The organism is Pseudomonadota bacterium (assembly GCA_039196715.1).
GTDB lineage: Bacteria > Pseudomonadota > Gammaproteobacteria > CALCKW01 > CALCKW01 > CALCKW01.
Window position 1 is genome coordinate 1 of record JBCCUP010000009.1, and the last position, 85070, is coordinate 85070.

Below are 85070 nucleotides of genomic sequence, written 5' to 3' on the forward strand. Positions count from 1 at the left end.
GCTGGGTCGGGCTGTAGCTCGATCACACAGCACTGCTCGGCAACCGATGTCGCGGAATAGGGCACAAAGCCTACCCAGCTCAGGCCGGGGAACGTAGTATCGAGCATGGCGGCGGTCTTTTGGTCGGCTGTTTGGTCGCACTTACAACCTTATGCCAATTGACCGCCTGCCTCTTCCTTCACGCTAATGCGCGATGAACCTTTTTTTTGTGGTCGGGATCAGCGTGACGGCACCGACAATGTGATTTCCTCGCCACCGGCGCCGTCGGGCTTCATGCGCGCCCGCACCCGCACACGGGTCAGGCCGGCGGGAATCGTCAGGCGGTTCAACGAGCGGGTGAACGGCTGCTCGTTTTCATGGGGGTGATGCAGGATGCGCGTGCCCAACACGGTGCCGTCGGGGGCAAGCACTTCGAACCGATCGGCGTAGTAGTCCCAGCCGGTGTCGTTCGAACGGATGGTGGCGTCCACCCGAAAGTGATCGCCCTGTTTGGTGATGGTGGCGTTGATCACGTCGGCTTCGCCGGCAATGCCGGGCAGCATGGCGAGCAGCAGCGCCCCGGTCAGGACGGCGCGAACGGGGTGAAGCATGGGGGTTCCCTCCGAATCAGGTAATCGGTTCAGCCGGCGAACAGACTGCCCGGGCCGGCGTTTTGCGTGTCGAGGCCGGCGAGCTGCATGAGGTGCCAGCCGAGCACCAGGTTGCTCGACAGCACGGGTACGCCGAGCTGGGCCTCCGCCAACGCGATGATGCGAAAGCTGCGCAGGTTCGTGCAAGACGTAAAAACCGCATCGACGCCGTCGTGGTCGAAGTCGCACAGTGCGTCGAGCACGCTCTGCTCGCGAATACGGGCCACCACGGCCTCGTCCTTCTGCTCGAAAGAGGCAAACTGAACGATGTCGATCCCGTGGGCGATGATGTGCTCGCGCATCGCGGCGCTGACCGATTCGACGTAGGGCGTCAGCAGGCCGAGTCGCCGGATCTGGCGCGCGCGACAGACGGTGATCAACGCGGTCATCGGATCGGTACAGGCGGCGGTCGGGTGGTGTGACCGGATCATCTCTGCCACGGTGTCGGGCCCGATCAGCGTGGCACCCGAGGTGCAACCGTAGGCAATGGCGCGCAACGCGGCGTGGCGTGGCAACAGCGATGCCGCCGTCGGCAAATGGGCCGACATGGTCGCCAGCGTATCGGGAGTGACGTCGTCGGCGCTCGGGATCCGGCTGTGGTAGATGGCCACCCCGTCCCCGAGCGCGAGGGTTCGCAGCTCCGGCTCGAGGGACTCGTCGGACTGGAGCACGATGACGCCGAGGGCAGCACACGCAGCGGCACCGCCGTCGAGTGAGAATTCAGGCTTCACAAGTGCTCCCCGCACCGGCTCGACCGGTCGCGAAAGTCGTAATTGGGCGAATCGAGGACAGACCGCCGGTTGAATGCACGATAGGCTTGTCTTCCCCTCGTCGACCCGAGTTCGAGCCCAGTATGCCAGCACCCGCGCCCGCGCCGGATCACAAGGCCGCCATTGCGCGTCTGAGCCCGAGCGAGCGCGAGCGCCTGTTGACCAAATCCGATCGCGCCGGCGCGGTTCAATTGGCCACGCACCTCGGCGCGATGGCGGTCATTGCGCCGGGTATCGCGCTGGACACCGCACTCGGCGTCGCCTGCACTTTCGTGTACGGCGTGTTGCTGGTCTTTCTGTTCACCGCTCAGCACGAGTGCGTGCACTTTACCGCCTTTGCGTCGCGGCGTGCCAACCAGTGGGTAGCCAATGTCGTTGGAGCACTGTTGTTCAACCCGGCGCACTGGTTTCGTTATTTTCACCTCGCGCATCACCGGTACACGCAGGACCCGGAACGTGACCCGGAGCTGGCCTCGGCGAAGCCGGACACGGCATGGCGTTACCTGTGGCACGTGCTCGGCTGGCGGGTGCTGGCGTCGGGCGTGGCCACGGTGCTGCGCAATGCCCGCGACGGTGAACATGCGGACTGGCTACCAGCCAACCGACGCGGCACCGTCATCCGTGAGGCCCGCCTGCTGCTGTTGTGTTACGCAACCGTGCTCGGCGCCGCCGCGGCGACCGACGTTGGCTGGTTGTTGAGCTACTGGTTGGTGCCGCTGTTGCTCGGGCAGCCGGTGCTGAGGTTGTACCTGCTCGCCGAACACGGGCGCTGCCCGTTCGTCGCCAATATGTTCGAGAACACGCGCACGACATTCACCAATGCACTCGTTCGGCGACTGGCCTGGAACATGCCCTACCACGCCGAGCACCATGCGTTCCCGAGTGTGCCCTTTCACCGCTTGCCGGCCTGGCACCGGCACGTCTGTGACGAGCTAAAGTGCACGTCACCCGGCTATGCGCAGTTCCACCGTGCTTACGTGGAGGACTTCCAATGACACGACCCCACAATCGACTGCCCTTCGAATGGCCGACCTGGCTGGTGTTGTCGGCATGCTATGCCGCCTGGCTTGGCTGCGTGATTGGCTACGCCAGTTGGGGGGCGTGGGTGATCGTGCCGGCGGTGGTGTGTGTCGCGCTCCATTCGTCGTTGCAACACGAGGCCCTGCACGGTCATCCGACACGCAGCGCCGGCCTGAACGAGGCGCTGGTGTATCCGGCAATCGGTCTGTTCATACCCTATCGGCGTTACAAGGAAACGCATCTTCGGCACCACAACGACACCCACCTGACCGACCCCTACGATGATCCCGAGAGCTTTTACCTGGCTGCGGGCGATTTTGCCGACCAGCCGGCCTGGAAACGCGCACTGCTGCACTGGAACCAAAGTGTGCTGGGCCGCTGGGTGGTAGGGCCGCCGTTGGCATTGTGTGGTTTCTGGGCCGACGAGCTGAGGCGGCTCCGTGCGGGCGAGTCCCGCGTTCGTGTTGCGTGGTACCACCACCTCGCGGGTGTCGCAATTGTGCTGACCGTGCTCTGGAGTAACGGTGTGCCGTTGCTCGGCTATGTGTTTTTGGTCGCCTGGCCCGGGATGTCGCTGATCATGACCCGCTCGTTCATCGAACACCGCGCGGCACCGGGTGTGGCCGAGCGCACCGCTGTGGTCGAGGCCGGGCCGGTCATGAGTCTGATCTACCTCAACAACAACCTGCACGCGGTTCACCACCGCGATCCGACCTTGGCCTGGTATGCCTTGCCGGCGCGCTGGCGAGACGATCGCGCCGCGGTCCTGGACGGCAACGGTCACTACCTCGTGTCGGATGGGTACTGGGGCGTGCTGAAGCGGTGGTTTCTGTCACACCGCGAGCCGGTGGTGCACCCCTACCTGCGCAAGGACTGAGGCGATGGCCAATCCGGTGTTGGCACTCTGGACCCGCGCGGGCGGGTGGCCGTTCGGGCGCTGGCTGTTCTCGCGGCTCGTGGCGTGGCGGGCGCCGTACTTTCGCACGGTCACACCCCGAATCCAGGTGCTTGAGCCTGGTCGGTGTGTGGTGTCGATGCGCAAACGGTGGGCGGTGCAGAACCACATCAGGACTGTCCACGTCATTGCCATTTGCAACCTGTTGGAAATTGCCATGGGCGCGTGCGCCGAGGCGTCGGTGCCGGCCCACCTGCGCTGGATACCCAAGGGCATGTCGGTCGACTACGTGGCCAAGGCAACCACCGACATCACGGCCACGGCGGAGATTGACCCCGAAGCCTGGCAGCCAGGTGACCTGGTGGTACAGGTGCGCGCCGAAGACACCGCGGGCACCGTGGTTGTGCGCGGTGAGATCCGCCTCTGGATTTCGGAAAAACCCCGCTGAGTGCAGGGCACCGGTGGCGCGTGGCGCGCCACCGTTGGACAGCTCCCGTGGCATGTTTCTTGTGTTCGAGAGGCGAGAGATTTCGCTGGAGTCAGCCCGTGTCCAACCGCGTCCACTTGTCGGTGTTCCTTGTCGCCACTGCGGCGCTTAGCGGGGTGCATCAACCCGTTCTTGCAGACACACTGCAGTCGGCGCACAACGCCCTGTGCATGCGCCTGCAACAGTGTGCGGTGCAATCGCGCTCTGAGGGAAACACCAACGGCGATGTGCTGAAGCTGTTCACCGAGGCGACCGAAGGTCTGTGCCGTGCACCCGATGCCGAATTCGGTGGCAAGACACCCAGCGCAGAGGGCCGGGCGCTGGCGCAGAAGTGCTACCGCTCCGCCGTGTTGCAAGGCTGTGATGCCCTGATTGGCATGGACATGGACACCCCAGCCTGTGCGGCGTTTCACCAACACCTTCAGTCCCTGAACTGAGCGCCGTCGGCGCCACCACGCGTCAGTCGCGGTAGTCAGGGTCGGTCGCGTCGAGTTGCGCCTTGAGGTGCGCGAAGTGCGCATCGCCCATGCCTCGGTAGGCTTCCCAGCCCGCAGCCGTTCGCTCGGCCACCTCGGCCGGCATCACATTCAACGGTTGTCCCGTGCTGAGCGCGAGAATGTAGGTCTGCGCTGCGCGCTCGAGGTAGTAGAGCGTCTCGAAGGCGTCCGCCACGGTTTCGCCACACACCGACACACCGTGGTTGCCCATCAACATCACGCGGTTGTTGCCGAAGGCCTCGGCGATCCGTTTCCCTTCGCCCGCGTCGTCTGCGATCCCGCCGAAGCCCAGATCGATGGCGCAGCGATTGTAGAACCGCGCCGTGTTCTGGTCGATCGGCAACAACGCCGGGTCTGCCAGGGTGCACAGGGCGGTGGCGTAGGGCGGGTGACAGTGCAGCAGCACACGCGCGCCTGGCGCGTGCGCGTGGACCGCACCGTGAATGCACCAGGCTGACGGGTCGGGCGCGTTTTCCGACTGCATCACCGCCTCGTCGTCGACGTGCAGCGCGAGCAGATCAGACGCCCGGACGGTCGAGAAGTGCTGCCAGCGCGGGTTGAGCAGGAAGTGGCGCCCGTCGTCACTGAGCGCAGCACTGAAATGGTTGCCAACCGATTCGTGCCAGCCGAATTGCACGGCGAGCCGAAACGCGGCTGCGAGATCCTCCCGCAGCGCCTGCTCGTCATCGGATGGGGTGGGTCGCACACGCTCGACTGTCATGGGTTACTCCTCCTCCGCGATAGGTTTCAAGTGTGCGCAACGCGTGGGTTGCACGCTGGCGAATGCGCGACGGTTGACGTGCAAAAGCGACGGTGGGTGACACCTGCGCTGCTATGCTTCGAGACCGTTCTTTCGAGTGTGGTCGCCGCGGTGCTGATGCTCAAGCCAGGGGACGGTGTGGCACTGGTCGCACCGGCGGGACAGGTCCGGACGGTGGATCGTCCGCTGCTGGACGCTGCGGTCGCGTTGCTCGAAGGCTGGGGCCTGCGCGTCCGACTGGGTGTTGAAACGGATCACCACTTCTACCTTGCCGGCGAAGACCGCAAGCGTGCGGCGCACCTGGTGTCTGCGCTGTCAGACCCCGACGTCCGCGCCGTGTTCTGCACACGCGGTGGATACGGCAGTGCGCGGCTTTGGCCTGCGTTGCGCAACGCCGGGATCGCCTCGCCGCGCCTGCTGGTCGGCTTCTCTGACATTACAAGCCTGCATCTTATCGCGCAGCGACGTTGGCCCGGGATTGAATGTGTGCACGGCCCCAACCTCGCGACTGCGCAATTGCACGGTGATCACGCAATCGTGAACCGTGACGCCTTGCACCGTGCGCTGTTTGACTGGCAACCGGAGACGGTCACGTTGCAGACGGTCGTGTCCGGGCGAGCACGGGGGCCGCTGGTCGGCGGTTGTCTCAGCCTGGTCGCAGCGGCGATGGGCACACCCTACCAGCTCGACACCGACAACAGCGTTGTCTTGCTCGAGGACACGGGTGAGGCGCCGTACCGCATCGACAGGATGCTCGTGCACCTGTGCAATGGTGGCGTTTTCGACAACGCAGCCGGTGTGGTGCTCGGCACCATGCCTGGCTGCGTGGACCCCTACAATGATCTGCTCGAAATTGTCAGTGAGCTGATGACTCCGCTGGGGTTGCCCGTGTTGGCCGGGCTTGCAACTGGCCACGGTGATCGCAACCGCGCGGTGCGCCTGAACCGTTTCGTCGAGCTCGATGGTGAGCGCGCGACACTGCGTTTTAGTTGATCTGTCAAGCAGATCACGCGCACCAACCGAATGTTAAATGCCAAGCATGGTTACGTTGCGATACCGGGCGTGGCAGGCCTTGCGCAGGGCGACAGCCGCATAATACGACGTTGTGTGGCAAACACCGTCGACACGCGAACGAAATTGGCACCAATGCCTTGACTTTCGTGAAAATAGTGGGTGCCGATGCTACCCATCTTCAGCCGAGCCGTTTACACTGACCCGCACATCTTGGCAATAAGATGTTTGGCGTACAGGTAGTGGTGCTTGAAAAAACCCGTTTGCCTAGCCGCTGTCGGGAGTTTGTGTGCTTGATTGTCGATGGCCATTTTTCGTTTCAGCACACAGTTGAGGGTTCTCGATGAATATCTATGTGGGTAACCTGCCCTACAGCACGACCGAAGACGAGCTGCGCAGTGCCTTTGCAGCCTACGGTGAGGTGTCACGTGCCACTGTCATCAGCGACAAGTTCTCTGGTCAGTCCAAAGGCTTCGGGTTCGTGGAAATGCCAAATGCAAGCGAGGCCAACGCCGCGATCGAAGGCTTGAATGAGAGCTCGCTCTCCGGGCGCAACATCCGCGTCAACGAGGCGCGCCCGCGCGAAGAGCGTCCGCCGCGCCGCGACGGTGGCGGCGGCCGTCCGCGCTACTGAGCGGGTACGCTTCACCGCGACTCACACACCCAAGCCTGGCCAGTCGCCGGGCTTTTTTGTTCCTGCGGCTCAGTCGCCTTTGAACTTAGGCTGCGAACGGGCGCGCACCGCCGAGAGCCCGCGTTGCAGGTCCTGCGACCGGGCGCAGCGCGTGTCCCACGCTTGCGCGACGGTGTCGTCCCAAGTGCCTTGGGCTGCCTGGTCGATCAAGGCCTTGCTCGCCCGGGTCGCGAGGGGGGCGAGTGTCGCGAGGTGTTCGGCAAAGGCCTGGGCCGTCTCGGCGAGACCCGCCGCATCGGCCACTCGATCGAGGTAGCCCAGCGACAACAGGGTGTCCGACGTCAGTGTCTCGCCTGCGAGCAGAATGCGTTTGGCCCCCACCGGGCCCAGACGTTCGGTGTACCGGCGGATGCCGCGCGGCGGGTAGCACAGCCCGATGCGAGTGGCCGGCACGCGAACGCGCAGCGTGTCGACCGCGAGTCGGAAGTCGCAGGCCAGCGGCAACTCGGCCCCGCCGCCGTGGCAATCGCCGCTGATTGCGGCCACGGTCGGCAGAGGGCAGGCGGCAACCCGGTCGAGCATGTCGTGGAAGCGGGCGGGCGTCAGACTGCCGTTGTCGAGCTCGTCCAGCGCGGCGCCGGCACAGAACACGGGTGACGGCGTTGCCTCGAGCACGACCACGCGCACGTCCGGGTGCGCTGCGGCGGACTTGAACGCCTGTTCCAAGGCGTCGATCGCCTGGTTCCCCAGCGCGTTTCGGCGCGCCGGGCAGTTCAGCCGGACCCGTGCAATGTGTCCGCGGGTGTGGGCGAGGACGGGTGGCTCGTCGGGCGATGTCATGGGCTCAGCCCAGTGCCACGGTCAGCCAGGTCGCGACGACCACCAACACGGTCAACAGCACCGCCGCCGACCCCTGGTCTTTGGCACGACCCGAGAGCGTGTGGTGTTCCTCGCCAACCCGATCCACCACCGACTCAACCGCCGAGTTGAGCAGCTCGACTACCATGAGCAGACCGATGGACGCCACGAGCAAGAGGCGTTCGAGTGCGGTGTCGCCCAGCCAGAGTGCACACGGCGTGGCCAGCGCAAGCAACAGGCACTCCTGGCGGAACGCCGCTTCGTGCCTGAACGTGGCTACCAGGCCCTGCCAGGAAAACCGGGCCGCGTTGACGAGGCGTGTGAGGCCGGTTGCGGTGTACTGGGACATGCGACGCGATCGGGCGAGTGCGAGGCTAACAGTATAGGCGGACCGGAATCAGGCCTGGTGCGAGGGGTGCAACACCGGTCGCATGAGGCGCCTGAACAGAAAGGCCAGCGCGGGGGCCACCACGAGCGCGGCCAGCGCGCCGACGGTGGCGTGGATGGCGACGAACTCCGGGTTGATCAACCAGGGCGGTTGCACCATCAGGTAGAGCCGCATGCCGGCCACGTTGCTCGCCAGCGAAATGATGATCGACCACACCGTCATCGAAATCGGACAACTGAAACTGCGTGCGGCGGTGAATCCCGCGATGGTGTTGACCAACAGGTGTATGGCCACGGTTGTCTCCCGGCGAATCGCCTCGTGTGGGTCGCACCCGCAGGGTACGGACACGGCCGGTGCGCGGGTGTGAACGGCGTCACGTTTGCGCACACCGGGGCTGTGACCTCCGGGCAATCCGCAGTATCGCAGGTCCTGACCTGCCGCCGGGTAGCGGCGCGTTTTCTTACAGGAATTTCATCTGGGCGAGCCAGCGGGGTGGCGCGGAGGGTGCACTTGTAGGTGTGCGGACACTCTGACAAGGACAGCTAATGTTAATTTTGAGTCGCCGTCTGGGAGAAAAAGTGGTTATTGGCCCAGACATCACGGTGGAAGTGGTTTCAATCAAAGGCAGCCAGGTGAAGCTCGGTTTTGCCGGTCCGAAGGATGTGCCGGTTTACCGGCAGGAAGTCTTCGATCGCAAGCAACGCGAGGCCGCTGCGGCGGCAGCCGCGAATGCGTGTGTCGGGGACGTCGCCCCCGCGACTGCCGTGCAGACGGGGGCCGACCGGGCAGCCTGAGCGCCCGACAGGTCTCAGTCAACGGGCGGGGCCGTTGAGTCCCGCTCGATCCACTCGAAGGGCACACACTGGCGCATCGGTTCCTTGAACCCGACGTCGCTCGGCAGTGAGACCATGGCGTCGGCGGCCCGACGGCCGATGGTGCGGGCTGGCAAGCGGACCGTGCTGAGCTGCGGTTCGATCGCGGCCGATCCACGAAAGTCTCCGATCCCCACGACCGACAGCGTTTGCGGCACCGCGATGCCGCGCGCCTGACAGGCGTAGATCACACCCTGTGCAATCACATCGTTGCCCGCCACGATGGCCGTCGGCGCGTCCGTGGCCAACAGTGAGGCCGCACGCGACTTCGCCTGGTTGACATCGTAGGGACACGCCACCAAGCGGGGTGTGATGCCGGCCGCCTCGGTCGCCTCAAACGCGCCGCAGCGGCGGTCACGCGCACGGTCGTTGCCGTCGTCGGCCGGGAACAGAAAGGCAATGTGTCGGTGGCCTAGGTCGATTACGTGTTGCGCGGCATGGCGGCCGGCCGCGCGGTTGTCCGTGCCGACGCAGGGCAGGGCGGCGTCCTCCCGGAAATTCCAGATCGACAACACCGGCACCGCTTGGGTGCGCAGCATCCGCAGCGTCACGTCGCTGTGGTCGAAACCCACCAGCGCAACACCGTCGATACGCCGCTCGAGCAGCGAACGCACGATCGCCACTTCCTGTTCGAGGTCGTAGTCGTGCGTGGCGATGAGCAAGGTGCGGTCGTGGGCGCGCAGTCGGTGTGCGAACGCGTCGACCAGTTCGGAGAAGATGGCGTTGTCGATGGTGGGGACCACCAGTCCGACGCTGCCCGAGTCGCGGTTGTGCAGTGTGCCGGCCGCGCGGTTGCGGATGTAGCCGAGCGCCTCGGCGGCTTGTGCCACCTGCACGCGTGTGTCCGCTTTCACCTGATCCGGCGCGTTGAAGCAGCGCGACACCGTCGCAGGCGACACACCGGCCCGGCGTGCCACCTCGACGATACCCGGTGCGCCCTTTCGACTGCGTGGCCGTCTCATGCTGGGCTCCCTTTCATCAGAGCGTCAGGCTAGCGAAATATGAAAACGTTTACATTTTTATTTTCACAATTACACTCCTGTGCATCCGAGCAGCGAGGGCCGGGCGGCACGCATGGAGTTCCTGAACCATTTCGGTGGGGTCTTTGAACCGCTGTCACTGGCGCTGCTGATCGGCGGTACCGTCGGCGGGCTGATACTCGGCGCGACGCCGGGGCTGTCGCCGACCATGGCGGTCGCGCTGCTGATCCCGTTCACCTTTCACCTCGCGCCCACCCAGGGTCTGATTCTGCTCGGTGCTGCCTACACGTCCACCGTGGCGGGGGGCGCGGTCAGCGCGATTCTGCTCAAGATTCCCGGTGCACCGGCCAACATCGCAACGGCACTGGACGGGCATGCGATGGCCTCGCGCGGGGAGGGCGCGCGTGCGTTGCAGCTCTCCTTCCTGGCCTCGGGTGTCGGCGGCGTTATCGGCGTACTCCTGTTGATCTTCCTGACCCCGGTGTTGGCGCAGTGGGCGCTCGCGTTCGGCCCGTCACACTTGTTCTGGCTGGCGATCCTCGGTGTCACCGTGATCGGCTCGCTGGATTCCAACAGCTTCGTCAAGGGCTTGCTGTCCGGGTGCATCGGGCTCTGGCTCTCGATGATCGGGTACGACGATATCCAGGGCGCGCAGCGCTTCATTTTTCATGATGCGCTGTCTGGCGGCGTCAACATCATTGCCGCGTTGATCGGTCTGTTTGCGATACCGCAGGTGCTCGAGATGTTTGCCAAGGGTCGCCGGCACCAGGCGGTGCAAACGGTCGAGGTGCCCAGCCACTCGCTGTTGGCATCACTGCGCGAGTTGTTCGCGCGCGCGCGCGCGCTCTCGATCGGCACGGTCGTCGGTTCGATCGTCGGCCTGATTCCCGGCGTCGGCGGGCAGATTGCCGGGCTTGTCGCCTACGACCAGAGCAAAAAATTCTCGCCCGAAAAAGACCGTTTCGGCCAGGGGCACCCCGAGGGTGTAATCGCCGCGGAGTCGGCCAACAATGCGATGGTCGGGCCCTCGCTGGTGCCGCTTCTGACGCTCTCCATCCCCGGCAGCCCGACCGCCGCCGTGTTGCTCGGTGGCCTCCTGATCCACGGCATCTTCCCGGGCTCCGACCTGTTCGACAACTACCCCGAAGTGGCCTGGACCTTCATCAACTCGATGTTGATCGGCCAGCTCCTGATGGTGGCGTTCGGCATCTACACCGCGGTGTGGGCGGCGCGGATTGCCCGCGCGCCGGTGCCCATCCTCGCCGCTGCAGTGTTGGTGTTGTCCGTGTTCGGCGCCTACTCGGTGCAGCAGTCGATGGGTGACGTGCTGGTGATGTTTTCACTTGGTGTGATGATGTTCGCATTGGTCCGCTTCGGTTTTTCCGCAGCACCGCTGGTGTTGGGGCTGATACTCGGGCCGATTGCCGAGGCCAACTTCATTCAGGGATCCATGATCGCGAATGCGACCAACGGCCCGGCGGCCTACTTCCTCGGTGGCGCGCTCAACCTGGTGTTGATCGCCCTTGTGATTGCCTCGGTGCTCTACAGTTTCGTGTCGAACCGCAAGGGTGACACAGCAACCACGCCGACCGGCGCCTCGCGCGCCCAGCACGGCGTGTCCAGCCTGGTCGTGCTGGCCGTCGCTGCCAGCGTGTGCTGGTTGAGCTTCACGGTTGAACCGGCGGATGCGTTCCTCTTTCCCCGCCTGATTTCCGGGTTCTTCCTGGGCTTCGCGCTCTGGAATGCCTTTCGCGCGCTCAGCGGACGGGCGCGTGTCGGCGACGGTGTGTCCGCGGCGATGCTGCTGACCATCCTGCCCGGCCTGGTGGTTGCGGCCATGCTGGTCTATGTCGCTGCCAAGGCGCTCGGTTTCTACACCGCCGGCGCCCTGGCGTTCTTCACGGTGTACACGATCTACGACCCGAGCCCGCTGACCGCGGTGTCCGCCTGGCTCCGCCGGCTGCTGGTGACGGCGGTGTTCATGGGGGTGATGTACGCCCTGTTCATGCTGTTGCTTCAGGTGCAGACACCGCGAGGCGCGTTTATCTGACGCTGACTGCGGGGCGTGTGGGGCCAGAACACCCCACAGCCCCCGGAGACAGTTCAACGCCGGCGCGGGCGCGCAGCGACCGCGAAGGCACTTTTGGAACCAAGAGAGGGAGAACGAGAAGATGAAAAAACTGATCCAGGCCGTCGCACTGACGGCGGCCGCCGTACTGGCGGGTGGCGCGCACGCAGCCGAGTTTCCCGAGCGGCCCATTGGCGTGGCGGTGTCGTACGGCGCAGGCGGGGCAACCGATTTCCAGGCGCGCATCGTGACCATGGTTGCGGGCAACGAGGACATGCTCGGGCAGCCCATGTACATCATCAACAAGCCCGGAGCTGGCGGTCGCGTGGGGTAGAACTGGTTTGCGAGCGAGGCTGACGCGGATGGCTACACGCTCTCGGCCTACAACGTGCCGCATTTCATTGCGCAATCGATCAAGGGGGGTGTGAAGTACTCGGTCGACAGTTTTGAGCCGATCGCCAACTGGGGTGCCGATCCGGCCGTTGTCGTGGTCGGTGCGGACAGCCCGTACAACACCATCGGAGAGTTGGTCGACTTCGCCGCGGCGAACCCCGGCAAGGCCACACTTTCCGGCGCGGGTCTGTTTGTCGGGCACCACATCGCGGCACTGCAGCTCGAGAAATCAACCGGTGCCAAGTTCGCCTACATCCCGACCAAGGGCGGCGGTGCGGCAGCCATGAAAGCGGTCATCGCCGGCGACGTCATCGGTGGCATCAACAACCTCTCGGATGCGTTTCGTGCCCGTGAGGCGGGCAACGTGAAAATCCTCGCGGTCGCAGATCTGGAACGCAACGATTTCATGCCCGATGTGCCGACCCTGATGGAGTCCGGGTACGACGTCGACAACTCCTCGGTCAACTTCCGTGGCCTGATGGTGCCCAAAGGCACCCCGCAAGCGGTGATCCACACGCTCGCGGCGCAGGTGCCGGCGATGTTCGGGCACAAGCGCGTGCAGAGTCGTATGCAAGCGGGCGGCTCACCGATGCGTGTGATGAGCCGTGAGGAAGTACAGGCCATGTGGGCAGAGCGCCAGAGCGCACTGGAGGTGTTGCTCGAGGGCCTGTGATCCGTCGGATCCAGCCTGGACACGGGCTGCACCGCGCGTGCAGCCCGTGTCTGTCGACAGCAATGGGGTAGGAAACATCAGGTGAGCGAACAGCAGGATATCGAGGCGGTTGACGCCATCGTCGCGCGCGCGCGCGCGGCCCAGGCACGCTATGCCGCGACGGCAAACCAGGACCAACTCCGATTGACCGTGCAGGCGGTGGCCTGGGCGCTGATGGAACCCGCGCGCAACCAGGCGCTGTCCGAACACGCCGTGGCGTCGACCGGGCTTGGCAATGTCGCGGACAAGGTGCGCAAGAACCACCGCAAGACCCTGGGGCTGATGCGCGATGTGCTCGCGGCAGCCACAACCGGCGTGGTGCGTGAGGACCCGGCGTCGGGCATCACCGAGATCGCGCGGCCGGTCGGCGTTGTTGGGGCTGTCGTGCCCTCGACCAACCCGGTGGCGACGCCGACCAACAACGTGATCAATGCCCTGGCCTGTGGGAACGCGATCGTGCTGTCGCCCTCGCCGCGGGGGGCAGCGGTGTGTGAGCAGCTCATCGCCTACATACACGCCGAATTTGCCAAGATCGGCGCCGACCCGGATCTCGTGCAGATGGTGCCGGCGCCGTCATCCAAAGTGAAAACCCAGCACCTGATGGAGTCTGTCGATCTCCTGATTGTGACCGGCAGCCAGGACAACGTCCGCCGCGCCTACGCCTCCGGCACGCCGGCGATCGGCGTCGGTGCGGGAAATGTGTCCGTGATTGTCGACGGCAGCGGGGACCTCGATGCTGCCGCGGAGAAAATCGCGGCGTCCAAGAGTTTCGACAACGCCACGAGTTGTTCATCCGAGAATGCCCTGATCGTGCTCGATGCCGTCTACGACGACATGCTCGCCGCCTTGCACCGTGCGGGTGGCCGTCTGCTGCAGGGTGCTGACGCTGCGGCCTTGCACGGTGCGCTGTTTCAGGCCCAGGGGCTCAACAAGCACCTGATCGCGCGCGATATCGACGTGCTTATCGCGGGCGTCGGCGTGTCTGTGCCCGACGCTGACACCGCGCGCTTCCTGCTGATCGAAGGCGACGGGGTCGGGGCGTCGCACCCCGAGTCGGGCGAGAAGCTCTCGCTGGTGACCACGCTCTACCGGGTGCCGGATTTCGATGCGGCGAAACGGCTCGCGACGGCGTTGTTCACGCACGTGGGCGCAGGGCACTCGATCGGTCTGCACTCGGCGGACGAGCCGCGAGCACTCGAACTGGCGCGCGAGCTGCCGACGTGCCGCGTGATCGTCAACCAGGCGCACTGTTTTGCCACGGGCGGTTCCTTTGACAACGGCATGCCATTTTCGCTGTCGATGGGCTGCGGCAGTTGGGGCGGCAATTCGATCGACGACAACTTGCACTACAAGCACTTCATGAACATCAGCAAGGTGGTACGCGTCATCCCGCCACGCGAGCCCAGCCTCGACGCGGTGTTCGAGCACTACTGGGCCCACGCCGGGCGATGAACGGCGACAGCGGCTGGACCGCAGCTTGGCTCGATGAGCTCGACGGCCTCTCGATTCACGCGCTGATCGAGCTGCGTGCGCGCCAGACAGGCGACGCCGTCTGGCTGATCGACCCCGAGGCGGGTACCACCTTGACGTACGCCGAGCTGCTGGCCGCGTGCCGGCGGGTGGCGGGGTTTCTCGACGCCGAAGGTGTGGCGATCGGTGCGAGCGTGGGCTTCGCGGCAGGCAACAGTGCCGACACAGCCGCGGTCGTGCTCGGGATCGCATTCGCCGGCCGGCGGGCAACGGCGATCAACCTGGTCGCCGGTGCCGACACCATCGACTACGTCGCGCACCACGCCGGGTGCGCACTGATCCTGCACGACGAGGCCGGACGCGAGGCGCTGCCGGACACGGTGGTGCAACGCACCCGACTGGCCAGCTGCAGTGATGCGCTCGCGGGCCCGCCGAGTACCGGCAGCGTTTCCGTCCCGCTGTCCAGCGACGGACTGTTGATGTACACCTCTGGCACCACCGGGCGACCCAAGGGTGTGCGGCTGAGCCATGGCAACTTGCTGGCAGGCGGCTGCAACACGGCCGTGGCGCACCAGATCACGGCCGATGACCGTGCGCTTTGCGTGTTGCCCCTCTATCACATCAACGGACTGTGCGTGACGGTGTTTGCGCCACTGGTGTCCGGTGGCAGTGTGGTGATGCCGCCGCGCTTCTCCGTGAGCGCGTTCTGGAATTGGGTCGCGGCGCACCGCTGCACCTGGTTCTCGGTCGTGCCCACTCAGATTTCCTGGTTGGTGCACGCCGAGCAGGGCCGTGTGATTGACGGCACCGATGCCTTGCGTTTCGGTCGCTCGGCTTCAGCGCCACTGTCGCCTGACGTGCACCGCGCCTTCGAATCGCGGTTTGGTGTACCCATCATCGAGACCATGGGCTTGACCGAAACCGCGGCTCAGATCCTCTCTAACCCCATGCCACCAGGAAAATGCAAGCACGGTTCTCCGGGAGTGGCTGTGGGCAACGCGGTCGAGATCGTCGACACGCGCACCGGTGGGCGCTGTGACGTGGGCACGGAGGGGGAGATTCGCGTACGCGGTGCCAACGTGATGCAGGGCTACCTCGACAACCCGGAGGCCACGGCCGCCGCGCTCGGCAGCGACGGCTGGTTGTGCACCGGTGACCTTGGGCGGATGGATGCCGATGGCTACGTGTTCGTCACAGGACGGTTGAAGGAGCTCATCATCAAGGGCGGCGAGAACATCGCGCCACGCGAGATCGACGAAGCCCTGCTCACCCACCCTGACGTGATCGAAGCGGCGGCCTTTGCGCGGCCCTGCACGGATTTTGGCCAGCGTGTGGAAGCGGGTGTGGTGCTGCGTCCGTCTGCCGATTCGACGCCCGAGGCCTTGCGCGAGCACTGTGTCTCGCGGGTCGGTCTGTTCAAATCGCCCGACCGTGTGCACGTCCTTGACACCCTGCCCAAGGGGCCCTCCGGCAAGGTCCAGCGGCTCAAGTTGGCGGACGCACTCCACAGGCAGTGAGTCGCTTCAGGTCGGCGCGCTGTGCGCGCCCGCGTGTCAGGCGCAACACGGTACACTGACGCTTTCGACGAGTACCTTGAGCACCATGCCCCTTTTCGATCCCATTCTCGCGACTGCACGTCAGCAGCCCGGCCGCATCATCCTGCCCGAAGGTGAAGACCCCCGGGTGATCTCCGCCGCAGCCGCAGCGCGTGATGACGGCACGGCCCTGCCGATCCTGTTGGGCGATGTCGCGGTGATCCGCGACACTGCGCATGCTGCCGGTGTGTCACTGGACGGGGTCGATCTGCTGGATCTCGCGAGCGTCGCCGCGCGCGAGGACCTGGTGGACGCCGTGGTCGACCGCCGCAAGCACAAGGGCATGACGGCAGAGGCGGCCCGTTCGCACTTGTCCGACCCGGTGATCGCTGCGCTCGCGCTGTTGGCGGTCGAGGAAGCCGACGGCTTTGTCGGCGGTGCCGTGGCGTCCACGGCGCACGTGCTGCGGTGGGCCTTCGGCCTGATCGGGCGGGCAGACGGGGTCAAGCAGGTGTCGAGTTTCTTCCTGATGCTGCTCGAGCAACCGCACCACACCCCGCACGAGGCCGTCTTGTTCGCCGATTGCGCGCTGGTGATCGAGCCCGACGCGTCCGAGCTCGCGGGCATTGCCGAGGCCACCGGGCGGAGCGTGACGGCCTTGCTGGGCGACGAGCCGCGCATCGCGATGTTGTCGTTTTCGTCTGCCGGCAGCGCCGACCACACGCGGGTCGACACCGTACGCGAGGCGACAGCACTGGTGCGGGCTGCACAACCGGGGTGGAGCGTGGCCGGTGAGGTGCAGTTCGACGCCGCCTTTGTCCCCGATATTCTCGCGCGCAAGGCGCCCGACCTCGCACTTGGCGGCCGCGCCAACGTGTTCGTGTTTCCCAACCTCGACGCGGGCAACATCGGCTACAAGCTCGCCGAACGGCTCGGGGGCTGTGCCGCACTCGGTCCGGTGATTCAGGGCCTGGCGAAACCGGTCAATGACCTCTCTCGGGGGTGCTCAGCGGGCGACATCGAGGCGGTCATGGCGATCACCAGCGTCCAGGCGGCCGCGGGCTAGCGGCCCGACTGGTCTCATCGGCCGGAAAAAACTGCGAACCGGGCCACGGAAACTCGAAAACTGTGACGCCCGTCACAGAGTCACTGTGACCTTATCGATACATTTCGCTCAACGCTTACGAGGAATGTGTCGTGACTCACACAAACAACGCGGTACTTCACACGGGTTTTGCGCTCTTTACGCTGCTTACGGTGTCGGTGCTCGAGATTGAACCGGTTGCCGATGCTGGCGTGCCTGACCTGCTGCCGCAGGTGTGGAGCCTCGATGCGGTGTCTCCCACGCTCGACATCGAGAAGGCCAAGTTCGTGCGGCACACCCGCAACGTCGCCGGCCGGGCCCGGCTCTGGCACGCGCACGCCATCACCGCCTTGTTGAACGAGGCGGTCTGGCGCAACGACCCTGACTTGGTGGATCGCGTGCAACGGCATCAGGCCACCCCGCACAGTGCGATGGCACAGGACCAGCTGACCGGGGCGGTGGTCGACATCCTGCGTGCAAACGGCTACGGCCTGTTGTATCCGACCGAGGACGCCGAGGCCTTGGTGTTGGCCCTCGAATCCGGCTCGCTGGCGGGCTTTTTCGATGCGCGAATCCCCCCGCCAACCCTGTAAATCCTTGTTTTAGGGTGTTTTCTGGCAGATGAGGCCGTCACGCGGTCGCTTGAAGAGACGCTCGATCGGGTGTGGTCAGCCCGCCCTGGAATCCGCTGTTGCTCGCCGCGACGGTACCGCATCTCACTGACGTCCCCCCCCCCCAGATGCCCTGATTCCGGCGACAGCCGGCGCGCGGCCTTGCCGTGTCGGCGCGGTTGCCGTCGCACCGGAGGCGCACGTGAGATGTATCAGAGGTGAAACAGATGCGTCGTTTTTGGCCACCTAAGCGTGGTCAGGCGCACGAAATCCCGTCGGCCACCCCTCGAATTGTGTGAACCGGTTCGCAAAACGCTGGGGCATTGCCGAGTCAATCACGTATCACCGTCAGTTTTGTGAATCGGTCCGCAAAGTGGCTGTGACGGTATCGATACATTCTTCTCACCAGCAACGAGGAATGTGTCGTGAAACACAACAACAACAACCGCATCACGTTTTCCGCGATTGCCCTTGCAATCACCACCGGCCTCACACTGGCCGCCCCGTCTCGGGCTGCCACGGCGATCGAGAGCCCGGTGCTCACCAGCCCGAGCGCGGCCTGGGTCGACACCGTCGTCGGCGACCTCAACAAGTCCGCGATTCAGGCGCATGTCGACCTGATCAGCGGCGGCGACCGCTTGTGGGGCATGAGCGTGCTGACGCAGCTCGTCTTCGAAGCGCGCCTGCGCGGCGACCAGACGCTCGAATCCGACCTCGACAACCTGGTCAGCCAGACCGGTCTCGACAACGTGGACCGCGCGGTCACCGGTGTGGTCGTCGATTTCATGCAACGCCACGGTTTCGAGTCCGGTGACCCGCTGCGCGTCGGTGAGAACCTGGTCGCGGCGTTGCACGCGGCAACCCTCGATCAGTACTTCGCGGCCGAGCTCGAGGGTCTGGGCTACGAGAAGAACCTGCGGCGTGCACTGGCACGCTACAACGCCGTGGCAGACAACGGTGGTTGGGCCCAGGTGGACGTCGCGCTGACCGGCGATGACACCCTGAGTGCGGCGGACATCGCCAACGACGACGCGCTCTACGGCGCCATCCAGGCCCGGTTGGCCGCCTCTGGCGATTGGCGCGGCAGCTCGATCCCGAGCGCGCGTCTCGCCAGTGCCAACCTCGAATTTGCACTCTCGCGCTTTCAGACGCGCCACCAGCTGCCGGCGACCGGCCAACTCGACGGTGCCACGGTCGCGGCGATGAACGTGAGCGTGTACCAGCGCATCGCCACACTGCAGCTGAACCTCGACCGCGCGGTTGCCAACCCGGCGTCGACCCACCGCGACGGCGTCACGGTCAACATCCCGTCTTTCAAAGCCAGCTACCTGCGCGACGGCGAGGAAGTGTGGTCGAGCGACGTGATCGTGGGCCGCGACGGGCGGGAAACGCCGCTGGTGGAAAGCGCCATCGACACCGTGGTGCTGAACCCGAGCTGGTGGGTGCCGCGCCGCATCGCCCGCAACTACATCCTGCCGAAGGTCAAGGCCAAGCCCGGCTACATCCGTTCGCGCGGCTTCCAGGTGCTCGACGGCGCGGGCCGCCCGGTGTCGCTGAGCGCGGGCAACTGGAACAACGTGGTCGCCACAGCGAAGAGCAACCTGCGTTTCCGCCAGCTGCCGGGACCGCAGAACGCACTGGGCGAAGTGAAGTTCCTCTTCCCCAACCGCCACAGTGTCTACCTGCACGACACCAACGCCCGTCACCTCTTCGAGCGCGTGACCCGGGCCTTCTCCTCAGGCTGCGTGCGGCTTGCGAAGCCGATGGAGCTGGCCCGCGTCATCCTCGAGCAGCAGGGACTCGACGCGGAAGCGGTGAACGCGATCGACGCGAGCGACAAGACCCACCGGGTGAACCTCGAGCAGTCTGTGCCGGTTCGGACCGTGTACTTCACCGCCGACGTCACGCGCGACGGTTCAGTGCACTTCTACAACGACATCTACGACCGCGACGGCACCGTCATCGCCAAGGCGCAGGACACGCTCGGCTGATCGCGCGCTTCCCACCCTCGCTGCTGGAAACCCGCCGACAGGCGGGTTTTTTTTGTCCACGCCACGCCCGGGGGATGCCCGTGTGGCGGGCGGTACACTGCACGGCCAGTCAATCGGAGGATGTGCACAATGCGGCCCCGCATCGCGACCGTCACATTGGTGGTCAAGGACTACGACGCCGCCATCGCGTGGTTCGTCGGCAAGCTCGGCTTCAACCTGCTCGAAGACGCGGTCATCGGTGCAGACAAGCGCTGGGTCCGGGTGGCGCCCGAGGGCGGTGGCGCGGCGCTGCTGCTCGCGCGGGCCGTGGGTGACGCGCAGCGCACGGCGGTCGGTGCCCAGGCCGGCGGTCGGGTCGCGTTTTTCCTCGAGACCGACGACATCCGCCGCGACCACAGCCGCTTCCAGGCCAACGGCGTCCGCTTTCGTGAGTCCCCGCGTGAAGAGCCCTACGGCACCGTGGCGGTGTTCGAGGACCTCTGTGGCAACCCTTGGGACCTGATCGAACCGCGGTGAGGCCGCGACGTGAGTGGCGAGGCTGTTCAGGCCGTGTGTTGTATTCCAGTCAGGGCGATTCTGCGTGTGCGCGTCGAGCTGCTTTGACACAGACGAGGAGCCCACAGCCAAACGCGGCGGCGACCAACAACGTTGCCAGCAGCAAGGGCTTCACGGTATCGACCGAGGCGGCATCGTCGTTTCCGACAAGGGCTGTCAGACCGAACATCAGGACGGCGAACGCGAGCCGCTGAGAGAGGCTCATGATCGACAAAAAAACAGCGCGCTCAGCGTTGGGCACGCGCGGCGCGAGGGCGGCGTTCAGGGGCGCGTGAAGCAATGACATCGGAAAATTTCGTGTCGCTACCAACGCCAGACCAACCAGTCCTGAACTGAACAGCAGTGCGGTCACGAGGCCGGCTTGCATCGCCGCAGCAACTGCGAACAGACCGAAAAGACCGAGGTGCTGCCGCCACGGCGAACTGAGGCGAGCCGCGACTGCACCGCCAAACATGGACAGGCAAATCACGGCACCGGACAACACACTCTCAGGCAAAGCGGCTACGTTCAGGGTGTCTGCAGCACCTCGCGAATACGCCTGGTACAGCTCGTACACGATGCCCTGAAGCGCATACAAGACGATCGTAGCGACAAACAACCATGCCAACAGCGGGTTGCGCAGCCTCGCTGTGGTCTGTGCGAGTGACCGCGCGAAACCGCGGTGTTCTTCGACCCGACGGTCGGTGTCGGCCATGCGCGTCAGCACGATGAGACTGGCGATTGCGCCAACCCCCGTCAGTGCGTAGGCAAGGCGCAGGTCCACAGCGCCGAGCACGCCGCCGCACAGGCAGGCAAGTGCCATCGAGGACATGCCTGTCCATTCTGCCTGCGCTTCCCGGCGTTGGTACTCGCACGTCCTGCCCAGAGCATCGAGCGCCTCATAATGCAACGCCGTATCACTGCCTGATTGCAGTGCCACGCCTCCGGCCAGTGCGACGTTGGCGAAAACGTACACGCTCCAGGGGCCACCCACCATGAACAACACCGCCGAAAGCGCGGTAGACGCCGCGGCACACATCAAGGTCGTGCGCCGACCCAATCGATCCGACAGGTACCCGGAGGGGACTTCGAGCGTGACCACAGCGACGTAGTAGATGCCCGAGAGCAGCATCGCCTGCTCGAGTGACCAGTGTGAGGTGAGGTAGAGAAAAAAGACGGGAATCCAGGGCATGAAGCCACTTGTCGCCCTCAACGCAGGGTACAGACGTACCGTGTCCACCAACGTGGGTCTCTGCGGGTGTTCCACTGGCGAGGGATCCGACTACTTGGGTCTCTTTGGTTTGCGACGCGCCAGCCTTGCCTGACGTTTGGCCTCGCGCTCGGCGTTGCGTTCGGCGGTCTCCTCGCGTTCGCGCGCCAACATCTCGGGCGTTTCGAGGGTGAGCTGTCCGAGGGCGCCGCTGCGCAGGTCGGCCAGCACCACGCTGGCGGCCCGCTCGAGGTGCACGCCGCCGCCCCGCACCAGGCAGCCCCGTTTGGCGCCGACGGCTTCGAGCGTCTCCACGGGCGGCGTCGCAGCGGGGTTCAGGCCGTACCGTTCGGCCAATCGCCCGGGGTAGAGGGCGTGCAGGGCCTCGATGGCGAAGAGCGCCACCTCGGTGTGGTCGATCGCGGTGTTCTTGATCGCCCCGGTCGCCGCCAGGCGGTAGCCGCTGGCGTGGTTGTCAATGTTGCCCCAGAGCAGACCGGGCGTGTCGAGCAGGCTGAGGCCCGCATTCAGCGTCACGCGTTGCTGCCGTTGTGTCACGGCGGGTTCGTCGCCGGTGCGGGCGATCCGGCGGCCGGCGAGGTGGTTGATCAGCGTGGATTTACCCACGTTGGGAATGCCCACCATCGCGATCGTGACCGGTACATCGCGACGCCGCTCGCCGAGCAGGGCGCGCACCCGCTCAGGCAGGGTATCGGCGTTGCGCCGTGTGTCGAGGCCGAGCAGCAGTACCGATTCGCCTCGGTCTTCGCACGCCTGTTGCCACACCGCCGTCATGGCCGGGTCGGCGAGGTCGGTCTTGGTGAACACCACCAAAACGGGTTTCTCACCGCGCAGATCGGCCAGGCTCGGGTTGCTGCTGCTCGCCGGGATTCGGGCGTCGCGCAGTTCGATCAGCACATCGATCCTCGGCAGCACCTCGGCGAGCTGCTTGCGCGCCTTGTGCATGTGGCCCGGGTACCACTGAATGGCCATCTGTCAGTCCACTTTGTCCGATTCGAGGAGGGTGCCCTCGACGACCACCGGGGCGGCCTTCTCGGCAACCGACGCTTCGCGCTGCAATCGCTCGTGGCGTCGCCGCAACAGGTAGCCCGCCACGCCACCCCCGGCCGTGCCGAGTGCGATCCAACCGAGGGTGAACAACTGCGCCAGCATCATCAGCCCGCCGAGAGCCACCGCGGCGGCGGCGAGGCTGCCGGCGCGGAAATTGGCGCGAGCGGTCTGTGCGGCTGCCTCGCGACTGATGCGGCGCTGCGTCTCGGCGACCAGGTTGTGTTTTTCCTTCTCCGCTGCGTTGCGGATCTTCTCGCGTTCGAGCGAGAACTCGTCCTTGAGCTTGCCGACGTGGTCGCGGTGCCGGAGATCCGACGCGAGTGACAACCAGGACGCGTGCACCAGCGCAATGATCACCAAACCGATCGCCACCAGCCACCAGACGTTCTCCGCGGGCGACAGAAACGCGCCGATGGTTGCGGCGAGCGCGAGGCTTTGGACGAGCACCGAGCTGATGAAGAAGCGAATCACGTGCGCACGCAGATGCGGGGGACACCGGTATTATGGCGTATTGGCTCGGCCCGGAGGGGGCTCAAGGACCTCCTGGGCGTGCGCCTGACCCGGTTGGAGGCGTGGCATGAAGGTGGAGTTCTGGTTCGATTTCGGCAGCACCTATTCCTACCCGGCGGCACTGCGTGTCGAGTCGCTCGCGGCGGCGGCGGGTGTGCCCGTGCTGTGGCGCCCGTTTGTGCTCGGTGCCGTGTTCAAGCGACAGGGTCTGGCGACGTCGCCGTACAAGCAACACGCGGAAATGGAGCGCTACATGTGGCGGGACGTTGCGCGTGTCTGCAGCGACCTTGGCGTGCCGTTCAATCGGCCCCGCCGGTTCCCGCAGAACGGCTTGCTCGGCGCGCGTGTCGTGGCGCGGTGCGCCGAGGCGCCGTGGGTGTCGGCGTTTGTGCGTGAGCTCTTCGCCGCCAACTTCGAGCACGATCTCGATATCGCCTTGCCGGACACCGTGGCGCACTGCCTGCGCTGTGTGGGCGCAGATGCTGCTGACGTGATCGACAGTGCCACCACCGAGCAGGCGAAGTTGGCCTTGCGCGTGCAGACGGATGCGGCGATGGCGCTCGGTGTCTTCGGGGCACCAACGTTGCGCGTCGGAGACGAACTCTTCTGGGGCAACGACCGTCTCGAACAGGCGCTGCGTTGGGCGGTCGACGTGCGGACCGGAGGCAACGGGCCAGGCCGAGATGGTGAGGACCCTCAACCGCGAGGCTGACGCGGCCGCGTGCTGGTGTGGATTGAAGGCGGCAACAGCGATCGCGTAGGATGGCGTCGGCGCCTTCCAACCCACCGCCGGAGTGTCCCGTGATCCCCTCGGATGTGCTTGATGCGATGCGCACGTGGCGTCGCCACCTGCATCAACACCCGGAATTCGGCTTCGAGGAAGTCGGCACTGCGCAGTTCGTGGTCGACCGGCTGCGTGAGTTCGGCTTCACCGACATCGAAACCGGTGTGGGCGGCACCGGGGTGGTGGCGTCCTTGCGCCGCGGGCAGAGCGACAGGGTGATTGCCTTGCGCGCTGACATGGATTGCCTGCGCATCAGCGAAACCACCAACCTGCCGTACGCCTCGACCCACCCTGGCTTGATGCACGCCTGCGGACACGACGGTCACACAGCCACCCTGCTCGGGGCGGCGGCCACGCTGGCGTCCTCCGAGCTTTTCGATGGCACCGTGCGGTTTGTCTTTCAGCCCGCCGAGGAGTGGGGGCAGGGTATGAAGGCGATGATCCGTGACGGCCTTGGAACGCGCCTGCATTTCGATGAGGTGTACGGCTTGCATAACAAGCCTGGCCTGCCTGTGGGCCACTTCGAAATCCGGCCTGGTGCCTACATGGGTGCCGAGGACGGGTTTCGGATTCACGTGAGCGGCGAGGGCGGACACGCCTCGCGTCCTCACGATTGCCAGGACGCGATCGTCTGTGCCTGCGCTATCGTCGGCGAGCTGCAAACCGTGGTCTCCCGCACCCTCGACCCCGCCCAATTGGCGGTGGTATCCGTCACGGCGATCCACGGGGAGAACGTCAAGAACGCGATCTCCGGTGACGCGGTGATCGAGGGCGATTGCCGGCATTTCGATGACGCCGTGAGTCGACAGATCGAGGCGTCGATGCGCCGTATTGCAAGCGGTGTCGCGGCGGCGCACGGTTGCCGTGTCGAGGTGTCCTACGAGCGCGTGTTCGTGCCCTTGGTGAATGATCCCGTTGCAACCGAACACGGGCTCGACGCTGCTCGTGCGGTGTTTGGGGCCGACCGTGTCAGTGACGAAGCACCCCGGATGGGGGCGTCGGAGGATTTTGCCCAAGCGCTTGCTCTGGCGCCCGGCGCCTTCGGCAACATTGGCAACGGCGACAGCGCACCGCTGCACAACCCGGGGTACAACTTCAACGACGACGCTCTCGAACCCGGCGCCCGTTGGTTCGTCGACCTCGTGCACAGGCGGCTTCCGGTGGCGTCGGGCGCAACGCCGTGACGACACAGAAGCCCCACCCGCGCGGCTGAAGGCCATGGTTCATCTTGACGGCGTACACCACGCGGCGATCATCTGCTCGAACTACGCGCGCACCAAGGCGTTTTATGTCGAGACACTCGGGTTGTCAGTGGTCGCCGAGCACTATCGGGCGGATCGGCAATCTCACAAACTCGACCTGGCGCTGCCGGACGGCAGCCAGCTCGAGGTGTTCTCGTTCCCGGACCCACCACCGCGAGCGAGCGGGCCCGAGGCCTGCGGCTTGCGCCACCTCGCCTTCGTGGTCGATTCGGTGGCGAGCGTGGCCGACAGTCTCACGGCGCGCGGCGTCGAGGTCGAACCGATTCGGATCGACGAATTCACCGGCAAGGCTTTCACGTTCTTCACCGACCCCGACGGCTTGCCACTCGAACTCTACGAGCGCTGACACCCGGGTGGCGTGATCCGCAACAGCCCGCCCGGGACTGCCTGTGCGCGCTCGGCCCACGCGATGACGCTGGCGTCGACGCGTGCCGTATCGAGCGGGCGAACGGGCGCGTTGATGACCAGCGGTGTGTTGCAGTCCAGCGCGAGGCGGTCGATGAAGTCTGACCAGGATTCCTTTTGTGCCGCATAAGGCAGGGTGTAGGGCCTGCGGTTGTGCAGGTGCGGAAACAGGTAGTTCAGGTGCACCGGGCCGAACACGACGATGCTGCCGTCGGGCAAATCATCAAAACGGGCTCTCACCGCGGCAACCGTGTCGGCGTACTGTGGTGTGTGCCAGTGACGCAGCACGCCGCGCGGTGTGGTCAAGACGAACGAGAGCACCAACACGGCCGACACGGTCCACACGACAACAGCCCGGGGTCGGCCCTCTGCCCGGTCACGGAACGTCACGCACAGGGCCGTGAACACCAAAACCGTGGCCGGCGTAAAAAACCGGAACCCGATGTTGTCGAAGTGCGTGATAGAACGGAGTACCAGGATGGCGGTCGCGTACACGCCCGCGGTCGCGATCAGCACACCAGCCAGGCCGGCCGATCGGCTGTCGAGTGTACGGGTATGCCGCCGTCGGTACGCAACCGCCACCAGTGTCACGACGATCACCGTCATGGCGGCGCCGAGTACCGCGTTTCGGGGTGAGGAATAGAGGGCGAAGGGGACGGCCTCGACGAGGACCGCCAGGCTGAACATCGCAGCGAGCGCGGCGGGACTTTCCGGTGCGGCAATGCGTTCTATGCCGGTAAGGTGTCCGGTTTCGCGCACGTTGTTGAGCAGATACGCCACCGAGAACACGGCGCTGGCTGCGGTCGCCGTTAGAAGACGAAACGCGTCCCGGCGACGCGATTTCTGGACCAGAAGCAGCAGGGCCGCCAGGCCCATGATCCCGAGCGAGACCGCGCCGACATACCGCAGCAGAAAAAGCGATACTGCGAGGAGCGCAAGCACGAGACACCGTGCCGGCTTGGTGTCCGTCAACGCGTCGTGGAGCGTCAAGGTGAAGTGGAGGAACAGCAACGCAAACAGCAGGTCGCTGCTCGAGTAGCTCGCGAGTGTGATCAGGCTCGCGAACAGGAAGACAGAGGCCACGTGGTGCGCGTCGTCAAACCGCCGTCGCAACGCGAGCAGGCTCAGGCCGATGGCGACGAGGTTGAGCGCCTTGGAGGCCCAGAAGACCCCGAGGCCCGACACGGCGCTGGCCAGGTAGACTGCGGTCGGGTAGCCCACGGGCCAGGTGGCGAACAGCACATCGGCGTGTCCAGCTTGCCCGGTGGCGTCGTAGACCGGTGCACGGTAGCCACGCCCGTCGAGCAGCTGTTGCGCCAGGCGCAGGTAGTTCGCGTGGTCACGCGACACCTGCCCGTCTGGGTCGAATGTCGACAGCAGCAGGACCGACGTCACCACGGCGAGAAAGGTCAGCAGCATCCAGAGGTCCCGTCGGACAGCGGCGTTGTGTATGACAGGCGATGCGGGGGTCATCGGACAGCGGCCGTATCAGAGCGACAAGCGCTTGAACACCGGTTCGGGAATAGCGCGAATCACCAGCATGATCAGCCGCCACACGGGCAGGGTGTAGAGCGTGTTGCGTTGCTTCGTGACCCCCGTGTAGACCGCTTCGGCCACCTGCGAAGCGTGGGCAGTGAGCGCTGCGGGCAGGTCGAGGTGCGCGGTCATACGGGTGGCGACGAAGCCAGGCAACACCGTCATCACGTGCACACCGTGCGCGTGCAAGCGGTTCCGCAGGCCCGACAGATAGGCGGTGAAACCCGCCTTGGCCGAGCCGTAGATGTAATTCGAGGCGCGCCCGCGCAACCCCGCAACCGAACTCACACCGACCAGCGTGCCGGTGCCCCGCTCGGCGAAACGGGACCCGAGCGCTTCCATCAGACGTGCTGGCCCTTCGAAGTTGCTGCGCAGGACGGCTGTGGCAAGGTGTGGATCACGCTCGCTTGAGGCCTGCTCGGGCATGAAGCCGATCACGCAGACGGCGACATCCGGCAGTGTGGTCAGCCCCTCGAGCAGCTGCACTGGCGCCTCCGGGTTCGTGGCATCACAGTCGAGTAGGGTGGCCTCGGTGTTGTGGCGAATGGCGAGGTCGGCCGCCGCGGCCTCGAGGCGGGCGGATTTCCGCGCGGCGAGGGTGATCGAATACCCGCGGCTGGCAAAGGCGTGTGCAATGGCCTGGCCCATGTCCGAGGCGCCCCCCAGGATCAAGACGTTTGGTGTGCTCACAACGACAGTCTCTCCGATTGCAAGGATTGGAAATGCGCACCGCCACCGCTCGCCCGGCGTCGTGCCTTGAACGCGGCAACCCGCGGGTCCATTGCCTCGAGCTCCGGCGCAGTCAGCAGCGCGTCCTTGGCGAGGTATACACGGCCCTCGTGTTGCTGCGTGAGGCGATGCAACCGCGCCACCAAGGCGATCGTTTTCGGTGTGGCCGGAAAGTCGAGCGCGAGTGTGTACCCGGCCATCGGAAAGGCGATGCCCTCGGCTCGCCCGTGGCCCATGCGTTTCAACACCGCCAGGAAGGACGCCGCGCGGGACGCGGCGATGGTGTGCAGCAGTTCGGCCATCCCGCGCTCGGCCATGTGCAAGGGCAGAACGGCCTGAAACTGCACGAATCCCTGTTTGCCGTACAGGCGGTTCCATCCGCGCACCGCGTCTAGGGGGTAGAAGTACGCATCCCACCCGGCCAGCCGTGGCGCGGTGTCGCGTTTGCCGCGGTGGAAGTACAGGTGATTGAACGCTGCGATGGAGAGTGGGTTGAGCAGAGAGACCGGCGGTGTCACGGGAACGTGCAAGCGCCAACGCGGTGACAGGGCGTAGCGGTCCCGCTGTTGCGCCGGTGACAGCGCCGACAGCGGCGCATGCTCCCCAAAGTACACCAGCGAGCGGCCAAGGGCGTTGCCGGAGCGCACGCAATCGATCCACGCCACGGAATAGGGTGCAGAGGCGTTGGACTCGAAGGCATCGAATGCGGCCCGGAAGTGTGGTGCGACCACGGTGCGTGTGCGTATCCAACCTGTCTCGACGGCTCGCAGCGCGACGCTGGCCCGCAGGATGATACCCGTGAGGCCCATGCCACCGACCGTGTCGTGGAAGAGCGTGCTGTTCTCGTGGTGCGAGCAACGCACCGTTTCGCCGGTGGGCAGCAGGAGGTCCAACCAGTGCACACAGTCGACCATGCTGCCGTCGACGTGGTGGTTCTTGCCGTGCACGTCGGCGGCCAGCATGCCGCCGAGCGTCACGTGTTTGGTCCCCGGCGTGACCCTCGGGAACCACCCGCGCGGTAGACAGGTCGCGATAATATCTGCAAGACTGACCCCAGCCTCTGCGACCAGCTCGCCGGTGTGGACATCGAAGGCGATGAATTTGTTCAACCCCGCCGTCAGCAGCGTCTGCTCGGCCGACACGGCGCTGTCACCGTAGGACCGTCCCAGACCGCGTGCGATCAAGGGTCCGGAGGCGAGCCGGGACGCCGCCTCCGCGGCGGAGGCGCACCGCTGCAGCGTGGTCTTTGCGCCGCCAAACCGCCCCCAACCTTGCAGCTTTGCATCGGCTGGCCGGCTCATGTCAACGGCCCGGAGAACACCCAGCGTTTGTCGAGCTGGTACTTGACCACGTAGCCGATCGACAAACCGATGATGGCGCCGAGCTCGCGCATGGCGTGGTCGTGTGTGCCAAACCAGAAAACCGATTCCGTAGCCCAGAAGATCAGGGTGGTGAAGACACCGGTCAGCGAGTACAACGAAAAGCGGCCCGCATGGTGTTGCGGTGTGCGCTCGACCACCTGGAACACCCACCGCGCGTCGAGCGCGTACTTGATCAGGAGGCCCGTGGCCGTGCCGACGACCAGCGCAGTCGTGAACCACGCGGGCGTGGTGTCCACCGCGAGCACCGCGTTTTGGGCCAACAGGTTGCAGGCAGAGGCGAGTGCGGCAAACACGGTGTAGCGCACCAGTATCTGGGTCTTGCTCAGCGGCTTACTGGGTTGCATAGACAAACAACACCGCGATGAGGGCGAGGCACAGGTAGCTGGTTCGGTCGCGTGCAGAGAACACGATCGGGTCGTCGTGCATCATCCCGCGGTGGGTCGCCATGATCATGCGCAGCAACCAGTAGAGCAGCACCACACAGGCACCGAGCAGGATGCTCGGTTGCTCGTAGCGCACGACCACCTCTGGCGATTTCAGGTACAGCGCCATCACCAGAATCGACAGCAAGCCGGAGGTGACGGCGAACTGCGCGATGACCTGCAAGTCCTTGGTGATGTACCCACGGCCGACGGTGTGTTGTGTGCCACGCTCCTCCGAGTCGAGCAGCTCAGCCTGCCGCTTGATGGCCGCGAGAGACAGAAAAAAGAAGAGCGAAAAAATCAGTAGCCATTCCGACAAGGGCGTCATGGTTGCGATGCCGCCAGCCAACAACCGTGTGGTGTAGAGCAGCGCCAGCACGATGATGTCCACCATCACCATCTTCTTGAGCGACAGCGAGTAGTAGGTCGTCAACGCCAGGTAGAACACGATGATGACCACGAAGGGCCAGTTGATCGTCAGCGCAAGCAGCAAGCCGATGCCGAGGGCCCCGGCGGACAGGATCGACCCCCGCAGGATGGGCAGCTCGCCGGAGGCGAGCGGGCGGAACCGCTTGCGTGGGTGTGCGCGGTCGTTGCCGAGGTCGAACAAGTCGTTGATGATGTAGATGCCCGAGGCGATTAGCGAGAACGAGACAAAGGCGAGCACAGCCTCAATCGCGGCAGCGCTCTCGAATTTGTGTGCCGCCAGAACAGGCACGAAGATCAGCGCGTTCTTCAACCACTGGTGAGGGCGCAACGCCAACAGGGTGCTCTTGAGATCGACGCCGTCCCCTTCGCTGAGGTGGGTCTTCTCGATGCCGAGCGAATCGACCTGAGCACGCAGCTTGCGCGGTGCGTTGACGGTAATGGCGTGTTCAGAGGCTTGCCACACTTGCAAATCAGGTTTGCTGTCCCCGGCGTAGGCGAAACCGTGTGGAAAGCGGTCGAGGAGAAAGCGCGCCTTGTGTTCCCCTTTGAGGTTGACCGCATCCGTCGTGCCCTGCACGTGGTCGAAGAGGCCGAGGTGGGTGGCGATGCGCCTGGCCAGCGTGTCGTGGGTGGCGGTCACCAGCGCGACCTCACCGCCACGCGACCGCCAGTCCCGGATCAGTTGGAGTACACAGGGGTTGTACGGCAGGGTCGCCACGTCTACCGACGAGCGTTCACCCAGGTAGCGTTTCAAGGCGCTCTTGCCTGAGAGCAACGCCCGCAGGGCCGCAAGCAGATTCAGGCAGCCGGTTGCCGCGGCGTTCCAAAAGGTCTCGTACAGCATGTCGGACTTGAGCAGCGTGCCGTCGAGATCGACGACCAGTGTGCGGGGTCCGGACCCGACGCCGAAAGGGGTTGAATTGCGCATATCGCATCCGCTCCAGAAACCGTTTCAGAACAGTCGCTGTGATGCGCATCCTTGCGATTAGTGGTACAAAAACACCAAAACCTAACGAAACAGGCCCTAAAAACACTGCTGGTTGTTTTCTTTTTGAAACAGGCAAATTTCGTAAATAACTGTATTATATAAAAATATCGGCTAGTCGAAACAGGTATACACGTCCAGTACACGAAAAACCGTTTCTTCACCAAAAATAACAGTTGGACTATTGTAATAATTCGTTTGAACGACGACTTACAGATACTGCGCAATTAATGTCGTGAGACGCGCAATCAAGGCCGATGCCTGATGTCCCTCGGTCGGATCCCGAATCGCGAGCGGAACGCGTCGGCAAAATGCGATGGCGTCTTGAAACCGCACCGCTCGGCAATCTCGGAAACCGGCAGGGCGGTGGTGTGCAGCATCGACAGGCTGTGCTCGAGTTTGGTGCTCAGGAGGATCTTCGCGAAGCCGGTCCCGCGTTGTGCGAGGGTGCGCCGCATGGTTGAGGCGCTCACGTTCAGGTGCGCTGCGACGGCGTCGGCACGCCAGTCGGCTCGCAGATCGGTTTCGATGATCTGCCGCACTCGCACGATCGGGTCGTTCTCGCTCGGCAACGCGATGTGGTATCCGGCTTCGCGCAACCAGATCAGCGGTTCGACGACGCGGCGTGCGTGCAGCGCCGGTGGCAGGTCCGCTCGGGACAGGGTGTCCTGAATCAGCGGCAAAAGCGTGTGCGGGCGAAGCGGCGTGTTGCGCACGATCTGGATGTCCTGGGCGGTCCGGTTCGACCCGGCGTCCCCGAATGTCGTTGCGACAAGGTCGTCGGCATAACTCAAGCCCACGGCTCGGTATTGCGCATCGCTGTCCGGTCGGTTCTCCATCGACACCAGCAGGCGCGGCGGAAACACCAACAGGTCACCGGCGGAGGCGAGCAGCTCGGCACGCGCTGACTGCACCCGCTTCGTGCCCTGCAGCACGAAGAACAGCGAGGTCTGGCGCACGTAGAGCGCCGAAAAGGTCGCTGAGGTGGCCTGGGAGATCTCGAAGAGTCTGACGCTGTCGTCGTTGGGGTCACTCATCGCGCACACGTCTGGGCTTGCGGTCCGGCCGCTGCAGGGAGTCTAGTGCACCGGAGGGATCGACCGCGTCGCGTCCGCCGAGCGGGTCGCCACCCGATCGTGGCCGAGCCTTGGCCCTCCCCGGTTGCCTGTGCGGGTGCTATGGTGCAGGGTCGGGACGCGCAACCGGACGCCGTGCGATCATAGCCCCGAGGAGGCAAGTGTGCACATCGGCTTGATTGGCGGGATCGGACCTGCCGCGATCGACTGTCACGACCGAGGCGTGATCGCAGCTGCGCTGGGCAACTTCGACGCCCAAGCACACCCACGGGAGAACCCATGAAACGCCTGTTGAGGTCGCTCTTTTCCCCTCTGTTGACGTTGCTTGAGCGCGGCGATGGGCCGTACACCTACCGCGAGTCGTACCGCAAGATCCTGGTCGCGGTCGGCAGCCTGTTCTTCCTGCTCGCGGCGGCGCTGGTCGCAGTCGGTGTGACAACCGGCCAGGCCGGTGTTGCCATACCCGGCGTGGTGTTCTGTGCCGTCGGTACCACGGCCTACGTGGTCGCATTCCTCGGCTCGGACCGCGCAGTCGCAACCTTGTGGGGAGGGCGCTGACGCCCGCCGGGCCGCTGGGCAGTTCCTTGGGTCGTCACAGGCGCGTTCACGGCGCACAGCGACATCACCGCCGCTCGACGCGAACACCGAAACGCCGACTGCGAGTCCTATGGTGCACCCTCTGGCTGCGTGTCAATCGCTGCCTGTCCGACGTCGCCCATCAACTGGACTATGTGATGCGCAAGGGTGCGGCGGGCCAGCGCTGCCACGGCCTCAGGCAGCTGACCGAGTACGCCCCCGCGCGCCACCACGGTGAGTGTCCGAGACAAGCCTGTCACCGGTAGCGGTACGACGCGCAGGCGCATGTGCTCGACCAGGCCGTCAATCAGCAGGGTGGGTGTCAGAAGGCTGAAGCCCATCCCGTTTGAAACGCACGCTGTCACCATGCTTGATCGGTCCGCTTGTACCACGCGTTTTGGGACGAAAGTCAGCCGCCTGAGATGCTGTGTCGTTTGTTTTCCGACTTGCGTGCTGTCGGAAAACCGGATCAGGGGCAGCTTGGCCTGAATCGCCTCCAAACTGTCGGTTCGTCCACGGTAGTCAGAGGGCAGGACCAACAGAAAGGCCTCTTGCAGCACCGCATGCCGCTCTAGGCCGTCGAGGTCGTAGATCGGATTGGAGGTGATCGCCAGATCTGCCTGTTTTGTCCGAAGCAAGCGCTCGTGGTCACCGCTCTGGCCGGCATGCAGACTGACGTCCTGCACGCCGAATTCGGATCTTGCGAGTGCAACCAGGCCAGGGGTGAGTGTGGTCGCGATGGATGCTTGCAGACCGACTCGTAGCACATTGATCGGACGCGGCCCAAGCCTGCGCATTTCCGATTCCATGGTGGCCAAGGCGTCAATGACGCTCGTCGCCTGGGCGTGCAGGCGCGCGCCGGCCTGGGTGAGCCGCACCGGTCGTGTCGCGCGGTCAAGCAGCTCGACGCCGTAGGCCTTCTCCAGGCGGGCGATGTGTTGGGAGGCGGCGGGTTGGGTGAGCCCGAGCAACGAGGCGCCGGCGCGCATCTGTCCGGTTTCTGCAACGGCCACCAGGACTTCGAGGGAACGCAATAACCCCGGACTGAATTGACGTGACCTTGGCATAACCGCCTGCAGCGACAGAGTATAAATAATTCTGATACTACGTGATTGTTATTGCAGCTGCCGGACTTCGCTGCCAGTCTGGTGTAAGGAGGGCAGCGTGGTCGAAAAACCGGCAAAGCGACGGCGAAGGAAGGTGAGTGACAGGCCTGTGCTCGGGACGAGGGCACCCTATCTGATGCGCGGCCTGACGCCACAGAACGCGCTCAGTGAGGAAGGCCTGGCCACCATCGAGCACAACGCCGACACCATCCTGGCCGAAATCGGAATGGACTTTGTCGACGACCCGGAGGTTTTGACGACGTTTGCCAACGCCGGTTGCGAGGTTGACGGCACGCGTGTGCGGTTCGAACCGGGTTTTTGCCGTCGCACGATCTCGGCGACGGCGCCAAAGCAGTTTGTCCAACACGCACGCAACCCCGCAAATTCGGTGCAGATGGGGGGCAACGCGACGGTGCTGTGTCCGTCTTGGGGGCCGCCGTTCGTGCACGATATCGAGCGGGGTAGACGCTATGCTTCCCTCGCAGATTTCGACACGCTGGTGAAGTTGCACCACAGTTTGCCGTGGCTGCACCACTCCGGCGGGGTGGTATGTGAACCGGTGGATCTGCCGGCGAACAAGCGCCACCTCGACATGCTCTACAGCCATATCCGTTTCTCGGATCGGGCCTTCATGGGTGCGTTCATTGGCGCCGAGCGCGCCGGGCACGCGATCGACATGGCGAGAATCGTGTTCGGCGAGGCTTACGTCCAGGACAATGCGGTCTTGTATTGTGTCTCGAACACCAATGCGCCGCTGGTTATGGACGCCAACATGTCCGGGGCGCTGAAGACCTACGCCAGGGCGAATCAGCCCGTGGCGTGTACGCCCTGGGTGCTGACCGGTGCGATGAGCCCGTGCACGGTTGCAGGCACATTGGCTCAAGTGCTGGCGGAAGCGCTCGCGTGTCTCAGCCTGGTGCAGCTGATCAAACCGGGTGCGCCGTGCCTGATGGGGTCGTTCGCATCCACCCTCTCGATGCAAACGGGTGCGCCCACCTTCGGCAGTCCTGAAGCCGGGTTGATGGTGCTGGCGGCCGGTCAGTTGGCGAGGCGCCTCGGCGTGCCGTTGCACACGGTCGGGACCCTGACATCGTCCAAGTTGCCTGATGCACAGAGCCAGCAAGAAGGGACCTGGGGGCTGCTGATGGCGCTGTCTGCCGGGGCGAATGTGGTGAACCACGCGACAGGGTGGCTCGAGGGCGGCTTGGTGACGTCGTTCGAGAAAACCCTGCTGGACCACGATCTGTGCGGCAAGTTGTGCCGGTTTTTCGAGGGCATCGATCTCAGTGAAAACGCCCAGGCCATGGATGCGATTTCAGCCACTGGACCGGGCCAGCATTTTCTCGGTTCCGAGCACACCCAGGCCAACTTCATGGACGCGTTGTTTCGGCCGCTTGCCGCTGACGACACCGCCTACGAACACTGGCTGGATGCGGGCGCCGAAGACGCCGCCACGCGTGCGGGTGGGCTGTGGCGAACGCAACTGGCGTCGTACCGCGACCCCGGCCTGGATGCGGATGTCGACGCGGCGTTGCAGGCCTACATCACCAGGCGAAAATCAGAACAACCGGACAGGAACTACTTCTGATGCGCGTGATTGTGGTCGGCGGTGGTGCGGTGGGGTTGAGTGTGGCCTACCACCTCGCGCTTCGCGGCGGCTGCGATGTGACCCTGCTCGAACGGAACCAACTCAGCTCCGGCACGTCGTGGCACGCGGCGGGCATTGTGGGGCCCTTGCGTGCGACGCCCGGGATGACGACGTTGGCCAACTACGCGCGTGCCCTCTTTCCGAGACTGGAACGGGAAACGGGGCTCGCGACGGGGTACCGTCAGACGGGTGGCTACTGGCTGGCGCGTCATCCGGCTCGGCTCGACGAGCTGCACCGGATTGCCAGTGTGGGACGGGTGTCGGGCTTGTTGTCACGGGTGGTCGATTGCGAGGAGATCGCCATAGCGGGGCTCGAGCTGTCCGATCACCTGGGTGCGTTGCATGTGCCGGAAGACGGCAACGTGAACCCGGTGGACTTGTGTCAAGCCTACGCACGCGCCGCGGTGCAACGCGGCGTCAGTGTGCGTGAACACTGTGGTGTGGCGGGGCTCTGCGTCGCTGGCGGGCGCGTTGTCGGTGTCGAGCTGCTCGACGGCAGTCGGCTCGAGGCCGATGCCGTCGCACTGTGCACCGGCGCGTGGACACGCGAACTTGCCGCATCCTGTGGGGTTGCTGTGCCACTGCAGGCTGTCGAACACATGTACGTCGTGACCGAGCCCATCGCGGGGCTGCCTGACCCCTTCCCCGTGGTGCGGGACCTGGATTCGGGCATCTACCTCAAAGGGGATGCGGGCCGACTCGTTCTCGGTGGCTTCGAGCCGAATGCCATTTGTTGGGATCCGTACGGTGCGGCCGGCGACACGCCGTTTCTTGAACTGCCCGATAACTGGACGCAATTCGAACCTTTTATGGAGGCCGCCCTCGCACTGATGCCGACGTTGGCCGACGTCGGCATTCAGCGATTCATGAACGGTCCTGAGAGCTTCACGGCCGATTCGCGGCCCTTGATTGGCCAGTGCAACGAACTCGATCAGCTGTTCGTGGCTGCCGGTATGAATTCCGTGGGCGTGATGAGCTCGGCCGGTGTGGGGCGCTTGCTCGCAAACTGGATCCTTGACGGGCGCGCCGACACCGATGCCTGGGACGTGGATGTCGCGCGCGTGGACCCGCTCGTGGCCTCGACGGCGCACATGGCGACGCGCATGCAGGAAGCGGTTGCGGACGTGTTTGCGCTGCATTGGCCTTACAAACAGCCCTCTGCCGGCCGTGACCTCAGGCGCTCGGCCCTGCACACACGGTGGGCAGACGCCGGCGCGGTGTTCGGCCTGACTGGCGGTTGGGAGCGGGGATTGTGGTATGCAAAGGTGCCCGCAGAGCGGCGACTGCCCTACAGCGTGTCGGCTCAGCCCTGGCAAGGTATCGCCGCGCGCGAGGCGGCCGAGTTGTCCACCGGGACAGCGCTGCTGGATCTTTCGCCGTTTTGCAAACTGGCGCTGTCGGGTTCAGGCGTGCTCGAGGGGCTCAATTGGCTCTCCTGCGCCGAGCTCGATGTGGCCGTGGGCTGTTCGGTGTACACGCAATTGCTCAACCGCGAAGGCGGCATCGAGATGGACGTGACCGTCACGCGACGGGGCGGGAATCGCTTCGATATCACCTCGGGCGCGGCGACCCGCTGGCGCGACCGTGCCTGGTTGCGGCGTCAGTTGCCCGCGTCGGTCCGCATCGATGATGTCAGCGACGCCTATTGCGTGATCGGCGTCATGGGTGCCGGCAGTCGAGTGCTGCTTGGCAGCCTGTCGAGCGATTGGCAGCCGGGCGCCTTTGGCAGCGTCTCGGACGCCACGGTCGCCGGTGTGCGGTGCCGCGTGACACGGCGCAGTTTCGTCGGGTCGCTCGGCTGGGAGGTGAGCGTGGCAGTGGAAGACGCTGTCACGGTCTTCGACGCGTTGGTGGCCGGCGGGGCGCAGGCAATGGGCCACTACGCCGTAGACGCGTGCCGAATCGAGAAGGGCTTCAAACACTGGGGGCACGACCTGGGCCCGACACTCACGCCGCTCGAAGCGGATCTTGGATTCTGTGTTGATTGGCAATCCGACTTTCAGGGCAAGACGGTCCTGGAGGCGCAACGCGACAGTGGCCTCACGCGCCGACTGCAACTGATGGCGGTGGAGGGTGCGCCGCTGTTGTTGCACGACGAGCCGATCTTCGAGTCCGGCACTTGGGTCGGCGTGTCCACGTCAGGTGCTATCGGTGCGCGTACCGGACTGGCTCTGTGTTTCGCGTTGCTCGATGTGGCCCCGGGAGAGTCGCGTCGTGACACGGTCCGGCGTCGATTCGAGATTGAGGTGGCCGGTGCGCGCTACGCCGCTCGCGCCTTGGCCCGCCCACCGTTTGATCCACGTGGTTTGGAGATGCGCGCATGAACAGGGCACAGGTCGTTGTCATCGGGGGCGGTGCGATGGGTGTGTCGCTGATCTACCACCTGGTCAAGATGGGCTGGTCCGATGTCGTGCTGGCCGAGAAGAATGACCTCACGCACGGCTCGACCTGGCATGCCGCGGGTCTGTGTACCCACTTTGCCCACAACGCCACGATCCAGGCCCTGCGCGCGACTTCGGTACGCCTGTACCGCGACACCTTGCCTGAGGAGACGGGCCAGAGTTGCGGATTTCATGCCTGCGGTGCGATGCGCGTGACCACAAACTCGGATCGACTCGACGAGTTTGCCCATGTTGCTGGTCTCTCCGCGTTCACAGGTCACCCACTCGAGCTTCTGACCCCGGATCGCATCGCCGAGCTCCACCCCCTGGCGCGGCTGGACGGTCTGCTTGGCGGGATACACGAGCCCGATGACGGTCACGTCGACCCCACGCTCGCGACCACGGCCATGGCCACAGTTGCCGCGTCCGGCGGGGCGAGCATTCAACGGCAAAACGCGGTGCACGCCATCGTGCGGGAGTCCGGCAAGTGGCGCGTTGAGACGGAGCGGGGAACCATTGAAACGCGGCATGTGGTCAACGCCGCTGGCACGTGGGGATGGGAAGTCGGCCACATGATGGGTCTCAACATTCCGTCGGTGCCGGTATTGCATCAATACCTCGTGACCGAGCGCGTCGACGCCGTTTCAGAGCGTCAAGCGGCTGGGCTGGATGAACTGCCTATCATCCGTGACCCCGAGGAGAGCTGGTACGTCCGCCAGGAACGCGATGGGCTGATTCTCGGTCCCTACGAGACAGCGGCCCAGGTCTGGTCGGTTGACGGCTGCCCGCCCGACTTCGGCGCCGATTTGCTGCCGCCCGAACTCGATCGGGTTGAGCACATCATCGACGCAGCGCTGGCCCGGATTCCGGCCCTGGGCACGGCGGGTGTTCGGACGGTGATCAACGGGCCAATCACCTTCACACCCGATGCGAACCCGCTGATCGGCCCGGCCCATGGTCTTGAGAACGCGTGGCTGCTGACCGGGTCGTCCATGGGTGTGATGGAAGGCGGTGGTGCGGGCTGGTTTCTCGCGCACTGGATGACCCACGGTGCGCCGCCGATGGACGCCCTCGCCGTCGACAGTCGCCGATTCGGGGCCTGGGCGGACCGAGACTACCGTGTGGCCAAGGCGATCGAGTGCTTCGGCTTGCAATTTGGGGTGCACTATCCCTACGAGGAGCGACCTGCCGCGCGCGATCGGCGACTGACACCGCTGCATGCAGCCATGAAGGCACGCGGCGCGGTCATGGGCTGTGTGCACGGTTGGGAACGCCCGAACGGGTTCACGGCAGGCGGCGTGGATCCGTATCGGCCGCACTTTCGCGACCGGGGCTGGCGTGCCGTGGTCGCGCGCGAGGCCGAGGCGGTGTCCGAACGGGTTGCGCTGGCTGACGTGTCGGTCTTCGCCAAGTTCGAGGTTAGCGGCGTAGAAACAGAGGCCTTTCTCGATGAGTTGGGCGCCAATGCCCCCCCGCGGCCAGGGCGCGTCGGGCTGATTCACGCACTGACACCGGCCGGTGGGGTCGCGTCTGAATTCACCGTCGCGCGCCTGACGCCAGACCTGGCCTACCTCACCGCTGCTGCAGCGGCCGAGGAACACGACGCGGATCGGTTGATGGCGCATGCCAGCACCCGCACTGTCGAGTTGCGGAACGTCACCGTCGAGTGGGCCGTGATCGGTGTCATGGGGCCCTTGTCGCGCAGGCTGATCGCACGGCTCACCGACGTGGACCTCGAAACCGGCTTTCCGTGGTTGACCGTGCAGTGCATCGCGGTGGCGGACATCCCGGTGCGTGCGCTTCGGGTGTCGTACCTCGGCGAACTGGGCTGGGAGCTGCACGTGCGCGCCGACGAGGCCGAGCGGCTGTTGCGGGCGCTCGAGCGCGCGGGGGAGGGGCTCGGGCTAGGCTACTACGGTGCACACGCCGCCAATGCACTGCGGCTCGAGAAGGGCTACCGAGCGTGGGGCGCGGACCTGACAACGGAGCGAACACCGCTTGAAGCGGGATTGCAGCGTTTCGTGAAAGTCGACGGTCGTGGGTTTGTCGGGCGTGAGGCGATGCTCTCGCGTGTCGACCCCTGGGACATGGTCTTGTTGGAGATCGACATCAGCGACACCGAGCCCTTTTACACCCACACGGTCTGGCAGCACGGGACACCCGTGGGCGTGATCACCTCCGCGGCGCACGGCCCCCGTACAGGGAAAACGCTGGCACTCGCCTATCTGCGCGAACCTTCCGCCCGGGCTGGACTGAGCGTGGATGTGCTCGGCGCACGCTATGCCGCGCGCGTGCTCGACCAGGTGCCGTACGACCCCGCCAACCACCGACTCACGGGATAGAACAGGATGAACGACGCAACGCCAGAACTGGATTGGTCACTCTCGGGCACGGCGGCGCGGCGCGAACGCTACTACGCGTCCAGCCAGCGCAAGTTCGTTCCCTTTGCCGACCCCCTGGTGTTTCAACGTGGCCAGGGGCAGTACCTCTGGGACAACGAAGACGCGCGGTACACCGACCTGCTCGGTATGAACGTGTGCATCTCGGTGGGACACTCGCACCCGCGCGTGGTCGGGGCTGCGATGCAACAAGCGCAAGACCTGACCCATTGCACCACCATGTTCTATCACCCCGCGCCGGCCCACCTGGCTGAAGAGTTGGCTGCGCGCATGCCGGTCGGGCACGAGTGGGTCGTGCACTTCACCAACTCCGGCGCCGAGGCGATTGACCTCGCTATGACCATGGCACGCACGTACACCGGCCACCTCGACCTGCTGGCGCTGCGCACGGCTTACCACGGCCCGACCGCGGCGGCGCAATCGGTCACCGGCATTGCTTCGTGGCGTCACCCGGGGATGCCGGGTCACGTGAGTTTTGTTGCCGACCCCAATCAATACCGCGGCGTGTTCGGTGCGACAACGGAGCCGTACCTCGATGAGATCGAGCGCGCCATCGCCACGTCCACGCAAGGCCAGGTCGCCGGCATGCTCATCGAAAGCGTGCAGGGTTACGGTGGCATCGTCGAGATGCCACCGGGTTACCTCTCCGGTGCTGCCGAGCGGGTGCGCGCGGCGGGAGGACTCTACATCGCCGATGAAGTGCAATCGGGTTTCGGGCGCACCGGGGACCACTTCTGGGGATTCCAGGCCGATGGGGTGGTGCCTGACATCGTGGTCATGGCCAAGGGCCTCGGCAACGGCTTCCCGATCGGCGCCGTGGTCGCGCGCAAGGCCATTGCCGCACCCATGGCCGAGAAGTTTCTGTTTCACACCTACGGCGCCAACCCGACCAGCTGCGCGGCGGCACGCGCCGTGTTGCAGGTGCTCGACGACGAGGGCTTGCAAGCCAACGCGCGGACCGTCGGGTCGGCGTTGCTTGCTCGGCTTCATGAGCTCAAGGCGCGTCACGCCGCGATCGGCGACGTGCGGGGACGGGGGTTGATGCTAGCGATTGAGATCGTGTCGGACCGGGAGACCAAAGCCCCCGATCCCGCTGCCACGGCCAGGGTGTTCGAGCGCTGCCGGGAGCACCGCATCATCCTGTCGAAATCCGGGCCGACGCAATCGGTGTTGAGAATGGTGCCGCCCTTGTGTTTGACGCTGGACGACGTGGATGCTGTCGCTGACGCGCTGGATCGGGCCTTCTCCGAGACGTGACCTCCACGCGCCCAATCTGGTCAGCGTTGCCCACCTGATCAGTCCGCGGTTTGGTGAGCCTGCCGTCGGACGGGCGTGCGACCGACGGGTCTCAGCGCTCGCGTAGTGCTGCCATTTCTGCGCGCAGCGCCTTGATCTCCGCCATCAAGGCGCGGTTGTCGATGTCGGCTTCGATGCCGGCAGCCCGGTCCGCCTCGGCCTTCGCACGTGCCTGCTCCTGGTCGAGCACGTTGACGACGATGCCGATCACCATGTTGAGGAAGGCGAACGCGGTGAAGAAAATGAAACTCAGGTAGAACACCCAACTCAACGGGTAGACCGCCTGGGTCTCGTACATCACGTCGGTCCAGTCCTCGAATGTCATCACCCGGAAGAGGGTGAGCAGCGAGCGAGCGATATCCCCCCAGAGCACCGGATTGATGCGCTCGAACAGGGTGCTGCCGATGGCCGCGTAGATGTAGAAAATGATGAACATCAACAGCAGCACATAGGCCAACTGTGGCAGCGCCTTGATCAGCGAGTTCAGCAGAACGCGCAGTTCCGGGATGATCGAGACCATGCGGAGCACGCGAAACACGCGAATCAATCGCGCGACCAGCACCTGGTCGCTGCCGCCGCCCGGAATCAGACTGACGGCGACAATGACGGTGTCGAAGAGGTTCCAGCCGTTGGCGAAGAATCGGCGCTTGCTCGGCGCCGCGGCGAAACGCAGCCCGATCTCGCAGACGAAGAACACCGTGATCGCGAGGTCGAAGAGTTCGAGCAAGGTCGCGGTGCGTGGGCTGAGTTCGAACGTCTTGGCACCGAGCAGCAGCGCCGAAGCGATGATCACGCTGACGGCTGTCCACTCGAACAGACGGTTGTTGGCGATGGCTTCGAGGCGTTGGGTCAGGGTCATGGGTTTGAAACGGGCTGACGGGTTCACGGTGTGTGTGCTACTCCCCTGGTGGTTGCGAAAACCAACCCGTCAGGGCACCTGAACCCGGTCGGCCGCGTCAGGCTGTGCACAGCACCCCTTTTTCTGTAGGGGGTGTTTGGCGATTCCACAAGGTGGGCTGCACTGATCCCTGTGCGCAGTGCCGGCGCGGGTGGTCGCCGACGCGCAGGCTCGTGCGGAGCCTGGACACCGCCGAAATGCTCCCCGACGTTTCGGGGACGCGTACAATGCAACACTCTCGGCGCGCCCGACCGGGTTCGTGCGGCGGCAACGCGCGACCCTCGACCCCGGCGCCCTGATGCCACCCACCCGATGGATACCCTGCGCATGATTGCCGACCCCAACCTGCGGGGCATTGCCTTGATGGTCATGGCCATGGGGGCCTTTGCCCTGGCCGACACGTTTGTGAAGGTCTCCGCAAGCACGCTGTCGCCGGCGCAGGTGTTGTTTTTCCTCATCGGCGGGGCGCTGGTGCTGTTTGGGGGCATCGCAGTCGCGCAGGGCGAATCGCTGATGGACCGACGGGCGCTTTCACCGGTGCTGTGGCTGCGCTACGTCGCCGAGGTGGCCGGGATGGTCGGCATGGTGACGGCCCTGGCGCTCGTGCCGATATCCACGGTGGGGGCGATCACCCAGGCCGCGCCGCTGCTCGCGGTGGTCGGTGCGGTGGTGTTTCTGCAGGAGCAGATCGGATGGCGCCGGTGGGTGTCCATCGCCTGCGGGTTCATCGGCGTGCTGCTGATCGTGCAACCCGGCGCCATCGCCTTCGATGTGTCGGTGCTCTGGGCCGTGCTGGCGCTCGTCGCGCTCTCGGTGCGCGACCTGACGACGCGTCTGGTGCCCGCTGACATGCCGTCGATCAGCCTCGCGACCTACACCATGGTTGCCGCGGCGCCGTTTGCCGTGGGCTGGGTGGTGTTGCGCGGCGAGGCACTGATCCCGGCGCACGCAAACTGGTGGGTCATCGTGCCCATGGTGGTGCTCGGTGCGCTTGGCTACATGCTGCTGATCGCGTCGCTTCGCAGTGCTGAGGTGTCCGTTGTGATGCCGTACCGGTACACCCGAATCGTGTTTCTGATCGGGCTTGGGATCGCTGTGTTCGGCGAGCGGCCCGACCGCTGGATGCTGGCTGGCGCGGCGCTGATTGTGGTGTCCGGCACCTACATGATGTGGCGAGAGCAGCGGGTGAAGCAGGCACAGCTGACGTCAAGTGATACAGGCGCGGCACCGTGAAAGTCGAGGGGGCATGCCTCTGCGGTGCGGTTCGCTACCGCGTGAAGGGTGGAGTAGGGGCTACAGACCACTGCCACTGTTCAATGTGCCGTCGTCAGCACGGGGCTGCGTTTGCAAGTTACGCGGATTGCGACCCCAGCGCGTTCTCGTGGGTGGCAGGCGCTGAGCAGGTGGCCGTTTATGCGCTCGACAGCGGCGCCGGTTGGGCGTTTTGCCAGCGTTGCGGGTCGACGCTTGCGGGCACCACCGACGGCGCGGTCACGTCGATCGCCCTCGGCACGGTGTCGGGCGACCCCGGTGTGCGTCCGGGCTGCCACATTTTCGTTGGCTCGAAAGCGGTGTGGTACGACATCGCCGATGCGCTGCCACAGCACGCAACACGCCCTGAATCGGACCCGGACGGTGACTGAGCCGCTGCACCTTGGACACACGGCCGGTTGCATGCCCGCGGGTGGCACCGGGGTGTGGGCGTGAGCTTGTCCGCGTTTCTCGTTGCCGCGGTGCTGCTGGCCATCACGCCCGGTCCCGGCATCGCCTATGTGGTGGCGCGCACGGTGGCCGGCGGCCGTGTCGAGGGCTTTGCCTCGGCCATCGGCACGAGCCTCGGCGGCCTGGTGCACGTCTTCGCGGCTGCTGTGGGCGTGTCGGTGATCCTGGCCCAGTCGGCGGTGGCGTTCAGTGTCGTCAAGTACCTCGGCGCGGCGTACCTCGTGTTTCTCGGCCTGCGCCTGTTGTTCGCAGGTCAGCGCGTGTCAGCGTCGGCGACGCCGGCCGCGCGCGGTGCCCTCCGTGCGTTGGCCGAAGGTGTGCTCGTCGAGGTGTTCAACGTGAAAACGGCCCTGTTCTTCCTCGCTTTCCTGCCGCAGTTCGTGACACCGGACGGTGCCGTTGCGGCGCAGCTGGTGGCCTTGGGGTGCATCTGCGTCGCACTCAACACGGGGGTCGATGTGTTTGCCGTGCTCTCGGCCGACCGTCTGGTGCGCTCAGCGCCGGGCCGGGCAGTGCGCGCACGCGTCCTCAACGCCGTGTCCGGCAGCACGCTGGTGGGACTCGGGGTGTATCTCGCGTTGACGGAGCGCGTGGATGCGTCCTGAGCGCGAGGATGACCGAGCGCCGTTGGTGTGTGCGGCGCCGTGACGCGGTTGCACGCCCCGCGGCCTGTGCGCATCGCCGGCTTGCCACGCCTGTGCTGGCGGTTCCGGGGCTCGTCGGCGGGTAAGCGAGGTGTGCGGTGAAGCGGGCGATCACGGCATACCACACCGACGACGACGGGCACTGGGTGGCTGAACTCGCGTGCGGCCACTACCAGCACGTCCGGCACGATCCACCGTTCGTCAACCGGCCCTGGGTGACGAGCGCGTCGGGTCGCAACGCGATGCTCGGTCGCCAGCTCGACTGTCGGAAGTGCGCGCGGGGTGAGCCACGCGACATTCCCGTGCGGGGCCTCGACGCGCGCGGCAAGGCTGGCTGGTGCCGGGTGCTGGAGGCGCGTCAGTCGCGCAGTGACAGCGTGTCACACGCCGCAACGGCTCCCATGCCGCCGTCGACGACAATGTCCTGCCCCTTGATCCAACGGCTTTCGGGCGAGGCCAGAAAGACGATCACGTCGGCAACTTCGTCCGCGTCACCCGGTCGGCCGACGCGCGCGATGTTCTTGGCCACACGCTCACCGAAGGCGGTCACGAAGTCCTGCAGAATGCCGGTGTTGACCGCGGCAGGGCTCACGCTGTTGACCCGGATGTCGCGCGCGATCAACGGCTCGGTCAAGGTCTGGGTCAGCACGATAACCGCCTCCTTGGACAGGTTGTAGGCACGCGTGCCGTCGATGCCGTGCGCTTGGATGAAGGCATCGAGCGTGTCGACGTTGTCGCCCGGGTGGCCGAGGGCCATCAGGGACTTCACCTGGGGCAGGTTCTCACGCCACATCGCCCCGGCGCGCGAGGCCGTGTTGACAATGGCAGCCTTCGGCGCGAGCGCGTCGAGCAGGCCCTCCGTGAACAACCTCAATCCGAAGAAGTTGACTTGCAGGATCGTGGTTTCCAACCCGGGCCGTGGTGGCAACCCGGCGTTGTTGATCAGCGCATCGAAAGGGCCTTCGGCGCGCGACAGCGCCGCGCGGATCGAGTTGCCATCGGCGAAATCGGCCTGGATCCACCGGTCCACGTTGGCAGTCGGTTCGGCAATGTCGAACGCAATCACCGTGTGACCGGCGGCGCTCAGCCGTGCCGCGACCTCGGCACCGATTCCGGATGCTGCACCGGTCAGGGCTACGCGCATGGTCTCAGCCTCGCACTGGGGTAGGTGCCAACGTGTCGTGATCGCCGTGCGCGGGCGTGCGCGGGGGGTATCACAGCAGGAAACCCGCGGGCGCCGAAATGGAGTGCGGCTCGGCAAAAGCCAGGACGCCGTCGTAGCCCAGGTTCCGGCCGACGCCTGAATGCTTGAACCCGCCAAAGGGACCACGCCCGTCCTGGGCCATGGGTCCGTGCCCGTTGAGGTAGGTGTAACCGGCCTCCAACTGGCGTGCCATCCTGACCGCGCGCTCCGCGTCAGTGGACCACACCGACGAACACAAGCCGTAGTCGCTGTCGTTGGCGCGTGCAACCACATCGTCGTCGTCACGGAACGACATGATCGGCAAGGCTGGACCGAACTGTTCCTCGCGCACGATCGAAAGACTCGGGTCGGCGTCGTAGACCAGCGTGGGGCGTTGAAAATAGCCGCCGCCGGCGTACAGCTCGGGGTCCGGCACCTGGCCACACTCGCGCACATCGGCACCCGCGGCCCGTGCTTCGGCGATCATGCCGGTCACGACCGCGAGCTGACGTGCGTTGTTCACCGGTCCCATGGTGGTGTCGGGCAACAGACCGTCGCCGATGACAGCACGGTCGCAGGCGGCGGTGAGCCCGTCGACCACCTCGTCGTAGCGGCGCTCGTGGACGTAGAGGCGCTTGATCGCCATGCAGATCTGGCCGGACGAGCCGAAGGCGCCCCAGTACAGTCGGTCAAACACCGCGTCATCGAGTTCGGCATCCTCGAGCACGATTGCCGGGTCGTTCCCACCGAGCTCGAGCGTCACCGGTGTCAGGTTGTTTGCCGCCGATTTCATCACGCGTTTACCGACCTTCACCGAGCCGGTGAAATTGACTCGCCGCACCAGCGGGTGGCTGGTGAGCGGGTCACCGATGCGCACCCCGTCGCCCGTGATCACGTTGACCACACCCGGCGGGAGGAGCGCGGCCAGTTTGCTCAGTGTCAGAGTCGGGGCGAGCGCGGCGAACTCCGAGACCTTGACGACGACCGTGTTACCGGTGACCAGCGCTTGCGGCAGCTTGGCACCGAGGATCGACAGCGGCCAGTTCCAGGGCACGATCAGGGCGGCGACGCCGGCGGCCTGGCGGGTCACCACGGTGTCGAAGGGTGGGCCCTTGATTTCCTCGTCGATGGCGATGCGGTCGCCGTAGTCAGCTACCTGGCGGAAACGGTCGCCAAGCCGCGTCATCTCGAGCAGGGTCTCGCGGGCGATCTTGCCATGCTCGCGCGTGAACAGCCGTGATCGGTTCGCAACGTCGTCCGCGTCTGCCGCGAGGGCCTCGGCAACCTGCCGCAGCCGCTCTGCGCGCTCACCATGCGACAGTCGCGACCAAGCCGGAAACGCAGCGTGCGCAGCGCGCACTGCGTCGTCGACATCCTCTGCACTGGCATCTGCGGCGTACCCGACGAGTTCGGTCGGTCGCGCCGGGTTGTGGATTGCGTAGGACGCGTTCCCGTGTGCCGGGCGTCGGCCGCCGTTGATGAACAACCCGGTCGTCGTGGTCTCGGCTGACTGTGTCATTCAGATTCTCGGCCTGGTAACGCGCGTCTTGCAAAACGGATCGATGCTGATTCGCAGCGTGCGCGCTTCCGCCCCATTGTGCGCTGTCTGGTGTCCCTTTGGCCAGTACGGCACCGCAGTGTCCTGGTGTGGTTCAACGGCGGCGGGTTCACCTGGCACAGTCGGCTTCGGGTGTGGTCGAATGCTCGGCAAACCGCACCGAGTCACCCCATGGGCCGCTGGCGTCCGCCCTCAGAACCGTCTTCACCCTACGTCACGGCGGAGGGCTACGCGGCGTTGGAAGCGGAGGCGTCGTCGCTCTGGGCCCGACGGCGCGACACGGTTGTGGCCTTGTCTGCGGCAGCCGCGGAAGGGGACCGCTCCGAGAATGCCGAGTACATTTACCGCAAGAAGGAGTTGCGCGAGATCGACAGGCGTATTCGCTACCTTCAGACACGCATGCCCCGCCTGAAGGTGGTCACGGCCGTGGGCGACCGGACCCGGGTGTATTTTGGCGCGTGGGTCACACTGCTCGGTGAGGACGGTGTCGAGGTCACCTACCGAATCGTCGGCGCCGACGAGCTCGATCCGGCCAAGGGCACCATCAGCCTGGATGCCCCGCTGGCCAAGCGCCTGCTCAAAGCCGAGGTGGGCGACGAGATCGCCCACCGTGTCGGCGACGCGGTGCGGCACTTCGAGGTCACCGCGATCCGCTACGCCGAGTGAAGGCGGACTCAGCCGCAGCGCTGAACCTTGTCGTTGCTCGTCAATGCCGTGTACCACGCGTCAGCCATCTTCGTGTACCCAGAGGTGTTCGGGTGCAGGCCGGTCGTGTCGGTCGGCGACGGCGTCATGTCCGTGACGGCATTCAGTGCGCTGTTCATGTCGACGACGGTGAGGTCGCTCCAGCTGTTGGCCATGAGGACGTCGAGATTGGCATTGAAGGCGTCAATGTTGCCGTCCTTGGTGGCATTGGGCGATGGGACGATGCGCGCCACAAGTGTGTCCACCGTCGGGTTGGCCGGAGAGATCGTCCAGTTTCTGATTGCGGTCAACAGGTTGTTTACGGGTGTCACTGTAGCCATCGTCCCCAGCGTGTTGACATCGTTGGTGCCTGCGTGCAGCAAAACGATGTCTGTTGCATTGGTGTTTAACGCGGTGTTTACCCGTGCCGTCATGTCCGAGGCAGTGTCACCTGGAATACCCTCATGGTCAGTATCAGCCAACCCGGCGTTGGCTCCTGATGACTGTGACCCGACGAAGTCCACTTGGTAGCCGTCGTTGGCCAGGCGCTCTTGCAGTCTCTGGCGGTAGCCAACGGCATCGGCCGAAACCGGCAGGTCCGTCGCAGCGGAACCCTGACTCGAGGTCACGCCGAAGGTGATCGAATCGCCCAGTGGCATGATCCGCACCGCGCCGAAGATGATTTCGAAGGTCGCGGTGCCGAGTAGGTTGTCATCGCTGGTGATTTCGGCGACGAAACTGTCACGGTAGCCGCGCGACGGCGTCGTTGGCGTGTAGGTGTAACTGCCTGTGGTCTGATCGTAGGACAGGGACCCGCGTGTCGGGTTGACCGTGACGTTGTACCGAATCGGTATACCGGCAGTGATTGCAGAGCTCATGGCGCCCGTATAATTGGCGGCGGTCGGTGCGGTAATGCATTGATTGGCAAGCGTAAAGAGTTTTGGGGTGGTGCTGTCACTGTCGCACCCGGCGGCGATCAGCACGAGCGCAGCCAACCCTGCTAAGGGCGAGGGGGACAGGCGAGGCAAACTGTCGAACATTGTGAAATACCTTGAATGTGAGCCAGGACGAGCGCTGACGTATACCTATGGACGAACACGGGTGATTTTGCACCCGACAGCGGGGCTTTTCTTTGCAGTCTGTCACTGAATCGATACACGCTGAGGACACGGAGCTTACAGGTGTTCTGCTCACGAGACAGTGGCGTGACACGGCCAACGGGTTGCAGCTGCGTTACTGGCTGGCCACCGAGCGCGGCCCGGCCCAACTGACAGTCCACCATGAACGCGCCGTGTGCTTTGTGCCTCGGGACTTTGACGGCCTTGCGGACGCGGCGGTGGAGCGGCGCTCACTCGCTCTTGAGTCGATGACTGGCGGTCCGGTCGACGGCCTCTACTTCCGCGCTCAGCGGGACCTCCAGCAGTGGTTGCAAAGCGCTCCGGAGCACCGGTTGAACGCGTTTGAGGCAGACATCAAACCGAGCGACCGGTTCCTGATGGAGCGCTTCGTCACGCTCGGCGTCACCGCGTCGGGCAGCTGGCACCGAGCGGGTGGTGTCTGGTCCGTCGACAACCCGAAGGTCACGCCTTCAGACGCGGTGGTCCCGCTCAGACTGGCGTCGCTCGACATCGAGACCGGGGGTGGGGCGGGGGCGCCGCTCTACAGCATCGGCGTCGCGCTCGACGGGCGTTCCACCGTCTTCATGGTGGGCTCGCCAGTCGGCGCGGTTCGCGAGGACACCGTCGACGTGCGGTTCTGCGGCGACGAGGCCACAACGCTCAGGCGGTTCTTTAGCTGGTGGTCAGAGGCCGATCCCGACGGCATTGTCGGTTGGAATCTGGTCGACTTCGACCTCGCGTTTTTGCACCGCAAGTGTGAGTCGCTCGGCGTGGCCTTCGCCTTCGGCCGCGGGGACGAACCCGCGACGGTGTTGGCGCCGAATCGGTCGGATCAGCCCCGGGTGGCGCGCATTCCGGGACGCGTGGTGCTCGACGGCGTCGACCTCCTGCGCGCCGCGTTCTGGCAGTTCGAGAGTTTTTCACTCGATGCAGTAGCACAAGCGTTGTTGGGTGAGCGCAAGCTGATCACCGACAGTGGGCTCGACAAACTTGACGAGATCAAGCGGCAATACCGCGAGGCACCGCTCGAACTGGCCCGCTACAACGCGCGTGATTGCGAGTTGGTGCTCAAGATCTTTGAACGCGCGGACCTGCTCGCCTTTGCGCTCGAACGGGCGCGCCTGACCGGGCTCCCGATCGACCGGCTTGGCGGTTCGTCCGCCGCGTTTGACAATTTGTACCTGCCCCGATTGCACCGGCGCGGTCGGGTGGCGTTGAGTTTGTCGCAAGTGGTGCCGGGTGAAAACAGCCCGGGTGGCTACGTCATGGATTCTATTCCGGGCCTGTACAAGAATGTGTTGGTGCTGGATTTCAAGAGCCTGTATCCGAGCATCATCCGCACCTTCGCGATCGACCCGCTGGGCCTGGTTGAGCCGGGTGACGACCCGGTGCCGGGATACCGTGGCGCCCGATTTGGCCGCGACGATCCGATTCTGCCGGCATTGATTGCAGACCTCTGGAGCGCGCGTGACGGCGCCAAGGCGGCGAGCAACGCACCGCTGTCCCAGGCGATCAAGATCATCATGAACTCGTTCTACGGGGTACTCGGCTCGAGCGGGTGCCGCTTCCACGACGCACGTCTTGCCAGCAGCATCACGCTGCGAGGCCACGACATCATCACCCGGAGCCAGAACTGGATCGAGGCCGACGGGGTCAAGGTGATCTACGGCGACACCGACTCGCTGTTCGTGTGGTTGGGCAACGACGTGCGCGAGGCGGACGCGCGGGCCCGTGGGGCAGCCCTCGCCGAGGGCTTGAACGCGTGGTGGCGCGATGAACTGAACACGGCCTTCGCCGTTGAGAGCCACCTCGAGATCGAGTTCGAGACCCATTACCTGCATTTTCTCATGCCGACCTTGCGCGGCAGCGCAGGCGGTTCGAAGAAGCGCTACGCGGGGCTGGTGCGCGACGGTGAGGCAGGGGAGAAGCTGGTGTTCAAGGGGCTCGAGGCGGCGCGCACCGACTGGACGCCGCTGGCGCGTGGCTTCCAGCGAGAACTCTACCGGCGGGTATTTGCCGGCGAGGCAGTCGACGCCTATTGCCAGGGCGTTGTGACGGCCTTGTATCAAGGTGAGTGCGATGATCAGTTGGTGTACCGCAAGCGGTTGCGGCGCAAGGTCGACGAGTACCAGAAAAACGTCCCGCCGCACGTGCAGGCGGCACGGCAACTCGAGCGGCCGGGTCGGTGGATCGAATACCGAATGACCGTGGACGGGCCGGAGCCGGTGCAGTTGGCGCGTGCGGCCATCGATTACGACCACTACCGAGAGCGGCAACTCGCGCCGGCAGCTGACGGCATCTTGCATTTCCTCGGGACCAGCCTTGCGGATATCTGTGACGATCAGATGCGTCTGTTCTGACGCACTGCGCCCCGCCAGCCAATCGCCTTACTTTATCACAGGCACGGCCCCGTTACGGTATACCGACGTGATCAATTTGAATCTCGCTGTTCCAGACCTGATTGAGTTATAACGAAGCGCATTTTTTAAATTGTCAAGTCTTGAATCTCATAAATGAGCCGGCATTTCTGTATACAAGTCTAACTGGAGGTCAGCTGTCAGAGAAAACCCGAATAAAATCATTCATACAAGAAGGACAAGCCCATGCAAAACCTCGTTTTCGCTGTTTTATTCATAGCGGTTGGCACGGCACTGATTCGCTTCCCGCCTGCAACATGGCACCGCTCGGTCCGACTGGGTGGGGTTGCGAGTCTTGTCGCCGGAGCCGGGTTATTGGTGACCACCGTCGTCATGACTGTCCCGGCGGGGCACGTTAAGGTAGCCACCTTGTTCGGTGAGGTGCAGGACAACAGCTACGGAGAAGGCTTGCACATCGTCAACCCACTGCTCGACTTCACCTCGTTCGATTTGCGCCAGAAAACCCACAAGGAACAGGCGGGCATTCCGGCCGAAGACAAGCTCATCACCACCATGGACGTCTCGGTGCAGTACCGCACCATAGGTGACATGGCGCCGGACATCTTGCGCAACACCGGCACCACAGACGCACTCATCCAGGTGCACATGATCCCGAAGCTGCGCTCCATCCTGCGCGAGCAGGGCAAGGGCGTGTTGCGGTCGCAGGATTTCTTCCGCGAGTCGGTGCAACGTCAGCTGCAGCAGACGCTCCAGGAGGGTTTGTCCGAGTTTCTCGTCGTCAAGGGCCTGCAGGTCGAAACCGTGCTGATCCGCGACATCCAACTGCCGGATGTGATTCGCACGGCGATCACGGAAACCAAGAAACGCGAGCAGGAAGTCCTGAAGCAGCAAGCCGAGCTCGAGCGCTTTGCGACCGAGCAGGACCAGAAGGTCAAGCAGGCCGAGTCCGAGCTCAAGGCGGCGAAGCTCGAAGCCGAGAAGATCAAGGAGCTCGCGGACGCCGAGGCCTACAAGATCAGTGTTATCAACGAGACGTTGGCCGAGTCGCCCAACTACATCGAGCTCAAGCGCGTGGAGCAGTGGAACGGCGTGCTGCCCGTGTACGCCGGTGGCGACAGCATTCCGATGATCGACCTGCGGCGCCCGTAGTCGCCCTGCGACCGGGCCGATTCAGGTCCGGTTACCCGGAAGTACCTTGCCGGGGTTCATGAGGTTCGCGGGGTCGAGCGCGGCCTTGACACTGGCCATCACGTCGAGCGCGACCGGGTTCTTCAAGCGGCGCATCGACGGCAGCTTGGAGACGCCGATACCGTGCTCGGCACTGAAACTGCCGCCGTACTCGGTTACACGGTGTTCGACGGCTTGCATCAGGCGGTCCTTGAGGTCTGGATCGTCCGGGCAGTCGGTTTGATCAAGCCAGATGACGAAATGCAGGTTGCCGTCGCCGAGGTGGCTGACGGTTTCGGACTCGGCGCCCGGGGCCAGCGTGGGCAGGGCCGCTGCCATGTCATCGAGGTAGCGCGCGACCTTGTCGAGCGGCAGGCAGATGTCGCAATTGAGGTATGGCCTGCGGTGCTGGGAGACCTCGTACGCCGATTCGCGGATGGCCCACATGGTGGCGCGTTGCGCCGCGTTCTGGGCGATCACCGCGTCGACCAGGTCGCCACGCTCAAGTGCGTTCCCCAGCGTGTCTTCGAACACGGCGGCCAGCCGGGGCGCCCCGTTGCCGCCGGTAGCGCCCTCGGCCACCTCCAACAGCACGTTCACGGGCGACGGGGCGTCGAAGGGGTGTGCCAGATCCGGTTTCACGGTCGCCAGGGCGTCGAAGTAGTTGGGCGACATGTACTCGAACGCCTCCACCGCGCCACCCGTTGCGCGCTGCAGCGTGTTCAGCAGCGCCAGGGCGTCGGTGAGGTTGTCGAAACCGAGGAAGGCGGTGTGGTACTCGGCCGGCCTGGGAAAGAGCTTCACGCAGGCTGCGGTGATCACACCCAAGGTACCCTCGGCACCGATGAAGAGGTCTTTCAGGGCGTAGCCCGTGTTGTCCTTGTGAAGCTCGGTCAGGATGTCAAGCACGCGGCCGTCTGCCAGCACGACCTCCAGGCCCAGACACAGCGCACGCGTGTTGCCGTAGCGCACCACGTTCGAACCGCCGGCGTTGGTCGAGAGGTTGCCGCCGATCGTGCAACTTCCGCGGGCCCCGAACAACAACGGAAAGACCAGGTCGTGTTCGGCCACGGCCTCGTGCAGCGATTGCAGGACAACGCCAGCCTCGACGATAGCGACGCGCGCGGCGGGTTTGATGTCGCGGATGCGGGTCAGGCGTTCGAGTGACAAGCCAAGCGTGGTGCCTTCCGTACCCATCCAGGTGCCACCCGACAGCCCGGTGTTGCCGCCGACAGGCACCACCGGCACGCCGTGACGCTGCGCAATGGCCAGCGTCTCGGACACCTCCTGGGTGTTGGCCGGGCGGGCCACCGCGAGGGTGCGCCCCGGGTACACGCCGGTCTGGTCGAGCTCGTAGCGCGCGCGGTCTGCCTCGCCGTGCAGCACGTGCGAGTCGCCCAGGGCGTGGCTGAGGTCGGTGAGAAAGGCGCGCTGGTCCATGGTCGTGGTGCCGATGCGGTAGTGGCCTGTATGGTACCCGCAGGCGCTGGCGGTGGCGATTCGCGGGTGTCGATTGGGTCTGTGCCGAACTGCTGCTAGGCTGGCGGCTTGTGTTGCCACTCTGCCGGGCCCGTAGACAATGCCTTCCGACGTGCTGTTGCTCTTCGCACACCCCAGACCCGACCTCTCTGCCTGCAACGTGTCCTTGTTCGAAGCGGCAGCAGACGCCGAGGTCACGCGGGTCGATCTCTACGGCGAGTACCCGCGCCACGATATCGACGTCGACCGGGAGCAGCAGCGCCTGCGCGACCACCACACCGTCGTGCTGCAGTTTCCGGTGTACTGGTATTCGACCCCGCCGCTGATGAAGGAGTGGATCGACCTGGTCCTCGAATACGGGTTTGCCTACGGAGTGGGCGGTGACGCGCTGGCGGGCAAGCGGCTCGTGTGTGCGGTCACCACCGGCGCGCAGGCGAACGCGTACAGTGCCGAAGGCATGCACGGCCACAGTCTGCGCGAACTCCTGAGACCGCTCGAGCGCACCGCCGTGCTGTGTCAGATGACCTACCTGCCACCGTTTGCCTTGTTCAGCGCGCAGCGCGCCGCGGCCGAGGGCGTATTCGACGCCCACGCCGCCAATTGGCGCGCGTTGTTGCAACGCCTGAAGGACCCGCGGCCTTTCTCCGACGCGGTACTTGGCGCAGACGCACTGAACCCCGATGGGCGATTGATGATCGAGGAGGGCGCCTAGATGGACGGATTGCTCGGCCAGGCGTGCCTGTTTCTGGGCGCGGCGTTGATCACAGTCCCGATCGCCAAGCGTTGCGGGCTGGGGTCCGTGTTGGGTTACCTGATTGCAGGCGTGGTGATCGGGCCGGTGTTCGGGCTGGTTGGCGGCGACGTGACCGACATTCAGCATTTTGCCGAGTTTGGCGTGGTGATGATGCTGTTCCTGGTCGGTCTGGAGCTCGAACCGCGCATGCTCTGGGAGATGCGTACCAAGCTGCTCGGGCTCGGTGGCCTTCAGGTGGTTGGCACCACGGCCTTGGTGACGGTCTGCGCCATGTGGTTCGGCCAACCGTGGCAGATCGCGCTCGCGATCGGTTTGATCCTGGCGTTGTCGTCCACGGCGATCGTTGTACAGACCCTGAATGAAAAGGGGCTGATGCAGACGCCGGGCGGCAAGTCGAGTTTTTCGGTGCTGCTGTTTCAGGACATCGCCGTGATCCCGATGTTGGCCCTGATGCCGCTGCTGGCGCTGCCGGAGCTCGCGTCGACCGGCGGCCACGACGACCACCACGGCAGCACCAGCCTGGTGTCCGGCCTCTCACCCTGGCTCCAGGCCCTGATCACCGCCGGCGCCATCGGCGTGGTGGTCCTGAGCGGACGCTACGTCGTCAACCCGGTGCTGCACTACATCGCACGCGCGCGTTTGCGCGAGATGTTCACGGCCGTGGCGCTGTTTATCGTCATCGGCATCGCGATGCTCATGAGCCTGGTCGGCCTGTCCCCGGCACTCGGCACCTTCCTCGCGGGTGTGGTGCTGGCCAACAGCGAGTTCCGGCACGAACTCGAGTCCGATCTCGAACCGTTCAAGGGCCTGTTGCTGGGCCTTTTCTTCATCACCGTCGGCGCGGCGATCGACACGGACGTGCTGTTCAACAACACGCTGCTGGTGGTGGCGCTGACGCTCGGCATCATGGCGGTCAAGGGCGGGATTCTGGCGTTGCTGGCATGGACGTTCCGCATCCGCGGGCGCGATGCCTGGCTGTTCGCCCTGTCGCTGGCCCAAGCCGGCGAGTTCGGGTTCGTGTTGTTGAGTTTCGCGACGCAGAACGCCGTACTGCCCGGTGATATCGGCGCGCTCCTGTCGCTGGTGGTGGCCTTTTCGATGTTTCTCACGCCGATGCTGTTCATTGCCTATGAGCAGTTGGTGCAGCCGCGCTTCGAAGCCGAGGACAAGCGGCAGGCGGACGAGATCGACGAGACCGGCACCGTGCTGATCGCCGGCATGGGGCGGTTTGGCATGATCATCAACCGCATGCTGGTGTCGATGGGGCACAAGACAGTCGTGCTCGATCACCAAAGTGAGCAGGTCGCTCGCCTGGCCAAGTTCGGCGTGAAGACATTCTTTGGTGATGCCTCGCGACCGGACCTGCTGGTGTCGGCCGGTATCGCCGAGGCCAGGGTGTTGGTGGTTGCGATCGAAGACATGGAGCGTTCGCTCGACATCGTGCGCTTTGCGCGTCGGGAGTACCCGAAGCTGCACATCGTGGCACGCGCCGCGGGTCGCATGGACGTGTACCGGCTTTACTACGCGGGTGCGGATGACATCATCCGCGAAACCTTCGACTCGGCCGTGCGCGCCGGGCGGTGTGCCTACGAGGCGCTCGGCATGCACCCCTACCTGGCTCACAAGTCGGCGCAGGCTTTCGTCCAATTCGACCGCGAGCTGATGATTCGGATGGCCGCGTACTGGGACGACGAGGTGGCCCCCGAAGACAACCCCGCGTACATCGAAGAGGGCAAGCGTCAGGCCGCGATGCTGGACACCGCCATGCGTGGCGGGCGGGGCAGCTTGCTCGACGCCAGCGAGCGCGGCTGGATTCCGCCCGGCAGCGTGCCGCAGGCCGAGGGGGACTAGGTGTGCCGGGGCCCGAGGTGACGTTGCACAGCCTCTTTGATCTGAACCCGGGTTGCACCGAAACGGGTTTCAAAGCCGCCTACGACGCGTTCGCGGCTCACCTGCGGGACGCGGGCTTCGTGGTGAGCTGGTGCACGCGGCGGCGGTTGCCGCACGCGGGCTACGACACCGACCCGCCCGCCACCGGTTTTGCTGCCGACCTGGTGTTTGCCGACCGGGCGGCGATGCTGTTGGCCTGGGATCACGTCGAGGCCGACGGGCCGGGAGTTCAGGGCGTCCACCACGCCGTCAACCGGCAAGTGTGCAAAGCGCAATTCTTCCTCACCGAGGTCGTGGACTGAGCGGCCCACCGTGCGCCGGTGAGCCAACTTGGCTAGGCTAGCGGCATCCGTTGTTCAGAGAGAGTCGGTCATGGCCACCCTGGAGCCCGTTGATTTCACTGCGCCCGACGCGCCCGAACGTTTTGCCCGGTCTCTGCGTGAGACCGGTTTCGGGGTGCTCACCAACCACCCGCTCGACCCCGCTCAAGTCAGTTCGATCTACGCCAATTGGCAGGGCTTTTTCGACGGCGACGACAAGCACGATTTCGTCTACACCGTCGGCCCCCAGGACGGTTTCTTTCCGGCCGAAATGGCCGAATCGGCCAAGGGCCAGAGCGTCAAGGACATCAAGGAGTATTTCCACTTCTACCCCTGGGGCAAATGCCCGGCGGCACTGCGTGACGAGTTGCTCGACTACTACTCCGGCGCGGGCGCTCTCGCCCAGACACTGCTGGGCTGGGTCGAAGCGCACACCCCGGCGACGGTGTCCGAGCGTTTCTCAGAGCCCCTCTCGGCGATGATGGACGGCAGCGAGCAATCCCTGTTGCGCATTCTGCACTACCCGCCGCTGACCGGTGGCGAGGAGCCCAGCGCCATCCGCGCAGCGGCGCACGAGGACATCAACCTCCTGACCATACTGCCAGCCTCGAACGAGCCGGGCTTGCAAGTGTTGGCCAAGGATGGCTCGTGGATCGACGTGCCGTGTGAGTTCGGCAATCTGATTGTCAACATCGGTGACATGTTGCAGGAGGCGACGGACGCCTACTATCCGTCCACCATGCACCGCGTGATCAACCCCGAGGGTGCGCGCAAGGACAAATCGCGCATTTCGCTGCCGTTGTTTCTGCACCCGCGACCTGACGTACGGTTGTCGGAACGCTACACAGCGGATGAGTACCTCAAACAGCGGTTGCGCGAGCTCGGGGTGATCTGATTCGGCGCGTCAGTCCGCGGGCGCGTAGCTGCCGTCCTCGCGGTGCACCTCCGCGCCCGTCAGCGGCGGGTTGAACACACTCACAAGGCGCATGTCTCCGTCAATCGCGCGGACGCGGTGGCGGTCGTTCCTGTCCAGGGCGTACAGGGTGCCGGGGGACAGGCTGTGCGTTTCGCCGGTGGCGAGGTCAGTCAGCTCGCCACGCCCGGAGATGCAGTAGCACGCCTCGAGGTGGTGTTTGTACTCCAGGGTCAACTCGGCACCGGCGGCAATCACGGTGTCGTTCAGGGTGAATCCCATGCAGTCTGTTGCGAGCAGCAGGCGGCGGCTTTGCCAGCCGGGCCCGGTGACATCGCGTTCACCGCCGAGGATTTCGTCGAGCTTCCGTACGATCATCAGAGTTCCTCTCGAGTCGCGTTAGCGCTTGCGCAGGCTGATGACCCAGCCGCGCAGGTCGATGCCGGGGATATGCTCCCCGGCTTCGTCGCCGAGGTGGTCGATGACACCCGCGTCATCGAGTGCTGCCACGTGGCGTGTGAGCGACCCCTCCTGGTAGAAGTGGTCGTTGAGGCCGATGACGACAGGCGCGTCGGTTTTGCAGACGCGCAAAATGTCGTCGAGTGCGTCCGCGCGCACGTGGCCGAAAGAGAAGACACCGACCACGGTGGCTGCGTCGTAGTGGGCATCGGGTACCGCCATTGGCGGCGTGTTCAGGTCGGCGTTGAACAGCCGGCGGTACAGGCCGAGGGCGCGGGCCTTGTCCAACATGCCCTCGGAAAAATCACAGCCGTCGATGCATTGGTAGCCGACTTCGTAGAGCGCGACGCCAGCGAGTCCGGTGCCGCAACCCACGTCGAGGATGGCGATGTCGCGCGCCGGTGCCAGCGCCAGCAAGGTGTCGCGGCAGCGCGCAGGTTGCTGGTAGCCGTTCTCGTCGAACACCTCGCTGTCGTAGGTCGCCGCCCAGCGGTCGTACATCTGCCGGGTCTCGGCATCGGATCGTGTGTCGTAGGCCTTGTCGAGAAATCCGCCGTTGCTCATGCCGCCCGCCCTCATCGTCACTGCACGTGTGCAGGCTCGCACACGTCGGTTCGCTTCTGCAAACCGCGACGCCGCGGCCCGACCGCGACGGGAGGGTTGGTATACTCGCAGACCACGAACAGGAGAACGCGTCATGGGGTGCCAGTATTTCGATCCGTGCCAGGGCGGCGCAGACAGTTTCAGTGTGGTGGTGCCCAGGGTGACGTTCGGTCGTGGATGCCTCTCGGAGGTCGGGCAGCGTGCAGCCTGGCTCGGGTACCGGCGCGTGGCGGTTTTCACCGACCCCGGCTTGCGCGACGGCCCCTACGTCGACACCGTGTTACGCGCCTTGGCTGAAAAGGGCATCGACGCGGCAGTCTTCGACGCGCTGCGCATTGAACCCGATGACACCACCACCGAGGACGGTGGGCGATTTCTCGCCGACGGTCGCTTCGACGCCATCGTTTCCGTGGGCGGGGGGTCGGTTATCGACACCGCAAAGGGCGCGGCCATCCTGGCGGAGCACGGCGGCACTCTCGAAGACTACTTTGCGCCGCCGATCGGACGGGGCAGTCCGGTGCCCGGACCCGTGTTGCCGCACATCGCTTGCCCGACCACCTCGGGGACCGGATCCGAGTGCACGTCGATCACGGTGATCCGATTCAACAAGCTCGATTGCAAGTTTGTGCTGTCGAGCCCGTACCTGTTGCCGATCGAAGCCCTGGTGGACCCGGCCTGCATTGACACCGTGCCCGCCAACGTCGTCGCCAGCACCGGCTTCGACCTGCTGAGTCACGCGCTGGAGTGTTACACCGCGCGGGCATACACCCGCTGGGACAAGGTCACGGAGTCGGCAGCGCGCCCACTGCTGCAGGGCGCCAACCCGTGGTCGGATCTCGCCGCGCGCGAGGCGCTCGACATCGCCGGTACCTACATCGAACGTGGCGTCGCCGACAGTGCGGACACCGAGGCGCGAGACAAACTCGCCTGGGGCGCGACCCTCGCCGGGATGGCTTTTGGCAACTCCGGCACACACCTGCCACACGCCATGTCCTACGGCGTCACGCATTACATGAACGAGATCAGCGACCTGCGCACCGATGGCTACAGTGTCGACACGCCCTTCGTGCCGCACGGGATCAGTGTCATCGTCAACGCGCCCGCGATCTTTCGCTACTGCGCCGCGGGCGCGCCGGAACGGCATCTCGAGGCGGCTGCCCACCTGCACGCCGACCGTCGCGGCGCGGGCCCGGATGACGCGGGAGAGGTGCTGTCCAACCGGCTGATCGAATTGATGCGCGCAACCGGCATGCCGAACGGACTGCGTGCGCTCGGCTTCGATGACGCACACTGTCAGCCCATGGCGGTCTCGAGCGTGCGGCAGACACGCGCGATCGGGAACGCGCCGCGCGAATCGAATGTGGTCGACATGGAAAACATGTACCGCGACGCGCTCGCCTATTGGTGAGACGCCCCGGTACCGATGGCACGGAAGCCGCTACGTTCGGTGGATGTTCTGGTACCTGCTTTTTGCCGGTGTGGCAGCGTGGTTGATCGGCCGTGAGATTCGGCGACCCGTGCCCTTCGATGCGCCGCGCGGCAGTTTTTCCTACGGGTACATGGCGACGTTGTCGCTGTGCCTGTTGGTGTGCCTGGGGTTGGCCCTGAGTCACTTGCGCTTCGAGGCGATGCTGACCGAACACGCCCGGGCCGTGTCGGGCAACCCTGACGCCGACGTGCACTGCCAGTCGTTGCTCGAAACCATGCTGGACCCCTTGCCGATGGCGGTGGCACACGCTCGCCCGGACACCGGCCAGATCGAATTCAAGGCCACCTGGTGTTCACACCTGGCGGACCACCTCGCGGACCCAGGCAAAGCGCAGGCCGAAGCCCTCTGGGCCATGCACGTCTTCACGCACGAAGTCATGCACATTCGCGGCGAGATGAATGAGCAGAAGACCGACTGTCAGGCCTACCAGCGCAACCAGGCCATGGCCGAACGCTTCGGGATTCCAGCTGACATCGCCGCCCGCAATGCGGCGGCGATCTACGAAAACCGCTCCCGCCACAAAACCTACTATTCGCCGCAGTGCCGGCCCGGCGGTGTACTGGACGAGCAGCTTCCGTTCCCGCCGTGGGGCGCAACCGCAGTTGTACGTCGCTGACGCGCCGGCGGGGAGACCCGTGGCTCGTCGACAACGGTCAGCGCGTCAGACTGGGTAAATTCAACTGGTGCGCCTGCGCACAGGTGATGGCGTCCTCGTACCCGGCGTCCGCGTGGCGCATCACGCCGGTCGCTGGGTCGTTCCAGAGCACGCGCGCGATACGCGCGTCGGCGGCTTCGCTGCCGTCGCAGCAGATCACCATGCCGGCGTGCTGCGAGTAACCCATGCCCACGCCCCCGCCGTGGTGGATCGACACCCAGGTCGCACCCGAGGCGCAATTGAGCAGGGCGTTGAGCAACGGCCAGTCCGACACGGCGTCCGACCCGTCCTGCATGGCCTCGGTCTCGCGGTTCGGCGAGGCGACCGAACCGGAGTCGAGGTGGTCCCGTCCGATCACGACCGGTGCCGACAACTCGCCGTTGCGCACCATCTCGTTGAAGGCCAGCCCCAGGCGGTCGCGTTGGCCCAATCCCACCCAGCAGATCCGCGCTGGCAGGCCCTGGAATGCAATACGCTCGCGTGCCATGTCGAGCCAGCGGTGCAGGTGCGCGTCGTCCGGAATGAGTTCCTTGACCTTCGCGTCGGTCTTGTAGATGTCCTCGGGGTCGCCTGACAACGCGGCCCAGCGAAACGGGCCGATACCGCGGCAGAACAGCGGTCGGATGTACGCCGGCACAAACCCCGGGAAACTGAAGGCCTCGGTGAAGCCGGCGTCATCGGCGACCTGGCGGATGTTGTTGCCGTAGTCGAAGGTCGGGACGCCGGCGGCCTTGAACGCCGCCATGGCCTCGACGTGGGTGCGCATCGAGGCGGTGGCCGCAGCGACCACCGACGCCGGGTCCCGTTCACGGGCGTCGCGCCACGCCGCGAGGCTCCAACCCTGGGGCAGGTACCCGTTGGCCGGATCGTGGGCAGAGGTTTGATCGGTCAGCAGATCCGGTCGCACGCCGCGCGCAAGCAGTTCGGGCAGCACGTCTGCGGCGTTGCCCAGCAAACCGATGGATTTGGCTTCGCCCGCGGCGGTCCAGCGCGCGATGGTGTCGAGTGCATGGTCGAGTGAGTCGGTGCGCTCGTCGAGGTAGCGCGTCTTGAGGCGTGCGTCGATCCGGCTGCTGTCGCATTCGACCGCGAGGCAACACGCGCCGGCCATCACGGCGGCGAGTGGCTGGGCGCCGCCCATGCCACCGAGGCCTGCGGTCAACACCCACCGGCCTTGCAAATCGCCTCCGTAGTGCTGGCGGCCGGCCTCGACAAAGGTCTCGTACGTGCCCTGAACGATGCCCTGCGTGCCGATGTAGATCCACGACCCGGCCGTCATCTGGCCGTACATCGCCAGGCCCTTGCGATCGAGTTCGTTGAAGTGATCCCAGGTGGCCCAGTGCGGCACGAGGTTGGAGTTGGCGATCAGCACGCGCGGCGCATCGACGTGGGTGCGAAACACGCCCACGGGTTTGCCCGATTGCACCAGCAGGGTTTCGTCGTCGTCGAGGTGAGTGAGCGTCTCGACAATGCGGTCGAAGGCCGGCCAGTCGCGCGCGGCGCGGCCGATGCCACCGTAGACCACCAGGTCCTCGGGGTGCTCGGCGACCTCCGGGTGCAGGTTGTTCATCAGCATGCGAAGCGGGGCTTCGGTCGACCACGACCGGGCGGTGAGTGCGCTGCCGGTCGGCGGTATGACGGTGCGGAGGTTATGGCGGGAATCGGTCATGGATGTGGGTCCAGGGACAGGTCGGTGAGCTCGGCGGCCTTGGCGGCAGCGCCAGAGCGGATCAGGTCGGCGGCGAGCTCGAGGTCGTTCGCCATGTAGCGGTCGTGGCCGAGCGCCGGTACACGCGCGCGCAGGCTGGCGATGACCGCTTGCAAGGGCGCGCTGGTGCTCAGTGGCGCACGGTACTCGACACCTTGCGCGGCGCACAGCCACTCGACGGCCAGGATGCGGCCAAGGTTGTCGGTCATCCGCGACAGTCGTCGCGCCGCGTGCGCTGCCATTGAGACGTGGTCTTCCTGGTTCGCGCTGGTCGGGGTCGAGTCGGTCGAGCAGGGGTTTGCCAGATGTTTGTTCTCGCTCATGAGCGCGGCCGTCGTGATCTCGGCGACCATGAAGCCGGAGTTCAACCCCGGGTCCGGCGAGAGGAAGGGCGGCAGGTCGTATGACAAGGCCGGGTCGACCATCAGCGCGACGCGCCGCTGAGCAATCGCACCGATTTCCGACAGGGCCAGCGCGATCTGATCCGCCGCGAAGGCCACTGGCTGCGCGTGGAAATTGCCGCCGGACACGATTGCGCCCTCGTCTACCAGCACCAGGGGGTTGTCGGTGACCGCGTTGGCTTCAACGGTCAGGGTCTGCCCCGCATGCCGAAGCAGGTCGACGCACGCGCCGGTGACCTGGGGTTGGCAGCGGATGCAGTAGGGGTCCTGCACGCGCGTGTCGTGCTCGCGGTGCGACTCGCGTATCGCCGACCCGGCCATGGTCCGGCGCATGGCGGCGGCGACATCGATCTGGCCGCGCTGGCCGCGCAGCGCGTGTATCGCCGGGTGCAGCGGCGCCGTGGACCCCATGATCGCGTCGGTCGACAGCGCGCTGACCACGACCGCCTCTCGTGCGAGTGTCCAGGCGTCGAACAACGCCACCAGCGCACACGCGGTGGAAAACTGCGTGCCGTTGATCAGCGCCAGGCCTTCCTTGGCTGCGAGTTCGATCGGCGCAATGCCTGCCGCCGCGAGTGCCGTGTGAGCCGGTTGTTTCGTGCATTGGCACCAGACATCACCTTCGCCCAACAGGGCGGCGGCCATGTGCGCGAGGGGTGCGAGATCGCCCGACGCGCCGACCGAGCCTTGCGCCGGTACGTGCGGCACGATGTCCGCGCAGAGCAGCGCCTGAATCTGGGTGAGTACGCCCCAGCGGACGCCCGAGGCACCGCGGCCGAGCGAGAGCAGCTTCAACACCATCATCAGCCGAACCGTGCGGGTATCCGCCGGATCGCCGACACCGGCACAGTGCGAGAGGATGAGATTGCGTTGCAAGGTTGCGGTGTCTGCGGCGGCGATGCGCACGGTGGCAAGTTTGCCGAAGCCGGTGTTCACGCCGTACACCGCGTCACCGCCGTCGACTGCCCGGGCCACGCAGCGCGCCGCGGCATCGACAGCGGGTTGCGCGGCCGGGTCGATGCGGGGGCGAACACGTGCGTCGGCGATGGCGGCGAGCTGGGCGAGGTCGGCGTTGCCGGGTTGGAGCAGAGCGTTGGTCACGCGACCCACCGGCCGGCGTGCATGCGCCGGTACAGCGGATTGAAGCCGATTCGGTAGGCGAGTTCGGCGGGGTGTTCGACGTCCCAAACGGCGATGTTGGCGCGCTGCCCGGGCGCGATCTGCCCACGGTCAGTCAGCCCCAGCGCCGCCGCCGCGTGGCGGGTGGTGCCGATCAAGGCCTCGTGCGGCGTCAGACCAAACAAGGTGCACGCCATGTTCATGGCCAGCAGCAGTGAACTCAGCGGAGACGAACCGGGGTTGCAATCGGTGGCGACCGCCATCGGGACACCCGCCGCTCGCAGGGCCTTGACCGGCGGTTTCCGGGTCTCACGTAGGGTGTAATAGGCACCGGGCAACAGAACGGCAACCGTGCCGGCCTGGCGCAGAGCGGCAATGTCGTCGGTGCCGAGGTACTCGAGATGGTCGACGGACAACGCCCGGTACTGCGCTGCGAGTCGGGCGCCGCCGAAGTTCGAGAGTTGCTCGGCGTGCAGTTTGACCGGCAGGTTCAGCCCGACCGCGCGTTGAAACACACGGTCGATCTGCGCGGGTGTGAACGCGATGTGTTCGCAGAATCCGTCGACGGCGTCGACGATGCCTGCAGCCGCGGCGGCGTCGAGGGTGGGAAGGCAGCACCGGTCGATATAGGCGTCTGCCTCGCTTGCAAATTCCGGTGGCACCGCGTGGGCGCCGAGAAAACTCGTGCGCACGTCGACCTCTCGCTCGCCCGCGACCCGGCGCGCGACGCGCAGCATGCGCAACTCCGTGTCGTGGTCGAGACCGTAGCCGGACTTGATCTCGAGCGTGCCTACACCCTCGGCCAGCAGGGCATCCACACGCCGGAGCGCGTCGGACAGCAGCGCGTCCTCCGACGCGGTTCGGGTGGCGCTCACTGTGGCGTTGATGCCGCCGCCACGGCGGGCTATCTCGCTGTACTGCACGCCGTGCAAGCGCTCCTCGAACTCCCAGGCACGGTTGCCGCCGTGCACGATGTGGGTGTGGCAGTCGATCAGCGCCGGTGTTACCAGGCGGCCCTGAAGGTCATGGGGTTCGAGCGAACGGTACGCGACCGGTGTGTCCTCGGCGGGGCCGCACCAGCGGATGTGGTCCGCTTCGACCGCGACGCTTGTGCCGTGAAGCAGCGAGGCGTCGGACGCGCTGTCGCTGCAGGTCAGCACCGATGCGTTGGTCAGCAGGGTGGTTGCCATGGTGAATATGTATAGACATATTGAAAGTACGGCGATACAGTAATCGGCTGACGTGCGGGACGCAAGGGCGACGTGGTGAAAACGATCCTGGCTGATCAGGCGCTCGTGGACGGGCAGTGGGCGACGTGCGTGCGCGTCGACATCGGTGACGACGGCCACATTGCAGCGGTCGTACACGAGGCGGCATGTGACCGGCAAACCGAGGACGAGGGCAGCAGTGTCCACCGTGTGGGGTGTCTAGTGCCGGCCCCAGCCAACGCCCACAGCCATGCATTCCAGCGCGCCATGGCCGGGCTCACCGAGGCCCGGGGTCCCGATCCACGCGACAGCTTCTGGACCTGGCGCGACCGCATGTACCACTTCCTGCGGCGCCTGAACCCCGATCAGGTGCAAGACATCACCGCGTTCGCGCAGATGGAGATGCTCGAGTCCGGCTTTGCCGCGGTGGGGGAGTTCCACTACCTCCACCACGCGCCCGACGGCTCGCCCTACGCCAGCGTAGCCGAAATGGCCGAACGCGTGCTGGCCGCCGCCGCCGACACCGGTATCGGTCTGACCCTGCTGCCGGTGTTCTACCACCAGGGGGGGTGTGACGGTCGGGCGCTGACCGGTGGGCAACGCCGATTCGGCAACGCGCTCGAACCCTTCCTCGCGCTCAGAGCCGCGAGCGCAACGGCCCTCGCGCACGCGCCGGCGGACAGTCTGCTCGGTGTTGCGCCGCACTCGCTCCGAGCGGTGTCCACGGAGGCCCTGACGGCTCTGCTGACCGAATGCACGTCCGGTCCGGTTCACATCCACATCGCCGAACAGACGGCGGAAGTGGACGAGGTGCTGGCGCACCACGGTGCGCGGCCGGTTCAGTGGCTGTTCGACACCCAGGATGTTGATGCGCGCTGGTGCCTGGTGCACGCCACACACCTCGACAACGCGGAGCTGCAGCAACTGGCGAGCAGCGACGCCGTCGCCGGCTTGTGCCCGGTGACCGAGAGCAGCCTGGGTGACGGCATCTTTCGCGCAGTCGAGCACCGAAACGCCGGTGGCCGGATCGCCGTCGGTTCGGATTCGAATATACGGGTGTCGTTGGCCGAGGAGTTGCGCACACTCGAGTACAGCCAACGCCTGCGTGACCGCGGCCGGGCGGCGCTGGCGACACCCACGGCGTCAACCGGGCGGGCGTTGTTCGACGCCGCGTTGCGAGGCGGTGCCCGGGCGTGTGCGCGCCCGGCGGGCATCACGGCGGGGTGCTGGGCGGATCTGCTGGCGCTCGACCTCGGCGCGCCCGATGCCGTCGGGCGGTCGGGTGATGCGCTGCTCGACAGCTTCGTGTTCGCCCGTGGTGAAGCCCTGGTCGGCGACGTCTGGTCGGCTGGCCGTCACGTGGTTTCAGGCGGGCGTCACCGCGACCGAGACTGCATCACCGCGCGCTACCGCGCGGCGCTCGGCGCGATCCTGGCAGCACCGTGACCGCCGCTGCGAAGGGGTGGCGTGAGATCAAGGCCGAGGTGGCGCGGCGCATTCAGGACCGCCGCTGGCCCCCCGGCAGTGTGATACCGGCCGAGACGGAACTCGCGATCGAATTCGGCTGCGCGCGGGCCACCGTCAACCGGGCAATGCGCGAACTCGCCGACGCGGGCATCCTCGTTCGCAAGCGGCGCGCGGGCACCCGCGTCGCCGAACACCCGGTGCGTCAGGCGAGACTCGACATTCCCGTGATCCGACTCGAGGTCGAGGCGGCAGGCGGGCGTTACACACACCGGCTGTTGCTGCGGGCAGTGCGGCGCCCCCCGGCCCGCGTGCGGGCGTTGTTTGGCGGGTCGACGTCGTCGACCGCGTTGCGACTCGATGCCCTGCACCTCGCGGACGATCGCCCCTACGCGGTGGAAAGCCGGTGGGTCAACACCGACACCGTACCCAAAGCGCTCGACACCGACTTCGACCGCGTGAGCGCAAACGAGTGGCTGGTGCAGAACACCCCTTTTGCTGGCGGACAGTACCGGGTCTCCGCACAGCTCGCGGGCGTCGATGTGGCCGAGGTGCTCGGGTGTGCCGCCGGCGATCCGGTGCTGCTGGTCGAGCGCCACACCCTTGACACTGCGGGCCGCGGCATCACTGAGGTTCGGCTGCGGTACGCCGCGGGCCACGCGGTGCGGGGCGCCATGTGACCTGCCACAGGTATTCGGTGGAGAACTGAGCAATGTGCTGACGGCCAGAGACAACCTCGCGTCCTTGTCGCGGCTGGTCGAGTCGGTGCAGTCGACCCTCGCGGCGCGTGGCGCGCCAGAGACCTTGTCTGCTCGACTGGACACCCTGATCCGCGAGACCCTCGAGGGCGTGACACGCAACCGCGATATCGTCTCCGGGCTTCAGGCGTTCGCTCAGGTGGAAGACGAAGAGCGCCAAGCTCAATCAGGCGTTTCTCAACCTGGCCCGCAACGCGGTGCAGGCCGCTGGACCCGAAGGTCAGGTCACCGAACCTTCGCGGTGCACGTCGCCGGGCATCGAGGTGCTTGTCAGCGATTCGGGCGATGGCATATCGGAGGAGGTCGTGCACAACGCGTTAACGCCGTTCTTCACAACACGGGCAACCGGTGAGGGTACGGGACTTGGCTTGTCGATGGCACTCGGTGCGGTCGAGGAACACGGCGAGCGCATCGACATCGACAGTGCGGTGGGTGTGGGCAGCACGATCACCGTGGTGTTGCCAAAGGTGCAACAGCAGGCTGCCCGAGCCTGGGCCTACGCTGCGGGCCTGTCGATCAGCGGTGAAGCTGGCCGAGTCTGGGCCGGCTCCGGGCCGATCAGGCCGCCAGCGCGTTCTCGGCGCGGGGTTGGGTCAGGCGCTTCGCGATTCGGTTGAACTCGGCCTCGCAGGCGACAAAGGCGCTGACCACGGCGGGGTCGAATTGCGTGCCGCTGCCCTCGACGATGATGTAGCGCGCTTTGGCGTGATCGAACGCCGGTTTGTACACCCGCTCGCTGATCAACGCGTCGTAGACGTCTGCGACCGCCATCAGCCGGCCGCACAGCGGGATGTCCTCACCGGCGAGCCCCGCCGGGTAGCCCTTGCCGTCCCAGCGCTCGTGGTGGGTTGCAACCACGTCCTTGGCGTAGCGCAGGAAATTCGACGAGCCGAGTTCGGCCTCGACCACCTCCAGCGCGCGCACCCCGAGGAGCGTGTGCGTTTTCATGGTGTCGTACTCGTCGTCGGTCAGTTTACCGGGCTTCAGCAACACGCTGTCGGGGATACCGACTTTGCCGATGTCGTGCAGCGGCGTCGACTTGTAGATCAGGTCGACCACGTCGGGCGTGAGCTGGTCGGCGTAGTCCGGGTGCGTCGCCATGTGCTCGGCCAGCACCTTGACGTAGTGCTGCGTGCGGGTGATGTGCGCGCCGGTGTCAGTGTCGCGCGTCTCGGCCAACGCGGCGAGTGAGAGGATGGTGGCGTTCTGTGTGCGCTGGAGCTCCGCAGACCGCTCGATGATCGTTTCTATCATGTTGTTCGTGTGGCGGGCGATGTCACCGAACTCGTCGTTGCTGATAATCGGCACGTTGTGGTCGTAGTCGCCGGCGGACACGCGCTCGAGCGTGCGCTGTTGGTTCTGCAGGTAGAAGGCGAGCAGCTTGGACGCGGACTGCATGGTACGGCACACGTAGGCCGCGACCACGCCGACGACAAAGATGGACTCGATCACGATGCCCCGCCGCAGGGCATTGTCCGGCGCGGTTTCGGTCCAGCTCATCACCAGCAGTTGCTTGTTCACCAACAGCACCAAGACCACGGCCACGATGCTGAGACTGATCAGGGACAGCACCAGGAAGCGGCGCGAGAACGAGCGTCGCGCGGAGGCCAGTTGGTGGTTCTCGCCCCGTGCAGCCAGGGCCTGCCCGGTGCGGAGTTCGCTGTGCAGCAGCGTGTCCGTGGAAATGAAATAACCGACTGCGCCAATGCCCACGAGCACCTTGAGGACACTCTCGAGCATGAAGTAGGCGGTAACCGAGTTTACCGTGGCGATCACAACCGCGATCAACGCCAGCACGCCCAGGTCCAGGGCGAGGGTTTGGCGTGGTGTTGGGCGCTCGCCACGCGTGCGTTCCAGCCCGGCGTAACCTGCGGTGCGCAACAGCCATCCGATGCCGAAGCAGACCACCACGTTGACGGCCCACGTCGCGCGGTCCAGGGAGTCGATCAACGGACAGACAGCGCCGCCGTAGATGAAAAGCAGGGCCGCCGCGCCGGCGTAGTGGCTCGCGCTCAGCTGATTGGTGTTCATGGGCTCAGGCCTTGGGTGTGCACCACCTGCGTGTGGGCACATTCAAAGGGTCTCTGAGCTGGTAGCGGAGGGCCGCGGGCGAACTTGAGGCGGCGCGGCCGGGTGCTGCCCGGGGGTCAGATGCGCTGACGAAACGCCTCCGCGACGCCCGAAAGCTCGCTCTGGTCCGCGCCACCGATCACCAGGAAAGCGTGCTCGCCGTCGCTCCAGCGCTCCGAGGCCATGCCCTCGAGCATTGCGGTCTGCACGGTGTCGTCGGCCTGGTCAGTCCCGATGATGCAAATGGCGATCGGTGCGCCGTCGGCAGTCAGGAAGGTCAATTGGGCCAGCGCCGCACCCTCGAAACCGAGCACCTGCGCACGTTTGTAGTGGAGGTTCGGCAGCGCCTCGACCGCCTGCAGGGGAATCTCCAGCCCGATCGCGCCAGACACGCGTTCGAGTTCGGCGGCCCGAGTAGTGCCGTCGGTGGTGACGTGCACCAGCGTGTCGGTGGTGTAGAGCGCCTGGTAGGCCGCGACGTAGTCGAACCAGCGGCGCTCGTCGGAGGGCGCCCGCGTGGCCCACAAGGTCACCAGGCTGCTCAGGCAGGCCACCAGCACGGCGGCGGCGGCGAACCCCGTGAACGCGCCCACACCTCGGTGCGGCTCGGCGGGCGCCGCGGGTTCGAGCACCGCCTCGGGGAACGCCGGAGCCTCGGCAAGCACGGCGTCAAAGGCCTGCCGCAGCGCCGTCTGGTCGAAACTCAGCGCCTCGAGTCGGGCGCCGAGCTCGCCGTCGGTGGCCAGGCGCGCCTCGAGCGTTGCCGCGAGTGACGGCTCGAGCTCGCCGTCGAGGTAGGCGGTCAACTGGTCGTCAGTGAAGGTGTCCGTTGTCATGTCGGCTGGCCCGCCTGCGCCGCCGGGTAATCTGCCCGCAAATGCGCACTCAACCGTTTGCGTGCGGCTGACAACCGGCTCATCACGGTGCCAATGGGGATGTCGAGCATACTCGCCGTCTCTTTGTAGCTGTAGCCTTCTACGTACGCCAGATACGCTGTGACCCGCTGGGCTTCTGGCAGTTGCATCAGTGTGTCTAACACTTCAGAGCCGGATAAATTCGATTCCGGTGTGTGGTCGCGGTCCGCGGGCTCCGCGTCCTCGATGGCCACCAGGCCGCCGCCGCGGCGCACCGCGTTGGCGCGCAGCTCGTTGATCCAAACATGCTTGCTGATGCGAAAGACCCAGGCATCAAATGCCGTGCCCGGGTTGAACTGGTGGATACGCTCCAGTGCGCGCAGGCACGCCGTCTGTGCGAGGTCGTCCGCGTTCACGCGGGATCCGGTGGTGGCCAGGCAGAACCGCCACAGCCTGGGGTAGAGCGCGCGAATGGCGTCGTGCGCGTTGAAGTCGGCCGTCATAAAAAAGGGTGGTGTCCGATCGAATAAACCCCGGCCGTGGCGTGTTGTGTTCCCGAGGTGGCGCGAACTCGCGCGCCTCGATGACACCAAACAGGGGAGACTCATGAAAAAACGTATCACATCGGTGCTGGCAGGCGTAGCCCTCGCGGCCTGCACGTCGGTATCGCTCGCTGGTGGCCACGCCAACTGGATGCTGTCCGCCGAGGATTCCACGGTGGCCTTCGGCTCGGTCAAGGCCGATGTGGTCGGCGAGGTACACCACTTCTCGTCGATGTCCGGGTCCATCAGCGAAGCGGGCGCGGTGTCTGTCGAAATCGACGTGGCGTCGGTCGAGACAAACATCGGTATCCGCAACGAGCGCATGCGCGAATTCGTCTTCACCAACGGCCCGAAGGCCGTGCTCGAAGCGCAGGTGGATATGGGTGCCCTGAAGGCGCTTGCTGTCGGTGACACCACACTTGTCGATGTCACGGGCAGTGTGACGATCAACGGCACCGCGGTGCCGGTCAACGCCACGTTCTTTGCGGCCATGCTGGCCGAAGACAGGTTGCTGGTGACCACAGCCGACATGATCATGTTGCCGATCGAAGCCGCAGGTCTGACACCGGGTGTGGACAAGCTGATGGAGCTCGCCGGTCTGCCGAGTATCACGCGCGTGTCTCCGGTCACCCTGCGGATGGTGTTCGGTCTGCAGAGCTGACGCGGCTCGCACCCGCGCGGTGACCCTGCGTCGCCGCGCCTACAACATCGTGTAGAGCTTGTCGTACCACTTCTCGGCGAGCTTGGGGTCCTTGGCGAGTGCCAGCAAGGTTCGCTGCATGGCCTCTTCACGGCCCCAGCGGTCGTCGTCGTCCATGTGCAGGTAGTCGATGCAAGCGAACCAGGCCGCTCTGACGCAGTCGGCTTCGGTCAGGACGTCGCGGCGTTGGGCATATCCGTGCTCGATCGGGTCGCGGTGCCGCAGCACGGACTCGACCAGCGAGTCCGGCATCGACCAGAGGTTGAGCATGTACGCCGACACCACCGGCGAGGAGATGTCGTTGCCGGGTTCGCCGGTGTCGAGGAACACCATATCGCCCATCGTGCACACCATACCGGCCAGCTGGCAGTGGTCGCGTGCGCGGTCGTTCAGGCCAGCCGCGACGGCGAACTTGTGCGCCAGTGCACTCACCGACTTTGACAGCACGTTCAACCGCTCCAGTTCGTCCGCGTCGGTGCGCTCGAACTGGGTGAACAGGTTTTCCGACAGCACGATGTTTTTCAGCGTCTCTGTGCCGAGCATGCTCACGGCCTGGCCAATCGAGTCGATGTTGCCGTAGGCGCCGAAGAAATCGGAGTTGACAATGCGCAGCACGGTCGCGGTGAAACCGACGTCCTTCTCGATGACCGCAGCGATCTCCTCCTCGGTGTAGCCGTCGTCCGCCACCATCGACATGATCTCGTCGTAGACGTGCGGCATGGAAGGCAGCGCGCTCAGGCTGCCGACGTAGGACTGCAAGCGTGGGTCCGACAGCTTCGCCTGCAACGCGATGCTGTGCTCGACCGTCTCGATGATCGTCTTGATCTCGGCGGGCTTCGAAATGTGCTGGTGAATGGCATGTGCCGACTCCAGGATCAGCTGTGAATCGGCGTAGCCCGAGAGCGCCAGTCGGATCGCCTTGGGCTGTTGCTTCTGCACTGCCTGGAGGAACTCGGCGCCGTTCATTCCGGGCATGCGCATGTCACTGACGACCACGTCGATGTGGTCGTACTTCATGAACATCAACGCGTCTTCGGCGCTGGTGAAGAAGTGCATGTCCCATTCCGCCCGCTTCTTGCGCAAGCTGCGGCGCAAACCGTCCAGTACCGACGCTTCGTCGTCGACGAACACAACCGATTTCACCGCATGCTTCCTGTTGTCGCCTGCACGGACGCACCTCGGTGGGGCAACCTGGCGCGTGGCGGGGTGGTGCACGGAAAGTGACTGCGGTGTCGGTGTGCCAATTCATCCGGAGGATGCGTGCGGCCACCCGATGCGGTGTCGGAGTGCATCTTGGCGGCCTTCACGTGAACCGCCGATGCAATTTTCAGCCCATGGCCAATTTGTGTGCCAATGGCCTGTGCCGGTCAGCACAAGACTGTGTTGCGCGCTCAGTCGAGATGCTCGATCCAGTGCGTGACAGGCGCTGCTGTGCCGCTCTGAATGTGCCTCAGGCACCCGATGTTGGCGCAGGCGATGACGTCCGACCAAGGACGTGACCTTTTGGTCCGTGGACAATGCGGAGACGTCCGGTTGCAACACGGAGTAGGTGCCCGCGGAACCGCAACACCGGTGCGTGTCGAGGACCCGCGTCGATGCAGCCCAGTGCAGTGAGGATGGGTTCGACCCGATCGGTCCTCTGCTGTGCGTGCTGAAGGGTGCGCGGAGGGTGGAAAGCAACACGGCCCGCGTCCCGGGCGATCACCCGTGTGTTCGCCGCGTCGCACACGCACACGGTGGTGCGCAACTGATCGACCGTCTCCGGCAGGACGACACTGGCCGGCCGTTCTCGGTACACCGCGAGCCCGTCCGACTCGTGGGCGTCCACTGGTTGGCCGCGGTCAGCAGGTCGTCCTCGGCGAGGATGCCGCGAACGGCGTCCATCAGGCGCGCGTGGGTGTCGGCCGATCTGGCGTCGGCATCGGGCGTGTGCGGAGAGATGGAGATGGCGCTGGGTCGTGTCAACCGGGCGAACGAGGTGACCAGCCTCGCCGGGGGCTGCGGTGTCCAGAGACCGGTTCGGGCGATGGTGGTGGAACGGCGCAGCTCAGGAACTGCAGGACAACATCGAACACCCGACGCGCGTACGAGCCCATTCCGGCCGTTTCTCGGCGAGGTCGTCCATGCCGGGTTGCTCGGTATAGGGAGTCGTCAGCGCTGTCATCCAGCGTTCGAGCGGCGCGGTATCACCTTGTTCGGCGGCGTCGATCGCCAGCTGTGCGAGGTAGTTTCTCGGCACGTAGAGCGGGTTGACGCCTTGCATTGTTGCGGTGCGTGCGTCGGCGTCGAGTGGGTCCGCCGCACACCGGCGGCGGTAGTGCTGTACCCAATCCGCCAAGGTCTGCAAGACGGCGTCTGTCACCGTTTCGGGTGCATACCAGGCGGGTCGAAAGACGTCGTCGGCAGGCGCGTCGCCGTCCAGTGGCAACCTGGCGAGGGCACGGTAGAACAGCGTCATGTCAGTCTCGGTTGCACCGAGCACCGACTCCAGCCCGTCAACCAGCGTCTGATCGCCTTCGCGCCATCCGGCCAGGCCGAGCTTGCTCGCCATCATCGCGCGCCACGTCCGCTCGAAATGGCCCCGATAGTGGTCAACGCCCGCCTGCAACGGGTCTACCTCGTCGGTCAGCGTCAACAGCGCATTGGCCAGCTGAGCGAGGTTCCACAGCGCGATGGCCGGTTGCTGGCCGAAGCGGTAGCGGCGGAACTCCGCATCGGTCGTGTTCGGTGTCCAGTCGGGGTCGTAGTCTTCGAGCCATCCGTAGGGTCCGTAGTCGATCGTCTCCCCCAGCACCGACATGTTGTCGGTGTTCAGCACACCGTGCACGAAGCCAACGCGTTGCCAGTGCACGACGAGCTCGGCCGTGCGCTCGCAGAGCGTTCGGAACCAGGCCGCGATCGCCCGGTTGTCGACGGCGCCGTCGCTCAGGCACTCGGGGTAGTGGTGGCGCACGGTGTGCTCGATCAGCGTGCGCAAGGTGTCGCGGTCGCCCCGCGCGGCGTGGATCTGGAAACTGCCGAAGCGCACGAAGGAGGTGGACACGCGGCAGACGATGGCGCCGGGTTCGTGCGCGGCATTGCCGTTGTAGAGTATGTCCCTGAGCACCGGATCGCCGGTGGCGACCAGGCTCAGCGCGCGCGTTGTCGGCACACCGAGGTGGTGCATGGCCTCGGAACAGACGAATTCGCGCAGTGAGGAGCGCAGCACGGCTCGGCCGTCGGCGCCGCGGGAGTAGGGCGTGGTGCCGGCACCCTTGAGCTGCAGGGCGAGGTGTTCGCCAGCGGGTGTGAGCACCTCGCCGAGGTTGATCGCCCGCCCGTCGCCGAGCTGTCCGGCCCAATTGCCGAACTGGTGCCCGCCGTAGTTCATGGCGTAGGGTTCGCTGTCCGACGGCACCGCGTTCCCGGCGAACAGCGCGGCGAATCCCGGTGTTCTCGCCACGTCTGCCGACAGGCCCAGACGCGCCATCATGTCGTTCGACACCGCGAGCGTGCACGGGGCAGACACCGGGGAAGGTGACACGAAAGAGTAGGCGGCACCCTCGACTTGCCGCGGGCGATTGACCCGGGAGGGATCGGCGGGGAGGTCCTGCGAGAAGCGCTCGGAGAACCTCAGTGGCGGCAACTCCGCTGTGTCTGCAGAAGGGGGGACGGTGGCCATGGGCTGACTGCACTGCGCGTGGGTCAACCACTATAGCCCGACACCGCGCACGCCGCCCAGGTCATCCCTGGCGCGGCAAATGACGCAAGCCAGGCCCCAGTGTGCGCCTTCAGTCTGTGAGCCAGCGGTTGAGCCGCGCGATCTCGTCCTCGCCCAACTTGCCGGCCAGCGCATTCAATTCCAGCATGGCGAGCATGTAGTCGTAGCGGGCACCGGAGAGCTGCGTGCGCGCGTCGGACTCTGAGCGAATCGCGTTCAGCACGTCGACGTTGGTGCGGGTGCCGGCTTCGAAGCCGGCCTGCGTGGCCTCGAGGCCCGTGCGGCTGGATTCCAGTGCGCGTTCGAGTGCCGACACGCGGCTGATCGACGACTTGACCGAGGCGAAGCTGTTGCGCACGTCGCGCTCCACCTCGGCCTCGGCGAGTGCCAATTGCTGTTCCGCTGCGCTCAGGAGTTGGCGGGCCTGCCGTGAGTTGGCCGCGCGCGAACCGCCGGTGTAGAGCGGCAGGCCGAAGGTCAGGCGCAGCGAGCGGTTGCCGAAATCGTCGTTGAGGTCGACGTCTGAAGCGGTTTCACTCAGTGTGGCTTCGAGGTCCAGCGTGGGCGAGGTGCTCGCACGGGCGATGCGGAGGTCGGCGCGCGCCGAGTCACTCGCCTCCCGCGCGGCGCGGATCTGCGGGCTGTGGTCAGCTGCGGTGGTGACCCAACGCTCGACGTTGGCCGGTTGCGGCAGCGTGAGTTCGATGTCGTCCCGCAGCGAGGCGATGTCGTCGGGGAAGCGACCGGTGGTCACTTTCAAGGCCTGAAGTGCGGTCGCGAGGTCGTTCTCGGCGGCGATCACGCCAGCCTGTGCACCGTCGTAGCCCGCCTGCGCTTCCTTCACGTCCGTGATGGCCACCAGACCGACGTCGAAGCGCCCTTCGGTTTGTTCGAGTTGCCGCTCGAACGCGTCGAGTTCCGCGCGCGCAAACAAGGTGGCATCGCGCGCGCGCAGCACCTCGAAGTAGAGTTGAGCGGCGCGCAGGGCCAGGCTCTGTTCGGCGGCGTCGAGGTCGGCGTCGGCTTGCGCGGCGTTGCTCTCGGCGGCGTCCACACGCAAGGCGTTGGTGCGGTTGTACAACGCCATGCTGCCGGTCAGTGCGGCGGTCAAGCTGTTTTCATCGAGTCGGCTGTTGTCCGAGACGGTCGTGACCACACTGAGGCCGGCTGTCGGACGCTGTGCCGACCGGGCGATCTCGATGGCCTGCTGCGCGGCAGCGTGTTGGTGGGTCGCGATCTGGTAGCTCTTGTCGTTGGCCAGGGCGTCGCGGTACACGCTCAGAAGATCAGCGGCGGAAACCCACGCGGGCGCGCTCAGCAATGTGGTCGCGGCCAGCGCGACGGTGAGGCGAGTCGGCATAAGAAGCTATCCTGTTGTCTGCGTGCCGTGTATGACCAGAGCTTAGCAGTGGTGTGTGACGCGCCAGTGCATTGGCCGTACATTCTTTCCACGGCGCCTCACACGGTATGCAGGCTTGAGGCCAGTTCCGCAGCGCGCTCGCCGTCGGTACACGCCGGTGTGCAGCGTGCGCCCAAGCCGTCTCTGGCCACTGCCGTGGAGACAGCCGAATTTCACCCGAGGAGTACCTTGTGTCTGCCACCCCGCGACCGCCCAAGACCCACCGCCTGCACGGCGTTGAACGCGTTGACGAGTTCGATTGGTTGCGCGATCCCGACTGGCGCGAGGTGATGCGCGATCCGTCGATGCTGGCTCAGGACATCCGCGATCACCTCGAGTCAGAGAATGCGGCGACCGAGGCTGCGATGGCAGCGACCGGGCCATTGCGCGACGCCGTGTTCGTGGAGATTCGCGGGCGCACCGCCGAGACTGACAGCAGCGTGCCGGCACCGGACGGGCCCTACGAGTATTACCGCCGGATCGAGACCGGCGAGCAGTACGGTCGCTGGTGCCGTCGGCCTCGCGAGGGCGAGGCGGCCGAGCAGGTCCTGCTCGACGGCAACGTCGAGGCGGGCGACAGCGCCTATTGCGGCTTCGGATCCGTGGAAACCAGCCCCGACCACCGGTTCATGGTCTGGTCGGTCGACCGCAACGGCAGCGAGGTCTACAGCATTCAGGTGCGCGACCTCGCCACCGGCGAGGACACCGTGCTGGCGGTGGCGTCAGCCAGTGCCAATGTCACCTGGGCGGCGGACAGCGAGACGCTCTACTACACCACGCTGGACGACAACCACCGCACCGACCGTGTCTGGCGTTGCCACCGCGGCGGTGGCCCGAGTGAGCTCGTCTACGCGGAGTCTGACGCGGGTTTTTTCGTCTCGGTGGGCTCGAGCAGCTCGCACCGGCACATGATCGTCTACGCCCACGACCACACCACCGACGAGTGCCATGTGCTCGATGCAGCAGACCCGAACGCGGCACTCAGGTGCATCCAACCCCGGATTCGCGACTTGCACTACGACGTCGACGATTGGGGCGACCGCTGGTTGATCCTGACCAACCGGGACGGTGCGGTCGACTTCAAGCTGATGACGGCACCGCTCGCAAGCCGTGGGGTCGACGACTGGCAGGACTACTACCAGCCGGCCACGGACGTGCTGCTGCATGAATTCATTCTCAAGCGTGACTTTCTCGTGGTGCGTGAGCAGGTCGATGCGTTGCCGCGCTTGGGCGTGCTTGCACACCCGGACCCCGATATCGCACCGGTGTTCGAGTGGCTGGCCTTCGACGAAGCCTGCTACGCGCTGTCAGCGTCGGGCGGACTGCAGTTCGACGATGCGCTGCTGCGCGTGTTCTATTCCTCACCCGCGACGCCGCCGACCACCTGGGACATGGACCTTGCGACCGGTGAACGCACGTTGCGCAAGCAGCAGCGCATCCCGAGCGGACACCGGCCCGAGGACTACACCACGGGACGGAGCTGGGCGACCGCGCCCGACGGCGAACGGGTGCCCGTGAGTTTCATCCACCGAGCAGACCGTGACCCGTCCCGCGCCGCACCGCTCTTCCTCTACGGCTACGGGGCCTACGGCTCGAGCACGCCGGCGGGTTTCTCCGCGGCGCGCCTGTCACTCGTGGATCGGGGGGTGGTCTGTGCGGTCGCCCACGTGCGCGGCGGCATGGAACGCGGTTACCGCTGGTACACCGAGGGCAAGCTGGAGAAAAAAGCCAACACCTTCAACGACTTCATCGCCGTGGCCGAACACCTGATCGAGCTCGGCCTGGTGGATGCCGCCCGGTGTGCCTGCTACGGTGGCTCGGCGGGCGGTCTGTTGATCGGGGCCGTGGTCAACCAACGCCCGGACCTTTTCGCGTGCGCTGTCGCCGATGTGCCCTTTGTCGACGTGCTCAACACCATGTGCGACGCCAGCCTGCCCTTGACGCCGCCGGAGTGGCAAGAGTGGGGGAACCCGATCGAGAGCGCCGAGGCGTACCGCACGATTGCCGCTTACAGCCCGTACGACAACGTGCGTGCGGTGGCGTATCCGGCGCTGCTGGTGCTGGCCGGTCTGACCGACCCGCGGGTGACCTACTGGGAGCCGGCCAAGTGGGTGGCTCGTTTGCGCGAAACCCGCAGCAACACGGCGCCACTGTTGTTGAAGACACGCATGGACGCCGGACACGGCGGTGCGTCGGGGCGTTACGACGCCATCGAGGAGACGGCGTTCATCTACGGCTTCGTGCTCAACGCGCTCGGCGCGGAGCGCAGTCTGCGCGCGTCGGACTGACCCGGCGGCGCACCTGGCGCCACACGGCGCACACGCCGAGCAGCGCTGCCCACAGCGAGACTGACCCGACTGCGGCCGAGGCGTGGCCGCTGCCACCACCGCCGCCACCGCCAAGCGTGAAGCCGGCGCCGTCGGAGCCGCTGCCGGATTCGCTGCTGCTGCCGCCCTCGGTGCCGCCCGTGCTGCCCGCTGGACACACGCTGGCCAGGGGCTCGAAGGCTTCGCCTACGCCACCGGGCGCCGGCACGTCGGCCGAGCCCGTGCCGGCGTTGAAGGTGTTGGTTTCAACCCAGCTCAGAAACGCGTCGACCGAGGTGTACACGCCGGGTGTGTCGGTTTTTGCGCAACCGTCGCCAAAGCTGACGATGCCGACCTGCGTCACACCGTTTGGCGTATCGAGGTAGAGCGGTCCGCCGCTGTCCCCCTGGCAACTGTCGCGGCCACCGGCCTCGGTGCCGGCGCAGAGCTGACTCAGCGCGAGGGTTACCGACGGCAGCGCGGCCGAGCAGGCGGCGTCGCTGTAGGTGTCAACATTCACTTCCTGCAACGTGGTGCTGTACTCGGCGATCGCAGCGTCGATGTTGGTGTCACCCCAGCCGAGGGTCAGTGCGGCAAGCCCGGCCCCGGGCTTGACCGTGGACAATCGCACGACGTCGCGGCCGGTTTGTGGCGTGGCCAGTTTCAGCAGCGCGATGTCGTTGGGGGACGAGGCGTCGTTCACGTTGTAGGACGCGTGGCGGATGATCTGATCCACCGCGACACCGTTGGCAACCTGGGTTGTCGACAGCGTGTGGACGTCGAGCAGCACCTGCACGTCTGCGGGGGTCATCGGTGTGAAACTGCCGCCAGTCGGGATATACAGGCAGTGGGCTGCGGTCAGCACCCAATTCTCGTGAATCAGCGTGCCACCACAGAATTGCGCCTGGAACTCCGTCGCACCGGCGGTCGTCGCCAGGGCGACGGTGTAGTCGTACTGGCCGTTGGTGGTCTGGCAACCGCCTATGATGCGCGGTTGAACGTCGAGGGCGAGAGCACAGGTGCTGCCAAGGGCCAGGGCACCGACGGTCGCGCGCAGTGGGACACGGTTCATTGAATTTGTCTTCGTCGAGACGACGTCATCCCGCGGCTCGCATGCAGCAGGGTGCCAGCGCGCCGGACATCGTGTGATACCTGCCCGAACAGCAGGCAATCACTGCGCCAGCGGCGTCGGTGCCGCGCAGGGCGACGGCCGCGGTCGCCGACTATACTGAGGCCTGACGCGCGCTGGAGGCGCTGGAACAATGCTTGCCCACCCCTGTCCGACAGCTTCAACTGGCCATACCCGCAGGTCCGATGGACAGCGGAGACGAGGACGCGCGCGATGACACCGCGATTGGGGACACCCGTTGCACGCCACCGGGCGCGCTGGACAGCCGGCGCGCTCGCGCTCATGGCGTCAGCGTTGCTGCCCGCTACGACCACGGCGGCCGAGTTTGCCCTGCCGCCGGCTGACATTGCCATGGTGGGTGCGATCCAGCGCGACGTCGCGCGCCACGATGACACCTTGCACGACATCGCGCGTCGGCACGGGATCGGTCGGGACGAGATCGTCGCCGCCAACCCGGATCTGAACAGCTGGCTGCCCGGCGAGGGGGCCGAAGTGCTGCTGCCGACGCGCTACATCCTGCCCGATGCCCCGCGCGAGGGGATCGTGGTCAACCTGCCGGAAATGCGCCTTTACCGCTACGCGACCGAGAACGGCAAGGCCGTGGTGACCACGCACCCCGTGAGTGTGGGCCGCGTGGATTGGGAGACGCCACTCGGCCGAGCGCGCATCGTGCGAAAGCAGAAGGACCCCAACTGGTACCCACCTGAGTCGATCCGGGCCGAACACGCGGCCGACGGTGACCCCCTGCCGCGCATGGTGCCCGCGGGCCCTGACAACCCGCTCGGGCAGCACGCACTGCGGCTCAACCTGCCGGGCTACCTCATCCACGGCACCAACAAGCCCTGGGGTGTCGGCATGCGGGTCACGCACGGGTGCCTGCGCATGTACCCCGAGGACATCGAGTACCTGTACAACACGGTGGACGTCAACACGCCCGTCCACTTGGTCAATCAACCCCTGAAAATGGCGCGGCACCACGGGGTGTGGTTCGTCGAGGTGCACCCCTCGCTCGACGAGTCGCCCACCGACGTCAACGCGCTGTTGCGGGAGATCGTCGTCACGGTGAGCCGCACCAACGCCGCCGGTGCGCGTGTCAATATTCCGGCGCTGCGCGCCATTCTGGCGTCAGCATCGGGCGTGCCCACTGCTGTGCCACTGTCCGAACGCGTGGCGCTGCTCTCGCACTGAGCGCACGGCACGTCGGCACAAAAAAACCGGCCAAGTGGCCGGTTTTCTTGTGCCTGCGGGCGCCTACTTCAGCATGCTCTTCTTGAACATGCGGTCGAGCATTTCGGTGAACTCGGTACGGTTGGTGTCTGCGGTCGCCTGGGCCTTCTCGGCGGCCGTGGTGGCATTGATCGCCGCCGTCTTGGCCTTGATCGCTTCCGCGTTCGCCTTGATCGAGCGCGAGTTGGCGGCGTTCGCGGCGTCCAGGGCCGTTTGGGCTGTCGCTTGCGCAGCCGCGATTTCCTGCATCAGGGCGTCGTTGTTCGCCGTGCTTGCACAGCCAGTCACAATTCCAACAGCCATCAGGGCCGCCGCCAGACGTACCGGTTTCATTGGATCTCTCCATTTGTTCGGGGTGAATGACAGCAAAGCGTAGTCGCTCCAAGCTGCATTTCGAGAAAAAAGTCGACTTTGTCAGCGCATCAGGGCTTGATCACGACCCGTGTCCCCACCGTGACATAGCGAGCGAGGTGGGTGATCTGGTGGTTGTCGAGTGCGATGCACCCTTGCGTCCAGTGCGTCGCGTAGTGGATGGTGTCGTCGGCGTCCCCCAGGCCGTGGATGCCGAGCGCGCCGCCGAGCGAGGTATTCTGCAAGGGCACGGTGCCACGGCGGCTGGCCTCGATGATGCGGCCGTACTGGTCCGAGTCGAGCTCGCCACGCAGGTAACCCACCTGGGCGTAGTGGGGGCTGGGGTAGTCGAAACCGAAGAACAACTTGAATTTGCTGTCCTCGTTGATCCAGCGCACACGAAACTCGCCGATCGGCGTCACGTTGTCGCCGACGCGTCGCTTGAAGCCGACGCCGCCTCGACCCCACGACACGTTGTTGTAGAGCACGATCGCCTGGGTGCCACGCATCACCTGCAACCGCTGCTTCGCGGGGTCCAACAGGACCCAGACCTCGTCTTGCCGGGGTGCGCTGATGCGCGCGCTCGCCTGACTGGCGCCAAGGGCAACGCAGGTGGTGAGGAACGCGCGGCGGTTCAACGACTGCACGGTCGGGCGGCGCGGGGTGCCAGGGGCTGGTCAGCGCATGCAGGGCGGGGCAGGGTCATGGGCGAACACGGACGCAACAGGCCGGTGGATGGACAGTCATCGCCCAAGTATAGACAGCCGCTTCCCGGTGCGGGAGAGCGCGGGGTTGGTCGTTGAGATGCCGGTTCGTTGGGGGGCGTCATACGGCATGTCGGTCGCGTGGCCCACCGTGCTCCCCGCTCAAACGCGCGGCGAGAAACATCGGACGTTTGCCTGATGTGGTCTTGGGCGGGCGGACAGGGGCCGAGCGTGGATTAAACTCGGGGTGGTCCCCGGTACGCCGGGAAGCCGCCCTGTTGAACCGATGGAAAGAACCGCGATGCCCTTCACCTTGCGCTACCTTGCGCTGTTCGCCTGCTGCGTGTTGGCCCTGCTCGGGTCGCCTATGGTGTCGGCCGAGGGCCTGATCGGCACGTCGACCGCGTCCGAGACGACCGCCCCGGACCTCAGCACCGCCGCGCCAGAGTCGAAAGAGGCAGTGCGTGACCTCGTCTCGCAGTTGAGCGACAGCGCCGTGCGGCAGCTGCTTATCGAACGGCTTGATGCCGTTGCCGAGGCGGACACCGCGGCAGGTGGCAGTGAGACGGTGTCGGGCATCCTGCTTGGCGCCTTGCAACAGTACCTGGCTGCGTCCAAGCAGAACTTTGCAGCGATCGGTACCGTGCCGACGCTGTGGTCGCGCGCCAAGGCAGACTTCGACCGCGACATCCGCACGATGGGGCTCGGCCAGTTCCTGTTGCTGCTGGCGATGACCGTTGCTGCCGGTGTGATGGCACAGCGCCTTGTCGAGCGCTTGTTCCGTCGGCGCAAGCAGGCGCTGTACGATGAAATCGGCTACACACTGACCAGCGTGTTGCGGATCATCTACTCGCGTCTGGCCATCGACATCCTCGGCGTGCTCGCGTTCTTTGCCGTCGGTGGGGTGATCTGGTCGTCGATGTTCCAGCGCGGCGTGTTGCTGCAGATCGGGCAGAGCGTCGGCACCGTGATCGCGAGCGCCTGGTTCGCCTACGTCGTCATGCGGTTTCTGTTTGCACCCAACAGCGACGGGATGCGGTTCTGCGAGACCTCGCCGGAGCGCGCGCTCGCGATCATCTGGAGTTACACGCTGCTCGCCGGCTTCATCGTCGCGGTCCACCACTCGGTGTTCATCCTGTCGATCGCCAACCGCGACCACGGCGGCATCCAGGCCACCGGGCCCTACGCCTTGCCGCTCGGGCTGCTGATGTACGTGGTTGTCGCGGCGGTGATCTGGGCCAACCGCCAGGCACTCACCGACGTGCTCTTGACCAACCAGGAACGCATCAAGACCTTCATCGGCGGCGATATGTCGGACGAAGCGCTGCGCTTCGCGCGCAGTTGGCCGACTCTGGCGATCGTCTTGGTCGCGATCAAATACGCCCTGGTGCAACTGGTGCTCAACACCACCGACCTCGCGCAGTATTCAACCGCGGCGGTCTACATCACCTTCTTTGTGATTCTGCTTTGGCCTGCGCTCGAGGCCAACGTCAACCTGATCGTCGCCATGGGCACACGGTCCTCCGAGGAGTTGAGCGGCAAAGCCGCCGAGGCTCACACACTGATGCAACGGGGGCTGTTGCGCGTCGGGCGGGTGTTTGTGGTCGGCCTTGTCATTTACAGCATGGCGCTGATGTGGGGGCTCGACTTTCAGGGCCTGGCCGAGGCCGGGCTTGGTGCCCAGGCCGCCGGCGACCTGGTGGAAATCCTGATCATCCTGTTGATGGCCTACGTGCTCTGGGAGATCGTCTCACTCTGGGCGCGGCGGGTGCTTGCGGCCGAGATTGGCACGGGTGATCACGGCGACGACGGCGGTGGTGATATGGGCGGGGTCGGTCTGTCCCGCACGGCGACACTGGTGCCGATCTTCGAGAAAACGGCCAAGGGCCTGATCATCCTGGTGACCGTGTTCGTCAGCCTGTCGGAGCTCGGCATCAACATCGCGCCGCTGCTCGCCGGTTCCGCGGTCGTCGGCCTCGCGGTCGGTTTCGGCGCCCAGACGCTGGTCAAGGACATCGTCTCGGGCCTCTTCTTCCTCGCCGACGACGCCTTTCGGGTGGCCGAGTACATCGAGATCGGCGACACGCGGGGCACGGTCGAGAAAATCTCC

76 protein-coding genes and 3 pseudogenes are annotated in these 85070 nt (G+C 65.5%); 43 read left to right on the forward strand and 36 right to left on the reverse strand.

All coding sequences use genetic code 11. From position 1 onward, the window contains the following. Positions 1-218: 218 nt before the first annotated feature. Entirely contained in the window at positions 219-590 is a 372-nt protein-coding gene (locus AAGA11_05365; protein ID MEM9602269.1) for a hypothetical protein, read from the reverse strand. Between the two features lie 29 nt (positions 591-619). Next, positions 620-1360: an Asp/Glu racemase gene (locus tag AAGA11_05370; protein ID MEM9602270.1), complete on the reverse strand. Its 741-nt coding sequence runs from the start codon at positions 1358-1360 to the stop codon at positions 620-622. Between the two features lie 122 nt (positions 1361-1482). Between AAGA11_05370 and AAGA11_05375 the strand changes: the two genes are divergently transcribed. The 4 genes from AAGA11_05375 (at position 1483) to AAGA11_05390 (ending at position 4238) form a co-directional block, all read left to right on the forward strand. After that, positions 1483-2394 carry a fatty acid desaturase gene (locus AAGA11_05375; GenBank protein ID MEM9602271.1) on the forward strand — a complete coding sequence of 304 codons (912 nt, stop codon included), beginning with the start codon at positions 1483-1485 and terminating at the stop codon, positions 2392-2394. Then, the gene (locus AAGA11_05380; GenBank protein ID MEM9602272.1) at positions 2391-3296 is read left to right on the forward strand and encodes a fatty acid desaturase; all 906 of its coding nucleotides are present in this window, start codon (positions 2391-2393) and stop codon (positions 3294-3296) included. The genes AAGA11_05375 and AAGA11_05380 overlap by 4 nt, the downstream gene beginning before the upstream one ends. Before the next feature lie 4 nt (positions 3297-3300). Next, positions 3301-3762, forward strand: a complete 462-nt coding sequence (locus AAGA11_05385; GenBank protein ID MEM9602273.1) for a hotdog fold domain-containing protein — start codon at positions 3301-3303, stop codon at positions 3760-3762. 98 nt (positions 3763-3860) lie between these two features. Next, entirely contained in the window at positions 3861-4238 is a 378-nt protein-coding gene (locus AAGA11_05390; protein ID MEM9602274.1) for a hypothetical protein, read from the forward strand. A 22-nt stretch (positions 4239-4260) separates the two neighbouring features. Here AAGA11_05390 and AAGA11_05395 read toward each other — a convergent pair whose 3' ends face one another. After that, positions 4261-5019 (reverse strand): class II aldolase/adducin family protein, encoded by a 759-nt coding sequence (locus AAGA11_05395; GenBank protein MEM9602275.1) that lies wholly within the window; start codon positions 5017-5019, stop codon positions 4261-4263. 78 nt (positions 5020-5097) lie between these two features. Between AAGA11_05395 and AAGA11_05400 the strand changes: the two genes are divergently transcribed. Together AAGA11_05400 and AAGA11_05405 are read left to right on the forward strand one after the other, a co-directional pair. Continuing rightward, positions 5098-6051, forward strand: coding sequence for an LD-carboxypeptidase (locus AAGA11_05400; protein MEM9602276.1), 954 nt, complete (start codon positions 5098-5100; stop codon positions 6049-6051). A gap of 361 nt (positions 6052-6412) precedes the next feature. Further along, positions 6413-6703, forward strand: a complete 291-nt coding sequence (locus tag AAGA11_05405; GenBank protein ID MEM9602277.1) for an RNA-binding protein — start codon at positions 6413-6415, stop codon at positions 6701-6703. 69 nt (positions 6704-6772) lie between these two features. Here AAGA11_05405 and AAGA11_05410 read toward each other — a convergent pair whose 3' ends face one another. From AAGA11_05410 to AAGA11_05420, 3 genes are read right to left on the reverse strand one after another with little or no spacing between them, the layout of a single operon-like run. Continuing rightward, complete coding sequence (locus AAGA11_05410; GenBank protein ID MEM9602278.1) at positions 6773-7543, reverse strand: enoyl-CoA hydratase/isomerase family protein; 771 nt, start codon at positions 7541-7543, stop codon at positions 6773-6775. 4 nt (positions 7544-7547) lie between these two features. Further along, positions 7548-7910 (reverse strand): diacylglycerol kinase, encoded by a 363-nt coding sequence (locus AAGA11_05415; protein MEM9602279.1) that lies wholly within the window; start codon positions 7908-7910, stop codon positions 7548-7550. A gap of 48 nt (positions 7911-7958) precedes the next feature. Then, a complete protein-coding gene (locus AAGA11_05420; protein ID MEM9602280.1) occupies positions 7959-8243 on the reverse strand; it encodes a hypothetical protein in 285 nt (94 codons plus the stop codon). Positions 8244-8494: 251 nt separating this feature from the next. Here AAGA11_05420 and csrA point away from each other — a divergent pair, with 251 nt between their 5' ends. Then, positions 8495-8743 carry a carbon storage regulator CsrA gene (gene csrA, locus AAGA11_05425; protein ID MEM9602281.1) on the forward strand — a complete coding sequence of 83 codons (249 nt, stop codon included), beginning with the start codon at positions 8495-8497 and terminating at the stop codon, positions 8741-8743. Between the two features lie 14 nt (positions 8744-8757). Here the strand turns inward: csrA and AAGA11_05430 are convergent, their stop codons facing one another. Further along, entirely contained in the window at positions 8758-9783 is a 1026-nt protein-coding gene (locus tag AAGA11_05430) for a LacI family DNA-binding transcriptional regulator (protein ID MEM9602282.1), read from the reverse strand. Between the two features lie 112 nt (positions 9784-9895). Here AAGA11_05430 and AAGA11_05435 point away from each other — a divergent pair, with 112 nt between their 5' ends. The 8 genes and pseudogenes from AAGA11_05435 (at position 9896) to AAGA11_05470 (ending at position 20181) form a co-directional block, all read left to right on the forward strand. Then, entirely contained in the window at positions 9896-11851 is a 1956-nt protein-coding gene (locus AAGA11_05435) for a tripartite tricarboxylate transporter permease (protein ID MEM9602283.1), read from the forward strand. A gap of 121 nt (positions 11852-11972) precedes the next feature. Beyond that, positions 11973-12935 (forward strand): annotated as a pseudogene (locus tag AAGA11_05440) (tripartite tricarboxylate transporter substrate binding protein). A gap of 81 nt (positions 12936-13016) precedes the next feature. Next, a complete protein-coding gene (locus tag AAGA11_05445; GenBank protein ID MEM9602284.1) occupies positions 13017-14426 on the forward strand; it encodes an aldehyde dehydrogenase family protein in 1410 nt (469 codons plus the stop codon). Beyond that, on the forward strand, positions 14423-15961 hold the full coding sequence (locus tag AAGA11_05450; GenBank protein MEM9602285.1) for an AMP-binding protein: 1539 nt from the start codon (positions 14423-14425) through the stop codon (positions 15959-15961). The genes AAGA11_05445 and AAGA11_05450 overlap by 4 nt, the downstream gene beginning before the upstream one ends. A gap of 85 nt (positions 15962-16046) precedes the next feature. Beyond that, a complete protein-coding gene (gene pta / locus AAGA11_05455) occupies positions 16047-17045 on the forward strand; it encodes a phosphate acetyltransferase (GenBank protein MEM9602286.1) in 999 nt (332 codons plus the stop codon). Positions 17046-17176: 131 nt separating this feature from the next. After that, positions 17177-17656, forward strand: a complete 480-nt coding sequence (locus AAGA11_05460; GenBank protein ID MEM9602287.1) for a hypothetical protein — start codon at positions 17177-17179, stop codon at positions 17654-17656. Between the two features lie 443 nt (positions 17657-18099). After that, entirely contained in the window at positions 18100-19665 is a 1566-nt protein-coding gene (locus tag AAGA11_05465; protein ID MEM9602288.1) for a L,D-transpeptidase family protein, read from the forward strand. 129 nt (positions 19666-19794) lie between these two features. Next, a complete protein-coding gene (locus AAGA11_05470; protein ID MEM9602289.1) occupies positions 19795-20181 on the forward strand; it encodes a VOC family protein in 387 nt (128 codons plus the stop codon). 49 nt (positions 20182-20230) lie between these two features. On the opposite strand, the gene AAGA11_05475 is transcribed toward AAGA11_05470, so the two are convergent. From AAGA11_05475 to AAGA11_05485, 3 genes are all read right to left on the reverse strand, one after another. Next, complete coding sequence (locus AAGA11_05475; GenBank protein MEM9602290.1) at positions 20231-21391, reverse strand: MFS transporter; 1161 nt, start codon at positions 21389-21391, stop codon at positions 20231-20233. A gap of 90 nt (positions 21392-21481) precedes the next feature. After that, positions 21482-22402, reverse strand: a complete 921-nt coding sequence (gene ylqF, locus AAGA11_05480) for a ribosome biogenesis GTPase YlqF (protein ID MEM9602291.1) — start codon at positions 22400-22402, stop codon at positions 21482-21484. A gap of 3 nt (positions 22403-22405) precedes the next feature. Beyond that, on the reverse strand, positions 22406-22951 hold the full coding sequence (locus AAGA11_05485; protein ID MEM9602292.1) for a hypothetical protein: 546 nt from the start codon (positions 22949-22951) through the stop codon (positions 22406-22408). Positions 22952-23057: 106 nt separating this feature from the next. Here AAGA11_05485 and AAGA11_05490 point away from each other — a divergent pair, with 106 nt between their 5' ends. From AAGA11_05490 to AAGA11_05500, 3 genes are all read left to right on the forward strand, one after another. Continuing rightward, positions 23058-23702: a 2-hydroxychromene-2-carboxylate isomerase gene (locus AAGA11_05490; GenBank protein MEM9602293.1), complete on the forward strand. Its 645-nt coding sequence runs from the start codon at positions 23058-23060 to the stop codon at positions 23700-23702. A 116-nt stretch (positions 23703-23818) separates the two neighbouring features. Continuing rightward, a complete protein-coding gene (locus AAGA11_05495; GenBank protein MEM9602294.1) occupies positions 23819-24958 on the forward strand; it encodes an amidohydrolase in 1140 nt (379 codons plus the stop codon). Between the two features lie 34 nt (positions 24959-24992). Further along, a complete protein-coding gene (locus AAGA11_05500) occupies positions 24993-25382 on the forward strand; it encodes a VOC family protein (GenBank protein ID MEM9602295.1) in 390 nt (129 codons plus the stop codon). Here AAGA11_05500 and AAGA11_05505 read toward each other — a convergent pair. From AAGA11_05505 to AAGA11_05530, 6 genes are all read right to left on the reverse strand, one after another. Continuing rightward, the gene (locus tag AAGA11_05505) at positions 25370-26860 is read right to left on the reverse strand and encodes a hypothetical protein (GenBank protein ID MEM9602296.1); all 1491 of its coding nucleotides are present in this window, start codon (positions 26858-26860) and stop codon (positions 25370-25372) included. The two genes, AAGA11_05500 and AAGA11_05505, sit on opposite strands and share 13 nt — an antisense overlap. 69 nt (positions 26861-26929) lie before the next feature. Beyond that, a complete protein-coding gene (locus tag AAGA11_05510; GenBank protein ID MEM9602297.1) occupies positions 26930-27667 on the reverse strand; it encodes an SDR family oxidoreductase in 738 nt (245 codons plus the stop codon). Further along, positions 27664-29007 carry an FAD-binding oxidoreductase gene (locus AAGA11_05515; GenBank protein MEM9602298.1) on the reverse strand — a complete coding sequence of 448 codons (1344 nt, stop codon included), beginning with the start codon at positions 29005-29007 and terminating at the stop codon, positions 27664-27666. The genes AAGA11_05510 and AAGA11_05515 overlap by 4 nt, the downstream gene beginning before the upstream one ends. Further along, the gene (locus AAGA11_05520) at positions 29004-29432 is read right to left on the reverse strand and encodes a GtrA family protein (GenBank protein MEM9602299.1); all 429 of its coding nucleotides are present in this window, start codon (positions 29430-29432) and stop codon (positions 29004-29006) included. Before AAGA11_05520 ends, AAGA11_05515 begins: the two co-directional genes overlap by 4 nt. After that, complete coding sequence (locus AAGA11_05525; GenBank protein MEM9602300.1) at positions 29419-30867, reverse strand: UbiA family prenyltransferase; 1449 nt, start codon at positions 30865-30867, stop codon at positions 29419-29421. Before AAGA11_05525 ends, AAGA11_05520 begins: the two co-directional genes overlap by 14 nt. Positions 30868-31172: 305 nt before the next feature. Further along, positions 31173-31961, reverse strand: a complete 789-nt coding sequence (locus AAGA11_05530) for an AraC family transcriptional regulator (protein ID MEM9602301.1) — start codon at positions 31959-31961, stop codon at positions 31173-31175. 318 nt (positions 31962-32279) lie between these two features. Here AAGA11_05530 and AAGA11_05535 point away from each other — a divergent pair, with 318 nt between their 5' ends. Then, on the forward strand, positions 32280-32558 hold the full coding sequence (locus AAGA11_05535) for a hypothetical protein (GenBank protein MEM9602302.1): 279 nt from the start codon (positions 32280-32282) through the stop codon (positions 32556-32558). A 107-nt stretch (positions 32559-32665) separates the two neighbouring features. On the opposite strand, the gene AAGA11_05540 is transcribed toward AAGA11_05535, so the two are convergent. Further along, a complete protein-coding gene (locus AAGA11_05540) occupies positions 32666-33643 on the reverse strand; it encodes a LysR family transcriptional regulator (protein MEM9602303.1) in 978 nt (325 codons plus the stop codon). A gap of 175 nt (positions 33644-33818) precedes the next feature. Between AAGA11_05540 and AAGA11_05545 the strand changes: the two genes are divergently transcribed. From AAGA11_05545 to AAGA11_05560, 4 genes are read left to right on the forward strand one after another with little or no spacing between them, the layout of a single operon-like run. Continuing rightward, positions 33819-35270: a trimethylamine methyltransferase family protein gene (locus AAGA11_05545; GenBank protein MEM9602304.1), complete on the forward strand. Its 1452-nt coding sequence runs from the start codon at positions 33819-33821 to the stop codon at positions 35268-35270. Beyond that, complete coding sequence (locus tag AAGA11_05550; protein ID MEM9602305.1) at positions 35270-37654, forward strand: FAD-dependent oxidoreductase; 2385 nt, start codon at positions 35270-35272, stop codon at positions 37652-37654. Before AAGA11_05545 ends, AAGA11_05550 begins: the two co-directional genes overlap by 1 nt. Next, on the forward strand, positions 37651-40053 hold the full coding sequence (locus AAGA11_05555; GenBank protein MEM9602306.1) for an FAD-dependent oxidoreductase: 2403 nt from the start codon (positions 37651-37653) through the stop codon (positions 40051-40053). The genes AAGA11_05550 and AAGA11_05555 overlap by 4 nt, the downstream gene beginning before the upstream one ends. Positions 40054-40059: 6 nt before the next feature. Beyond that, positions 40060-41367 carry an aspartate aminotransferase family protein gene (locus AAGA11_05560; protein MEM9602307.1) on the forward strand — a complete coding sequence of 436 codons (1308 nt, stop codon included), beginning with the start codon at positions 40060-40062 and terminating at the stop codon, positions 41365-41367. A gap of 91 nt (positions 41368-41458) precedes the next feature. Here AAGA11_05560 and AAGA11_05565 read toward each other — a convergent pair whose 3' ends face one another. Continuing rightward, on the reverse strand, positions 41459-42265 hold the full coding sequence (locus AAGA11_05565; protein ID MEM9602308.1) for an ion transporter: 807 nt from the start codon (positions 42263-42265) through the stop codon (positions 41459-41461). 351 nt (positions 42266-42616) lie between these two features. On the opposite strand from AAGA11_05565, the gene AAGA11_05570 reads away from it, so the two are divergent. The 4 genes and pseudogenes from AAGA11_05570 to AAGA11_05585 all read left to right on the forward strand — a co-directional run bounded on the left by AAGA11_05570 (position 42617) and on the right by AAGA11_05585 (position 44942). Continuing rightward, positions 42617-43537, forward strand: coding sequence for a DMT family transporter (locus AAGA11_05570; protein ID MEM9602309.1), 921 nt, complete (start codon positions 42617-42619; stop codon positions 43535-43537). 41 nt (positions 43538-43578) lie between these two features. Beyond that, complete coding sequence (locus tag AAGA11_05575; GenBank protein MEM9602310.1) at positions 43579-43947, forward strand: GFA family protein; 369 nt, start codon at positions 43579-43581, stop codon at positions 43945-43947. Between the two features lie 60 nt (positions 43948-44007). Beyond that, complete coding sequence (locus AAGA11_05580) at positions 44008-44631, forward strand: LysE family translocator (GenBank protein MEM9602311.1); 624 nt, start codon at positions 44008-44010, stop codon at positions 44629-44631. A 137-nt stretch (positions 44632-44768) separates the two neighbouring features. Continuing rightward, positions 44769-44942, forward strand: a pseudogene (locus AAGA11_05585) (DUF3565 domain-containing protein). Positions 44943-45028: 86 nt separating this feature from the next. Here AAGA11_05585 and AAGA11_05590 read toward each other — a convergent pair. After that, positions 45029-45814 carry an SDR family oxidoreductase gene (locus AAGA11_05590; protein ID MEM9602312.1) on the reverse strand — a complete coding sequence of 262 codons (786 nt, stop codon included), beginning with the start codon at positions 45812-45814 and terminating at the stop codon, positions 45029-45031. A gap of 70 nt (positions 45815-45884) precedes the next feature. Continuing rightward, complete coding sequence (locus AAGA11_05595) at positions 45885-47372, reverse strand: aldehyde dehydrogenase family protein (protein MEM9602313.1); 1488 nt, start codon at positions 47370-47372, stop codon at positions 45885-45887. Between the two features lie 210 nt (positions 47373-47582). Here AAGA11_05595 and AAGA11_05600 point away from each other — a divergent pair, with 210 nt between their 5' ends. After that, positions 47583-48077, forward strand: a complete 495-nt coding sequence (locus AAGA11_05600) for a GreA/GreB family elongation factor (protein ID MEM9602314.1) — start codon at positions 47583-47585, stop codon at positions 48075-48077. An 8-nt stretch (positions 48078-48085) separates the two neighbouring features. On the opposite strand, the gene AAGA11_05605 is transcribed toward AAGA11_05600, so the two are convergent. Then, positions 48086-49135 carry a GDSL-type esterase/lipase family protein gene (locus AAGA11_05605; protein ID MEM9602315.1) on the reverse strand — a complete coding sequence of 350 codons (1050 nt, stop codon included), beginning with the start codon at positions 49133-49135 and terminating at the stop codon, positions 48086-48088. A 113-nt stretch (positions 49136-49248) separates the two neighbouring features. Between AAGA11_05605 and AAGA11_05610 the strand changes: the two genes are divergently transcribed. Then, positions 49249-51573, forward strand: a complete 2325-nt coding sequence (locus AAGA11_05610) for a DNA polymerase II (protein ID MEM9602316.1) — start codon at positions 49249-49251, stop codon at positions 51571-51573. Positions 51574-51948: 375 nt separating this feature from the next. Next, positions 51949-52740 (forward strand): SPFH domain-containing protein, encoded by a 792-nt coding sequence (locus AAGA11_05615; GenBank protein ID MEM9602317.1) that lies wholly within the window; start codon positions 51949-51951, stop codon positions 52738-52740. Between the two features lie 21 nt (positions 52741-52761). Here AAGA11_05615 and AAGA11_05620 read toward each other — a convergent pair whose 3' ends face one another. After that, the gene (locus AAGA11_05620; protein MEM9602318.1) at positions 52762-54198 is read right to left on the reverse strand and encodes an FAD-binding oxidoreductase; all 1437 of its coding nucleotides are present in this window, start codon (positions 54196-54198) and stop codon (positions 52762-52764) included. A gap of 139 nt (positions 54199-54337) precedes the next feature. On the opposite strand from AAGA11_05620, the gene AAGA11_05625 reads away from it, so the two are divergent. The 4 genes from AAGA11_05625 (at position 54338) to AAGA11_05640 (ending at position 58096) form a co-directional block, all read left to right on the forward strand. Then, complete coding sequence (locus tag AAGA11_05625; GenBank protein ID MEM9602319.1) at positions 54338-54949, forward strand: NAD(P)H-dependent oxidoreductase; 612 nt, start codon at positions 54338-54340, stop codon at positions 54947-54949. Further along, positions 54950-56842: a monovalent cation:proton antiporter-2 (CPA2) family protein gene (locus AAGA11_05630; protein ID MEM9602320.1), complete on the forward strand. Its 1893-nt coding sequence runs from the start codon at positions 54950-54952 to the stop codon at positions 56840-56842. A 2-nt stretch (positions 56843-56844) separates the two neighbouring features. Then, positions 56845-57183 (forward strand): DUF6614 family protein, encoded by a 339-nt coding sequence (locus AAGA11_05635; GenBank protein MEM9602321.1) that lies wholly within the window; start codon positions 56845-56847, stop codon positions 57181-57183. A gap of 70 nt (positions 57184-57253) precedes the next feature. Further along, on the forward strand, positions 57254-58096 hold the full coding sequence (locus AAGA11_05640; protein MEM9602322.1) for a 2OG-Fe(II) oxygenase family protein: 843 nt from the start codon (positions 57254-57256) through the stop codon (positions 58094-58096). A gap of 9 nt (positions 58097-58105) precedes the next feature. Here the strand turns inward: AAGA11_05640 and AAGA11_05645 are convergent, their stop codons facing one another. Beyond that, positions 58106-58492: an ectoine synthase gene (locus AAGA11_05645; protein ID MEM9602323.1), complete on the reverse strand. Its 387-nt coding sequence runs from the start codon at positions 58490-58492 to the stop codon at positions 58106-58108. A 21-nt stretch (positions 58493-58513) separates the two neighbouring features. Next, positions 58514-59137 carry a class I SAM-dependent methyltransferase gene (locus tag AAGA11_05650; GenBank protein MEM9602324.1) on the reverse strand — a complete coding sequence of 208 codons (624 nt, stop codon included), beginning with the start codon at positions 59135-59137 and terminating at the stop codon, positions 58514-58516. Positions 59138-59270: 133 nt separating this feature from the next. Here AAGA11_05650 and AAGA11_05655 point away from each other — a divergent pair, with 133 nt between their 5' ends. Both AAGA11_05655 and AAGA11_05660 read left to right on the forward strand, forming a co-directional pair. Further along, positions 59271-60584 (forward strand): hydroxyacid-oxoacid transhydrogenase, encoded by a 1314-nt coding sequence (locus AAGA11_05655; GenBank protein MEM9602325.1) that lies wholly within the window; start codon positions 59271-59273, stop codon positions 60582-60584. A 43-nt stretch (positions 60585-60627) separates the two neighbouring features. Next, positions 60628-61281, forward strand: a complete 654-nt coding sequence (locus AAGA11_05660; GenBank protein ID MEM9602326.1) for a hypothetical protein — start codon at positions 60628-60630, stop codon at positions 61279-61281. Between the two features lie 37 nt (positions 61282-61318). On the opposite strand, the gene hutU is transcribed toward AAGA11_05660, so the two are convergent. The 3 genes and pseudogenes from hutU to hutI form a co-directional block, all read right to left on the reverse strand. After that, positions 61319-62989 carry a urocanate hydratase gene (gene hutU, locus AAGA11_05665; protein MEM9602327.1) on the reverse strand — a complete coding sequence of 557 codons (1671 nt, stop codon included), beginning with the start codon at positions 62987-62989 and terminating at the stop codon, positions 61319-61321. Beyond that, on the reverse strand, positions 62986-64530 hold the full coding sequence (gene hutH, locus AAGA11_05670; protein ID MEM9602328.1) for a histidine ammonia-lyase: 1545 nt from the start codon (positions 64528-64530) through the stop codon (positions 62986-62988). The genes hutU and hutH overlap by 4 nt, the downstream gene beginning before the upstream one ends. Beyond that, a pseudogene (gene hutI / locus AAGA11_05675) lies at positions 64527-65657 on the reverse strand (imidazolonepropionase). The gene hutH and the pseudogene hutI overlap by 4 nt, the downstream one beginning before the upstream one ends. Before the next feature lie 156 nt (positions 65658-65813). Between hutI and AAGA11_05680 the strand changes: the two are divergent. The 3 genes from AAGA11_05680 to AAGA11_05690 all read left to right on the forward strand — a co-directional run bounded on the left by AAGA11_05680 (position 65814) and on the right by AAGA11_05690 (position 68595). Continuing rightward, the gene (locus tag AAGA11_05680) at positions 65814-67202 is read left to right on the forward strand and encodes a formimidoylglutamate deiminase (protein MEM9602329.1); all 1389 of its coding nucleotides are present in this window, start codon (positions 65814-65816) and stop codon (positions 67200-67202) included. Continuing rightward, positions 67199-67900 carry a UTRA domain-containing protein gene (locus AAGA11_05685; protein MEM9602330.1) on the forward strand — a complete coding sequence of 234 codons (702 nt, stop codon included), beginning with the start codon at positions 67199-67201 and terminating at the stop codon, positions 67898-67900. The genes AAGA11_05680 and AAGA11_05685 overlap by 4 nt, the downstream gene beginning before the upstream one ends. 185 nt (positions 67901-68085) lie before the next feature. Continuing rightward, the gene (locus AAGA11_05690; protein ID MEM9602331.1) at positions 68086-68595 is read left to right on the forward strand and encodes a HAMP domain-containing sensor histidine kinase; all 510 of its coding nucleotides are present in this window, start codon (positions 68086-68088) and stop codon (positions 68593-68595) included. Here the strand turns inward: AAGA11_05690 and AAGA11_05695 are convergent. The 3 genes from AAGA11_05695 to AAGA11_05705 all read right to left on the reverse strand — a co-directional run bounded on the left by AAGA11_05695 (position 68537) and on the right by AAGA11_05705 (position 71405). After that, positions 68537-70009 carry an HD domain-containing phosphohydrolase gene (locus tag AAGA11_05695; GenBank protein ID MEM9602332.1) on the reverse strand — a complete coding sequence of 491 codons (1473 nt, stop codon included), beginning with the start codon at positions 70007-70009 and terminating at the stop codon, positions 68537-68539. The genes AAGA11_05690 and AAGA11_05695 overlap by 59 nt on opposite strands. 116 nt (positions 70010-70125) lie before the next feature. Further along, positions 70126-70884 carry a hypothetical protein gene (locus AAGA11_05700; protein ID MEM9602333.1) on the reverse strand — a complete coding sequence of 253 codons (759 nt, stop codon included), beginning with the start codon at positions 70882-70884 and terminating at the stop codon, positions 70126-70128. Continuing rightward, on the reverse strand, positions 70881-71405 hold the full coding sequence (locus AAGA11_05705) for an RNA polymerase sigma factor (protein ID MEM9602334.1): 525 nt from the start codon (positions 71403-71405) through the stop codon (positions 70881-70883). Before AAGA11_05705 ends, AAGA11_05700 begins: the two co-directional genes overlap by 4 nt. A gap of 103 nt (positions 71406-71508) precedes the next feature. Between AAGA11_05705 and AAGA11_05710 the strand changes: the two genes are divergently transcribed. Further along, a complete protein-coding gene (locus AAGA11_05710; GenBank protein MEM9602335.1) occupies positions 71509-72105 on the forward strand; it encodes a YceI family protein in 597 nt (198 codons plus the stop codon). A 39-nt stretch (positions 72106-72144) separates the two neighbouring features. Here AAGA11_05710 and AAGA11_05715 read toward each other — a convergent pair whose 3' ends face one another. The 3 genes from AAGA11_05715 to AAGA11_05725 all read right to left on the reverse strand — a co-directional run bounded on the left by AAGA11_05715 (position 72145) and on the right by AAGA11_05725 (position 77204). Beyond that, the gene (locus tag AAGA11_05715; protein MEM9602336.1) at positions 72145-73287 is read right to left on the reverse strand and encodes an HDOD domain-containing protein; all 1143 of its coding nucleotides are present in this window, start codon (positions 73285-73287) and stop codon (positions 72145-72147) included. Between the two features lie 904 nt (positions 73288-74191). Next, complete coding sequence (locus AAGA11_05720) at positions 74192-75805, reverse strand: YdiU family protein (protein ID MEM9602337.1); 1614 nt, start codon at positions 75803-75805, stop codon at positions 74192-74194. A 109-nt stretch (positions 75806-75914) separates the two neighbouring features. Continuing rightward, entirely contained in the window at positions 75915-77204 is a 1290-nt protein-coding gene (locus AAGA11_05725) for a TolC family outer membrane protein (protein MEM9602338.1), read from the reverse strand. A 230-nt stretch (positions 77205-77434) separates the two neighbouring features. On the opposite strand from AAGA11_05725, the gene AAGA11_05730 reads away from it, so the two are divergent. Further along, positions 77435-79531 carry a S9 family peptidase gene (locus tag AAGA11_05730; protein MEM9602339.1) on the forward strand — a complete coding sequence of 699 codons (2097 nt, stop codon included), beginning with the start codon at positions 77435-77437 and terminating at the stop codon, positions 79529-79531. Here the strand turns inward: AAGA11_05730 and AAGA11_05735 are convergent. Then, entirely contained in the window at positions 79488-80621 is a 1134-nt protein-coding gene (locus AAGA11_05735) for a serine protease (GenBank protein ID MEM9602340.1), read from the reverse strand. The genes AAGA11_05730 and AAGA11_05735 overlap by 44 nt on opposite strands. A 270-nt stretch (positions 80622-80891) precedes the next feature. Here AAGA11_05735 and AAGA11_05740 point away from each other — a divergent pair, with 270 nt between their 5' ends. After that, positions 80892-81866, forward strand: a complete 975-nt coding sequence (locus AAGA11_05740; protein ID MEM9602341.1) for a L,D-transpeptidase family protein — start codon at positions 80892-80894, stop codon at positions 81864-81866. A gap of 63 nt (positions 81867-81929) precedes the next feature. On the opposite strand, the gene AAGA11_05745 is transcribed toward AAGA11_05740, so the two are convergent. Further along, positions 81930-82238, reverse strand: coding sequence for an alanine-zipper protein (locus AAGA11_05745; protein ID MEM9602342.1), 309 nt, complete (start codon positions 82236-82238; stop codon positions 81930-81932). A gap of 89 nt (positions 82239-82327) precedes the next feature. Continuing rightward, positions 82328-82903 carry a L,D-transpeptidase gene (locus AAGA11_05750; GenBank protein ID MEM9602343.1) on the reverse strand — a complete coding sequence of 192 codons (576 nt, stop codon included), beginning with the start codon at positions 82901-82903 and terminating at the stop codon, positions 82328-82330. Positions 82904-83246: 343 nt separating this feature from the next. On the opposite strand from AAGA11_05750, the gene AAGA11_05755 reads away from it, so the two are divergent. Next, a partial coding sequence (locus AAGA11_05755; GenBank protein MEM9602344.1) for a mechanosensitive ion channel domain-containing protein occupies positions 83247-85070 on the forward strand: 1824 nt, incomplete at its 3' end.

Bases quoted from the DNA above. Each gene is read 5' to 3' on its own strand.
- AAGA11_05365 (MEM9602269.1), bottom strand. From the start codon at position 590: ATGCTTCACCCCGTTCGCGCCGTCCTGACCGGGGCGCTGCTGCTCGCC.
- AAGA11_05375 (MEM9602271.1), top strand. From the start codon at position 1,483: ATGCCAGCACCCGCGCCCGCGCCGGATCACAAGGCCGCCATTGCGCGT.
- AAGA11_05380 (MEM9602272.1), top strand. From the start codon at position 2,391: ATGACACGACCCCACAATCGACTGCCCTTCGAATGGCCGACCTGGCTG.
- AAGA11_05385 (MEM9602273.1), top strand. From the start codon at position 3,301: ATGGCCAATCCGGTGTTGGCACTCTGGACCCGCGCGGGCGGGTGGCCG.
- AAGA11_05395 (MEM9602275.1), bottom strand. From the start codon at position 5,019: ATGACAGTCGAGCGTGTGCGACCCACCCCATCCGATGACGAGCAGGCG.
- AAGA11_05405 (MEM9602277.1), top strand. From the start codon at position 6,413: ATGAATATCTATGTGGGTAACCTGCCCTACAGCACGACCGAAGACGAG.
- AAGA11_05410 (MEM9602278.1), bottom strand. From the start codon at position 7,543: ATGACATCGCCCGACGAGCCACCCGTCCTCGCCCACACCCGCGGACAC.
- AAGA11_05415 (MEM9602279.1), bottom strand. From the start codon at position 7,910: ATGTCCCAGTACACCGCAACCGGCCTCACACGCCTCGTCAACGCGGCC.
- csrA (MEM9602281.1), top strand. From the start codon at position 8,495: ATGTTAATTTTGAGTCGCCGTCTGGGAGAAAAAGTGGTTATTGGCCCA.
- AAGA11_05430 (MEM9602282.1), bottom strand. From the start codon at position 9,783: ATGAGACGGCCACGCAGTCGAAAGGGCGCACCGGGTATCGTCGAGGTG.
- AAGA11_05435 (MEM9602283.1), top strand. From the start codon at position 9,896: ATGGAGTTCCTGAACCATTTCGGTGGGGTCTTTGAACCGCTGTCACTG.
- AAGA11_05450 (MEM9602285.1), top strand. From the start codon at position 14,423: ATGAACGGCGACAGCGGCTGGACCGCAGCTTGGCTCGATGAGCTCGAC.
- pta (MEM9602286.1), top strand. From the start codon at position 16,047: ATGCCCCTTTTCGATCCCATTCTCGCGACTGCACGTCAGCAGCCCGGC.
- AAGA11_05470 (MEM9602289.1), top strand. From the start codon at position 19,795: ATGCGGCCCCGCATCGCGACCGTCACATTGGTGGTCAAGGACTACGAC.
- AAGA11_05475 (MEM9602290.1), bottom strand. From the start codon at position 21,391: ATGCCCTGGATTCCCGTCTTTTTTCTCTACCTCACCTCACACTGGTCA.
- ylqF (MEM9602291.1), bottom strand. From the start codon at position 22,402: ATGGCCATTCAGTGGTACCCGGGCCACATGCACAAGGCGCGCAAGCAG.
- AAGA11_05490 (MEM9602293.1), top strand. From the start codon at position 23,058: ATGAAGGTGGAGTTCTGGTTCGATTTCGGCAGCACCTATTCCTACCCG.
- AAGA11_05495 (MEM9602294.1), top strand. From the start codon at position 23,819: ATGCGCACGTGGCGTCGCCACCTGCATCAACACCCGGAATTCGGCTTC.
- AAGA11_05500 (MEM9602295.1), top strand. From the start codon at position 24,993: ATGGTTCATCTTGACGGCGTACACCACGCGGCGATCATCTGCTCGAAC.
- AAGA11_05505 (MEM9602296.1), bottom strand. From the start codon at position 26,860: ATGCTGCTGACCTTTCTCGCCGTGGTGACGTCGGTCCTGCTGCTGTCG.
- AAGA11_05515 (MEM9602298.1), bottom strand. From the start codon at position 29,007: ATGAGCCGGCCAGCCGATGCAAAGCTGCAAGGTTGGGGGCGGTTTGGC.
- AAGA11_05520 (MEM9602299.1), bottom strand. From the start codon at position 29,432: ATGCAACCCAGTAAGCCGCTGAGCAAGACCCAGATACTGGTGCGCTAC.
- AAGA11_05525 (MEM9602300.1), bottom strand. From the start codon at position 30,867: ATGCGCAATTCAACCCCTTTCGGCGTCGGGTCCGGACCCCGCACACTG.
- AAGA11_05530 (MEM9602301.1), bottom strand. From the start codon at position 31,961: ATGAGTGACCCCAACGACGACAGCGTCAGACTCTTCGAGATCTCCCAG.
- AAGA11_05535 (MEM9602302.1), top strand. From the start codon at position 32,280: ATGAAACGCCTGTTGAGGTCGCTCTTTTCCCCTCTGTTGACGTTGCTT.
- AAGA11_05540 (MEM9602303.1), bottom strand. From the start codon at position 33,643: ATGCCAAGGTCACGTCAATTCAGTCCGGGGTTATTGCGTTCCCTCGAA.
- AAGA11_05545 (MEM9602304.1), top strand. From the start codon at position 33,819: ATGCGCGGCCTGACGCCACAGAACGCGCTCAGTGAGGAAGGCCTGGCC.
- AAGA11_05550 (MEM9602305.1), top strand. From the start codon at position 35,270: ATGCGCGTGATTGTGGTCGGCGGTGGTGCGGTGGGGTTGAGTGTGGCC.
- AAGA11_05555 (MEM9602306.1), top strand. From the start codon at position 37,651: ATGAACAGGGCACAGGTCGTTGTCATCGGGGGCGGTGCGATGGGTGTG.
- AAGA11_05560 (MEM9602307.1), top strand. From the start codon at position 40,060: ATGAACGACGCAACGCCAGAACTGGATTGGTCACTCTCGGGCACGGCG.
- AAGA11_05565 (MEM9602308.1), bottom strand. From the start codon at position 42,265: ATGACCCTGACCCAACGCCTCGAAGCCATCGCCAACAACCGTCTGTTC.
- AAGA11_05570 (MEM9602309.1), top strand. From the start codon at position 42,617: ATGGATACCCTGCGCATGATTGCCGACCCCAACCTGCGGGGCATTGCC.
- AAGA11_05590 (MEM9602312.1), bottom strand. From the start codon at position 45,814: ATGCGCGTAGCCCTGACCGGTGCAGCATCCGGAATCGGTGCCGAGGTC.
- AAGA11_05595 (MEM9602313.1), bottom strand. From the start codon at position 47,372: ATGACACAGTCAGCCGAGACCACGACGACCGGGTTGTTCATCAACGGC.
- AAGA11_05600 (MEM9602314.1), top strand. From the start codon at position 47,583: ATGGGCCGCTGGCGTCCGCCCTCAGAACCGTCTTCACCCTACGTCACG.
- AAGA11_05605 (MEM9602315.1), bottom strand. From the start codon at position 49,135: ATGTTCGACAGTTTGCCTCGCCTGTCCCCCTCGCCCTTAGCAGGGTTG.
- AAGA11_05620 (MEM9602318.1), bottom strand. From the start codon at position 54,198: ATGGACCAGCGCGCCTTTCTCACCGACCTCAGCCACGCCCTGGGCGAC.
- AAGA11_05625 (MEM9602319.1), top strand. From the start codon at position 54,338: ATGCCTTCCGACGTGCTGTTGCTCTTCGCACACCCCAGACCCGACCTC.
- AAGA11_05630 (MEM9602320.1), top strand. From the start codon at position 54,950: ATGGACGGATTGCTCGGCCAGGCGTGCCTGTTTCTGGGCGCGGCGTTG.
- AAGA11_05640 (MEM9602322.1), top strand. From the start codon at position 57,254: ATGGCCACCCTGGAGCCCGTTGATTTCACTGCGCCCGACGCGCCCGAA.
- AAGA11_05645 (MEM9602323.1), bottom strand. From the start codon at position 58,492: ATGATCGTACGGAAGCTCGACGAAATCCTCGGCGGTGAACGCGATGTC.
- AAGA11_05650 (MEM9602324.1), bottom strand. From the start codon at position 59,137: ATGAGCAACGGCGGATTTCTCGACAAGGCCTACGACACACGATCCGAT.
- AAGA11_05655 (MEM9602325.1), top strand. From the start codon at position 59,271: ATGGGGTGCCAGTATTTCGATCCGTGCCAGGGCGGCGCAGACAGTTTC.
- AAGA11_05660 (MEM9602326.1), top strand. From the start codon at position 60,628: ATGTTCTGGTACCTGCTTTTTGCCGGTGTGGCAGCGTGGTTGATCGGC.
- hutU (MEM9602327.1), bottom strand. From the start codon at position 62,989: ATGACCGATTCCCGCCATAACCTCCGCACCGTCATACCGCCGACCGGC.
- AAGA11_05695 (MEM9602332.1), bottom strand. From the start codon at position 70,009: ATGAACACCAATCAGCTGAGCGCGAGCCACTACGCCGGCGCGGCGGCC.
- AAGA11_05700 (MEM9602333.1), bottom strand. From the start codon at position 70,884: ATGACAACGGACACCTTCACTGACGACCAGTTGACCGCCTACCTCGAC.
- AAGA11_05705 (MEM9602334.1), bottom strand. From the start codon at position 71,405: ATGACGGCCGACTTCAACGCGCACGACGCCATTCGCGCGCTCTACCCC.
- AAGA11_05710 (MEM9602335.1), top strand. From the start codon at position 71,509: ATGAAAAAACGTATCACATCGGTGCTGGCAGGCGTAGCCCTCGCGGCC.
- AAGA11_05720 (MEM9602337.1), bottom strand. From the start codon at position 75,805: ATGGCCACCGTCCCCCCTTCTGCAGACACAGCGGAGTTGCCGCCACTG.
- AAGA11_05725 (MEM9602338.1), bottom strand. From the start codon at position 77,204: ATGCCGACTCGCCTCACCGTCGCGCTGGCCGCGACCACATTGCTGAGC.
- AAGA11_05735 (MEM9602340.1), bottom strand. From the start codon at position 80,621: ATGAACCGTGTCCCACTGCGCGCGACCGTCGGTGCCCTGGCCCTTGGC.
- AAGA11_05740 (MEM9602341.1), top strand. From the start codon at position 80,892: ATGACACCGCGATTGGGGACACCCGTTGCACGCCACCGGGCGCGCTGG.
- AAGA11_05745 (MEM9602342.1), bottom strand. From the start codon at position 82,238: ATGAAACCGGTACGTCTGGCGGCGGCCCTGATGGCTGTTGGAATTGTG.